We start from the raw sequence: 115,343 nt of genomic DNA, 5'->3' as shown, positions 1-115,343 counted from the left end.
ACATCTATCAGGTATTATGTTCGATGACTATCATTTAATTAATTATCACGTACAGAAGGAAGATGCCCAAACCATACTTCAAAATGCGTCAGCTATTTTCTTGTTAGGTGGAGATACTCTTAAACAGAATGAGTTTTTGATAGACTATGAATTGACGGATTTGATTAAAAAAAGCACAGCTGTTGTAATGGGGGCAAGCGCAGGAACAATCAATATGTCCGCTAAATGGTTATCGAAAAACTTTGGTTATCCAGTTGAAAAAAGCTTTTTATACGAAGGAATCGGTCTTGACAATTTTTCCGTCCTGTCGCATTTTGATCTTGAAAATAAACTTTATCGAAAGAAATAGATATTTATACGTCGAACAAAGATTGCGCTGTACGTGTAAAGAGAGGCAACATCGACATTTTAGGCTATGTCTATTTAATTTCCCACTCCCAAAATTCAGAAATTGGATGAGACGCTCTAGCTGTGGTGAATGGCTAGACTGGAAGAGCGTGTTTGGATCAATCTTTTTTCCAAAACACGCTCTTTTCCTTTTTTAAAGTATCAATTTGATCAAACCTTGGCAACAAAAGGTTTAGGCTTTTTCATGAAGTGTACTTTTTGTTCGCTCATTAATTAGGTTAAGAAGTGTAATGATTTTCTGAAAATCTTCAATGGTGAATCTTTCCAAATCCTTTAAGTAATTGCCAAACTCTTCTTTATCGAGTTTTTTATGATATTCATATACCAGTTGACCTTTTGGTGTCAATTCAATCGTTAATTCTCGATAATTGTCAGGATTTCTATATTTAAATGCTAATTCTTTTTTTATTAATTTATCCATCATTTGAGAAACTGCACTTTTTGTACGGTGTGTGATTTCTGCAATTTCAGTAGTATTTGTTTTGATTTTATCACCTATTAAATTGAGTGTGTGAGCCTCTATCATATATAGTTCATCTTCCGTACCGTACTTTCTTGGGATACTTTCATAGGTACTAATGGATCGAGATGTTTCAAAAAGTGTCTCCATTAGCTCATAAAAGATTTCTTCTTTCTCCACAGATCATTCCCCCTTAGTAAACAAACATCCCTTTATTTTAACATATTCATAAATAATTTCCTTCAATTAATCATGAAGCTTCAACAACCAATCAATTTTTGTGAAGGGGATCAAACATCCCAATTTTAATTTTCGGAAAATTCTATTTTCTTATTGACGATTTTACAGTTAAGGTGCTAAACTGATGAAAATAATTGCTCAGGTACGGAAAAAACGTATTTTCGAGCAATGACGAGGAAGGGGGATGAGAGAAAGAATGATATATGATTTTGATGAAATAATTAGTCGACGTCGTACTTATTCGTTAAAGTGGGACGGGGAAGAATTAATTAAAGACATCGGTTATACAGAAAGATATGATTATGAAACGATTCCATTATTTACAGCTGATATGGATTTACCCGTCATGCAGCCTTTGATAGATGCACTTCATCAAACGGTTGATCATCGAATCTTTGGGTATTCTATTTTTCCGAATGAGTACTTTGAATCCATTCAGCATTGGTTTAAAAAAAGGCATGATTGGGTGATCAAAAGAGAGGAAATCGTATATAGTCCTGGAACGGTTCATGCTTTGAATATAGCTGTACAAGCATTTACTAAGCCTGGGGAAGGAATCATTATACAACGGCCAGTTTATCCACCGTTCACTACTGCGATAGAGCGTAATGGTAGAATTGTTCAAAATAACGCAATGAAATGTGAATCAGATGGATCTTTTTCAATTGATTTCGTAGATTTTGAAGAGAAAGCAAAGGATAAAAACACAACCATGTTTATTCTTTGTAATCCACATAATCCAACTGGAAATATATTCACCAATAAAGAATTGAAAAGGCTTTCAAAAATTTGCGAGGAACATAATGTAATCATTGTGGCAGATGAAATCCACGGTGACTTAATTAGGAAAAATAAAAGATTTACACCAATCTGTAAGGTTGTAGAAAATACTGATCATATTGTCACTTGTACAGCCATTAACAAAACATTTAATGTTGCGGGTCTTCATTGTACAAATGTCATCATTTCCAACCCCGAACGCAGAAAAACCTTTAATGACATAATGGGGATGCAGTTACCGTCACCGTTTACCATTGCAGCTCTTATAGCCGTCTATAACGAGGGAGATGAATGGTTGGAACAAGTTACGCAATATATTGACGGCACAATGGAGTTTGTAAAAAGCTTTTTAGCTGAAAACATGCCTACAGTTAAAGTAAGAATTCCAGACGGCACATATGTGATGTGGATGGACTTTAATGGATATGGTCTTTCCGATCAAGAGATTCATCATCGTATCTATAATAAAGCGAATGTTCTACTAGAAGATGGATGGATGTTCGGAAAAGAAGGGGAAGGTTTTCAAAGAATTTGTGTCCCTTCGCCAAGACCACTTATAAAGCAAGCACTTGAACGGATTGCTGTTGAATTTCAGGATTTGGAATAGAATAATCCATTAAAATAGGGGTGTATAAAATGACAACAATCGAGTTTGAACTTAATGCTTTAAAGGCTGCAGAAGAAATCGAAGGCTATGTCATTAATATAAGAAGAGATCTTCACAAGCATCCGGAGATTGGGTTACAGGAAATACGGACTATTAAAGTAGTTACAGAGGAATTAACTAAAATGGGCATTGATTACGAGATCGTCCCGAATGGTGGAATTATTGGATTTATTCATGGGGAACAACCAGGGAAAACATTGATACTTAGAGCTGATTTAGACGCACTTCCGATGAAAGAAAACGAAAATAATTTAAAAATGAAAAAAATAGTCGTTTCTAATACTAGTCAAGCTGCTCATACTTGTGGTCATGATGGACATACAGCAATGCTTCTAGGGGCAGCGAAGATTTTGGTTCAACATAAAGATAAGGTAAAAGGAAAAGTACTTCTTGCTTTTGAGCAAGGAGAAGAAATGGGCGGAGGCATTTACAATCTTTTAACACGCTTATATGAATTAGGGGCTGACGGCATTTGGGGCATCCATTTAAAATCTGATATTCCAACAGGGAAAATATCTGTTGAACCAGGACCAAGAATGGCTGCTTCCTTTAGTTTTAATGTGCTATTGAAAGGAAAAAGTGGACATGGCTCCAGACCAGATTTATCGGTGGCTCCATTAGATTGCTTTACAGATTTTTACAGCAATTTAAAAGCTATGAGAATAAATACTTTAGATCCTTTTAAAACCATTACCTATTCTATTGGCATGATTCATTCCGGTTCTGCCGTAAATATCATTCCAGAAAGCTTACAATTCTCAGGAACTGCCAGATATTTAGATGATGATCAAGGTTCACATGCTGCAAGCGAATTTAAACGAATCCTAGAAAAAGTTTGCGATCTACATCGTTGCACATATGAATTTATTACAGAGCCCATTGAATCGGATTTATTTGTTTACAACCAAAACGATTGCGCACACATAGCATCACTTGCTGTAGAAAAGGCATTAGGTGTAAATACGTTATATTCTTCACCAGCATGGATGGGCTCAGAATCCTTTGCGTTTTATGAAAAATACTTTCCAGGTGTATTTGCCTTCGTTGGAATAAAAAATCTTGAAAAAGGGGTTGGGGCAGAGCATCATAATGATTTCTTCGATCTAGATGAAGATGCTCTCAAGCTAGGTGTAGCTTCCACTGTACAATACACCATTGATTTTCTAAATAATGAACATCAAATCGTATTTGCGGCTGACAAAAGGGATGTCAAAAGCTTGTTTATTGATAATGGATTTGCCCAATTAATAAAACAATAGGCCATCTTATAAAAGAAGGAGATAGATAAAATGACTCGAAAAAGACTTTGTTATTTACTATCATTCATTGCATACTTTGGAATGCCTTTGGGAGTTCCCTTTATTAAAAGTACCGAACCTTATATCTTGGGACTTCCGCTTTTGTTATTTTGGATGGTTCTTTGGATTTTATTAGGGACAGGTATCATGCTTTTAGTACATCGCTTAAATCCAGACGTAAAAGCAGAGGTGGAGTAACATGACAATATCTATTGGTATTATTGCTGTGTTTTTAGGAATTGCATTAATTTTAGGCATTATGGCGAGTAGAGGGAAGGATATGAGTCTAGAGCAATGGAGTGTTGGCGGTCGAGGTTTTGGCTCTATTTTCATTTTCTTGCTAATGGCCGGAGAAATTTATACTACAAGTGCATTTTTAGGGATAAGTGGTTGGATGTATGGAAAAGGTGGAGCAGCATTCTACAACATCATGATGCTGAACTATGTCATTGCTTACTGGTTAACGCCAAAAATATGGAGCTATGGAAAGAAACATAATTTACTTTCTCAATCTGATTTTTTTGAGAAGGCATATAAAAGTAAAGCGCTTGGAATGGTTGTAGCAATAGTCGGTTTGGCGGCTTTAATTCCTTATTTAATCATTCAATTGAAAGGTCTTGGCATTATTGTTTCTGAAGCTTCTTATGGAGCCATTGACTCCAAAATCACGATTTGGATTGGAACCATTGCGATGATTGTCTATGTCATGGTTTCAGGTATTCATGGCTCAGCTTGGACAGCAGTCATTAAAGACTTCCTTATACTTGGTGTTGTTTTATTTCTAGGAATCTACTTACCATTTCATTATTATGGTGGTATTCAACCAATGTGGGAAGCTATTGAAGCCACAAATCCAGGGTTCTTAACACTTCCAGACTCAGGTTTAAGTGCGTCTTGGTATGTTTCAACAATGATGCTGACATCATTAGGATTTTACATGTGGCCCCACACCTTTGTTGCTACTTTTTCAGCTAAAAGTGGAAATGCCCTAAGAAGAAATGCGATTATTCTACCTATCTATGCATTATTTATATTATTTGTCCTATTTACCGGAGCAGCAGCTATTCTACAAGTCCCGAATTTATCGGGAGGCGATGTTGATTTAGCATTATTCAAAATTTCCACACAAACGTTTAGCCCAGTAATAGTAGGCTTTATTGGAGCAGCAGGGCTGTTAACGGCAATTGTTCCAGGCTCATTAATTTTGATGTCTGCAGCTACACTTTTTGCAAAAAATATAATAAAGCCGTTTCGTCCTCAAATTACGGATCGACAAATTGGTATTATTGCTCGTTATACGGTTCCATTGGTTGCCCTAATTGCCCTTTATTTTACTTTTAGTGGTGGTGGTGCTATAACTCTATTATTCTTAATGGGATATGGATTAGTTACACAATTTGCACCTGCTGTTGTTTGTAGTTTCATGAAAAAAAATCCACTGTCGTTACAAGGTGTGTTCGCTGGGATAATTGTTGGCGTTATGATTGTAGGTTGGCAAGCCGCTACAGGCGCAAATCTAAGTACCCTTTTCCCGAATTGGCCAACATTTATACAAGATATCAACATTGGGTTCCTTGCATTAGGCGTTAATATTGTAGTGAGTTTAGCAGTTAGTGCATTTACAAGAAAACTTTTCATAAAGCATGATGGGGCTTCCAACGAGGAAATCGTGGAGAGTTTACCATAGTAACACATTGATATTATTGATGAATTGTAGGATAGATTTACATTTATAATAGAGCCTGTAATTATATGAAAGCTCGCAAAGAATAGTTGAAAAGAGCATGTTTTGATTCATTTGTTTCAAAGCATGCTCTTTATAATTGTTCTCATCTTAAACTTATTTAGTAAAGGACACGCCATAAATAAAAGGTAGCGTAGGATTCCCAGTTTTTCCACGGTATCGATAATTCCATGATTTCATCTTTTGTCGGCTTTCGATTCATATTTTGTAATAGTTTTATCGAATTAATAAGTCCTACATCATCGATTGGAAAGGCTGTTTGGAACCTCAGACAGCGCATTAAAACATAATTGGCTGTCCAAGGGCCGACTCCTCGTATTTTCATTAAGCTTTTTTCAGCATCTTTAAAGTCCATTTCCATTAATTTTTCCCTCGATAATTCTCCACTTGCCATTAATTTCGCAATGCCAATGATATATTCACTTTTTTTCACCGTCATTTTAATATTTGCTAGGTCAGCAGGGGTTAATTGTGCAATTCGTTCGTATGAAGGGAACACCCAATATTTTTTACCATTCCATTCAATGAAATCGCCAAATTTTTCTACAAATTGCCTCTTTAAGGTGTACGCGAAGGCTAAGTTAATTTGTTGGCCTAAAACTCCCCAGCATAAAGCTTCAAATAAGTCGGGAATGCCGATTACTCGTAATCCATAAAATTTTTGGACAGGTATTTTAAGTAATGGGTCTGCTTTTGCCATTTCATAAAATGACGTTAAATCATTATCGAGATCAAACCATTCATGAATATATGTTACAATTTCTTGCCGCTTCCACTTTTCAATAGGTTTAGAATCATTTAGGAATTGAATCACCATTTGTTTATTATTGATTATGCTTATTTGTACTAAGGATTGAATTTTCCCAATTGTTATAACTTTTGTCATAATATTGTTCTCTGTTTCGTACATGCATTCATTTTTTTCCCTTGTTAAATAACCTAGGTTAGCATCCATGTCGAAAATTGTAGGTAATGTAATAACAATATCATCATTGACTTCATACCATGTCACTTTTCATTCTCCTCGTCCTATTAAGAGTAATTTTACTTTATCACATCATAGCCCTTACTAATTTTGTTATCTTGCTCTTACATTCTCAACTTCTTATTTTTTTCTATTTATGAGGTTATAGTGTTAGTATGACGAGATATCGATATGGGGAAAGGTACCAACCATCTATCAAATGGTTTATAAACGAATGTGACAGTATTTTTCGGAAGATGAACTTTTCAATAGCGAAAAAAGTTACGAACCCTAGCGTGGATATTCATGTTGAAAGTAAAAAATTATGAATAAAGGGGTTTATGATCTACATTTGTTGACTTCTCGATTTCTCTTTCTTTGCTGCTTAAATTTTCCCATAGAAAAACAGCACCTCCAATTGTTAGTATGTGTCTAACAATCGGGGCGCAGCACCAACCAGCTTCAGGTTCCTTAATCTCTTTTTATTGTATCCTAGACATGGATATTATAAGACCAATTCTTTATATGCATCGTATATTTATATAGAATGCAGATATTGGATGTCACCATGATTTTGAATACATTTTCTATTTAAGTGAATCAATCGTTTTAAAAATTCTTGAATACAACTCTTGTATGTTTGAATTGTTCTCTTTATGATCGATAAGCTCATACCTCCAAGTTTCATACTTGATTTCTTTATCAGTTGAGGTATTTAAATAACCAGTTGCATAACTCAAGGGTTGGATGTCAATAAATGTATCATAATCCACTCCCTCATTGACAAAAGGAATGTGAGCCTTAGTTGATTGCATAAAGAACGTCGGAATTTCTAATTCATTATAAACAGTAACGTATTGGTCATCATCTGCTTCTGAAAGAAATTCTTTAGTTATAATTACAGCGTCTAAGTCGTCTGAAACTTTTTGTGTGTTTCCTTTCAAATCATCAAAAGTTATTTTTTCAAAGACAACTTTTTCCTCACTAAAATCAGGAAATGGACCGATAATCCCGACTTTTAAATCATTCCCATTATACATTTGGTTATTTGATATGTTAGTATCACAGCCGACTATTATCAAAAGAGTAGCTAGCATAATAATAGAAAGTATTTTTTTCATGGACCAGCCTCCTGTAATGGAAAAAAATGGGTTAATAACCTAAAACATCACGTTTTGTTAGACCTGTTGTTAATGATGCATAAAAACTACTTGAAGAAGCAACAGAGTAGGATGCAGTGAAAATGTTTCCAACTCCTATTGTACCAGTATGAGTGGTTGAAGTTGAATTATAAAAATTTCCATTGATTAGGAATAAGAAATGTCCATTATGAAGTTCCACTTTGATTGTGCCTGAAAAAGAGATTGGATTAGCTACAAATTCTTGTAAAAGCGGTGCTTGGTTTGTATTAATATATTTTGGTGTGCCGCCTGAGCTACATATCTGTACATATACTTGTAAGAGGGGTCTGTAAGTTTTTCCGAAAATCGGGATTTCCGTATTTGTTCCAAACCATGAACAGGACTCTGCCTTGGGAGAAAAGGTATCAAGTTTGTTATATTCAGCTAATTTAGAGTAAGCTTCTTGAATTGTAACGCTTTTTATTTTTGCATATTGCTCAGCTACCTGTTGGTCTGATAATTCAACAGTAAACTCTTTATTTGAGTTAAGTAGGTCTTCCAATTCCTTTGAGTTAAGTGTTGTTCCATCTATTATCTCTAATGTTTTACTATCAACCCTTTCCGTAGCTTTTACTTCAGAACCAAAGAAAGATAAAAACAAAACGAATCCTAGAAAATAAATCAATGTTTTTCTCAAAAAAATCCCTCCATTTTTTGATGATTAATCTATTCAACCTAAATATATATATATAATAGAAAATACTGTCAATACATCTCTTGCTTATTGAAGAAAAGTGCATAAAGATATCTATGCTTTTCCGTATTTTTTAAAGAAGAGATTCAGTGATGTTTTATTATTTATTACGCTTACCTATACTAAGGTCCAAATTTCCCCATTGGCTATAGCTTTTGTCATGATATCTTTCTCTATTTCATATATGCATTCAATTTCCCCCTTGTTAGATCGCCTAGGTTTGCAATCATATCGAAAATTGTAGGTAATGTAATAACAATCACACCATAGCCCTTACTAATTTTGTTATCTTGCTCTTACATTCTCAACTTCTTATTTTTTTCTATTTATGAGGTTATAGTGTTAGTTATCAGGAATGTAAAGGAGGGTATAAAAATGGTCCAACATATAAAAACACGTGTTGAGAGCTTAGATTGGGAGACCATTCAACATGAATTAGATGAGCAAGGATTTGCAAAGCTTCCTGTGATTTTAACAAAGGAGGAGTGTGAATTCTTCATAGACATGTATGGTGTGGAAGAGTCATACAGAACGACGATCAATATGACGAGATATCGCTTTGGGAATGGGGAGTACAAATATTTTTCTTATCCATTACCTGACATCATCCAACATTTAAGAGAGGCTTTTTATTTGGCATTAGCAAAAACAGCTAATCGGTGGCTGAGCTATTTAAAGAAGACAGAACAGTATCCAGAACAACTTCAAGATTTTTTGAACACCTGTGAAGAGTATAATCAAACGAGACCAACACCTTTACTATTAAAGTATGAAACAGGCGGATTTAATTGTTTACATCAAGATTTATATGGTGATATATTTTTCCCGTTTCAAGTAGTATTTTTATTAAATCAACGAGATCAAGACTTTTGTGGTGGTGAATCTCTATTAGTGGAACAAATTCCGCGTGCTCAGAGTAGAGGGCATGTCATTACTTTAGAACAAGGCAGTGCGCTAATCTTTCCTACTCACCATCGACCTGTTTTAGGTAAAAAAGGATATTACAAAAATACGGTTCGTCACGGAGTAAGCACAGTTACTGCTGGAGAACGCTACGGACTTGGAATCATTTTTCACGATTCTAAGTAAAAATTAAACTTCAATATCTTGCTATTCTATTCCTAGAATTGTCCATTCTGAATTTATAGAGAGTATATTGTAAGGAGAGGTGAGATAAATGTCGGATAGTATCGATAACGGACATCGAGAGAGCCATCATCCTAGAATGATAAATGAAGTAGAAATGATAACAGAGGAAAAGTGGCAAGCCATTATAAATAATGATGCAGCGTACAATAACCAATTTTTCTACGCTGTAAGGTCGACAGGGATATTTTGTAAACCATCCTGTAAATCTCGCGTTCCGAAAAAAGAAAATGTATGCATTTTTTCAAACGCAGAACAAGCCCTCCAAGCAAATTTTCGCCCTTGTAAACGTTGCAAGCCCACTAATGAAAATCTGCCTGATAGCGAGTGGGTGGATGCAATTACGGAATACATTGATAAAAATTTCACAGAAAAATTAACGCTAGAATCGTTAGCAAATATTTGTCATGGAAGTCCGTATCATATGCATCGAACATTTAAAAAGATCAAAGGCATGACGCCAGTTGAATATATACAGGAAGTTAGAGTACACGTAGCTAAAAAGTATTTGATTCAGTCAAATAAAGCGATTGGAGATATTGCTTTATGTGTGGGGATGGCTAATACGCCTTATTTTATTACTTTATTTAAAAAGAAAACGGGACAGACGCCAGCACAATTTCGTCAAATGAGTAAAGTGGAGGAGAAGTACAATGGAAACAAAGAATAATTCAAGTCTATATTGGTCTTTACTAAAGTTTAAGGATTGGCAATTATATATTGCGTCAACTTCAAAGGGGCTTGTCTTTGTAGGTTCACAGAACAAACCATTCGAGGAATTAGTCGAATGGACAAAAAAACGCTTTCCAGGAAGTACTCTTGTGGAAGATGATGAAATGCTTGCACCTTATGTTGTTGAAATTACTCAGTATCTAGAAGGAAAACGGAAAACCTTTACTGTTCCATTTGAGTACGTAGGTACGCCATTTCAGCAAGCCGTCTGGGATGCACTTTGTGAAATTCCTTATGGGCAGACGAAATCCTATTCCGATATTGCCAATGCTATAAATAAACCAGCTGCTGTTCGTGCTGTAGGAGCGGCTATTGGGGCTAATCCAGTATTACTTACGGTACCTTGCCATCGTGTAACAGGGAAGAATGGCTCTTTAACTGGCTACCGGGGTGGATTAGAAATGAAGACATTGCTCCTGGATCTTGAAAAGCGAGCTTCATCAAATAATGAATAATTATTGCTGTACAATGAATGGGGGCCATTATGAAACATGAAATATTCTATAAAAATCCGAAAACCATTCTAAATAAAGGAACTGGCTTTCTGTCTGGCTATACGCATTCACTAAATCCCTATACAGGCTGTTCATTTGGATGTTCCTATTGTTATGTTCGCGAAATGCCTGTATCTCTTTTCCGGGAAGGTGAGTGGGGGCATTGGGTCGATGTTAAAAACGGAGCTGCGCATGTATTACAAAAGGAACTCCATCGGGCCAAAGCAAAAGGGAATGTAACCATTTTTATGTCATCAAGTACAGATCCGTATCAACCAATAGAGCATAAGGAAAAAGTGACGCGATCTTTACTTGAAGTTATGGTAGAAGATCCCCCTGACTTCCTATTAGTACAGACTAGAAGCCCACTTGTAAGTCGAGATATCGATTTACTGCAACTTTTAAAAGATAAAGTACGGGTAAGTATGACCATAGAGACGGATAGGGAAGATATTCGCAAGCATTTTACGCCCTATGCTCCACCTATTTCAGCAAGGCTTAAAACACTCCAACAGCTTGCTGAATTTGGTATTCCTGCACAGGTTGCCATCGCCCCCTTACTACCAAGTACTGAGCGATTTGCAGAAATATTGCGTCCCTTGGTTAACCGAGTATGTATTGACGATTATTTTATGGGGGACGGACGCGGTGGTAAACGCACACACAAGATGGGCTTACAGGCGCTATATAGAAAACTGGAAATGGAAGAATGGTATCATCCATCCGTCTATCAAATGGTTTATAAACGAATGAGGCAGTATTTTTCGGAAGAAGAACTTTTCATTAGCCAGAAGGGTTTTGAACCCTAGCGTTAAGATGGGTAAAAGGAAACCAGCATTTTTAAATATTTTTCCTTATTGTTGTACCTAATAATTCATTCATGCGAACGACTATTAGTTTGCAGGTATTGTAAATAGCCATATAAAAAAGTCGATTTCTTATTGTCTAGGAATCCGACTTTTTTTAGATAGGAAATTGCTTAGCATAATATTATAAAGGTGAAAAAAGTCTGGAGGGTGTTTTGGGCAAACGGCACTATTATGATATGAAGTATAAAATCCTAATCCATTTTAGTTTCGAAAATGATTGAGAGCTAGCAGGGTTGCTGAATCATATTCAGCAGGCAATTCATCTTCAAAAAAAATAGCTTCTACTGGACAAACTAATTCACAAGCTCCACAATCAATACAAATATCAGGATTAATTACATATTGGGTATCTGTCATAACAATGCAATTTACTGGACAGACATCCAAACAGACAGCCGCTTTTTCATCCCTACATAATTCTGTAATTACAAATGCCATTATAAATCCTCCCATCCAGACAATTGTTGTTTTAATTCTTCAGATGAGTATTTCCAATAGTCTTCATTAAATGCAGATAAAAACTGATAAAGTAGTTTTTTTGAATTACTATCTACATGTTTCAAGAGAACTTTCCCTTTAAGTGCCTTATCTAAATAATTTACTTGTTCTGGCAAAGATTTATAGCCAAGTTTAATACGTCGTACTTCTTTTGATACCCGTACTTCACTTGCAGTACATCCCGCATAATAAGGACCATTTTGAGAAATTTGAATAGCTACCCAAACTATCCAATAACGATAATAATCGTCACTAGCATGAGCTAAATCAGAGGAAAAACGAACTTTTTTCTCGATTATACTTCGTCCATGTAAGGCTTCTAAATCTATAAACACCTGTTCTTTTTCACAATCTATAATAATCGACGTTACATTATTTAAATCAAGGGTTCCTACTCCGTAACCGCCATCTCCGTCTGTTGAATCGTTACTTAAAATTGTAAAATGCATTTTCTTTTTCATAGAAATCACCTCGACACACTTTTATATCCCTTCATTAATAAATGTTTAATACAATGCCCCAATTTAGAAACATCAATGATTGACAGATAAATTTAGTCAACGGTCTGAATATTTGCATAAAGCTAAAACGACATGAGAAAATCATTGGACTTTAATTTATACAGATTGATAATTTTTCTGATGCCAATAGAACAAACGCATTACGTATAGTTTTGTACAAATAAATGTACTTGAACGTTTTAGTAGTATTTTTTATCTATACGTAATGGTTGTCTAGGATTTTTCCTAATACTTTTATAGTTAAAAAGTATAAATAAAATATACAATTTATCTCATTACTTGTCTTCAGACTAACGTCTGAAATGTTATGTACTGGTAAATTAACTATAATACAGTTATTCATCCTTTAATAAATGAAAGGCAGTTGCTATAAATTTTACCTTTTGTTTACTTTATTTTTCCTAAATTTGGTTTTATTGAAGTATACTGCTAATAAGGACAACAAAGAGAACTCTTTGGTCCAAATAACCGTAAGCGATGAAATCAATTGCTTATCTAAGGAGGAAATTCTGTTATGAAAAGTAAACTATCTGGGGTATTAGCTGCTACATTAGCGCTAACGATGTTCCTGCCAACAGGGGCAATGGCGTTTTCTAACAATAAGACTACAGTTGTAGCTAATCAAGTTGTAGCTAATCAAAAACTGGAGAAGATTGCAGCAGAGAAGGCTACGCTACTCACGGAATCCTATGGGACGGCTAGCGTGCAATATGCGTTAATTGATAATGGCAAGCTAATTTTGTCGGGACAGAAAGGCAAGGACAATTTAAAAGGGGAACAGTCTCTAACCAAAGATACCCAATATGGAATTGGATCGGTCAGTAAAGTGTATACAGCAGCGGCTATGATGAAATTGGTCGATGAAGGAAAAGTCGATTTAGATACTCCTGTTGTTAACTATCTTCCTGATTTTAAGATGAAGGATGAACGATACAAACGCATTACACCGCGTATGCTGTTGAACCATTCCTCCGGCTTACAAGGAACTGTGTATAGTAATGCAATTTTATTTAAAGATAATGATACCTATGTCCATGATACCTTGTTACAGCAGTTGTCAAACCAGAGCTTAAAGGCAGACCCTGGCGCGTTCTCAGTATACTGTAATGACGGCTATACGCTGGCCGAGATTTTGGTGGAAAGAGTTAGCGGTATGAGCTTCACCGAATTTCTACATCAACGTTTTACAGAGCCCCTAGAGCTCAATAATACGAAAACATCGCAGGATAAATGGGCAGACGATAAACGGGCTGAACTTTATTTTCCATCCTATCAAGGGCAACTTCCTATTGAATCAGTGAATTTGATTGGTTCGGGAGGGATTTCTTCGACAGCAGAAGATATGGTAAGGTTCTCACAATTGTTTATGGGACTGGGAAAAGAGATTCTCTCTGAGAAGGCAGTCAAGGCTATGGAGCAAGAGGAATATAAAAAAGGAATGTGGCCAGAGGATGGAGATAATATTTTCAACTATGGTCTTGGATGGGATAGTGTGAAACTATATCCATTTAGTGAATATGGGATAAAGGGTTTGGCTAAGGGCGGTGACACAATATTACAACATGCGACACTGGTCGTTCTACCAGAACAGAAGATGGCCGCTGCTGTGGTGTCATCCAGCGGTAGTAGTGTTACAAATCAACTGATGGCGACTGACTTACTGCTTGCTGCACTTAAAGAGAAGGGCACAATTAAGGATATTAAGCCAAACAAATCCTTTGGCAAGCCAGTAACGACTCAGATGCCTCAAGATCTAGTAGAGAAAGCAGGCTTTTACGGGAATAGTTTCAGTCATTTCAAACTTGAAATTATGAAGAACGGAAAACTGTTCTTATCCCTTAATCCCGAAGAAAAGTATGTATATACTGCGGACGGAAGCTTTATTAATGAGGAGGGTACATCCAAGCTCAACTTTGTCACTGAGAAGAACGGACGTACTTATTTAAAAGAGAGCACCTATCAAACAGCACCAGGTTTTGGGCAAGTTGCGATGACTCAATATTTAGCTGAGAAGCTTGAAGACAATGTACTATCGAAGGAGACTGCTGCTGCATGGAAGAAACGGGAGGGCGTGAAGTTCTATCTTGTGAACGAAAAATATAGTTCTGCTCAATATCTCGTACCAATGCTGCTTACCAAACAAATTAATCGTCAGGAAGACCTAGCGGGCTATTGGGAGGGCAGAAAAATTATAGGTCCAAACATGTCGGCGCATCAGCTTCAAATCCCAGTGATGAATGGCCGTGATATGACAGAGACTCGTTTCTATACGGAAGGCGGGAATGAATATATGGAAATGTCCGGATTTTTATACGTAAGTGGAACTAACGTAAAACCGCTTTATACAGGGCAGTCATCCAAAGTAACTTTGCAAGCAAAAGGACATGCGAAATGGTTTACGATCCCACAAGCGATAGCTGGGAAAACAATGAACGTGGAATTGTCATCGAACAGTTCGTTTGCGGTTTATGATGAGAAGGGCGTATGCGTGAATTTTACCGTTGTAAGCGGCAATAACAAAGTAAAGCTACCGAAGAATGGAACGGTTGTATTTGCTGGTGCGCCGAACTCGGAGTTTGCTATCACACTGAACTAACTATGGACTTCCACAAAAATGTTTAATATTGACTAGATGAAGCCAGGACGATCCGAATCACGTATTGCTATTTATCTATCATTTCTATAATTTTATATAAAGACTGATCATTTTAAACTAAGCTCGACTATCTTATGCAACAGTTCGGCAAGTTTTGTGTAGCAGTCAAAGCCCAATTTCTCTCCTACAATTCAGAGAAATTGGGCTTTTTTAGTTTTCTTAACAAAGAATATAAACATTGTTTTTATGCACTCTTTTAAATCATTTTCATGTTATTTCTTACAAGGGTATTTGAATTTGCTTGTTGTTGTAACAATAATAGTGTACGATACATAGTATAAGTTATACAGTGTATGTCATATAGTAAGTGGAATTGAGGTGAGTAAATGAGTACGTTACTGAATTCATTAACGACAGAACTTAGGAGAGGAACGCTGACATTAGCCGTTTTAAGTCAATTACGAACACCCCAGTATGGGTATTCACTTGTTCAATTATTAGAGGAAGCGGGCATTAACATCGATCAAAGTACCTTATATCCATTGCTTCGCCGTTTAGAAAAACAAGAGTTAGTGACGAGCAGCTGGGATACATCAGAGAGTAGACCGCGTAAGTATTATGTATTAAGTGACTATGGATTAGAGGTATTTTTGCAATTAAAAAGAGAATGGATTAACAATTCAAAAGAACTTTATGAGTTATTACAAGGAGATGATGATCAAGATGAATCTGACTGAGATTTATATTCAAGAGGTCACTCGGAGGCTGCCTGAAAAAAATCGTGAGGATATCGCACTTGAGTTACGATCAACCATTGAGGATATGCTACCTGACGATTACAGTGAGGATGATGTAAAGGATGTACTTGAAAAATTAGGGAACCCAGCAGCATTAGCGAGTGGTTATCGAGATCAACCAATGCATTTAATTGGTCCACGCTATTTTGATGTATATTTATCGTTATTAAAAATGATTGTCCCAATTGCCGCTGTCATTGCGTTAATTTCGATTATTGCCGAATACTTTATTGGTTTTGGTGGGGAAGAAGTGATTATTAATGCCGTCCTCACGATTATGGGTGAAGGAATATGGAGAATCATCGAAGTAGGAATACATGTCTTTTTCTGGCTAACACTCGTATTCGTCATTATTGAACGAACAGATAAAGGAAAAGATCAGCATCCGTTGTCAGCAAGCCTAACAAAATGGACCCCTGAAGATTTGAAAAACATTATTTATATTCCAAAGAAAAAAGCGATTACGAAGCTTGAAGTATTTGGCTATTTAATGTGGACGGCGATTTGGGCAACTCTTTATTTTTATGCAAATCACCTTGTAGGTATATATGAAGGCGGTGGTGATGGCCTCAACTTCGTAATGCCAGCTTTCAATCAGGATGTTTTACTTCGTTATTGGCCAATTGTTATCGCTGTCATCGCTCTCGAAATTGGGTTAGCTCTCTACAAATTATTGAAAGGACAATGGACGAAAAAAATGGCAATCTTTAATACTATTGTTGAGCTTTTCGCAACCGTTGTATTCATTGTTATCTTAAGCAATCCAAATTTAATGAACCAAGAATTTATAACGTACATGAGTAAATTATTTACCATAACAACTAAGCAATTGGAAATATGGATAGTCGTCGGCGTCATCATCGTATTCATTTTATCTGCAACACTCAGTATCTTCGATGGATTCCGTAAGGCTCGAATCCGTTAATTCATTTTTGTTTATAAAAGAGTAGTTAGTTATTCCAAAATAGAACTACTTAAAAAAGGTGGGATGCCATAGGAATCCCACCTTTAAGTAAAGTTTAATATTATTTTAAAGAAAATTCTCTGACGTCTATTATTCTTGCAGATGCTTCCCCATATGTTATGTCATATGTTATGGCAAAAAAATCTGCCCCATGAATTAAGTTAAATTTCCCACTCCCTATTGCCCGTACTCGATCTGGGTCTTTTGGAGATCTAATTAGCCCATAAGTGTTACTAGCTAAATCAAGACCAGCACCAATTGAAATTACTGTCCCAGAAGATTCAGCTTTTATACCTGTAATAGCATCTGCATAAATTTCAACATTTCCAGAGATAGATACCTGATTTAAGTATACATCTGTTCTAGTTTTTGTATATGGTGGTACTGGAATAGGTTGTGGAGTTGCTGTGTAAGTTGTAGTCACACTTTTTGTGGTAGAATCAGTATTAGAAAAATTATACTCAAGCGTCGTTTTAATTTGCCCTTCAGTTACTAAGGGAATTCCAACTTTACCTGATGCTTCAAAGGCTGTCTTAAAACCGTGTAGGGTTTGAGTAGTTGTTGAATCTGTAATTGATTTACTAAAAGAGCTAGTATTATAGGTTATTAGTCGATCAGTTCTATTTTCAAATGTATTTGAACCAATAAACAGCGGAACGACACTAGTAACATTAGTGTTCTCTATATTTATCCCCGAAACATCAACACTTTCTCCAAACATATAAGGAAAACGATTATATGGTAAAAAGCCAAAAAGTGGTGGGATACTAGCTATCATATTATCAATTTTTTTATCAATATCTTCGATTGATACACCTTGTTGTTTAATAATATTATGGGTATTTTCAGGAATTTCAGTAGCCTTTGCTGTATATATATTACCGGTTACAAACAAAAAGCTTGTCATCATAGCACACAAAATTATCTTGTTACTTTTCATTTTTCTTCACTCTCCAATATCTCATTTTTTAATTCTTGAAGCGTCCAATTTTATAATGATTAATTTGCCCTACTCTAGATGATGCTACAGTAAGTGCTGTTTTTTCCTTTCACGAAGATAATAATATCAATCACATAACTAAGCAAATATGCTGTTAATGTAGCTAAATACATCTAAATCAAGCATATTTACACTATATATTTATATTGAAATTATAAAAAAATATGTAAAACGGGAGTTTGGTACTATGTTTTATACTTTTAAGAAACCACGAGACTCATTTTTTGTCACAAAAAATGTATAAAACATATAAGAAATTACAAATGAAATAGTGGCATTATCAGGGGATGAACCTTTATAGGACATACTCATGGGTAATGACAAAATATGTTGAATTTTAATTGTCTGACACTCAAAATACTAGATGAGCATTGCTTATAAATTTGTCCGAAAGTTCTTGTCCATTTACAATATACAGATGTCATGTACATAAGAGAATTTGATTGTAAGCAAGACTCTTCTCACTGCAAAATAACTTTAGTTTACATAATAATTATCATTTAATCTAGATTCTCCTTAAGATGAATTAAATATTCAACGTAACAATTAATAGCACTTTCAATTGTCAGACAAAATCTAACCTAAGCTAAAACAAGAAAAGAAGTACTAGAAGAGTTTTGTGTATATAAGAGGTAGAGGTCAGGGATTGTATCGCAGAAGTTTAATTTACTGGAATCAATAATTTAAGGGGATTTTGGCACTAGGCAAGATGCAGAGTACACTGACAAAGACAAAGATAGAAGAACTTATTTATCTACATGGGTAGAGGTCAAGAAATATTGTTGATCGTTGTTAAGCCGAAAGAAATTGCTTTATAGATACATTCTTTATTCAAGTAGAAAACTGCCTGATGCAGTGTAATGTTACTAAACAATCTGACAATAGAAATTAGAAAAGGGTCACTGAGTTACGGTGACCCTGAATGAGGGAGGTTGTGGCGGTCAACCAACGCCACAACCGAATAAGTGCGTGCGATACACTTAATATAAATTTGTGCAGGTAGTGGTTACTTATACATAAAAAAAAAACGCAGCGTCGTCACACGCTACAGCAAACTAAATAAGCTAAAAGATATTGTTTAAAAAGGGCGAAAAGGTATGCCTCATAAATGTGATGTTTGTAAGAAAGAGTTTAATTAGCATTAGAACGCGGAATGTCTATATTACTTAATATGTGAGCTAATAATAATAAGTGTTATTCCCATAAATAAGCAAATGATTCTCGTCACAGGAATTTTATCAGCTAGTCCAAATAGTGCAATTGCTGTCGTTACGATTAAAGCTGTTGGACCAACCAATGCAAGCATTGTATTAATATAGAATGCTTTTTCTAAATTATTCAACTTTAGCATCAATAAGCCAGCACTTACTTCAATACTTCCAGACAATACACGTAAAATAACCATAGCAAGAACCGATTTTTCAATAATTGTCATCATCCTATCTTTATAGATAATTCTCGCATATATTATAAATCCTTCTTAGGATCATAATAGACTTCTGTTTTAATGAAATATTAAAATCAATATATGTATGATTCATATCAAATATTCTTGTTATATTATGCTTTATAGCTTTAATTGAAAAATTTTATTGACAAAATATTTTTTTTGTGTAAAATGAAAAATAATTCAAAAATATTTGTCATAGAACAAAGGCTATGAAAAGAAATAGTATCAATTATTTTTACGAACAGAAAGTTACCGGTTGATGAGAGGTGCATGTAAAACGATTGGGAATTCATCTTGGAGCTGCGTACCGAAAAGATTATTCTAAGTAGGCTACGTCGGTAAGCACCCGTAATCATGTGCGAGAGTATCGTCAAATGACCGTACTTCTTAAGGTAAGTAATGTGAATTGCTTATAAATTAAAGGTGGTAACACGAGTTGAATCGTCCTTTTGGTTAATCCAAAAGGGCGTTTTTTTATTCCTTTTTTGAGCAAGTATTTGAAAATCTAAACGTATTAGGAGTAAGACATTATGAAAGATAATCATCAAGATTCACAGCTAAAGCGCGGATTAAGTACTCGTCACATGCAATTAATTGCACTTGGTGGATCAATTGGGGTCGGTTTATTTTATGGCTCTAGTTCAACAATTCAAATGGCTGGACCATCTATTCTACTAGCTTATTTAATTGGTGGATTAGTTATTTTCACAATTATGCGTGCATTAGGAGAAATGGCAGTAGAGGAACCAGTATCAGGCTCGTTCAGCACGTACGCGAATAAATATTTAGGACGCTTTGCGGGGTTCTTATCTGGTTGGACGTATTGGTTCATGTGGATTGTCGTTGGCATGGCAGAATTAACAGTAGTCGGTGTATACATTAACTACTGGTTCCCTGATATTCCACAATGGGTAACTGCTCTTGTAGTCCTTGTTATTATGACGCTTGTAAACCTAGCAAATGTAAAAGCTTACGGAGAATTTGAATTCTGGTTTGCGATGATTAAAGTTGTTGCGATTATCGGTATGATCGTTCTAGGATTAGCCATTATTTTCTTCGGTGTTGGCAACCATGGTGAAGCAATTGGCTTCGATAATTTATGGGCACACGGTGGCTTCATGCCAAACGGTTTCCATGGTATTTTAATGTCACTAGTATTGGTTATGTTCTCATTTGGTGGGGTTGAATTAGTTGGTATTTCTGCAGGAGAAGCTAAAAATCCTAGCAAATCCATTCCTTCAGCTATTAACAACATCGTTTGGCGTATTTTAATTTTCTATATTGGTGCATTAGGCGTTATGATGGTTATTTATCCTTGGAATGAAGTTGGTTCAGAAGGTAGCCCGTTCGTTCAAATTTTCGATTATGTCGGCATCCCTGCTGCGGCTCACATTATTAACTTTGTTGTCATTACAGCAGCAATGTCTGCATTTAATAGTGGTTTATACGGTTCAGGGCGTATGCTACACAACTTATCGGTACAAAAAAATGGTCCGAAATATTTTAAAACAGTAAGCAAAAACGGTAGTCCACATAGAGGCGTTTTATTTTCTTCAGCCGTATTATTAATGGCGGTTGTCTTAAACTATGTAGTACCTGAAAAAGTGTTCATCTATATTTCTGCTGTTGCGACAGTTGCAGTCATTACAAGCTGGATGATTATTTTATTAGCACAATTGAAATTTAGAAAGTCAAAAACGAAAGAGGAAGTAGCTGAACTGAAATTCAAAATTCCGCTTTATCCATTTTCTACGTACATTGCCATTGCATTCTTATTAATGGTTATTGTGTTAATGGCCTTTATTCCAGATATGCGGGTTGCCCTATATGTCGCTCCAGTTTGGTTTTTAATCTTATTTATTGGATATAAAGTAAGAAATATTAAAAAGTAGTTGAATCATTGCATTTAACTGATACTTCTTCAACGGAGACAGTCCTTTTGGTTTACTTGATTGGTTACACCTATCTCAAGATTAATAATTTTTATCCACTAGTAAACGTTTAATAACAATATTAAATGAAAGTTTGGAAAGAAACCGAAATCCAAGAAATGCTATTAAACTAACATTTCTTGGATTTTCCTTTGAATATTGTTTCTACAGCTTTTTATGCAAAGGGCTACGATAGTAATTATGCAGAGTATGTTATCTGAATAAAATGATTGTAAAAAGAAATTGGAGGGGTTCTATGGGTGATAGGTTACCCTTTTTTAATATATTGATAAATAATAGCTCTCTAAAAATGGAGGCTATTTGATTAATTTCTAAGAAAATTTTAAATGTCATCTGCCAACATTTTTTGAACTAGCAACGACTTCAAGTTGGGTAGGGTAGGCAACCATCTTTTTCTTTATTATTGTACTAACGGGGCAGTTTAGTTGAAGAGTGTTGTTTAACTTGTTACTCCATAATCAGGCCATTTTCTTGAGTAACATATTTAAAGAAAATTGTTAAGGTGTTTGTTTTATCATTAAACAATAAAGAAGATAGATGATCAAAGAAAAGAAGTAATACAAGTTAATATTAGTTTCGATGAACCGCAGCGTAAGATAAGAAAAAGCCATTCCCTCCACAAGTGGAGAGAATGACTTTCCTTCATAAATCGCAAAACTACTGATTACAATTTTGCCCAACGTTCCTCTAACCAGTTCATAAATTGTACACCTTTATCGCCTTCATACGCATCAAAGACATCTAAACGCATACGTTTTAGTTTATCCGCAAAGTCTGCCACTGTATGATCCTTCGGCAAGCTCTTTTTAACCCGCAGGAAAATTTTGTCTGTTCCTTTGATAATATCAAAACGTGCAGGTGATGGCTTCTCTACGTCTTCGCCAAGCGCCGCAAGTGCTTCATAGGCTGCTACTTGCACCTTGTAGACAGTATCATGTTGCATACGATTTATTAATAAATCTATGATTTTGTCATGTTGATAAGCCGATAACTTTTCGACTGCGTCTAAACGCTCTCGCCAGCTAGACGTATAATTTGCCTGTTTTTTTAATGTTTCATACTGCTCAGGTAATGCTGTTTCAAACTGTTTCAAATAATTGCACCTCTTTTTTTAACTAGAGGAAAAATGAATTCTTTTTCTTCTGCTTCTCTTATTATACGTTGTCTTAATGAAAATAGCGATAAATCGCTGGTAAGGATATATATATAATGGAAACTAACTACATTAAGGTGAACCGTATCATAATTATGTACTATCTTAAACTAACGAGGGCTTTAATTTAAGAAGACATCTGCTTATGATCTTCCACAATGGGGCGCTGTTTTTGCGCTACATGGATGGCTAACGGAATAATGGAATTAAGATAAAAATTGCCAAGTTCAATTTTAGTATCGAGGAATTCCGCATTTTCTTAAATTACATCAAGTTGTATGTATAAAACATCGCTTAAAAAGTGCCTCCTAAAGCTAACCCGTTCTAGATTAGAACGGGTTAGCTTTACTGAGACTATAAAATTAAATAGCTATATTGTATTGTCACTTTATATTACTTCATCTGGTGGTTGTGTCTTTCTCCAGCCATAAAACTGCATGACGTCTTTTGATCATATAAATCATTTCAATTCCCACCTTCCATGTTTTTTAATTAACAAAATTAATATTGACGAATACGAATATAACTTTCAATTTTTCTTTGGTTCTCTTCAAAGATTTTTTTCACATTTTCATTATGAAGTGCTTGCTCACGAGAGATCTTACGTTTTGTAATAGTTATCGTGAGAGCAAAAATGTTTAATATCATTTATTATCACCTCCTTAAATTACCATGAAAAATGAAAAAAACCGTAGAGAGACTCCTCTACGGTAAAAAAAGGCACAAAAATACCGCAGGGGCACACTTCTCCCTGCGGTATGGGTATGCTTAATTACAAAAAACTTAAGCGATCCATTCCGATCTGGTCGAATGTGTGATTTTCATTTTTACTGAAGTTGTAGCTACCAATGACATTAATTTAACGATCATTTCATTCGACCTCCTTAAGAATTTTTGTTTACTTTGTAAGTATATCTTTCTTTAAGTTGTTTGTAAACATCTTTTACTAAGATTTCCTGATTATTGAAGCGAGAGCTGTTATGCAACGGGTGCATGGGGAAATCCAAACCCAGCAAATTCTACAGGGGGATGGCTATAAAATGAAAAAGCATTAGTAGATCACATTGAATATGGTATCCTATACATTAATAAGAAGACTAAGAGATATGTCAATAAGAAAATTGCAGTTATTAGTGGTGGTCATTCGGCTAGTAATACATTATTGGCACTCGCTGAATTACAAGCAGAGAATCCTGCAACAAAGCTAGTGTGGATTATGCGTAAAAAATTTGTAGCAGAAGCCTATGGTGGTGAAGCATAGTTGTGGTGGCACAGTAAGAGCGCATGGAGAAAAAAATCTGCGCCAACTAGAAAAGGACTTCTATATAGTCGGAGCTAAAAGTTATGGACGCGCTCCAACATTTTTAATGGCAACTGGCTACGAACAAGTTCGTTCAATAACAGCTTATTTATCAGATGATGAATAAGCGTCAAAACGTGTGGAGTTGGAGTTACCTTAAACAGTATATGCAGTATAAATCTTGCCAATTAAACAAATTCACTAAAGGGGGAGACAGTTTTGTCCATATATATGTATATGGACAAGAACTTTTAGACATTTTATTTTTTCACAAAACATTGATAAAATAACAATCTTATAAAATTTGTCTAAAAGTTCCTGTCCAAATTTAAGGACAAGAACTTTTAGATTTTGTATAATAAAGACAAGAACTTCTATACATTATTTTTTCTGAAAATTCAAAAAATGAGGTGCTTATATTGTATAAACCCTTAATTACTGACGCTAGTAAAAAATATGGTAACAATAGGTGGTTGGCATACAGTAATAAGTTAAAAAGAGTGGTCTATTTATTTAGTGATTTAGAATATGAACATTGGCTGCAGGTAGAAACTGATCCATCAATAATTAATTTCTGTGAACAACCGATTAAAATGGAAATCATCGAAAACAGCAGAACACATTCCTCCATAATTGATATGTGGGTGAAATATAAAAATGGTGAGGAAACATTTATTGAAATTAAATATTCAAACGATTTATTAAAAGAATCTGTTAAAAAACAGATTTATATTCAAGGCGTTTGGTGTAGGGCAAATCAAATAAAACATTTAATTAAAACTGAAAAGGATATAAAACTGAATCCAATTAAACTATCGAATCTTAAACTATTAATAAAGCAGGTTAGTAAATCAATTAATCCAAATTCCCAAACTATTGACTTTATTAAAGGGCATATTATGGAAGAGCCAAAATCAATTCAACAAATAGCAAATGAAACAAAAATCGAATTTCAAATATTATTCAATATTATATGCATTTTGTTATATGAGGGAAGTATTAATTGTAATTTTGAAGTAAAACATTTAGGCAAATATTCGGAGGTGTGGAAATAAAAATGCGAAGGTTTTTTTCAGGAAAAGATGTTTCAATTGAAGATCTTAATATTTTTAATTGGGATGCCATATATACTGGTCATCTAAATGAACATGAACTAACGATTTTTAATACAAAAAAGAAAGCAATAGACCTTTTCTTTAGTACCGAACTACCAATTAATCAAATAGTATTAGAAACAGGTATATTTCGAAGTGAAATCTATCGTTTAGCATTGAGATGTATGGTCTATGACGATAATAACAAAATAATGGGATACCGAGGTCTATTACACAATAACAAGGTTGTTCCATATAAAAGGAAATCAATTAATAATCAAGATATCACTAATTATTCAGGTACATTCCAATTACTTTTAAAGAATTACCCTGACTTAAAAATCTTTTTAATAGAGGAGTATTTTAAAAAATCTAAAGTAAAGAATAGTGCTAGAGAACGTAAAATTAGTTTGAAAAATTTGCATAGGAAGTTTATTGATGAATGTAGGAAATTAGGAATAAAACCTAATGAGTATCCTTTCAATACGACTAGCTTAGCCCGGAAGTCAGTTGAAAGGTTTATTAAAGAGATCTCTAATAATTACATTCGAGAAGTAGCTAGCATTAATGGGGGGCAATCCTATATGCTTTTAAATAATGTAAATAATTCTATTAACTCAAATTCAACAATCACTAGACCATTAGAAAGGGTAGAATTTGATGGTCATAAAATTGATTTAATAACAGCAATTGTATATAAAACTCCAAAGGGAGAAGAAATAAAAGATACAATAGATCGTATCTGGATATTAACTGTAGTTGACGTAGCTACTAGAGCAATTCTAGGTTACCATTTATCTTTCAATAAGGAATATAACCAAGAAGATGTGAAAATGTGTTTTCAATCAACAATTTTACCTTGGAAATCAAAAGAACTTACTATACCAGGATTAAACTATTCTAAAAATGCTGGTTTTCCCTCATCAAAGTTTTCTGAAGTTGAATATGGTACTTGGGATGAAATAAGCTATGACAATGCAAAATCACATCTTTCAAACGAAATAAAAGATTTATTAACAAAACAAATAGGTTGTTCTATTAATATGGGACCAATAGCAGTTCCTGTGAAAAGACCAATTGTTGAACGACTTTTCAAAAAAATTGAAGAGAACAGTTTTCATAGGCTCCCCTCAACTACAGGTAGCAATGTAATGGATCCACGCAGAAAAGATGCTGAAAAGAATGCAATTAAGTATTCTATTACTGCTGATGCGATTGAGGAATTATGTGAGGTAATTATAGCAAATTACAATGCAACTCCTCATGATGCTAATGATGGCTTTACTCCATTAGAGATCTTTGAAAGTAGGATTAATCAAGGAATGCATATTAATACTATTCCTATCGAAAATAGAGACTTAGTTAATTTATTTCCAATAACTTGTGAACGAAGAGTTAAAGGGAACTTGGAACAAGGAAGAAGACCATATATACACTATAAACAAGAACGATATTCTAGCCCTGAACTTAGTAAAGATTTTTCAATGGTAAATGAAAAAGTAATTATCTTGATTAATACTGAGGATCTTCGTTCAGTTGTCGTTTATAGGCAGGATGGCTCAAAGTATGGTGTATTAACTTGTAGTGGTTACTGGGGAACTGTGCAGCATTCTTTAAAAATAAGAGATGCAATAAATAAATTTAAACGTGAACGATATTTTCATTATACCGAAGATGAAGATCCCATGGATGCTTTTCAAGCTTTTTTAGAAGAAAATGCAATTAACGATAGGAAACTTAGAAATCTATTAGCTGAATTAAAATCCTATAAAAAGAGATATAATATTGATTCCAAAAATAAAGAGAAGAAAAAAGTACTGGTAAAATTAAAAAAAGAGCAACAAAAACTACACCAAGAAGTTATTGATGACAGAAAAGTCGCTGCTGTTGAAGATATTTCTAGAGGTATTACTAGTAGTAATAAACAAAATGATGAATTCAAATCAACTCACGATTTAATCATAGAACAAAAAATAATTCAAAAAGAAAAAAGTTCTACGACGGCTAACACTAATTCAGATAAAGATGAAATTAGATTAAATAACATCAACCTTGAAATCACAGAAACAAACTACTATGACCATTTAATAAACGTAGAAAAAAACAAAAATAAAAGTAAAAGAAAATCAATCTCTCTGTAGGTGGTGTATATTATGGTGAACTTATCAAATATAAACGTTCCTTTGGGAAAACACCCAGTTGACACTGGGAAATATCTAATTGCTACAAATGAAATTGATAAATTATGTTATATAGTAGGGAACTGGATAGATAATAGATTTCCAGGTGCTATTATTCATGGACGCCCTCGCCTAGGTAAGACACGTGCTATTAAATACCTAATAAAAGTACTTCCTAAAGAATTAAATCAAAATATTCCTATGTTCCATATTAAATGTAAAACCTATAAAAATCCTAGTGAAAATAACTTTTTTGAGGATTTGTTAGATGGAGTTGGACATGCTGCACCTGAACTAGGAAGACCAAGTGAAAAAAGAGTCCGTTTAAAACATTTTTTTATAAACATGGCAGAAAAATCAAAACAAAATAAAATTGTTATTTTCATTGATGATGCGCAAAAACTAACAGCAATTCAATATGATTGGCTTATGGATGTATATAATGAGTTAGATGAATATGGGATTGTATTAACTACTATTCTAGTAGGACATGACGAATTAATCGACCGTAGAAAAAGATTTATTAAAAATAAGGATTTTCAAATAGTAGGTAGATTTATGAGTGATAGCTATCAGTTTAATGGGGTTAAAGATGTCGAAGATTTTAAAATTCTACTTGAGCAATATGATACGGGAACTGAATTTCCTGTTAATTCAAATCTGTCATATACTCAGTTTTATTTCAGGGATCATTTTGAAAATGGGTTTAGGTTGGTTAACTATGCAGGAGAGTTTCATGACGTGTTTTTAGAACTTCAATTAGATAAAGGATTACAAAAAAACAAAGAAATACCTATGCAATACGTTACACTGTCAATTGAATATATCTTGAAAAACTATGGATTTTTTGGTGAAAATGTTCAACTACTTAATAAAAATCTTTTCAAAAAAGCAATAATAAATTCTGGCTACATTCAATCCGAGTTAGTTTTATTAGATGTTGAATAAAAGGGAGGGGGTAATGTGAATAAAAAGGAGTTTGTATGGAATAGGGACTGGATTCATAGTTATATATCCAATTGGTGTATATTTGAAAGATTTAAATTTTCTAATGCACTAAGCAACAATGATATTCTGAATATTTTTGGGAACGAGCATATTCAAAATATAAAGCATATTGCAAATGCAGGTTATTACGTACGAGATCTTACAAGTCTAGCTGGAATAGATGAAAAGAAGTCTATTGATTTATTAGGAGTGAATTTGAACAGAAGGGATACATTAATTTTAAAAAAATTTAATTCTCTTATTGGTACGTCACACAACTATTTTATCAACAAACATGTTACTTATTGTCCAAACTGTATTAAAAGTGGTTTTCATAGTATATTTCATCAATTGAATTTATTCAAATACTGTATTTTTCACCCAAATGTATCATTAATTGACTATTGCCGGAAGTGTGATACTCTTTTAGGTGAATATTTGTTATCCAATAATCCTAATCCTCCCTTTACTTGTAAGTGTGGTACTAGTTTTTTGGATAGTGCAAATGTAATTTCCACTTTTAATAGCTGGAAAAAATTTTTCACTATTAAAGATAAAGAACTATTAAGCTTACTTACAATATATAAACATCAAAAAGCAACCCCAGTAATTATTCACCCTCAGCGTATTTTTCGAATGGATGAAGGATATGATCAATCAGCCCTGTTTTTATTAATAGAATACACTAAAAACTATTATTTAAATACAGACCTAAATGATTCAGAAGTTTTAAAAATGGAATATTGTCAGAACTCGCTCTCTTCAAAAAACTCTTTTAAAAAAGCATTAAACATTTACAATAAAACTTTTGAATACAGGAATAGATTCCATACTTTTGAAGAAAAGGATAAAATAGATGCAGTGCTTTTTGAAATTTATATTCATTCTCGAAATATTTATAAAGCAATTAAAAGGTATTTAATCAAAACCTTTCTAAAAGAGCATAAAAATTGTATTCACCTTAATAATGAACTACTTGAAAGCAAGACATCTTGCAAGTTTTCTACAGCCTTTACCTTTTGGAGAGAAGAGTTTGAAGGAATTAATCTATCACATACTGTAAGAGAATCACCTGACAAAACAAAATTATTTAACTTTGAGAGCTACAATGAGCAATTTTCACTTTACACAAAAGGTTTTTATTGTACCTATCTAGAAGACTTGTTGGACAGCTGTTTTAAAATCACTCACGATGCAAATATATTTGATATAAATCAAATAAAAAAGATAGTGAGTACTCTGTTATCATACTTTTTGATGGAAAGATTTTTTAAATACTTAGATTTAATTTCCAATTCTTCAACGTACAAAAGGTTTAATAATTACTTACCGAGAGAAGTACCTATGCATTTAGTTATAATTGAAAAAGAACTAAATCGTACTACTATATATTATCAAAACATACACGAGAAATTGGAAAAATTGGTTCAAAATATACAAAAGGAACAAAATAATTGTGGATTTGAAAGGAACAAAAAATACGATAATTATAGAACCCCCCTACAAGTTGCAATACAAAAAGTGGATAGGAAGTAAATTTACAATTTGCTAATAAAAAGAGGTGCCTAAAATGTGGAAAGATAGTGAAACAGAATTAGATTTTTTGGATTTTGATTATTTAATTGGATTACTAGATGAGTTAATTGAGGATGATACATTACTTCCTTCAAGTATTGGAGTATATGGGGACTGGGGAAGTGGAAAATCTAGCTTAATTCGCATGAGTATGAAAAAGGCTGAACAACGTGAGGGAACTGTATGTCTCAATTTTAATGGATGGTTATTTGAAGGATATGAAGATGCGAAAACAGCATTAGTAGGAAGTATCCTAGATGCCATACAATCAAACCAGAAGTTATCTACAGGAGCCAAAAAAACAATACGCGCTTTATATAAAAGTGTTGATAAATTGAAGCTTGCTAAAAAAGGCGTTAGATACGGGGCTGATTTATTATTAACTGGAGGTATAGGGACATTATTAGAACTATCAACAAAGGAGGTTATTGACCAAGTAAAGGGAGCTGTTTCAACAGATAGTTTTGCGGATCTTGAAGAAGATAAAATTTTAGATGCTATTAAAAGTGAGTTAGAATTTAAAGAATTACGTGAAGATATAAAAGAATTTCAAGTAAATTTTGCAAAATTATTAGATGAAAGTAAAATTCAACGATTAGTAATTTTTATTGACGAATTAGATCGTTGTAGTCCGGATACTATTTTAGACACACTAGAAGCTATACGTCTATTTTTATTTACTGGGAATTCGGTATTCATTATTGGTGCAGATGAAAGACATATATCTTATGCTGTACAACGTAAATTTGATGAAATTGAAGGGCAGCAAATTAATATAGGAAAAGAATACCTAGAAAAAATTATTCAATACCCAATAAGAATTCCTAGATTAAGCTCCACAGAAATGAAATTCTATATTACCTGTTTACTTTTTGAAAAAAGTTTAAACCCTGTAGAATTTGAAAAAATACTTACTTTATTTAATGAAGCAAAAAGAGAAAATTTCTTTAAATTTGCTATTTCATTTGAATTGATTAATGAAAAATATGCTGATATAGCAGAGAAAGTAAAAGAGGATATTGTTGTTGCTGAACAACTATCAGATGTATTGGCACAAGGTCTAAATGGTAATCCAAGGCATTGTAAGAGGTTTTTAAATTCTTTAGTTATGAGAGAAAAAATGTCTTCTTATAAAAATATAAAATTAGATAGAAAAATCTTAGCTAAATTAATGATGCTAGAATATTTTAAGCCTACGCTTTTTAAACAAATCGCTGAATTCCAAGGTAATCTACAAGAGTTAAACAATCAATTAGGTGAATTAGAAAATGATAAATTAAGTGAAGAAAATGTTTTGAAAATCTGGAATGACGATAATTGGGTTAAAGATTGGTGTAGTATCGATCCAAAAATAGGTGAAGTAGATTTAACACCTTATTTTTATTTCTCAAGAGATAGCTTAAATAATAAAAGTTTTAGTTCACTAAAAAAATTAAGTCGCAATGCAAATAAAATATATGAACAACTTATAAGTAGAAGTCAGGGAGCAAGAAATACTGCTATTAAAGAGGCTATAAATATTAGCGATTATGAAGCAGTCGAAATACTACAAATGTTATTTACAAAACTAATTGGTACATCAAATATAGAAATTGATACATTAAAGTCTTATTTAGAATGGGGAAAAACCAAAGAATCATTATATTCTCAAGTATTAAGTGATCTCAATTCATTACCAGGCTTAAAACTAAAGTTACCCACGGCACCATTAATCGCAGATTATATAAAACATACAAAACAACTTACTTTATTCCAAGAAACATTGGTAAACTGGAAAAAAGAAAATCCTAAAATTGTTACAGCTTTAGAAAAATCACTCACAAAAGGAGAGAAGTAACATGGGAACTTCTAGTATATATAAAGGACCAATAGATAATAATCCTCTACTACCAGAAGGTTTTAATCCTAATGAGCGAGATGGGGATGAAGAACAGCAAGGAAAAGAACCATTAGCTCCGTGGAAAACTGCCAAAAATTCTATGTCACAGTATATTAATGAAAGCCATAGTAACAGAGGAAGGGTTTTACGAAGTTATACTAAAGCACTAGGCGGTGCAAGCAACGCTGCTAGTACAGCTAGAAGTGGTATTAAATCAGCCGTAAATCTAGGAAGATTCCTATCTTCGATATCTTCTGAAGGTTTAGAGAATACACTTCAACGTTTAAGTGTCAATTTTAAAGGAAAAGGAGTTGAGGAGCTATTTTCAACTCTAGTTAATGTCTTAGTTCCAGAATCAAATTTGAAAGAAGATGCAATAGCAAGAAAAGCTTCAATTGATGCTCTCTCTCAACTCTATGAATTTGTAGAACAAAATGATATGGATATTAAATCTTTAGAATCTTTAAATCAAGAATTCTTTGATACAGTTATGGCCACTTTTATTTCTAGCTTTATATTTGAACGATTATTAAATGATTTGGAAAGTCGTTTCGAACAATATGCTTCTGATACTGATCTTGCTATTGAAAAAGAATCAGAAGTAAAGGAATATATCATCCAGCATACTGGTGTTAAATTACGAGAAATTGACTTTAAAAATATAGATTATAATCAAAGTAGCATAGAAGATGTCTTTGAAGACATTTACAAAGAATGTTATGAAGTATTGGAGGATTATCTATGATTCAAAATGAGCTTTTAATTAGAATAGATAGTGAAGATACGTACAAAATTGAAAATGATTATATAGATTACAACTTAAGTGATAATTCTATATTTACATATACATTTTGGGATAAAAATTTAAAATCACTACCCAACTTTTTCAGTGATGAAGGTTTAGATTTATTTTACATATCACTGTCAGTGTTTGGTGCAGATAGAGTTTTACTTAGAGATTATGGTGAAAATGCCTGGAAAAGAAATATAAAACTTCATATTCCTGTGTTATCAATCCAAAAGTGGGAGCAAAATAAAGCTTTAATAGAGTCTATCTTAAATTTTTTAAGTGGGGATAATTGGGAATTGGTATTCCGAGAAAGAGGACTCACAAAAAAAGAAAGACAACTCAAAGAAGAGATATTGAAAGCAGAAGAAAAATATGATTACGAAAAATTATGTATGTTTTCAGGAGGACTAGATTCATTTATAGGTGTTATAGACGCAATTGAAAATTATCCTAATGATAAAATATTATTTGTTAGTCATTATGGTGGAGGTAAGGGAGTCCGAGAGTATCAAAATGCTTTATTTACCTCGCTTAATGAGACTTATAATTTAGACTCACATACTTTTTATAGCTTTTATGCTAGTGCAAAAAATGGAGTAGAAGACACTACTAGGACAAGATCTTTGATGTTCTTCGCACATGCTATTCTTTTAGGAACTGCTATTCAAAAAAGAATGACATTGTTAATTCCTGAAAATGGGTATATATCTTTAAACATTCCTCTAACTAATTCTAGATTGGGAAGCAGTAGCACTAGAACAACACATCCATATTACATGGAACTTTTACAAAATCTGCTTTCCAATTTAAATATAGATATTTATTTAGAAAATCCTTATCAATTTCAAACAAAGGGTGAAATGATTTTAAATTGCCAAAATATTGATTTCTTGAAAGAAAATCTAGCAAACACAATGTCGTGTTCTCATCCAGACTTAGGTAGATTGTATGGAGAATCAACAACTTCACATTGCGGAACATGTTTACCATGTATTATTAGAAGAGCCTCAATAAAAAAAGCAAATATATCAGATACTAGTACGTATAGAGATCTATATTTTGAAAGTGGTCAAACAGCTAAAATGAATTTAATGTCTTATAATATAGGATTACATAAATATAACAAAAAGTACTCATTTATGAACATTCAAAATTCAGGACCAATATCAAAAAACATTTCTAATTTTGTTAAAGTTTATGACCGTGGAATGGATGAACTAAAAGAATTATTGGAGAGTATACATGAACAAATTTCACTTTGACACACATGTACATTTAGATTTATACAAAGACTCAGATAACATTATTAAATATATTAATGAACATAAATCATATACAATTGCAGTAACAAACCTACCAATATTATATGAAAAAGCTAAGAATAATATTCCTAATACTAAATATATTCGATTTGCCCTTGGTTTACATCCAGAATTAATACATGAATTTCCAGAGCAAATAACTGAATTTTTTAAAAAACTTAAAAAAGTACGATATATTGGCGAAATAGGATTAGATTTCAGTAAAGAGTACTCATCATATCAAAATCTGCAATTAGAGTTTTTCAAGAGGTGTATTAAAGAGTGCCATTCATTTGGCAATAAAATATTAAGTATTCATTCAAGAAAAGCTGCAAAAGAAGTAATAGATATTATAGGACCTGAATTTAACGGGATAATTATTCTGCATTGGTTTAATGGCAATCAGTCTGATACAAGAAGAGCCATTAATAATGGCTACTATTTTTCAATAAACAATGAAATGATAAAGAGTATAAACGGTAGGAAAATAATAGAGGTTATTCCGTTAAATCGCATTCTTCTTGAAAGTGACGGTCCATTCACTAAAACATTTAAAAATAAGTATGATATAAAGCTTTTTGACGATTTGATTGTGTCTATTTCAACATTAAAACAATGTAAAATCGAAGATTTGTATAAAATTTTAAGAAACAATTTTAAAACTATACTTGAAAGTAATAAGTAAGTATTGATATAAAAAGCAAAAGATAAAAAGTGAAAATCAATGGTAGATGAGTAGTATATTTTCGACAAAGTGATATGTTTATGACTTTTTCTTGCAAAAATTACTTTATATAGAAATTTAACTAATCTGAATTTAAAGGAACGTAATTCTCTATGTTTTGGCTTACGTATAGACTAGGCTAAAAGTGAAAAATTCAAAACTATATATGATTAAAATGAAAATAGCCTCCAAAAAATAAAGGCTATTTTCATTTTAATATCTAGCTTTTTAAACAATTTAAAATATCATCTGCTAACATTTTAGAACCTGCTGCACCTTTTAGATACTTTAAATTTCCTGTAGATAACCAATCAATTTCTTTTAGGTTTCCTAACATCTTTTTTAAATTAACGGAATCAGGTTGATGGGATTTTAATGAATAATTTTCGTTAATTATTTTATTTCCTACAATGGCTAATGCATTTAAACATGTAATATGCGTCATTCTATACAACTGATTATCGTCCCACTGTTCTGGAAACAAATCTTTTATTAAATTGAAGTAAAATAAAGCTATATTTAATTTTCTTTCTTTAGAGAGGCTGGCTAAAGCAGATTTTTTAGTTAGTAAACTAATGATGTTGTACAGATTTTGTAATGTAATATTTTTATCTTTTGTTCTTCTTCCAATTAGGGTCCCTTTACTAAAAAAAGGGCTTTCTGGCTTAAGAATTAAGTTTGTAGCTACCCAGCTAAGGTCATCATTATCTCTATTTAAATAGCGACTTAGTGATGTACCAATACCTTTAGCTTTTGAATTGATTACATCAAATAATTTAATTTCTTCATCCTCATCTAAATAATGAAAAGCCAAAAAGGGAACGTTTAATGTGCTATCTGTTTCATTTATATATTCACTAATCCCTCCTAATCTATGCTGTCCATCCATCAATGTAGCTTTTTTTGTGCATATTAATCTCCCAAAATTCCTTCTATGACCATCATATGCATGAAACTCCCAATTTCCTGAAGCATTTAATAAAATAGGTGTGTAAAGAGCATCTTCACCTTGAGAAAGATAATTTGCAAAATCTTTACATCGTTTTTTATCTATAGGACGTTGATAGCCTTTTCCAGAAGAGTCGTTATAAAGTTTGGAGTATGAAAAGTTGACTGCAATTTGAGATGAGACAAACCCCTGGTAAGTAACACGACCGCGCATCTTAGATTGTAATACATTCTCTATTGCTATATTTGAAGGTAAATTATTACTCATATTAAAAACTCCTTAAGTAAATTTAATACTAAAACATTATAGTACTTATAAGTTCATATTTCAATCAAATTTATACTATATGTAGCTGTAAGATAGTACAAACCTCACATAGTCTAAATGTGAGGTGATTTTGTGGAAAGTTTAGTTAAATTAATTGGTAGCAACATCAAAGAAATCCGAAAGTTGAAGAAACTTACTCAAGAAGAATTGGCTGAGAAATGTGGTCTCCAAACTTCGTATGTGGCTGGGGTTGAACGAGGCGATAGGAATATTACCATACAATCCTTAGAAAAGATTATTGAAGGCCTGGAAGAAACACCAGGTAGTATCGTTAATTTTGATACACTAAATTTTAATAATAAGTACTTTGAAAAAAAAGAATTAATTATGATCTTACAAAACATGGTAGAAGATAGAAATGAAGCTGAAGTTCGGTTAATTATAAATATTGCGAATGAAGTATTTAATACGTATGAAAAGAAAGATAAATAATCAGGAAATTGATTATATTTGAGAATTCAATAAACCACTCAGTAGAGTGGTTTATTTTATTATTTTAATTGCAATTTGCAAGTAATTACGTTATAAATATTCTACATAGTATTTTAATTAAAGGGATATGTTAAGACAAAATAAACATCTTGAACATGTTTATTTTACAATAATACTTGCAAAATACAAATAAATAAGGGAGGAATAAGAATGAAAGATATACTAGATACAATCGTAATTGGGGGAGGGCAGGCAGGGCTAGCATCAGGTTTTCATTTACAGAAGAAAGGTCTACGATTTTTAATATTGGAGGCAAGTAATCAAATTGGGGGATCTTGGCCAAGTTATTATGACAGTCTTAAATTGTTTTCTCCAGCAAGTGTTTCCTCTTTACCTGGTATGAAGTTTCCTGGTAGTCAAAATCACTATCCGAAAAGGGATGAAGTTATTCGATACTTGCAGGAGTATAAAAAAAAGTTCCAATTACCTGTTTTAATTAATCAGAGAGTAGATTTGATTGAGAACAATAAAATAGGTTTTATTGTTCGAACTGACACAGGCGAAATATTTCAAGCTAGAACAATCATAAACGCTACAGGCTCATTTAATAATCCTTATATTCCTAAAATACAAGGTGGAGAAGTTTTTCAAGGAAAAACACTTCACTCTTCAGAGTATCGAAATACAAAGGCATTTCACAACCAAAGGGTAATCGTAGTTGGAGGAGGAAATTCGGCTGTGCAGATTGCTATTGAATTATCTGAGGTTAGCAAAACTACTCTTTCAGTACGACAACCAATAAAATTTGTAAAACAACGTTTACTTGGATTGGATATACATTACTGGTTAAAAATAATTGGCTTTGATACCTTTCCTTTCTGGCGTTTTGGTAAAACTGCACCCAGAACAAATGCCGTGAATGACACAGGAAGATATAAAGATCGAATTAGTAAGGGGAATCCAGAACAACGTTTAATGTTTACTTCTTTCTATGAAGATGGAGTTATATGGCCGGATGGAGAAAGGGAACCTGTAGATACCATTATCTATGCCACAGGATTCAGACCACATTTACCCTATATGAAATTACTCGGTGCATTAGATGGAGAAGGAATGCCTTTACAAAAGGCAGGTATTAGCATTATCCCTGGGTTGTATTATGTGGGATTAGAAGGACAACGATCATTTGCATCTGCAACTTTAAGAGGGGTGGGAGAAGATGCCGAGTATGTTGTGAAAGATTTACTTCATCACTTGAAAAGTAGAAATTTTTGAAGTAGGGAAAACATCTTCAAAAAAAGTTAATTATATTTTAGTTGCATTTTGCAAATAAATAATATATATGTCTTTATAGGAGATGATTAAATGGATAATAAACGTGAACTTTTTCAAGCTTTAACTCAAAAGTTTGCTTTACTAAATAAAACATGTTGTACCGTAGGCTCGATTGATATCACACCAATACAGAGCCATATCCTATATGAGATAGACAAACAAAATAACCCATCCATGCAACAAGTAGCAGAGGCAATAGGAATGGATATTACTACATTTAGTAGACAGATTCAATCTCTTACTAAGATGAATCTTGTCAAAAAAACTCCTCTAGCATCAGATAAAAGAGTGTACATTTTGTCATTAACAGTGGAGGGGACATTTCTCGCTACTACAATTAATGAAATGATAAACAATTATTTAAATGAAGTTTTTTCGCATTTGAATGACTTCGAAAAAGAAACTGTTTTACGTTCAATTGAACTCTTAAATAAAGCTATGGCTAAATCTAGTTTTTGTTGTACACCTTCTCCATAACTCGTTACTAAAGAAAGAAAAATTAATGGAGATAAAATAATTTTTATCACTTTCTTTTAAAGCGTACGTTTAGGTAACTGAACGTACACTTTTTACAAAGAAAAAATTTTTTCAAAATGGGTAAATATCTGTTGCAATTCAAAACATTAAATCATAATATAAGAATATAGTTATATACTGATTGATTCACCTTGTTACGAGGTGATTTTATTTAAAACAATATATAAGCAAAAAGTTATATAAGGAGTGCAGATAAATGGAAAATACACTAATTGAAAAACAATTAAAAGCAGCAGCTGATTTAAATCGCATTAAATTACTTGCATGCATGAAAAATGGGGAGGTATGTGTATGTGATTTTGTGGATGTGCTAGGAATATCACAACCAGCAGTTAGTCAACATCTACGAAAATTAAAGGAGGCAGGCATTATTACGGAACGAAAAGTAGGGACTTGGAAACATTACCGTTTAGTAGAGGATCAAACGCCATTGATGAAGGGCATTTTAGAAGAAATTCAGCCTTTAAACGGGTGCAACTGTGGCACAGATTGCTGCCATGTAGGAGGAAATATAAATGAGTAATGAATCTTTAACAAAACAGCTTTCTTTTTTAGATCGTTACCTTACCCTTTGGATATTCGTTGCGATGGGAATAGGTGTTGTATTAAGTATCACCATGCCTAATGTTGGTGAAGCGTTAGAGTCCATGTCTATTGGCACAACGTCCATACCTATTGCTATAGGGTTAATTGTCATGATGTATCCCCCATTAGCGAAAGTAAAGTATGAAGAAATGTGGCGAGTGTTTAAAGATTGGAAAGTACTATTACTATCACTTTTACAAAACTGGTTACTAGGCCCGTTCCTCATGTTTTTTTTAGCGATTATCTTCTTACATGATTACCCAGAATATATGGCTGGACTCATTATGATTGGCTTAGCTCGATGTATTGCCATGGTGATTGTGTGGAATGATTTAGCGCGTGGAGATCGTGAATATGTAGCTGGTTTAGTAGCATTTAACTCTATTTTTCAAATTTTAACATATTCTATTTTTGCTTACTTTTTCTTAAATGTATTACCTGGTTGGTTTGGTTTAGAGAATTTCAATGTATCCATTTCTATGTGGGAGATTACAAAGAGCGTTCTAATTTACTTAGGGATACCATTTGCTGCAGGATTCCTCACACGTTGGATAGGGATTAAAGCAAAAGGGAATCAGTGGTATGAGGAAAAGTTCTTACCGAAAATTTCACCACTTACTTTAATTGCACTGCTGTTCACGATTGTGATGATGTTTGCTTTAAAGGGTGAGCAATTAGTAGAACTGCCACTTGATGTAGTGCGAATTGCTATTCCATTATTTATTTACTTTGTGATCATGTTTGCTGTGTCATTCTTCTCTTCCCGTAAAGTAGGTGCATCTTATCCTGTCACAGCAGCTCTTTCTTTTACAGCTGCAAGTAACAACTTTGAGCTAGCGATTGCGGTTGCAGTTGGTGTGTTTGGCCTGCATAGTGGCGTGGCATTTGCTGCTGTTATTGGTCCACTTGTAGAAGTACCTGTTCTCATAGGACTTGTATGGGTTGCCTTACGTTGGCAGAAAAAATACTTTAAAACCATTAAATTATAAGGAGCAATTTTTATGACAAATACACTTTATTTCTTATGTACGGGGAACTCATGCCGTAGTCAAATGTCTGAAGGATGGGCAAAAAAATTACTCCCAACAAATTGGACTGTAAAAAGTGCTGGTATTGAAGTACATGGCGTAAATCCGAAGGCCATTAAAGCGATGGCGGAGGTAGGGGTTGATATTTCAAATCACACATCCGATTTAATTGATTTTGAGACATTAAACAACGCCACGTTAGTTGTCACGTTATGTGGGGATGCAGCTGATAAATGCCCAATGACACCTCCTCACGTTCGTCGTGAGCATTGGGGATTTGAAGATCCAGCGAAAGCGACAGGTACGGATGAAGAGAAGTGGGCTGTATTCCAAAATGTTCGTGATGCAATTGGTAAACGCATTGAACAATTTGTAGCTGAGGAGCTGAAATAATTTGAAAAAAATTCATATCTATGAACCAGCAATGTGCTGTTCTACAGGTTTATGTGGACCCTCTATAGACCCAGAATTATTGCGTATGTCATTTATTATGAATAATTTAAAGAAAACAAACATAGAAGCTGAAAGATTTAATCTTACAAACGAACCAAATGCTTTTGTAGAAAACGAAGCAATCAATCAACTATTAATGTCAGAAGGAATGGATGCCTTACCTGCAACGTTTGTGGATGGAGAATTACTTTGCAAAGGGATCTATCCAACAAATGAACAATTTTCACATTGGTCAGGTCTTTCAGAAGACGAATTACTACAAAAGCCAAAAGTACGCTTGTCACTAAAAGGAGATGCGTAAGATGGAACGCTTTACAAGAAGTCATTTCCCAGACACCCCATTCCTGTTTTTTACGGGGAAAGGGGGCGTTGGGAAAACATCGGTTGCTTGTAGCCTTTCAATAGCCTTTGCAAATGAAGGGAAAAAGGTACTTTTAATTAGTACAGATCCCGCATCCAATTTACAAGATATTTTTGGTCAAACGCTTTCTTATAGTCCAACAAAAATTGAAGGCATAGACAATTTATTTGCGATAAATTTGGACCCTGAACAGGCGGCACAACATTATAAAGAGCAAATGGTTGGTCCGTACCGTGGAAAACTACCTGAAGTGGTATTACAAAATATGGAGGAACAACTTTCTGGTGCTTGCACAGTAGAAATTGCCGCCTTTAATGAATTTGCATCACTATTGACTGATACTTCAGTGATGGGGAATTTTGACACTGTCGTATTTGATACAGCACCAACAGGGCATACGTTACGATTATTACAATTGCCTTCTGCATGGTCTACGTTTCTAGATGAAAACACGACTGGCACTTCATGTTTAGGTCCTTTAAAAGGGCTAGAGCCACAGCGTGAAGTTTATAAAGAGGCTGTTGATCGTTTAAAGGATGCTAATCAAACAACTTTAATGTTGGTGACACGTCCTGAAGAAAACCCTTTAAAAGAAGCAGCACGTGCTTCTTACGAGCTGTTTGAAATCGGTATTGAAAATCAGATTTTACTTATTAATGGATATATGAATAATGTCAATTCTACTGATGAAATCGAAGAGGCATTCATTACGCGCCAATCTAATGCATTAACAAGAATTCCTGAAGAACTAAATCGATATGAACATTTTTACTTACCGTTTGTACCATACTCTTTATCAAGTATTGAGCGTATGCAAGCATGGATGACTAACAAAGAAGTTATACATGAAGATGAATCATATGAAGAAACTAAGATTCCTGGGATAGAAGAAATGATTGCAGATTATTTAGAACGTAGACCGAAACTCATTTTTACGATGGGCAAAGGTGGAGTTGGAAAAACAACTTTGGCTTCTTATATTGCATTGCGATTAGCAGAAGAGGGTACTCATGTACATTTAACTACAACAGATCCTGCCGCACACCTCGATTGGACATTCGGTGATGATAACGTTAAAAACTTAACGATCAGTCGTATTGATCCAAAAGTAGAAGTGGCAAACTATGAAGCTGAAGTGCTTGCAAAGGCAAGTGAAACGATGAATGAGGAAGGTTTAGCAATTGTGAAAGAGGATTTGGCTTCTCCTTGTACAGAGGAAATAGCTGTATTCAGAGCATTTGCCAACGTTGTAGAAAATCATCAAGATGAAGTCATAATTATTGATACCGCACCAACAGGGCATACGTTGCTGTTATTAGATGCAACAGAAGCTTATCATCGCGAAATAAGCCGTTCACAAAGGAATATTCCTCCAGCTGTTTCAAACCTGTTACCAAGGTTGCGTGATGCCTCTTATACGAGTGTTGCCATTGTATCTCTTCCTGAAGCAACACCTGTTTTTGAAGCTTCGCGCTTACAAGAAGATTTACACCGTGCTGGATTATCTGTTGATTGGTGGGTAGTAAATCAGACATTTTCATCTATCTACACAACAAGTCCAACATTAATTCAAAAACAACAAGCTGAAATGAAATGGCTAAAAGAAGTTAGATTCATCAGCAATAATCAATTTGTGGCCATTCCATGGGTAAAAATGCCACCGATTGGAACACAAGGCTTACATAAATTAAAAGGAGAGAAAATCAAATGAAAATGAGTCCAGAAGGTAAAAGTTATTTAGAACAGGTATTAACTGATTCAGAGGTTAAAACGCTTCGTTTCTTTGGTATTGCAGGCTGCTGTGGGGTTAATTTAGGTGTAGGCTTAGAAGCACCAGCAGCACAAGATACAATTCAAACAATTGAAGGTATCGAAGTGGCAATTCATCCTGATATTGCACCACAATTAACAGATGTGACGATCCATGCGGAAGAAGAGAATGGTGAACTAGGTTTAGTATTAGTTGGATACTCACAAACATCTTGCTAAACATATATCCTAATTTTACAGACTGTCTTAGCATTATTCAATCCGTTATTGGAGGATATTAAAATGACTGTAAATCATGCTAGCGTATTAACTAAAGATTATTTTATCGCTTATTTAAAGTTAATTATGAATAGTAGAGAATACACATTGATACAGGCAAAAGAGTTTGCTTTTGATTTCTTTTTTAAAGGAGATATGGATCATTACGGCACTTCTACATGGTTGCAATTTGAAAAAGCTATAAAAGAAATTGATAAAATCATGTGTGAAATTGAAGTGTGTTAATAACTATCACAAAAGCTTAAATAAATTACGTCTAGCTTACTGCTAGACGTAAAAAATAAATTTTATATAAGGGAATACTTATATAGAGAAAAAAAGGAGAAGTTTATATGAAAACACTAAAAGTAATCAACCAAAATCAATCTTGTTGTACTCCTGTTCAGGACATTGAAGTCAAAGAGACTGTTAATTATTCCAATAAGAATTTACCGATTGTAATCATTGGTGCAGGTCCTATCGGATTAGCTGCTGCTGCTCATTTAGTAGAGCAAAACCAGACATTTATTTTACTTGAGGCTGGCAATGAAATAGCACACAATATTCGTACTTGGGGGCATGTCACACTATTTTCTCCATGGCGTTATAACATCAATAAAGCTGCTAAATCACTATTAGAGGGGTCTGATTGGTTAGAACCTAACTTAGAAACAATACCTACGGGGCATGAGTTAATCGATCTTTATTTAAAACCTTTGGCAGAGTTAACACAAATAAAACCAAGTATCCGATTGAACTCAAAAGTAGTAGGTATTTCACGACAATTAAATGATAAAATGAAATCAAAAAATCGATTAAATCAGTCCTTTAATGTTTATGTTGAAAAAGAGGATGACATCGATATTATTGAGGCCAAAGCAGTTATTGATGCAACAGGAACATGGGGGAACCCAAACCCGGCAAATTCTACAGGTATTTGGCTGAAAAATGAAAAAGCATTAGCAGATCATATTGAGTATGGTATTCCAGATATAAATACGAATCCTAAGAGATATGCAAATAAGAAGGTTGCTGTCATTGGTGGTGGTCATTCAGCGATCAATACCTTATTAGCTTTGGCTGAATTACAACAAGATAATCCTTCAACAAAGCTTGTGTGGATTATGCGTAAAAGATCTGTAGAAGAGGCCTATGGCGGGGAGGAAAAAGATGCGTTGGCAGCACGTGGCGCATTGGGTATTCGCATCCATGAATTAGTAGATACAGGAAAAATTGAGGTAGTAACACCTTTCTATATTTCACAGGTGAAAAAAGAAGAAAATATCCATATTGTAGGTACTATTAATGGAGAACAAAAAGTACTTACAGGATTCGATGAACTTATTGTTAATGCAGGAAATCGACCTGATTTTACCATGAACAATGAACTGCGTTTATCTATCGATACAGCAACAGAAAGTGTGCAAGCATTAGCGCCACTAATTGATCCTAATGTGCATAGTTGTGGCACAGTAAGAGCGCATGGTGAAGAAATACTACGCCAACCTGAAAAGGACTTCTATATAGTAGGAGCTAAAAGTTATGGACGCGCACCAACATTTTTAATGGCAACCGGCTACGAACAGGTTCGTTCTATAACAGCTTATTTATCAGGTGATGAAGAAGCATCGAAACGTGTGGAATTAGAATTACCAGAAACAGGCGTATGTAGTATTAATCTTGTCAATCAATCAAATAAAGGTTGTTAATAATTTGACTGTTAGCGAAAGCTAGCAGTCCTTTTTCAAGGGGGAAATGGAATGGACACACTTATTGTTCGTAAAATGGAAAATAAGGATTTACAAGAGGTATTAAAGATTTATAAAGAAGGAATCGAAACAGGGATGGCAACCTTTGAAACAATTGTGCCAAGTGAACAGGTATGGGATGAAAGACATCATGCGACCTTGCGCTTTGTTGCAGAAGAACATAATAGAGTAGTTGGTTGGATTGCCATTTCACCCGTCTCTACACGCGCCGTTTATTCTGGAGTGGGAGAAGTTAGTGTTTATATATCAAGTGATAGTAAAGGGAAAGGTATTGCCTCAAAACTATTTAAAATACTAATTGAAGAGAGTGAAAAGGCAGGGTTTTGGACACTCCAATCATCTATTTTCGCCATCAATGCATCAAGTATTCAATTACATAAAAAGATGGGATTTAGAGTTGTTGGAACTCGAGAAAAAATTGCTCAGTTACATGGAAAGTGGCATGATACCATCATAATGGAAAAAAGAAGTGATTAATTCTACTAATTATATATATTTAATGTTATGAAAAAATACTAGTATAGTTTAATAAAGGTTTTTACTTGGAGCAAATTTCATAAAAATGTGAACGGGTCTATTTTTACTGAAATTTTATTATTAAATTACACTGAAAAATATGATTGTCTGGACATTCTTTTACAAAAAGAAAGGTTTTAAATTATGTCCAGACATTCCTATCTAAAATGCCTGTAGATTCTTATCCATGAACATTTTCATCTTATCAACTAATCAAAAAAATAAAATGTCTAAAAGTTCTTGTCCTTTAAAAAATTAAAGTGTCTTAAAGTTCTTGTCCTATAAATTGAAAAAGTCCTATCAATTCTTGAATACAAAGAATAAAATGTCTAAAAGTTCTTGTCCCCAAATAAAATAAAGTGTCTAAAAGTTCTTGTCCAAATAATAAGAATTCTTTATAATCCTCGAGCAAAGAAGGCAGGTTTGTGGCATTGTCTAAAGGTTCTTGTCCAATTTGTCTAAAAGTTCTTGTCCATATACATTATGAGTAGTTGACGTGTCTAAGCCCTCCTCCACGCCAAATAATTTTAGTTTACATAATATAAATTATAGGAAGTTATGTTTCATTGAAAAGTATACTAATAATAGTGAGACGAAATGACTTGTACATAGACATCAAAGTCTAAACTTTTGAAAATGATTGATAAAAAACGATTATTTTAATATCGAATTATTATAATTACCTTTTGTATATTTTAGGCTTTAATTTACGATTTTCTAAATAGAATCGATATTAGCTCATATTGGTTTGGAATAAAGTTTGATTTTGTTGCAAACGTTGATTTTTTATAGAAGAAACCCACGCATTTTGATCAAACTTTTATCAAAATGCGTGGGTTTTAAAATATCGATCATTTATAATCGAACTATATTATCAATGATCAATCTTTTTTACAAACTACAACTCTTTTTTCTTCCATCATTCATTGGAATATTAATTTATTTAAGAAACAATTTTTCTCTCTTTACGAACAAATTCACATGTCCAAAAACCTAAAAATGAATTTAGGCTTCTGTATATTGTCCAATCTTTCTGAATTTCTCATAGCGATCTTCAATTAATTGTTCGCCATTTAGGGAATTCAATGCTTTTAGTGTGACGCTTATACATTCTTTTATATAAAATGCTTGCTTCACAACATTGCGGTGTGCTCCACCCGTTATTTCAGGGATTATTCCATCAATAACGTCAAGCTCTTTTAAGTCAGGTGCTGTTATCCGCATTGCTTCTGCAGCTTGCTTCCCTAGGCTACCATCTCGCCATAAGATCGATGCAGCCCCTTCAGGCGAGATAACCGAATACGTTGAGTTCTCTAACATAAAGACGCGATTAGCTACCCCTAATGCAATGGCACCTCCACTTCCGCCTTCCCCAATAACAATACTAATAACTGGTACTGTTAGAATGGCCATTTCAGAGAGAGTTCTAGCAATGGCTTCACTTGGGCCGCGTTCCTCGGCTGCCTTACCCGGATAGGCTCCTTTTGTATCAATAAAACAAATAATTGGGCGCTTAAATTTCTCAGCTTGCTTCATTAAGCGTAATGCCTTACGATATCCTTCAGGGTGTGGCATACCAAAATTTCGTCTAATATTTTCTTTAGTTGATTTTCCGCGCTGATGTCCAACAATTGTTACGGGCTGTCCTTCAAAGAGAGCAATTCCTCCAAGAATAGCTGCATCATCACCAAATGTACGATCTCCATGTAACTCAATAAAGTTTTCACACATAGCTTCTATATATTGTAAAGTTGTTGGTCGTTCTGGATGTCTAGCAACCTGTACACGATCCCATGGCTTCATATTGGCATAAATAGATTGTTCTAGCTGTGTTAGACGTGTTTCAAGCTTTTCGATTTCGCCTGTCATGTCTACATTTGCCTCTGTAGCAATCGTTTTTAATTCATCAATTTTTTCTCGTAATTGTACTACTGGTTCTTCAAAAGCTAAATTTTTAGACATGTTGCACACCGCCTTTTGTATGCATTTTTACAAGTATTGCTACTTGGTTTCGTAAATCCTTCCTATGGAAAATTGCATCAAGCTGACCATGTGCTAGTAAAAACTTTGATTTTTGGAAATCATTTGGTAATTTTTCTCTTAATGTTTCTTCAATGACACGGCGACCAGCAAAGCCAATCAATGCTTGTGGTTCAGCAATATTAATATCTCCAACAGAAGCAAAGCTTGCTGAAACGCCACCGTATGTAGGGTGCGTCATGATCGAAATAAATAATAGTCCTTCTTCACTATGACGTTTTAATGCCACACTCGTTTTTACCATTTGCATTAATGATAGAATACCTTCTTGCATGCGCGCTCCACCACTAGCAGTAAAGATAATAACCGGTACACGTAATTCAATAGCTTTTTCAACGGCACGTGTGATTTTTTCTCCTACAACGGAGCCCATTGAGCCCATACGGAAATGAGAATCCATAATGGCTACAACAATTTCTTCTCCATCAAGAGTTCCTAACCCAGTCAGTACAGCTTCGCTTAATCCCGTTTGTTGTTTAGCCACTGAAATTTTTTCTACATAATCAGGGAAATTAAGTGGATTACTTGTTTGTAAATGATCATCCATTGAAACAAATGAACCTTCATCTAAGAAATATGCTACGCGCTCCTGTGCAGTCATTTTGAAATGATGGTCGCATTTTGTACACACTTTATGATTTTTTTCTAATTCCTTTGTTAACTGAATGTGACGGCATTCTGGACATTTTGTCATAAGTCCTTCTGGAAATCCCTTTTCCTGTCCGTCCTCTTTCTTTTTACTAAATAAGCTACGTATTACCATGTTTTACTCCCCCTTTGTTGTCTAAATGCCTTGTTCAGCATTCATCCACTGTTGGTAAGCTTTTAATGCTTCTTTTTCATAGCCAAGCTGCATCGATTTCAACATAGTTTGAATGATTAATTTTTCTTCTTCTGTTGAGTTTCGATTTAAACGGTCATCAGCATAAACTGCTAACTGAAACTAGACTTTTAGTGAAAGACGATTTCCTGACGTGATGATTATTTCTCGTAAAACATCCCGACAATTAATCGTATTTTCTATCTCTAGCTTTACAAAAAAACTGCCCCACACTGGTAGTGTTTGCAGAGTTTCTGTACAACTTATAATGCGAATGGCTTCCTTTTCATGTCTTCTAATATAAACATCGACAATATTTCTACGAGCTGATGCTTTTATGTAGAAGCTAGAAACATACCTTCCCCATGTCTCGTTTCAATAAGACCTAATAACTCTAAACTTCGCAATGCCTCTCTCTCAGAGGATCGCCTGACACCTAGACGTTCTGAAAAGACTCTTTCGGAAGGTGACTTTTCACCAGCCTGTGTTTTTTCTATTTTAATAAGTTGTCGTAATTATTGGACGATATCTAAAAACACTTTCTTTTGTTCGGTTTTTTTATCCATACGATCAACTCCTCGGTCAATCTATTTGCCTTGGAATAATTATTGCTGTCGCTTTCCTTTCGCGCAGATAAACAATGCATCCAAAGGCTTTATCTTCATTCAGTAGGTGTTTGGGTACCTACTAAAAAGAAACAAAATCCACCACCTTCAGATGATGGCGTCTCTTACTGAATGAATTCAAAAGTGGTCTGGCCACTTTTGAAGTTGGCTTTATCTTACAAAATAATTATTTGAAAGTAAAGAAAAAACTGCATAAAAATTTATGCAGTTTCCAGACTGTAGACAAAAGCCCATCGAGAAGTTCACTCTCGATGGTTTTTGTCATTTTTCTTCCTATTTTATTTTTAACATTTGGTAATATACTACCAAATTCAACATACTCTTCGAGCTTAGTTGCTCTCTTAAGCTACTTGCCACGTCCAAGTAGCCAGTTTCTTCAAATTCATGGCAGCAAAAATAAGCATCGCCTGCATGGACAATTTTTTTAGACCTCTTAAGGTTGTCCATCGCATACCATGCTTTTCTTTTGCATCGGCAAAGACACGCTCAATCGTTTCTTTACGCTTGGCATAAATTTGTTTGATGTCATAGGAATGGCGTAAATGTTCAGCTTCCTCCACATACGACTCCCAGATATGGCGTTGAATGAGTTTTTGATGATGCTTACTTTCTGTACATTGGGAAAGGCTTGGACACTTCGCACAAATCAAAGGATTCGATTTATATTGGCGATATCCTTCCTTCGTCGTTGTCGCATACTTCAATATCTGCCCTTGTGGGCAAAGATAACAATTATAGTGCTCGTCATATATATACTCGTGCTTTCGGAAGAATCCATCTTTCGTTTTAGGACGTGTATACGGAAGAACAGGCAACATTTGATTCTCTAACAAAAAGTTCGTAATCGCTGGTGTTTTATAGGCTGCATCTGCCGCAACAGCGATTGGTTTTTGAACATTTTGAATGACCCTTTCCACAAGTGGCTGTAATACATGGCTATCGTGCACATTTCCCGGAGTCACAATGGCACCTAAGACAAAGCCCTTTTCATCTGTGGCTGCATGAAAGGAATATGCAAACTGTTTCGTACGTTCATCCTTCACGTAATAGCCACTTTCAGGATCTGTCGTGCTTTCCTTTATTTCTTTCCATTCTTCCTTTTCAAACTTCTCCGGGGGAAAGGGCTTTTTTCCGTGTTCTTCACGATCCATATTTAACTCTAATTGAAGCTTCTCTTCATAAGCCCGTGTTTCTTTTCGCACGACCTTTTTATCATACTTCCGTTTATTCGCACTCGCTTTCACATGCGTGGAATCGATAAATAGATGGTCTGCATGGAGGAGTCCCTGATGCATAATCTCTTTTAATATACGATAGAAAATCTGTTCAAATATATCGGTGTCTTGAAAGCGACGGACATAATTTTTACCGAAGGTAGAGAAATGCGGGACTTCTGTATGGAAGCCAAATCCTAAAAACCAACGATACGCCATATTCGTTTCAATTTCTTTGATCGTTTGACGCATGGAGCGAATGCCAAAAACATATTGAATAAACGTCATTTTAAAGAGAACAACAGGATCAATACTTGGACGCCCATTAGGTGAATAGAGATGTTCTACTAAAGGATAGATAAATGAAAAGTCAATAGCAGCCTCTAGTTTTCGCACTAAATGATCGTTGGGAACTAATTGATCAATCGTTAACATTTCTAATTGTTCACGTTCATTGGTTTGATTCTTCGTCATCATGGTTGATCACCTCAAAAGTTTACTTTTTATCAATAGATGAATAAGGAATTCTTTATGTAGAAGTTGATTGGAACGAAGGGCGGCGACTCCTGCGGGAAAAGCGGGAAAGTCGAGATCCTGGACTGAGCGAAGCGAGGGAAGCAGCTCGACCCCGCCCGCGGAAAGCGTCCGCCCGTAGTGGAAATCAACGGCTTTACTTTATTTCATTGTAAAAGAAAAAAGACTGTAGGCAAACTCAAAATTCATCGAGTTTGTCTACAGTCTGAGAAGACACCGAGGTGTCTTATGTTTTTTTAATTAAGAATATTGATAAAGTGGAATTTAATTACTTAACATTATACTTATTTTCGGAGCGAGGCATCTTATCGGTGAGTATATACCAAGTAATGCTTGCTGTTAATAATGTTGACGAAATCAAAGCTGTAAGAACACTATATGTTTGCCAAATAAGTATCGTTGACCAATCGAAGGCAAAAAACATTATACACTGGGCAATCGTAGCGATTAGGAAAATAATTGTTACGATTGTTCTCTTTTTTGTAATTGGCTGCTGCTCATTCGTTTTCCTTTTTCTTAATCCTAAGAGAAATAACAGAACGGCCAATAGGCAAAGAATAATTGTGGTAGACGACAAAATGATGTCCAAAAGCTGTGTGCCGCTTATCTCATATGACTGAGTTAGATTGCCGTCTAATATATCTTTAACTTTTAGTACCAGGTTTATATTGGTATTTGCGCCGTTGCTCAGTAAGCAGATGGCTGTTCGTTCATTTGGCAGTATGGCTACTTCGGTTCTAAAATTCGGATTACCCCCAGTGTGTTCTATAAACGTTTGTTCGGCGTTTACCGACCAACCTGCCGCATAATACATATCGTTGACAGCCGAAACAGACATATCACCCCTATGTGATTTTTCGATAACCCTGTGAAATATTTCGGGTATGTCCTGCACGATACCCATCTGTATGCCCATCCAACGCGCCATATCTTTTGTATTAGAAATGATATAGCCGGCAGGTTTATTCCCAGCATAATCCGGAGCGTTAAATGGAGTTGTTATGAAAAAGGAAGAACGGTAGCCCTGTGCTAACTGTCCAGTGGCTTGAGCATCTTCTTTATAAACATACGTCTGGTGAAGACCTAAGGGTAGAAATACCTGTTCCCTCATAAAGTCTTCATAGCTTTGTCGTGATACAATCTCAATAACCAAACCCAATACGTCATAATTAACGGTTCCATAGTTATATTGTTCACCGGGAGAGAACGCCAATTCAGCATCTACCAGCGTTTCCACAGTCTTTTGCAACATATCAGGCGTATTGCCTTGTGGAATATTTTGAGTATGTCTAATATTTGTTAAGCCGCTGGTATGGTGAAGGAAGTTATTTAGTGTAAGGCTTTGCATATCAACAGGTTTACCTTGATACTTTAACGTAAACCAAGGTAAATATTTTTGGATAGGGTCAGTCATTGATAGCAGCCCTTGCTCTTCCAATAGCAGAATCCCCATACCAGTAAAAGCTTTACTCACCGAGGCCAACTCATAGAGTGTATTTTCACTTGCAGACAACCCCTTTTCAAGATCTGCATACCCAGAAGAAAAGTAGAACACTTCATCATTAGCAAGTATTGAGATTGACATTCCAGGCACACCTGATGTACGAGAGGCATCATCTAGCAACGCTTGTATTGCCACAGATTTCGAATCTGACAACGCATAACTTTGTGTTGCGAATCCCGAGAATAATATAAGTATCGTTAATACAAAAACAATAGTCTTTTTCATAAACTCTCCTTTTTGAAGAATTATAAGAGTATAAAAAACTTATTTTTATAACTATAAACTAAATTCTAATTTATATTTCTACTTAACTATATAATATCAAGTAATTGTGAAGAGTTACACTTAAACTAACGGGTGCTTTAGTAAAAGAAGAAAGAGGCTGGGACAAAAGAAAAAATGTTAGGCCATGTACAAGTTTGGTCTAACATTTTTTTGCGTTATTAGAACACATATACTTTAATAAATCACAAAAATAACATTCATTTTTTGCTTTTTCTCAATAAAATGAGTTATGTCCCAGCCCCTTTAATTTTTCTATCTTTTTTAAAATTAGGTCTTGATAATTTATAAACATCGTATCTTTTTTTAAAACATCGCAACTTTATTTCAATTCTACACAAAGCACAATTCTTGCTGCAGAATTGCGCCTTTAATGAAATAACTAAAGTATGTCTAAAATTGCTTATAGGAAGTTGCACTATCGCTACAGTTAGTTCAACTAGACGAATACATCCCTTTTGCAACTTTCTCTAAACTTTCTTTATCATAAGTGTTCATTGTAAGATTGAGCTTTGGCATATAAGTACTTCCACCTGTCACCATTTCTTTTGTTTCCACATCATAAATTGCATAATTACCTTTAAATTCTTTTTCAGTGTCTTTAAAGGAATAAAAGAAATAAACTTGCCTATCGGGGCTAACGGTCTGATGGTAGTTAATATCTATATTAGGGTAGGTACGAAGAATATTTCCATCAAAAGTAATATAATTTAATTTTTCTACCTCATTGAACAATATTTTTTTTCTAACATTTACAGATGCATCAGGCATTTCTTTAAAAAGAGCAGTATCCAAATGCCTTTGCTGTTGCTTTGACTTCTGCTTATATCTTTGAAAAACCTCCTGATGTATAGGATATTTTAGGTCTCTTAATGCCAGATAAAATTCATCTACAGTTTCATCAATAACTTTTTCCTTATTTGCAGGATGTAAATACTCATTTTTATCTGAAGGTGTAGTTTGTGAATAAACTGGACTTCCTAAATACATAGAAAAGCTGAACAAAAATATAAACACAAATGAACTAATTAAGAATGGGTTTTTCATTTAGATTACTCCTTTTTTGAAGTAACGTGCCCTAAATATACTTTAACTATCCTGAGCCGTTAGTTTAAGTAATAATCTTCACAACCTTACTCGATAGTTCAACAATAATATCAATTTTGTTGAAAATGTTCCTCAACAATCTGGCCCGTTCGTAAAATGAAATAAGTCTTATTCAATTAAAGCCTCAGTTACTTTAGGTTAAGTGCTCCACAATTCTCTTTGCCCTGCGCTCCATTGATTTAGAGTAACCAAAACAATCTCTAAATAACTTCCTGCCAATGTATGTTTGAAAATGATTGTATCTATATCGGTAAAATTCGTTCCAATAGCTAATCATTCGATTATAGCTTTTGCAAAATGGCACAATATTTTCAAGACAAAATCTCTTAATCCGTTCTGTATCCTGCTCTTTTAAAATAGCATAGGCTAATTCTATTATCTCTACGACATATTCATCACATATTTTGACGATATAAGGAATAGCCCAGTCTTCGTAATCCATCTGTAGCAACGAATAAATATGCTTTTGACGGACAAATCCATCACAACTTCTTGAATATATACAATGCAAAATCATTTTTTGTTGTAGACTTAGTTTTTCTATAACTGCATCTGAACTATCAATGTAGTAGGTACGATAAGGAAATCTAATCACGGTATTATTTTGAAAATAGTGGATAGTATCCTCAGACACAGCAATCGTGACATGATTATAAGTTTTATGAGGAATCATTCCAACCACTGTCGTCACATCATCATACAAATGTTTGGGAAATCCATCTTGAAACATGCACTCACATCCTTGCTTCACGTAATATTAAAGAATAACTAAACTGCCCTGGTAATATAAGAAGAGACTGCGTTAATTGAATAATCGTCCCTGTGTTTGCTTATCGTAGAAAGGCTCTTATTTTAAATAGATCCTTTTCAAAATCTTGATAATCGTAATCAGTAGTTGATACCTTATTTATTGCTTCCCTCCAACTGTTCAGTAAATATGAATAGCGCAATTTCTGTAATAAATCTGTTGCTTATTCATTTGTTTAAGAAAATTAGTTGGAGTATAGTTTTAATAGCTCATGTATTGAACTACTAGCATGGTCAATTTTAATAAAATAAGGTAATTGCCATTTTTGTGTTGCTAGCGCTTGTTGACTAGTGGGAGTATCCCAACTAGGATAAACTCTAATTGCCATTTTACCCTTTGTATTAACGGTTTTAAGGATGTTTTGTTTTAAAAGAACTTCTTTTGGAAAAACAAATTGGCCAAAATCACCATTATCATTAAAAGTGTTTATTACCAATAAATCAGTGGCATTATCATATGAGAATGCTTGGTTTTTATTAGTTTCATCCTTTTCCCAAAAGGAAACAAACTGTCCTATCTTATTAGGTGTTATTTTTGCGACTCTAAATCTAACCGATTTAGAATTTAACTGAAATAGCCCAGCCCCATAATCTGAGTTTTGAGTTTCTTCATGGATATCTTTTATTGTTAAATTATTAGGTTCATAAAGTAATTCATTTATATATGCTAATGTCTTATTAAATTTATTCATAGTTTTACCCCTTTTCTTATACTAAGATATACCAGTATATCACCTGTGGACCTGTCACCGTAATTTTTCAATCATATGACTCACATTATTTTAACAATGATGACCAAACAATAAATAATTATCTGAGGATGTAATCTTAACTGAAAAGGTAGTAAATACTATGTTTTTGGAAACTAGAGTAAGTCAAAAGCTGCTCCGTAAATAAACATTATATTTTACGGCAAGAACTAATTTAACAATAAAAGTGATTGTTCCTCTTTAACTAGCTGTCACATTGCTTTCTTCGTGATAATACATTGCATACAAATCATTTAATGTAACTTTCCCAAAAGCAAAATCTACTACGTTTCTCTCAACTAAAAAAGATGTAAGTGAACTTAATAAGCTGGCTTCAGAACTTGGTAAATGGATGAGTGTCATGTCATTTGTCAGTGTTTGAAGTTTGATATTTGGATATAGCTCATGAAGCTGTTTTTTCGTATTACTTTCCATATTTTTTATGCGAATCGTTTTAATATGCGCTTGACTAAAATCTTCGATTATTTGATTGGTATCTATTAGTTTTCCCTCGTTAAATAAGAAAATTCGGTCTGCATATTTCTCTAAATTATCAAGTAAATGGGAGGCAATGATAATAATTTTCCCTTCCGCCTTTTTCTTTAATAATATTTTCGAAATAATTTCCACATTATTTGGATCAAGCCCGTTCATCACTTCGTCCATCATCATAATGTCTGTATTTGTAACAATTTGCATGGCAAAGCATAGACGCTGGCGCATCCCAAGGGAATAGGTACCTGTCTTTTTATTCACATAATGCCCCATATTTAATGCTTCGATTGTTTCGTCAATCAGTTTTAAATCCGATTTCCACATCGTAGCAAACATTTTTAAATGCTCTCGCCCACTTAAATGATTATACAAGTCACTTTGGTCTGGCATCATTGACACGAATGTGTGGATTTTCACTTCATTTTGTTTATTTGAGTAACATAGGCCATCTTTAAAAATGATCTTGCCATTCAACGGTTTCACATAATTCATCAACACATTCATAAATGTAGATTTTCCCGTTCCATTTGGTGCAACAAGCCCAATCATTTGCCCTTGCTCAAAGGTCATGGAAATATTATTTAACACGTTCATTTCTCCAAATCGCACGGTAATATTTTGAATATCAATCATCTTTACCACCCCTATTTAATTAGCTTATATCGCCTGTTCGATGCCGTCAGTATGATGAAAAAAATGACAATGGCAGCTAGTCCAAGTAATAACTGTAATCCTAAAGTAAAATCTAAATGATCATTCATATAATAAAAATTCCGCTGTTTTGAAATAATTTGTCCGACTTGAATATAGGATGTTGGATAATTTTGAACGTCCCAGAAAAAGCCAACGTAACGGCTGAAATAAAAATTTTCACCAAAAATAAGGAGTATGCCAACAGCGAAATTGACCATCTCATTGCGGAATAGCATACTGCATAATAGTACAACGCTGATGATGACGATGAACCAGGTAAAAAGTAAAGCCAGCGATTGTCCTAAAAACGTACCTAAAGTCATCATTTCAAATTTACCTTCCATACGCCAGTCGAGATGCGGCGCATATACTGGAGAGGGCAAATGGAAATTCCCAAAGCCAGATTGTAGTCCTACAATAAAGAAGCCAACAATAAGCGGTATAAATAATACGGCACTACCTAGTAGCACAACGACCATTTTCACCAGGAGCTTTTTCCAATCATTAATCGGAAACCCCTTCAAAATGGATGGATGGCGTCTATCTTTGGCAACCATATCAATTGCTAAAAGTAGCACACAGACAATCAATATAATGGGCAGTATACCCTTTAATAAGCGTTCGAGCGTTTGTAGTGCCGTGCGTTGTTCAAATATTTCCGTTGATAATTCATAATCTGCTTTCGAATATGCATCATAACGGACTGCATGCTCTAAATAAGCATAAAAGGCATCATCTTCTGCATACTCATTATTTTTTATAAAATACTTTGAGTTATATGAAAATGAATCACTTTTATAGGTAATCGCATTGGTAAAGTAGTACCAATCACGCGTTAAATCTGCATATTTTTTTAAATTGCCCTTTTCTAATGCATCTAATCTTGCTTTATCTATAGGGTTAATCTCGCTAAATATTTCAATAGCAAAAATAACGGCAGGATGCAGACCATGTAGTTTTCTTCCTTCCATATGATCTAAAAATTCCTGACGTGTTAAATAGCGCGCCTCAATCTCCTCAGAGTCTACACTTTCAATCGGATCGTAAGCTGGTGCTATTTTAAATACATAAAAAAAGGTTGCAAAAGCAAGTAAAAAGTAGATTGCTAAGTTTTTCTTATTCAAAAAAAATTGCTTGAATTCAAATTTAAAATAACTCCACATGCTTATTTTCCCTCCCCTATGCCCTATTGATTTTTCCTGTTGAGAAGAATGTTTTAATTACAAACAACATTAAAATAATACTTAAACATAGGATGATTAAGCCTAGATTCATCGTAATAGCAACAGGCTCTGCTAAATCTACCGGTACCCCTCGTAAAATATCATTAAAATTCATGAAATTAAAAGGATTATAGGGGAATAAACTAATAAGAGATGGAAAAATCATCGGTAAAAAGAATACAATAAAGTGTACAAATAGTGTTAAATACATATTTTTCAGTAGCACATTTAAAATAATCGACAACAGCATGACAAAAATTGAAATGACGAACATATAGCCAACACTTATGGCGATATATTGAAGCGTAGATATTAATGTGGCATTTCCTAGATAAATCCCGACAGGCTCTAGTGGGTTACCAAGTCCATTTAGTATCCATAACGGACTTGCGCAAATAAAAATGAGTAAAATACTAGTCACTATGGATAACAAAGAAATAAGACATTTAGATAAAATATAGGTATCAAACCGCACAGGAAAGCCTTGAATTAAACTAGAATGCTCAAAGTCATCCAGTAAAATAGAACTCGTATGGAAGCTAATAAATATGTACCAGCCTGCACCTACGTGACTAAATAAAAATAATAAAAACGGTATGTATTGAAATAGATCAGATCGTGTATCCTTTCCCTCATCTATCATCCATTTAAAATAAAGGTAGTCCATCGAATTTTGTAATTTAGAGGGTAACAACTCGGCAATATTTTCGTATCCTTCTAATTCGAATGCCTCTTGCCTTAATTTAGCGAGTTGAAGTGAAGCCTCATAATACATAGATTGTCTATCCATTGTTAATGTTGCTATTTGTAAAGCAATTTTGCTTTTTTGTTTAGTTAAATTTTTATATAAATCGCTGCCATCCCCTGATTCTGAAGCATCTTTCACTTGAAATTTTGATAGTACAGCCTGGATGGAATAATAGTCACCCTTTTTTTCAACGATTTGATTACCAACGGCCTGTGCCTTTAAATAAAACATAAAGCCGAAAACGATAATGACAACAGCGACTAACGCAACTAAATTTTTCCGATTGGCTCGCTCAATTGCTAGTCCTACTTTTAATGCACGTAACACCGGCATCCGCCTCCCTTCTCAATGTAAGCTTTTACATTACTATGATAAGATATTGTGGATATTTTTTCAATTTTTAAATTTTTTTAACTTTTAATACTTCTTACCATTATTCAAGTCTGGTACGCGTGTAAGCGACAAAAAGAAGAGGACTGTTATTTACAGTCCTCAAATGGTCAAAAAATTTCATGGATTTTATATTAAAGTAGCCTTTCCAATGTAATATTCGCTAATAATTAGTTCTTACTTTAAGTTGAATCAATGACTAAGAAAGAGCTGCATTCTTCACTCAAATCATTGATAAGTCTATGCTCTTATTGAGTCCATTTTGAAGAAATGGTTAATCAAAAATGAATTCTTATCACACTTCAATCTAACAAACCAGCGTTAAAATTCATAGCCAGCGAATGGAGAGTTAGTTTCCCCTTATAAACTTCTAACGTTTCATTACATACCTAACAACAAAGCCAAATGCTCAACCCTTCTTTTATGTCAGTTGAGGATCCGTTTGATTGAATAATTGTCTGTCTATCCTTGTCTTATAATTTCCGTTAATATTACTTCCATTCTTTGCATTACCTTTAATTTTAGCTTAGACAATGTTAACTGTTTCTCTAGTATATTACGGTAATCTTGTGAATAATTAGGATACAACGATTTTTCATATTCCAAATTTTGTAGTACAAATAAAAGGTTATTATGTAAATCAACCAATTGATTATAGTTATTAATTTTAGAATTCTTATCTGTATTTATTGTAGGATCATTAACATAAATAAAAATATTTTTCCCTTCTGTGATTATATTAACTACTCTTAGTGTTGAATCCCATTCAACAGGTAGTTTTAAAGACTCACTAACAAACCTTACGGGTACCATTGTAGTTGAGTTCATAATGGTAGGTGGGTTGTCTAGAAAAGTCTCCTTCCCATTAACAATTGCTTTATACGAATTTACCTTTAATTGAATAGTTGTATTCCCTTTACTTGCTGTTATGGTTTGGGTTGAGGAATCCCAGGCAACAGTTGCATCTAATGATTCAAATATATTTCTCATTGGTAACATCGTCCTACCATTTATAGCAGTACCACTATCAAAAAATATTACATCTTTGTTAATTGCATGGACATAGCTACTATCCTCTACATAAATCAAAGAGCATAGATAAAATACAAAACTTACAAAAAACAACCGTTTTAGCATGACAATTCTCCTGTTCTATAACTATAATTAATTGTAAGTATAGTTTATTATTAGCGTTAAGAGAATACTTAATTTTCAATTTATGTTTTTTCTCTAAAAGGTGGTTAAATCCTGATCGTGAAGCTGATATATTTTGAACATAAAAAAAGAGATACTGCTTGCACAATATCCCTTTTCTTTCATGGAGAACCTATTGCTAAATCATTCATTTTTAGTGTTATCTAGATCTAACCACCCCTCAAATATAGAATCGTCCTTTAAATCAAAATAGTATTTTGTGAATCGGGCGAATTCTGTGGAATCGATTTCTTTATAGTTATAAAATTGATAATAACTTTGTAAAAATTGTTCAATGTCTTTGATTTCTTCATTATCATCAAACAAATTCAAGAGCATTGCAGGCGATTTTCCATAGACATATGCACTCATATCAGATTGGTATTGATCAAGTGGTAAATTGACTGGAAGCACTAGGTCTGGATCAATGCTGTAAATCGTATAGGGTTTGCTCAGATTCAATTTTTTAAAGTTGAATAGATTTGTAGCAAATACCGTGAAGCCTTCATCTAACCAGGCATGATGAAAAGGATCATTGGTAATGACCCCGTAAAACCATTGATGGGCAATTTCATGAACCACTGTACTTTTAATCTGCTCAGAACTACTAGGACCACTGTTGTAAATCGTATGGGCTGTTACAATTCCTGGATACTCCATGCCCATTCCATCTATGATAATATCTAGTTGTTTGAGAGGATACGGCCCCATTATTTCTTCAAAATAATTTATGACAGCTGAAGCCTCGTCTGCTATTTCTTGATATAGTTCCTTTTTATTTTCCTCAAATCCAAATACTCTAATGGCGATGTCTTCGTCTTTTTCCACTAGTATTGGATCTTTTACTAGAGCAACAAATATTTCCTTCACGTTCTCAACTTCAAGTAACCCTTTGTTTGGGCTTGGAAATGCCTCTTGATCAAATGAAGACACCAACGTGTACTCCTGAGGAATGTCATAGGTTAATTTGAAATTGCTGAATGTAGTATGATACGTCTCTCCTCTAAAACGATAATCTTCTTTGTTCCATTGATGGTTTCTATATGTGGCAAGCATCGGATAAAATTGAGCTAAATGATAATTACCATTACTCTTCGTAAATCTTAAGCCCTCTTCAGGCAGAGTGAACTCATAGGAAAAATAAACTTTCATTTCTTGATGAGGTTTCAATTTTTCCTGAAGCTGAATGTTGAGTGAATCTTTTTCAAGGGTGTAAGCTGCCGTTTTTCCATCAATGGTAATGTTATGGAACGCAATGGTAGATGGATGCTCCAGTTCGGGTGAGACAGCTTTTGTAAACATATTAGGTATAAAATAAAATATCAATTGTTCCCAATCATCGGTAGAGAGGTTTTTAACGACAACGGTTGATTCTAGCTGAAATTTCCCGTCATTATCCATCTTAAGTGCCATATCGTATTCACTAAAATTACCAGGGCTTATCGCCTTTGGTATAAATTCTTCTGTATTCACCTTTTGAGCAATAGTAGACGCTTCTTTCCCTTCCTGTTGATTGAACTCACAAGCAACGAGAAAAATACATACTAGTAATAAACCTGTACTCCATAATTTCTTCTTTATAATTTCCGCCCCCAATCCCAACACTATTAGCTACAATAAAAATGGTATATATATAAATTTTATATTATTATCCCAATTTAAACCATATACTTTCGATCTTTCATCTGGAATCTAGTTAATTACCAAGATGAACAAGGAAAGAAGAGCACATATTCGTGGTGATATGCTGCCTATTAGGTAGACAGATGAAAATTAAAAGCTGTTTATATTTTTAGATGTAGTTGTTGATTATGCCGTAATGGGATGACTTTGGTAAGTAACCGACGTCATCTTTTTTAATGTCCATTGCTTTCATGTGTAGTTCTGCTAAGCTTTAAACAGACTATCCTTACTGACAACAAAAAAATCCTGCATGTATATACACACAGGATTTCTTTGTCATCTTTTTAAACTAATCAATTCTATTTAGTACCACTTGCTCCAAATCCAGATGCTCCTCGGATCGTTTGTGATAATTCATCTACTTCTACTAATTGAATGGATGGGACAAATTGAATGACCATTTGGGCGATACGCATAGATTTTTCGACGATAAACGGTTCTTGGCCGTGGTTGATTAAAATAACGCCGATTTCCCCTCTGTAGCCTTCATCAATTGTGCCTGGGCTATTCAGTACGGTTATACTATGCTTTAATGCTAGTCCACTTCTTGGTCGAATTTGGGCTTCCGTTCCTTTAGGTAATTCAATCTGTATACCTGTTTTAATAAGTTTGGCTACGCCTGCTGGTATTTCTACTGCTTCAATGGAGTAGAGATCCATGCCCGCATCACCAGGATTGGCTTGCATTGGTAGTATTGCATCCGCGTGTACTCTTTTGATTTTTACTTCTACGTTCATTGTTCTCCATCCTAACGATTAAAATTAAATGTGTCATCTGTAATTGGCGCTACTTTTGCTTTAGCATAGGTAGCTCCCTTTTGTGAAAAGAAATCGTATGTGGAGCCTTCATTACGAATACCGTTCATCACAATCGGATTGACTTCTTCTTCTGGAAACATTGCTTCAAAACCAACATTCATTAAGGCTTTATTAGCATTATATCGTACATAGGCTCTCACTTCAGGTGATAATCCTGTTTCCGCATAAATATCATCCGTATATTTCATTTCATTCTGATATAAATCTAATAATAGCTCATAGCCCCATAAATTTAGCTCTTCTTGTTTTTCTTTTGAAAATTGCTTGAATAGATTTTGAGCAAAAAATCCAACTGCGACACCATGGATGGATTCGTCGCGTAAAATAAGTGAAATAATCTCAGCACTGTTTCGTAGGAAGCCTTGTCCTCCTAAGTACAGCGGGTAGAAAAAGCCAGAATAGAAAAGGAAAGATTCGAGCATAACGGAGGAGAACATCGCTTTCCATAAGCTTTCTGGATCGTTTTCTTCGATACTATTATAAATATCCGCAATTTTATTGGCCTTATATTGTAGAAATTCATTTTTTTTGACCCATTCAAATAACTCATCTATTTCTTCGTTTGTACAAAGCGTTGTAAAAATATAAGAATAGGATTTGGCATGGATTGCCTCAAATGCATCAAAAACGGTTAGGACAGCCTTCTCTTGTAAATCGTCTGTATAAGCGGCCACACGATTCATCCCTATATTGGTCTGAACTGTATCCAGTAACGTTAATCCCGCGAACACTTTTTTATACGTGTCTTGATGCTCAAAGCTTTTCCACTGTTTGATATCTTTACTGACCGCAATTTCCTCAGGAAACCAAATTTGCTTCCATTGCTGGTCCCAAAATATTTGGGCAAGTTCACTCGTTGCCTTATTCCAATTGACCGCCTCGTAAATTATATTTGACATGCTACACACTCCTCTAAGCTTTGTAATCGTTGACGAACATAGTAAACGGACTTAATGCCCTTTACCCATGCATAAATGTATACTTTAGCTAATTGTTCAGTTGTCCAATTATCGGTTACATAAAGCGTCATGGAAATACCTTGGTCAACGTGTTTTTGAGAAGCAGCGTACAAATCAATTAAATCATACGGATTAACATCATATGCCTCTACATATAAATGACTGTTATCATTTGTTAAATGAGGCATTGGATAAATCGTTCTACTATCTGCATAGTCACGAACCTCTACACGCTCAGTACATGGCGCAATAGAAGCCGTACAGCTACGTATGTAGGAAATACTGCCAGTTGGTGCAATAGCCAAACGATAGGAATGGAATAGACCATATTGCATCACATCTTGCTTAAGCGTTTCCCACATGTTTTTCGTAATGATTGGAATATTGCCAAGTGCTTTTAACACAACAGGTGATAGTTCTTCGTCGATTTTATTGACATATTGGTCAAAGTAGCTACCTGATGCGTAATCACTGTCCTCAAATCGATAAAAAGTTGCAGCTTTTTCTTTAGCCATTTCCATCGATGATTTGAGTGAATAAAAGTTCATCGCTTCCATAAAACGATCCATGAAATCAATCGACTCTTTGGAGCCATATAAAATGCCCTCCGTCACAAGATGGCCGTGGAGGTTCATACAACCAAGTCCTACTGAATGCATTAATTGATTGGCTTTTGCAACAGACGGTACATTTTTAATGTGCGTCATTTGCGACACATTTGTTAATAGGTGCATAGCCGTATCGATTAAGGCTTCGAAATCATTGACCTTACTTGCTGCATGAATATCAATCGACCCTAAGTTACAGGATACATCTAATCCATAGTCATTCGGTTGATCTTGATCTGTAATAATGCTTGTTTCTTGAACTTGCAAGATTTCGGTACATAGATTGGACATTTTTACGCGACCGATGTTTTTTAAAGGATGCACTTCATTGACATTATCATCAAAAATTTCAAACGGATAGCCCGATTCAAATTGTGCTTTTTTCACTTCTGTATACAGCCTACGTGCATTCAAACGTTTAATTTTACGAATTTTAGGGTTATCAAGTAGCTCATAGTACATATCTGAAATGGAAATCTCAGACATGCGTTTGCCATATTCTTTGAAAATATCATATGGGCTGAACAAGACAATATCTTTATCACGTTTCATAAGTTCGAAGAAAATACTTGGTATAATTATTCCTGTTGATAATGTTGCGAGGCGAATTTTATCATCGGCATTCGGTTTTTTAGATGAAATAAAATTTTCAATGTCTGCATGGAAAATATTTAAATAGACAACACCAGAGCCATTTCGCTGCCCTAGTTGATTGGAATAACTGAAAGAATTTTCTAACAGTTTAGCAACTGGGATGACACCACTGGCACGATTTAGAATCTCTTTAATAGGGTCACCTAAAGGGCGTAAATCAGTTAAGTTAACTCCAACCCCACCGCCAAGTCTTGATAGCTCTAAGCAATAACCAATATTTTCAGCAATACTATTCATGGAATCATCCATCGATAATTTAAAGCAGCTCACTAATTCACCACGTGCTTTTTTACCACTATTTAATGCTGTTGGTGTAGCAGGCTGATAAGCTTCCATCATTGCCTCGACAGAACGTTCTGCTAGCACCGTATTCCCTTGTGCTAAATACAAGGCGATAATGACAATACGGTCCTCATATTTTTCTAAAATCTCTTCTCCATCACGGCTTTTCATAGCATAGCTATCGTAAAATTTACTTGCACTCATAAAGGATGGGAAGCGGAAATTATAATCATATGCTTTTTTGTACAACTTCTTAATAAATTCCATTTCATACATGTCGATAAATGCTTTCTCGTAGTAGCCCTCATCAACTAAATAACGGATTTTTTCTTCAATATCAATAAAGTAACGTAAACGCACGTTGACATACTCTAAAAAGTAGCGGCGTGTAGCTTCACGATCCTTTTCTAATTCAAGTAGCCCAGTTGAACTATAACGATTCAGTACGTCATTATTTAGCTTTAAATAGGTTTTCATCTTATTACCCTCGTTTCATAAAACGTTTGTATGGCTTCATAATCTGTTTGATTGCCTCGTAAATCTAATTTTCTTACTAAGGGTACATGATAGGTAGCAGCGATTTTCTCGCCAGCAGCCCCAAATGCGTTGTGCCCAAAGTTACTATTCCCACTGGCAACTACACCTTTACAAAAATCTCTGTTTTTTTCTAAAAAACGTTCCACTTTTGCAGGGATATCGCCTAAGCCATCAGTATAAGTAATTAAAAGATAAGGCTTATTCAATTGTAATTCCTCAGAGAGCTCAACAGACTCTGCCCTTAATTTGGAAACAATATTCCGGACATTTCCTGTACGACTTGCGTAAACGATCATAGAACAATCATCTCAATATGAGAAACTATGTCCTTAACATCTCCTATAAATGTATTATTCATTTCTAAAACAGGCACACTTAAAAAACCTGCATCGATTATTGTTTGTTTAGCTTGTTCATCGTGATCAATGTTGACGATTTCTGCCTCAAGTCCTGCACGTTGTAATTCAGATTTTACCCAAAGGCATTTTGGACAGATTGTTTTCGTATAAAGTTTCATAGAAATCCCTCTTTTCATATAATAAAAAGCTATCTCCTCTAGAGAGATAGCTAAATGGAAACGTTACCATACCAAAAATACTGACGTTCCCATTTCTTAATCCCCGAAGAAATGATTAATTGTTTTATAGAGGCAGGTCTCCTGGCTTTGCTTCATCCTCTGATTCCCTTCCCATGCGAATGCACAGTGGTTGTAATCATTGTCAGCTTCACAGTTGCGGGGACAGCGTCGGAATTGTGCCGAACTTCCCTTTTAAACTACATATAGTAGCACCTATATAAAACGAACACAATATATAGTTGTTGTTCAATAGTTTTAAGTGTACCATCCTTCATATAAAAAGTAAATCTAGATTCTAAACTTCTTTATTTTTTGATTATTCATTATTTTTAATCATAACTTTCGAAGGAATTTCTCCATCTATTATTTATATCTTAATTCATTGTGTATCTAAACTATGTACGAGATTTTCTGTTACTACGGATCTATGAGCATTAAATATAATAGCGTATTTCACATAGAAACAGCCTATATTCTAAAGAATAATAGACTGTTTGACATGTCGAACGTATGGATTACTCGATTTCGACAAATAAGGACAATTCCTTATAAAATTCAGGCGTTGCTGCCGAATTCACTTGAAAATGAGGATTATATTTTGATAAAAGTTTATAGAGAGTAGTTGCGGTTAACAGATTCTGTTCTTGATCGAAAGCCCTGAAACTTTCATAGACCTCCTTCACTTTACCATTTATTGAATGACAAAAAAACTGTTGAACATCTGCATCCTCTAAATAATCCTTTTCCCATCTGTAACATATTAAATTTGTTAGGAAAAACATTTCTAATCCAGGCATTTTTCCAACTTCAATGAGTAATGACATTCCATAATGAAATGCATTTTCCAACCATTTTATGCCGTGGCGATCTTTGTAAAAGCGCATCAACTTTTGTAACCCATGTCCTTGCTCCTTCACTAGATAAGCATGGATATTTGTATGACCAGCAGTTCTTTCCCATTCATCGAGAGAGAATTTATACTTCCTTACCAGTTTCATCCAAAGCTTTTGAAGCTTGTCTTCAGAAAGGTATTGTGTTTGTTGATTCCATCTTAGAAAAATGTCTAAACTTTCTAATACCAAGCCTCTTTCCATTTCAAAATGATCCAATTTTCTATATAAAACTTTTTGATTCATATCTATGTTGTCCATTATGTCTTCAGATTTGTTCATTTTGCATTCCATTTAATTATTCACTTCACTTCAGATTTTTTATCTACTATCATGACATGTCTCGACTAATTCATGCTTGATCGTTAAATAGGCATCATTAATAGATGTATAATCATTTGGGTTTTCTTCTATTAACTTCCTAATATAAAGCTGTAATGGCCTAATATGCTCACCAGAAAGGTTGTTCATAATTTGCTGCTTTAACTGATTTATATAAAATGAAATTGAATGTGATGTCATCTTGTTCACCCCTATTTATTCATAAAAAAAACATCTTGCCCTAATGGTAAGATGCTAGCTATGACTGACATACTTCATAGTTCTTCAACCAATATAAAATAAGTCGTCTATATTGAATAGAGACTCTTTTTTTGGTTGTCGCACTATGAGTATGATGAAGGTAATTCGTCACACTCAACACCCCCTATCCGCGTAGGTTTTGGCTGTACTAGATAAAGGCAGGTCTCCTGGCTTATGATCATCACACATTTTTCCCTTCCCATTACATACATAACAGTGGTTTTTAAAATGTGCTCCCAATTACAGTTGCGGGACAGCGACGGCTTTTCACCGTTCTTCCCTTTTAAACAAATTCTATTGAATTTGTACCTTTATCCTTTTATTCCGTTTTTTATAGTATAACATATCATTCTACGTTCTCTGACAAAACCCTATGAAAATCTACAGAACAACACTTAAGAAACCACCTACCTCTTAACAAGTAGATGGTTTCAGCATTTATTGAGCGAAGATGTCATTGTTCTTACTTCTTTACGGTTTCACTACTGTCTTGAAAGAATTTTTCAAGTATATCATCTGTAAAATCAGCGAATGTTTGATAGATATACTGAGGATTTCGATCCTTATCAATGACGACAGACCTAACCCCTTCATAGAAATCCTCATGATTTAAAAAGTTTTTTGCCAAGATTAAATCAGTCGCAAAGCATTCTTCTACCGTTTTATGTTGAGCATCTATCAGCTGCTTTAATGTAATTTTTAAGGATGATGGAGATTTAGATAGAAGCAACTGCTTTGTTTCTTGTGCAAATTTGCTTGGGTCATTGTCTAAGGATTCGACTATCTTCTCCACTGTATGTTTTGAGAAATGTTGATCGATTTCATTTTGAAGGCTGGCAAGCTCACTGTTTGCTGTTGGTGTACTTGAATAGTCCTCTATTAATTGCTTTAGAGCTGTGCTAGTTTCCACTGTATGCCAGTTCGTTTGTTCAATGCGTGTGAGGAATGCGTGTAAATGATCGCTCGTCATATAGCTATCTGCACCATTAGCAAAGAGAACATCTGCAGCTTGGATGATCGAAGCTGTTAAAGCTAAGTAATATCCTACATAGCCAGGCGCTTTATTTAGAAAATAGGCAGCTCCAACATCAGGAAAGAAGCCAATATTCATTTCTGGCATAGCCCATTTTGTTCGCTCTGTCACAATTCGGTGGCTAGCCCCATACGTTAAACCAACCCCACCTCCCATGACAATGCCATCAAGGCAAGCAATGATAGGCTTTGGGTAGTGATAGATTGCCCTATCTATGTGATATTCTTCCTCAAAAAAGATTTCGGCATTTTGGAAAGCTTCCTGACTGGAGCGAGCTTTATAGAGTGTTTTAATATCACCCCCAGCACAAAAGCCCTTTTCGCCAGCACCTCTTAGAATTATCAAGTGTATTTGATCATTCGCCTGCCATTCCTTTAGTTTCTCACCAATGGGCTTTAGCATTTCTATAGAAAGTGAGTTTAAAGCTTGAGGACGATTCAGCGTAATGCTTGCTGCGCCACCCTCACTGACGGAAAATATTACTTCATTTGTCATAGTAGTTTCCTCCCTTACAAATGTTTAAAGTTGGGCTGTCTTTTGTCAATAAATGCTTGAACGCCTTCTCTAGCATCCGCTGTTAAAAATAACTCAGCAAAGCGTGTTCGTTCTAATTCCAGCCCTTTTTGGAGATGATCCTTCCCACCTTGAATTATACATTCAATTGTACGGGATACACTTGTCATACTTTTGCCCTCAACAAAAGACTGAGCAAGGGCTTTGGCAGTTGGCAGAAGCTCATCTGGCTCCGTCACCACTTGAATAATACCTAGTTGTAGTGCTTCATCAGCACTTAATTGCTTGCTTGTTAAAATTAATTGTAGAGCCTTTGCTTGCGTTGTTATTCTGCTCAGTCGTTGAGTGCCTCCGAATGTCGGCAGTAAGCCAAGCTTTAATTCTGGTAAACCAACAATGGCATTACTTGAAGCAATCCTGAAATGACAGCCTAACGCTAGCTCTAGTCCTCCTCCAAGGGCTGGCCCATTAATAGCAGCAATAACAGGCTTTTTCATGGCTTCAATTTCATCACATAGCGCTTGGCCTGCTTCAGCCATTTGTAATGCTCTATCCTGTTGCCCAAAGGCAGCAACAAATTCCTTTATATCTGCTCCCGCAGCAAAAAATCGTCCAGAGCCGGTCACAATGATGGCTCTCGTCTCTTCATCCTCAGCTAATTCTTTAAAAATGACACGAAGATGTTCAATAGAAGCTGATGACAACGTATTTGCTGGTGGATGATTTAAATGAATAAGCGTGATGGAATCTTCTTTACTAACATTGGCAAATGTATCAACCATGATTTTTCCCTCCTGTTTATGATAATGAACTGATCGATTTTGGATTGTTGATGATCCCTCTTGCAATCTCTCGCTTTTTCATAAAGAGATTCTGATGGAGTGGGATGTTTAAGCGCTGAATATGATCTAACCTTGTTTTTCGCTTTTGTTCATTTGTTTCAGCAGCACAAATAATGTCGATTGTCCTTTTTTCTATTTTACGATAGCCTTCCTGACAAAGAATATCTGTCATCAAATGCTTCATATTGTCACATGCGTTCTTTTCCGTCCGCAGTAAAGAAGCTTCCATAACATAAATATCTTTTGCTATATCAGCTAGCAGACGCATATATTCCTGCTCTTGCTCCAATTGAATCTGTGCGTCAGCAATGACAGCGATGGCTATTTGCATTAAGTACTTGGCAAGACGGATGTATTGCTGATTCTTTTCTGCTGGTTGATATGCTACTGGAGCATTTTCGGTAGATGTTGCTTGTGAATACTTCTTATATAGTAGCTTCGCCATTGTTAAACGGTTGATTTCATTTGTTCCTTCAAAAATACGGCTAATTCTAGCGTCACGATATAAGCGTTCAACCTCGTAGTCTTGCATATAGCCATAGCCACCATGGATTTGTACAGCTTCATCTACAATTTTCCCAAGCACTTCTGAGCAATTGACTTTATTGAGTGCGCATTCCAGAGCGAAATCAGCTATTTTTTGAACCATTGACTCTTTATCCGTAACTTCCATCGCATCATCTATTTCTCCTGCTGTCCTGTATGCAGCACTTTCCGCCCCATAGATGGAGGTTGCCATATCCGCAAGTTTTTCCTGTATCATGGTAAAATGAACGATTGGCTGGTGAAATTGCTTCCGTTCCCTACCATACGTTACAGCTAACTGAAGTGCCTGTTTGGAAGTGCCGATGTTGGAGAAAGCTAGCTTTAAGCGTGCCATGTTCAATATATTCATCGCTACTTTATGGCCTTTTCCAACCTCGCCAAGAACATTTTCCCTCGGCACGACAACATCCTGTAAAATAAGCGTAGCAGTCGAGGAGCCTTTAATGCCCATTTTCTCCTCTTCTTGTCCAATAGATACACCGCTAAATGTACGTTCTACAATGAATGCAGTCATGCCTTCACTCGTTTTCGCAAAAACAACAAAGAGATTTGCTAGCTGTGCATTGGTAATCCATTGCTTTTCACCATTTATTACCCATGCAGAGCCGTCCTCGTTTAAAATGGCATTTGTTTTGGGATGTAGTGCATCTGAGCCTGCGTCTGGCTCCGTCAGAGCGTAAGCGCCAATCCATTCACCTGAAGCTAGCTTTGGTAGGTATTTCAGCTTTTGGGACGCATCGCCAAAATAGACATAGGGCAATGTGCCGACTCCTGCGTGAATATTGTAAGATACACTGAATGAGCTGCCATAGCCCATCCTTTCTGCAACTAACCCGGAAATTTTTTTATTAAGTTCTAGCCCTCCATAGGCCTCGGGTATTTCGATGGCTAGTAAACCAAGATCACCAGCTTTTTGAAATAACCGACGAGTGATGTCATATTGATGCTGCTCAATAGCTGCCATATTAGTAGCGACATCTTGTTTGATGAACAGCTCTGCGGTTTTTGCTATGAGCCCTTCCTCCTCCTGAAAGTCCTCAGGTGTAAAAATGGTCATTTTGTTTTCTAATGTATCCATGCTAGTCCTCCTTGAAAGAAAGAGGAGAAAAGTAAACTTTTCTCCTACTTTATTTCCTCTTTAGGTAAGATGGTTTTCGCCAGCTCACTATCTAAATCTTCAAATTTGTAATAGGAAATGGTTTCATATAATTCACTTCTTGTTTGCATATCCTCAATAGCTTCTTTTTGAGTCCCTGTCTTTTTTATTAAGCCAAACACTTGCTCATAGGCTTTGGCTGCTACTCTCATCGATGTAACGGGATATATAACCATCGAATAGCCCATCTTTTCAAATTCCTTAGCTGTATAATACGGTGTTTGTCCAAATTCAGTCATATTGGCTAATAACGGAGCATCTAGCTCACTGGCAAAATGTTTAAATTCTTTTTCTGTTTGGAGAGCCTCTGGAAAAATGGCATCTGCCCCAGCTGCTACATAAGCTTTAGCTCTTAAAATAGCCTGCTCTAAACCTTCTACAGACCTTGCATCCGTGCGGGCAACAATTACTAACGTAGGAGCTATTTGTTTAATCATTTTTATTTTTTGTATCATTTCCTCTTGAGCAACGAGTGTTTTCCCATTCAAATGACCACATTTTTTGGGAAGATTTTGATCCTCTAGCTGTACAGCAGCTACTCCAGCCTCTACCATTTCACGAGCTGTGCGGGCAACATTTAAGACACCACCAAAGCCAGTATCGATATCCACTAGCAACGGTAAATTAGTCGCACGAATAATTTCGCTCGCACGCTGTGCAACTTCATTTGAATAAATCATGCCTAAATCAGGTAAGCCTCTACTGGCAGTGTAGGCAGCGCCAGAAAGATATAATGCCTCAAAGCCAACTTTTTTAGCCATTAAGCCAGCCATTGCATCATGAGCTCCTGGGATTTGTAAAATCGTTGAACGAGTAATGAGTGTTCGAAATTGTTCAGCCAATTGTTTTTGTGCTATTGCTTCATTTACAATCCACGCCATCTATAAAAACCTCCTAATAATCAATGATGCCTCGGCATATTTACGTCCGAAAGCGGCTGTGATGCAGGTCAGTTAGCCGTTATCTCAAGGATGGGAGGATTTTAGGCTAACATCCTTTATTAACTCCTTCCCGATTCGTGACATTCGCCAGAGGCTTTAATTTCCTGAAAGAAGTTAAACAAATAAATTAACGAATTCATGAACAGCACTATTTTCAAGAAGTGCTTGATCAGCACAAACTTCATTAATCTTGCTGTGTTGTTTTTGAGAATAATGGGTGCTAATGTTTTGCTGGAACTTATCGATGATTTGAGGGAATGCTTCCTCACGACGGAAACGGTGTCCTAAAGGATATTCACATTCAATAAGCTCAGATGATGTGCCATCTTTGTAATAAACTTGAACAGCATTGGCAATCGAACGTTTCTCAGGATCTAGGTAATCAATTGTATATTGGGGTTTTTCCACAACCACCATTTTATTTCTTAAATTATCGATACGTGGATCTGCAGCCACTTCATCTTCATAGTGGTCTGCTGTAATATCACCATAGATAAGCCCTATTGCTGTAATGTATTGAAGACAGTGATCACGATCAGCTGGGTTATTAAGAGGTCCTTCCTTATCGATAATTCGTATAGCGGATTCATGGGTCGTAATTTGAATGCGTTCAATGTCCTGTAAACGATTTTTCACTTCATTGTGTAAATGAACGGCACATTCGGCAGCTGTTTGTGCATGGAATTCAGCTGGATAAGAAACTTTAAATAGAACATTTTCCATCACATAAGATGCTAGTGGTCTAGCAAGCTTTAATTCTTGCTTATTAAAGAGAACATCTTGGAAGCCCCAGCCAGGTGCAGATAAGGCCGTTGCATAGCCCATTTCGCCTTTCACAGCCATCATGGCTAAGTGTACTGCCCTGCTTGTTGCATCACCAGCAGCCCATGATTTTCTAGAACCCGTATTCGGTGCATGGCGATATGTTCGTAGGCTCGAATTATCAATCCAAGCATTTGATAAGGCGTTGACAATTTCCTGACGAGTGCCACCTAATGCCTTTGTCACAACAGCTGTTGTCGCAATTTTGACAAACAGTACATGGTCTAACCCAACACGATTTAAGCTATTTTCTAATGCGAGAATACCTTGTATTTCATGGGCCTGTATCATCATTTCTAATACGTCTTTCATTTTAAGTGGCTCTTTCCCTTCAGCAACACGCACGCGACTCAAATAATCAGCCACAGCTAATATGCCCCCTAAATTATCGGAAGGATGTCCCCATTCAGCCGCAAGCCAAGTGTCGTTGTAATCCAGCCAACGAATCATACAACCGATATTAAAGGCACCTTTTACAGGATCAAGAACATAGGAAGTGCCTGGAACTCGTGTACCATTGGGAACGACTGTGCCTGGTACTACTGGGCCAAGAAGTTTCGTGCATTCAGGATATTGTAAGGCCAAAATGCCACACCCTAATGTATCTAATAATACATAGCGTGCCGTTTCGTATGCTTCTTCACTTGTAATAGTTGTATTTACTACGTAATCCGCAATATCTGTAAGTAATTGATCTGTCTTAGATATGTCATTTGTTTTAATCATCTATATCTTCCTTTCAAGGCATGAATTTGATATACTAGTATGCTGATAGGCATTGGTCAGAATGCCCATCAGCTCTATGGCGAGTTGTTAAAACTTGATTATACCGACAATTCTTCAAGGTTATGACGCTCGCCAATATAATGGACACGAGGTCTAAATAATCGGTTATTGTCATGCTGCTCAATGACGTGAGCACATAAGCCAATTGTTCGTGAGCCAAAAAAGATAGGTGTATAGATTTCAATTGGCAAGCCAAGCATGTAGTATACTGGTGCTGCATAATAATCTAAATTTGGGTACAAGCTCTTTTCTTGTGCCATCACCTTCTCACCAGCTTCACACATGTGATATAAGCGATCATCCCCTTGTGCCAAACATAATTTATGCAATGCCTCTTTCATAATTTGTGCTCTTGGGTCCATCTTTTTCATATAAACACGGTGACCAAAGCCCATAATCTTTTCTTTATTTTGCAGTTTATTTTTCAGCAAGGCTTCAAAGCCTGCTACTGTTTTGGCTTCTAGAAGCATGTACATGACTGCCTCGTTGGCCCCTCCATGTAAATTTCCTTTCAATGATGCGACAGCTCCAGTTAAAGCACCGTACAAATCAGATTGTGTAGAGGCAATAACACGAGCCGTAAACGTTGAATTTGGCATCTCATGCTCACTATATAAAACGAGAGACTGATCAAAAATTTCTTCTTCTAACGCCGTTGGTTTTCTACCAGTAATCATGTAATAAAAATTGGCGCTATAGGAAAGCTGACTATCTGGCTCCACAACATCTTGTCCGTTTAAGACACGATAGCTATTGGCTACGATGTTAGGCATACCGCCTAAAAGTCTATAAGCTCGCGTCAAGTTCATTTCAGTAGAACGATCATTGATGTGCTGATCAAAGCCTGCTAAAACAGAAATTCCAGTTCTCAGTCCATCCATCGCATGTGTTTCATTAGGCAAGAGCTTGAAGATTTGGAAGATCTCTTGCGGAACCTGATAATGTGCTTTTAATTTGTCCTGTAAGTCAGCCTGTTGCTCGGCAGTAGGAATTTCGCCATGCAGTAGCAAGTAGACAATGTCTAAATACGAATATCTTTGTGATAATTCAATCAAGTCGTAGCCTCGAATAACAATTTGACTTCCTACAGTGTCTAAAAAAGATAATTTTGTTTCAGCAGCAATGACCCCATCAAGACCTGGTGAATAAGTTAACTCCATTCAATGACAGCCCCTTTGTTTAATTATTCTTGTAAGCGTTACCATTCCAACACGAAAGAACAACAAAAAAACAACTTCTACCCCTTTTTAGAAGTTGTTAATCTACAAAAGCATGACAGACCAAATAACAGTGAATTTACAGGAATTCACAAAAATCATGCAGTAGCTAACACCTCCCTATCCTCGTAGGTCAATTGATGCTTATTTTGTGGCAGGTCTCCTGACTTATAATCAACACTTCAATAACACCTTCCCATTTTGACAAACAAAACAGTGGCCTTGTTATCGAGCTCCTAAATACAGTTGCGGGACAGTGTTGGACTCTCACCAACTTCCCTTTTAATCAAATGGAATGGACTCCATTTGAACCACCAAAATTTAGCATATTCAATTTGTCTATTTACCTTAACATAGAGTTTTCAAAACAATCAATATAGGTAAAATTCAGAAAAGACTGATTATAAAAAGCTATTTTTCATTTTTGATTGACTATTCTGCATTTTTGAGCATTATTTTGTACAAAAAAAGATTGTTCATCTATACCAATAAATCCATTTTCAAGGGTTATAAGTAAAATAGAGGTCTTTATAATAAGAAAGGCGAATAGTTTTTTTATAATATAGAGGAGGAGCCAATATGGGCTATATTTTAGAATTAAGGAAATACATCGGCAGTAGACCGATTATCAGTATCGGGGCGACAATTCTTGTGTCAACGATGACAAGAAAATTCTCTTTCAACATCGTTAAGATACGTTGGATTGGGGATTACCTGGTGGCTCAATGGAACTGAATGAAACGCTAGAAGAAACTGCTACTCGTGAACTTCATGAAGAAACAGGACTGGTAGCGAATGAATTGGACTTGATTGGTGTTTTTTCAGGGCCAGATTATTATTTTCAATATCCAAATGGGGATGAAATCTATACAGTTATTCATCTTTATAGTGCGAAAAATGTCAGTGGTATACTAGAGATGAGGGATGGTGAGAGTTTGAATCTTACCTATTTCAGTAAAAATGAGCTACCAGATTATCTTGAGAAAAGAACAAAAACACGCTTAGACAATCTAGAGGACAAATTGTGGAATTTAGATAGTTCTTTTGCAAAGGATTCTCTTTAAATAACAAAGAGCATGCTTTTTATGAAAACATGCTCTCATCTTAACTATTAGGCTATTACAGTCTAACCTTAACCTCTGTACCGTCTTGTGCCTTGACATCTACTAGCACGAGCCCTTTATAATTTTGTAGTTCCTTGATAATAGGCTTGAGCATTTCTTTGTCAATGAATGGAAAGGAAAAGTCGATTTTTTTTCTGTCGAAGTATGCCTTTGTCCATTTGTTGACACTTTGCTGAATCCATTTTGAAGTCAAAATGGAAAGAACAATGGTTAGCACAGCATATGGAACAGGAACGGTAAAGCGAACGTCTTTTGCTTTCACTTTTACATGCATCATAAGTCGCCTCTACTCAATGAAAACTGAAACGGTATCTCCGTTTGCCGATTTTATGTCCACAATTTGTCCATCTAATTCATTTTCGATGGCTTCAAGAAGAAGATTGATATCGATATCTTTCACGTATTTTTCCGATTGCGGAATACTCGCAGCGATACTGTGTCCAGCCATTAACACAGCCTTGACAAGTTTTATAGGCAAATTCACAGTGACATTATCATTTTCAGTGGACACCACACGAACCTTTAACGTTTTATCTAAATACTTCGTTTTTTCCAGAAATTTATTACCTGACTCCTCTTTCTCTTGTAACACTTGAATCAGCTCTGACCCTTTATCAGCATCAATTTTTCCCTCTTGAATCATGGTTAACACTTTAGTAATTTCCTCTTTCATGTAGCATTCCTCCCTATTCGTCTTTTAAGAGCTTTATGGCCTCATCAGTTGTGATTTCGCCATTTTCCAACATGCTTACAATTTTTTTCTCGTCTACTTCATTTTTCTTCTTTTGGACATAGCCAAGGGATGAGATAATGTCATTTAGCTTGCCTCGCACAGTTGGGTACGAAATGCCCAGTTCCTTTTCTACTTCCTTAATATTCCCTCGACATGTTAAAAATACTTCCACAAAATGAAGCTGATCCTGTGGTAAGGATGCTAGCTTCGACAATTCAAACTCATTTTCAATCGTCGTTTGACAATGAGAACACTGTAACTTCGTAATTTTCAATGTTTTACTGCAGACAGGACAATTTGTGATTACTTGATAAGCCATAGTGAACTCCTTCCTTTAAGTTAAATTGATTATATACCAAATAATTTAAAAAAGTAAATAATAAAATTAATTTATTCAATGAAAATATCAATAAAGTTAATTACCTGATTAATATTATTAATAAAAAGAAAAACACCATTCTAATGCAAAATGGCGTTTCTTTAATAGATGACTCTTACTAATGTTTGGAGCAAATGAGGTAATCCAACTGGCCTCTATCATTACCAGCCCATACCTCCATGACCATTGTATACGTGTTTTCTATATTATGATCATTTCGTTTTATGTTTTCTTTCTCGCGGGTGTGAAGGCAAAATAGCATGATATAATTGTTGTGAAGCAGGATGCTCATATGCTCCATCCTTGCCAATCTCCTCCACTAGCCGACCATGCTGCATGACAAGGATACGGTCTGACATAAAACGTGTTGCCTGTAAATCATGCGAAATGAAAATGTAAGCAAGCTGTCGCTCTTTTTGAAGTGTTTGTAGTAATTGTATAATCTTTTTTTGTAAAATCATATCAAGACTGCTAATCGCTTCATCTAAGACAATTAATTTTGGCTTTAGCGCAAGAGCTCTAGCGATGTTGACTCGTTGCTGTTGCCCCCCACTAAGCTGCGAAGGATAGTTTTGAGCCATTGCCCTCTCTAACTCTACACAGTCTAGTAATTCCCTTACTTTATGTTGTCGCTCTGTTTTGCTAAAATGCTCAAAATTCAGAAACGGTTCTTCGAGTATTTCAAAAATCGTCTGCTTCGGATTAAATGAATGATAGCTATTTTGAAAAACTGCCTGTAAATCTCTACGTATTCTTTTTTTATGCTTGCTTGGTGCTTCGTATAAATTGACACCTTGAAAGAGTAACTCCCCGTTTGTTGGTCGTTCGATTCCTAAAATGATACGACCTAATGTGCTTTTTCCTGAACCACTTTGACCGACTATTCCTAGACATTCCCCCTCCTGAAGTGAGAATGACACCTTCTGTAATACGGGAACTTCCTGCTTACGCTGGAATAGAAATGGTCTTTGAGCGTAATGCATATCAATATTTTTCACGTCTAGCAGCGTCATTTTTTCACCTCTAAAATAGCATTCTTGCTTGTAATAGTTTCTTTGTATAGGCATGCTGAGGTGCATCAAAGAAATCATAGACATTCGTTTGCTCAATGATTTTTCCTTGATACATAACAGCCACATCGTCAGCTAGTTCAGCAATAACACCTAAATCATGTGTAACAAGAAGTATGGCAGCTTCTGTTTCTACGCGAATACGATCAAATAGTGTTAATACTTGTTTTTGATTGATCGTATCAAGAGCTGTCGTTGGTTCATCAGCAATATAGAGGGAGGCTTGTAGCGCCAATGATAAGGCAATCATCACTCGCTGTAGCATGCCACCACTCAACTGAAAAGGATAATAATGTAAAAGCTGCTCTGGATTTGGTAAATGCACTTTATGTAAGGCATCAAGAGCTATTTGTCTCATTTCTTTTTTGGTCAGCTTAAAGTGTGCCTTTAATGTTTCTCTGAAATGGCCTTCAATCGTTTGGATACGATCGAAGGCAGCGGATGGATTTTGCAAAATCATCGAAAGATGCCGCCCACGATATGCTCTTAATTGAGTAGCTGAAACATTCATTAAATTTTCCTGCTGATAAAGAACCTCCCCTTGTGTCACCTGTGCGATAGATGGTAATGTTTGCATGATGGCATGGCAAAGCATGGTCTTGCCACTACCACTTTCTCCTATGATTCCTAAGACACGCCCTTTATAGGCTGTCAGATTGATAGTGGATAATACATTTTTCTCCCCAATTTTGACGTTTAAATCTTTCACTTCTAAAACCTTCTCCATAACTTCCCCCTTCACGAATCAAACTTCTTTAAACGATTGGCTAAATGATTAAAGAATAACACCACTAGGACAATGGCAAGCCCAGGATAAAGCATTAAATCGGGATGCTGACGGATATATTGTTTCCCTTCATTTACCATCATGCCCCATTCTGGAATCGGCGACTGCACGCCCAGACCTATAAAGGAAAAGCCAGCGATTTCTAAAATGACTTTCCCGATATCTAACGCCACAATCGTGACAATAGCTGGTAGTATGTTAGGGATATAATGGCGAATGATTAATTTAATGCCTGTAGTGCCAGTAATCCTAGCAGCTTGAATAAAGTCTTTTTCATTCATCCCAATACATAAACTTCGAACCATTCTGGAGTAATAAATAAGCTGTGTAAAAATAAGGGCTATTAAAACATTTTTTAAGCTAGGGCCTAATACACCTAAAAGTCCAAATGCAAGTACCAGTGTCGGAAAAGCTAATAAAACATCACATATTCGAATAAATACCACATCGATTATACCTCTTTTCAACGCTACAAAGGCACCAAGTAGGACAGCTAAAACAATAGCAACGACTTGAATGAAGAGTGCGGATCCTAATGAATAGCGAATACCTAAAAGCATGCGAGAAAAGACGCATCTTCCTAAGTGATCTGTACCGAATGGGTAATCCCAGGAAGGGGCTAAAAATTTCTTAGTTATATCGACAGCTAACGGATCATGTGGCATTAAAATGGGTGCAAACAATCCCAGTAAGACAATGATTACAAGGAGGGATAAGCTAAATAACCCTAGAATAGGATCTCTTCTTTTTCGTAATCGCTTCATGTCAATCTCTCCTGTCCTTCATCATCAGATGAGGGTCCAATAGACGATGCAATACATCTGTGCATAGATTGGTCAACACATAGATCACAGCAATAATCAATACATAGCATTGTACAACGGGGTAATCCCTGTTCGTAATGGATTCGATTAAATACCTACCGAGTCCTGGCCAACTAAAAACTTGCTCCACAATTACAGCTCCACCTAGTAAACTACCGAGCGTCATACCTAATAAGGAAGTCAAAGGTATGGCAGCATTTCGTAACACATGACGTTTGAGGATTACAGAATTTTTTAATCCTCTTAGCTGCGCATATTGAACATATTGCTGCTGTAATTCTTCCTGGATAGTGGAACGAATAAACTGGATGAACAGACCAATGGTTGGCAATGCCAGTGCGAAGGCTGGTAAAACTAAATGAGCGAGTGTGCCCTTTCCGTTTGTCGGAAAGAGCCCTAATTTTAAGCTAAATAGATAGAGCAGTAGGAAACCTAACCAAAATGTTGGAATGGATACGCTCAATATGCTAAAGAATCTAATGATTTTATCGATGATGGCATACTTAGACAATGCACTCATAATCCCTAATGGTATACTGAATACTAAAATGAGGACAAATGCGGCAAGAGCTAATTCAATTGTTGCAGGTAATTTCGCGAATAGCTCATGTGCTACTGGTAATTTACTCACAAAGGATGTACCAAAATCTAGCTGTAAAACGCCTTTTCCCCATAGCAAATATTGAAGAACGAAAGGTTTGTCCGTCCCTAGTTCTTCGCGTAATGCCTGAACAGCTTCCTCGGTTGGAGCAACTCTTGCCAATCGTAGGATGACCTCAGCAGGCTCTATCGGTACAAAACGAATAAATACAAAGGTTAGGATGGAAACTCCTAGTAAGACAAACGGCAAAGTCAAAATTCTTTTTAAACAAAACATCCATGTCGATTCATACATGCTGTCACTTCCTACTCACTCCTATGATAAAGAGAGAGCTGTCTTTGCAAGACATACTCTCTCTTTTTTATTACTCTTTATCCATTTGTGCATAGGGAATATCATATTCAGATGCACGTGGAGCAAAATCCTTCATATATGGTTGATAAATTACATTATTTGTTTCGTAAGAGATAGGATAGAAAAGTGCTTGATCATGGAATATGGATAAAATATCCGTGTAAAGCTGCACTCGTTCCTCTTCATCTGTTCCCACTAATAATTGATGGATTTTCGTATCGATGTCTGTGGCGTTAGGTAAGCCTAATTTTGCCTCATAAACACCACTAGCATTTGGCGTAGCTGACTCATTTGCAAAGCTATGTGGGTCGGTTGGTGGTCCGTTTGTACGCCAGAAATTAATATCCACCTGATCATCCATTAATTTTTGAAGACCGACCATCACATCTGCACCTTCTAAATTCAACTGTACCCCTATTTTTGCTAGTTCACCTTGCATTAATTCCGCCATTGGCTTTTGGATTGCATCTGTTGCGATGTAGATTAAATCTAATGATAATGGTTGCCCGTTTTTCGAACGAATTTTTTCGCCCTTCTGTAACGTCCACCCTGCCTCATCTAGTAGTTGCTGCGCTTTTTCAGGATTATATAAGATTGGCGCTAACTCTATATTGGCATAAGGAATGGCATCCCAAAATAATGTGTTAGCCACTTTTTCTGTACCATGTGTAATACTGTCAACCATTTGTTCCTTATTGATAGCATATTGAATGGCCTGACGAACCTTTAATTCGGCTAACGGACCCGACTGAGTATTGAAGAGTAACGCTTTCGTAGACAAAGGCTCAGAGGTAGCGGTTTTGTATTTACTGCTATCTTTTAAATACGTATAGTTATCTAAACTAATGATGCCACGACCATAAATTAAATCTAATTCCTCGTTTTCAAATGCTAATGAAATCGATTCTGAATCTGGGATAATTTTAACTTTAATTTGTTTTACGAGAGGCTTTTCTCCCCAATAGTTTTCGTTGCGACTAAATAAAGCATATTCATCTTTTTTGTACTCGGTTAATACCCATGGACCTGTTCCAATAGGTGCCTTGATCGAATCTTGTGTCGCATCTCCGGCTGGAAATCCATTAGCCCCTAAAAAACGGAATGGTCTTACAAAGGCAAGCTCGTTTAAGACAGGATAATAAGGTTCATCTAATTGCAAGCGAATTGTAAAATCATCCACTTTCACAACCTCTTTCATATGGTTGACCATACCCATCCAAGAATGCATTTCCCGATCCGCTAATACTGCATTGAAATTACGAATCACATTATCTGCATTAAACGCAGTTCCGTCTGAATACTTAACACCTTTTCTTAAATGAAAAGTATAAGTCGTTTTATCTTCTGATATGTCCCAGCTTTCTGCTAGCTTTGGACTAACAGTTCCATCGTCGTTGTATTCCACCAAGGATTCATAGACCATCGCTTGTGCGGTCATTTGATTGGGTAAATATGTATGGGGGTTCAATGGGCCGACATCTAATGGCCACCCAATTGTTATCATTTTTTCATTTGTTTGCTGTGTTCCTGTCTCTCCCTTTTCTTGATCTGTGCTTGTACAACCAGCAAGTAAGCTGAAAGTTAACACAAGGATGAAGGGAAGTACATACTTAGTCAATCTCATTTTCTGTCTCCTATCTCTATTCGTGGTACAAATGAATCTAGTTATAGATAGATGGAAAGAAGGTATCAACAATGCGTTCAAATTTTTCGAGCTAACGAGTAGAAGTTGATTTGCATTGTGCTGACACCTTTTCAAAGTTTGTGATATCCGCTAGAGGCTTTAGGCACACCGACATTGCCACAGGACGTGGTGCTTTTTGACGTTCAGAGGGCATTTAAACAGCCATTGACTATTTATCTTCTTCTATAGAAAAAGAAGTCTTCTGTATGTGCTACTACAAAAACATTTGCTGAATCAAACTAAAAAAAACCTTATTCTAAAAAAGAATAAGGACAGAAAAACTTACAATGAGTAAGCCTCCATCCATCTCCCTATCTTTCGTAGATCATCAATGAATCTCCTTACAAGCAGGCATTCTGGCTCATGAATCATGATTTTGCTTCACCTTCCCAAGTAATCACTTAGTGGTATTTGAAACAAAACTCCTCATTTACAGCTGCGGGACAGCATGGGATTTACACCCATTTTCCTTTTAATTGAATGAAAGTCTTTTTCACTCAAACTTGTAATGATCGCTATGAAATTCGTTATAAACATAACATGCTCGATTGTTCACGTCAATTTTATTTTCTGAATATAATAAAAATCTTAAAAGAATGAAACAACAAAAGACCAGGTCCATTTTTTCCTGGTCTTTGTTGTATTTCGGAGAGAAGATGTAGTAGTTGTAGTAGATTTATAAAATGATGTCGTTATCTCGAGATAGATTGTTGTACTTCCTGGCGTAATGTTTTCGTTGCAGCAACCATATTAGCCAAAGCTGCAACAGTTTCAGTTTCTTTTCTTGTTTTTAAACCACAATCTGGGTTCACCCAAAATTGATGGGGATCTAACACCTGTAAACTATCTCTCATAATAGTTAGCATTTCTTCATTGCTTGGCACACGAGGACTATGAATATCATAAACGCCTAAGCCAATGCCCTTTTGATAAGGTTGCCCTTGCAGTGATGTAATGAGCTCCCCGTGACTTCTTGATGTTTCAATGGAAATCACGTCTGCATCAAGTGCACTAATCGGTTCGATGAAATCGTTAAATTCGCAGTAGCACATATGTGTATGGATTTGTGTTTCATCTTTGACACTAGCTGTAGCCAGCTTAAAGGAATTAACAGCCCATTCTAAGTAAGCTCCCCATTCTTCTTTTCGTAGCGGTAAACCTTCTCTTAGAGCTGGCTCATCCACTTGAATAATTGAAATACCTGCGTTTTCGAGTGCCTCAACCTCTTTGCGAAGTGCTAATGCAATTTGATAAGCGACATCTTTACGTGACAGATCGTCTCGTACAAAGGACCAATTTAATATCGTCACTGGTCCTGTCAGCATACCTTTTACAAAGCGCTTTGTTAAGCTTTGAGCATAGGCTGACTCTTTTACAGTTATTGCTGAAGACCACGCTACATCTCCATAAATGATCGGTGGCTTAACACAGCGTGAGCCATAGGAAACGACCCATGCTTTTTTTGTAAAGGCAAAGCCAGTCAGCTTTTCACCAAAGTATTCGACCATGTCTGTACGCTCAAATTCACCGTGAACGAGTACATCGATATCTAGTTCCTCTTGTATCGTAATCCAGCGTTTTGTTTCCTGCTCTATAAATGCCTCGTAGGCTTCATTCGATAATTGTTTTTTACGCCAAGCATTACGATTCCTTTTCACCTCATCAGATTGTGGGAAGCTTCCGATTGTTGTTGTTGGGAATAGCGGTAACGCTAACGCTTGCTGCTGCATCTTTTGACGCTGAGCAAATTCACTATGTCGTTCAAAATCTTGCGTTGTCACAGTTTGAACTGCTTGATGGATCAACTTGTTTTGACGGATTGGATGGTTTTTTAGAGCCTCAATTGCCTTCATACTTTCAGAAAAATTATGCTGTAAGATACCCTCTGTATCTCGTCTACATTTAGTTAGCTCCGTGATTTCTACAATCTTTTCATCTGCGAAGGCTAAAGCATGCTTCAGAACAGGGTCAATCTCATTTTCAAGAGCAGTTGTGATCGGTACATGTTGTAGATTGCTGGATGGTTGAATCCATAGCTCTGCTGCATTACTTAAATGTTCAATTGCCTGAATTGTAGCATTGACCTCCGCTAAGTTGGAACGCCAAATATCACGTCCATTAACAACCCCGACTGCCAATACTTTGTCCTGAGGGAAACCATATTGACGAAGTGACGCCATATTTCCTTTATAGCCATGAACAAAGTCTAGGCCAAATCCTTCTACAGGCAATGTAATCAATGTTTCATAGCTGCATAATGCTTCAAAATAAGTTTGCAGCATGATTTTCGCTTCTGGAACCGCAACGGCTAACTGGTCGTAAATCTCTTGCACAAGCTTGATGTCTGCTGGATCAAGGGTTGTGACAAGTGATGGCTCTTCTAGTTGAATCCAATTTGCACCTGCCTCTACTAATTCTTTTAATACTTGCGTATAGAGCGGTATTAGAGCTAATAAGTATTCAACCTGTGTGAATTTGCTATAGCCTTTTGTTAACTTGCAGAATGTATAGGGACCAATCAATGTTGGCTTTGCAATAATACCGTACGTTTCTTTCGCCTCTAAGAAATCGGCCAACACTTTATTTTCTGTTAGTTTCAAGGCCTGTCCCTCGTATTCAGGAACAATATAGTGATAGTTTGTATTAAACCATTTTGTCATCTCACTAGCTACAGCTGTTTTATTCCCTCTTGCTACGCTGTAGTAGGTAGATAAATCTACTTTCCCTCCCTGCCAGTTAAAGCGTTTTGGGATGAGACCAAACATTAATGCTGTATCTAACATTCTATCGTAATACGTAAAATCGCCAACTGTCACCATGTCGATGCCAAGCTGTAGCTGCTTGTCAATTCTAGCTAAACGGATTTTTTTTAAACTATCCTCAAAATCCTCTTCAGAAAGCTCGTTGCGCCAAAATGCTTCTAATGCTTTTTTCCATTCGCGATCTTCCCCGATATACGGGTAACCAATGAGTGTGCTTGTATAGGTCATTTTTATATCTCCTTTTCAGAAAAAAATAAAAAGCCATTTTCCAAGGAGGAGAATGGCTGCTAGTTGAAATTTTTAATGCTAAAACAATACGAAAAAAGTATCTACTTTCGCATAAATCATTTGTTATCGCACAGTGCCGATTTGGTCACTTTTCACCACCTATTTCCACGTAGGTATTTGGTGTGTACTAGAAATTGGCAGGTCTCCTGGCTTCTCATCAACACGCCTCACAGCCTTCCCGGTTTCCCAGTGGCCTTTGTGATTTGCTCCGAATAACAGTTGCGGGACAGCGTCGGATTTGCACCGACTTCCCTTTTAAGCCAAACCTTCATTTGGCACCAATTCTTACACATTATTCAATTATGCTCCTACTATAACATATCTTTCAGAATAGTAGAAATAATTTTTATACGATTATCTAAATTATTTCTATAATTATTGTAGGGTTTGGTTTAAGAAGATAAGGCTACATTGTATTCCATAAAAAAATTTGTTACTATAAAAATACAATTATGAGAGGACTGATGAATGGACAATGATGAACTAATCTATATTTTTATTTGAAATGAATCACTTCAAACGACAAAATATAGGATTAGTCTATCCATTTTTAACAATCAGTTTGCGTTTATTTGTCATGATGTCATTGGCAAATAAAGTTTATTCAGTGAGAGACTAATCCTTCCAATATCCAATTGGGGGGATTTTTTCTTGCTCTCATAGTTTATTCTGTATCTTTCATCTACCTAATAAAGGAGAGAAAAAAATGAGCGATTCTGAACCTATTGTGACGCATGTGATGCTCCGTATAAGTCGTTAGCATCCATCAACTTATACGGAGAAATTTAGCATAGATGGATGTACCGACTTTGTATAAAAGAAAAATGATTTGCTATACAAAGGAGGAATTATCATGTCAATGATACAAGTACAAGACTTAACGTTTTCTTACCCAAGCAGCTTTGATTATATTTTTGAGGGTGTCAACTTTCAGATTGATACAGATTGGAAACTTGGATTTATCGGTAGGAATGGTCGTGGGAAGACAACATTTTTTGATTTGCTATTAGGGAATTATGAGTATAGTGGGAACATCATTTCTTCAGTAGAATTTACTTATTTCCCCTATCCTGTTTCAGACCCAAATAAATATACGTACGAAATTTTTGAAGAAATTTGCCCTCTGGCAGAAGATTGGGAATATATTCGTGAAATAGCCTATCTAGATGTCGATGCTGAGGTCATGTATCGCCCTTTTCAAACATTATCTAATGGAGAGCAAACAAAGGTGTTGCTTGCAGCGCTCTTTTTAACAGAGGGACAGTTTCTATTAATTGATGAGCCAACCAATCATCTCGATACGGATGCACGAAAGACGGTCTCTAATTATCTACGCAAGAAAAAAGAATTTATTTTAATTTCGCATGACAGAGCCTTTTTAGATGGCTGTGTTGATCATATTTTATCGATCAATAGAGCCAATATTGATGTTCAAAGTGGTAACTACTCAACTTGGAAGTTAAATTTTGATCGACAGCAGGAACATGAAGAAGCAACTAATCAACGTCTGCAAAAAGATATTGACCGTTTAACGCAGTCTTCCAAGCGTTCGGTAGGTTGGTCTAATCAAGTGGAGGCTTCCAAAAATGGAACTACGAATTCGGGTTCTAAGCTGGATAAAGGCTTTGTTGGACATAAAGCAGCCAAGATGATGAAGCGAGCAAAGAACTTGGAATCTAGGCAGCAAAAAGCGATTGATGAAAAATCAAAACTGCTAAAAAATGTTGAAAAAACGGAATCTTTAAAAGTACAACCATTAGCATTTCCATCAAAAGACATGGTTGTTGTAACGGATGTATCAATTCAGTATGATGACAACTTTGTGAATCAGCCTATTAGCTTCAAAGTGACGCAAGGTGATCGTATTGTTCTCGATGGCAAAAATGGAAGCGGAAAAAGTAGTATCCTACAGCTGCTTCTTGGCAAGCCTATACAGCATACAGGCTCTATACATTTAGCTGCTGGCCTTATTATCTCCTATGTTCAACAGGATACTGCTCATTTGAAGGGATCGTTATCGGATTTTATTGAAGAGCATGCTATAGATGAGACGTTATTTAAATCTATTCTGCGGAAGATGGACTTTGAGCGGATTCAATTTGATAAAGACATCTCACATTATTCAGGTGGGCAAAAGAAAAAGCTGTTGATTGCCAAAAGTTTGTGTGAAAAAGCACATCTCTATATTTGGGATGAACCCTTAAATTTTATTGATATTTATTCGCGCATGCAGATTGAAGAGCTTATTCAAAGTTTTAATCCTACAATGATTTTTGTGGAGCATGACCAAGCCTTTCAACAAACCGTGGCAACGAAAACAATATCTTTGTCATAAAGGAATCATATAGAGAAGAGTCCATTTTCAAAATGGATTCTTCTTTTTAATGAAACCAAGTGACACCTTTATTATTTTTATCTTTAACTATAAAACGTTTAATAATTTTCTGTGATCGACGCACACTATAAAGGAATATTTTATAGAAAGGCTAGCAATCCCATGAAAAAAATCGCTACTTTAATGACTATAGTCACTATTTTGATTATGCCCAGTAAGATTTATGCACAAAGCGAACAAGCTGATGAGAAACTCATCACTGATACATTGATAACAATCCTTAATCCATTTATAGAAAAGGAAATTGACCATTACTACGGCTATCCTAAGCAGTATGGCTTGTATGATGCGAACATTTTGAACGTTATTAGGGAAAGTCAGTTTAGCTTTAGGGTTAACGTTCAAGTTACTACTTTTGAACATGCCCATTCCCCACCATATAGCAAGGAAATCATTACGTTTGAAATCAGTCCAACTGATGTGAACACCCTTCACTATAAACATGAGGCAGATAATGTAGAAAAAGCAATAGATGCATTCTATCGCACAACACTTTCAGACATACAGCAGAGCTTTAATTTGAATTTAGCCTCGTTCATTTCCTATCGATACAATCAATTGCAATACAAGGCTGAAATAAATAATGAAATGAAGCCTCTTGCTACGATTGCAGATGAAATAGCAAACAATATTTTATTTCCTGAGCGAAAGATACCCTATAAAAATGTAGTTGACCCTGTCACCTTTATCAAAGACAATACAGGCTATATGCTCTTTAAAAGGGCAGATGGGACCAATGTAAGCTATCAGCTGCAAAAGAAAGACGGCACATGGACCGTAATAAATAAAGCAAGTAAGCCAGGTAAGAAAATGCAGCATCAATTACCCTGGTATATATAAAGAAGAATGGGAAATGTAATTTTTCCGATTCTTCTTCTTTTGTTAAATAATTTTATAATTAACATTTTTTCTATCATCCCATTTGTGGGAACTCCTTAATGGCTAAATCTTTATTATCTTTATCGTTTGCATGGGTCCATTCCACATTATTGAAGGAAAATATTAAGCATTAAAATTTTTCTGAGAAAGTGTTATGATCAGAAAGGATTTATGATTGATGGAGGATTTAAATGAAGGTTGATTTTGAAGAATTATTACATGGTGTTTTTTCATCTTTGCATGCGATAGAAGGCGTAAAATCTGTCGATTGCATTCTTGAAGTTTTAAAAGATCGAATTGTTTTTCCAGAGATTACTATTTTGATACTGAATGCTAGGTTTGAATTGGTCTATTTGTTTAATGAACAGAAAGTAGTGTTTAAAACGTTAAGAGAAGCTTCGATTGATTCAAATTATATAGAAGAAATCAATTTAATTAATCAGCATTGTAGTTCCATTGAAAGTATTCTAAATGATTATATTAACACAGATACACTTAAGAATTATTCTTTAAGCCTTCTTTCCTTAAAGTATAAAGAGAAAATTCCGAATAGTTAATATTGTGACAAAGATAGCGTTATAAAAAATGGAATTTGGTAAGAGTTTCTTCTACCAAACTCCATTTTTTAAATCGCCAAGCATTACCATTTATGTTGAAAAAAGATGGTTTGTGCAATGCCAATAAAATATGCTGATTCCGCAATAATATGATTTAACACAACTTTTGCTGTTACATGCATAAGTACTGATCTATAGAAATAGAGCTTTCAAAGACAGTCACAACATGCTGGGGCTATCAAACCATGCATGTTTTAATAGCTTAATCCCCTTGTCAATCTCTTCTACCCCTAAATTTGCAAATCCAAGCAAAACTTTTGCGTGCTGTATGACGGAAGGATTGGCGTAAAAAATAGAGGTTGGGTATACTTTTACACCTACCCGTTTTGCTGTTTCAATTAGTTCTTCTTCAGACATTTTATTATTTGGTTCGAGTAGAATATGTAAGCCACTACTAGCCCCATGTATTTTCACGTTATCCCCTAATATTTGATGAATGGACTTTAGTAAAGCCTCATATCTTCTTTTATAGCCATTTCGTGTTTTATTCAAATGTCTCTCCCAATGCCCACTTTCCATAAATAACTGTAAGGTATGCTGATGAAGTCTCGATACAGTTTGAACATAGTAGTTGTTGTTATTAAATAAAAGGGTTAATTCCCTTGGTAAAACCATATAGCTTAGCTTGATGGAAGGAATCAATGATTTTGAAAAAGTGCCCATATAGATGACGCGGTCATTCGAATCTAATCCTTGTAGAGCAGGTATAGGTTTACCTGCATATCGAAACTCCCCATCATAATCATCCTCAATAATATAAGCATTTTCATCCTTGGCCCATTCTAATAATGCTAGTCTTCTTGAAATCGGCATGACCGTTCCGATGGGGAATTGATGGGAAGGGGTGACATAAACAGCCTTGACCCTACTATTTCTTAACTGGCTGATATGAATGCCATGTTCGTCGAGAGGGATAGGTTTCACCTTTATACCATGATCCTTAAACAAGTAACGAACGCGATAATACCCTGGATCTTCCATAGCAAAAAGCTCATTTCTTCCAATTAAATGACATACGATGCCCATTAGAAATTGCAAACCTGCACCAATGACAATTTGGTCTCCTTGGCATTGTACCCCTCTTGCTTCATAAAGATAGCTTGCAATGTAATTCCTTAATTCAAGCTCCCCTTGCGGATCTCCATATAAAAGCAGATGAGCCTGCTCTTCATTCAGGCTTTGCAGTGTTAATGTACGCCATATTTTATAGGGGAAATCTTTTAAATTGATATCTCCATAATTAAAGTTGTACCTAATTGAAGGTAGTTGTTGTTCTTGCGGAGTTGCTAACTGCGGCTCAAAATGATTAGAACTTGTTTGAAAATAGCCCCTTTCGAGTTCTACAACATAAAGCCCCTCTCGTTCTTTACTAATTACATAGCCCTCTGCAAGGAGCTGCTGGTAAGCTGCATCAACCGTGTTGCGACTAATCTGTAAATGTTTAGCTAAGCTGCGCTGAGACGGCAATTTGGTTTGAGCTAAAATATTTCCATTTTGAATTTCAGCTTTTATATAGCTATATAACTGAAGATAAAGTGGTTCTTCATTATGCAAGTTAGGTGTCATTTCGAGCATGGCTTATTGGCTCCTTTGAAAATAGCTTTACTGGCACTTTTAAGAGGTACCAGTGATTGATTATAATAAAATCTACATTGTAGAGGGGAAAATGTAAAGACGTGTAATCACAATAGTTTGTTTATTCAAAAAGCTCACAATGATTTGATGAGATAAGGAGAGGTTTGCATGTATGTTCCAAAGTACTACAAAATAACAGATTTTGAAGAAATCAAAGATTTTATTCAAAACAATGCCTTTGCGACAATTGTTTCAATTAGAAAAGGTAAACCAATAGCAGCCCATATCCCTGTACTGCTGAATAAAATTCAGGATGACTATTACCTGACAGGTCATTTAGCTTATGGAAATCCTTTATGGAAGACCTTTGAGGACGTGAATGACCTTCTCGTCATATTTAATGGGCCTCATGCCTATATTTCTTCCTCTTGGTATGAGCATGAAAATGTGCCAACTTGGAATTATCAAGCTGTCCATATATACGGAAAAGCAAGCCTTATGAACGGAAAAGAGTTAGAGCAAGATTTGACTAGCTTACTAGAAAAATATGAGAAATTCCGTGAAAACTCTGTTTTGTGGGATAAACTATCGCCTGAGCTTTTACAGCAAGAAATAAAAGGGATTAAAGGATTTAAAATAAAGATAGACGAAGTGCAGGCTGCCTATAAATTAAGCCAAAATCGTAATGCTAATGATTATGCCAATATTATTAGCGAGCTTTATAAAGAACAACAACCTCAAGCTGATGCATTGGCAGATGCCATGAAGAAAAATAGAAATGACTAATAAAAATGGCAGAAATGTTGTTTTATCAACGTTTCTGCCATTATCACTTTATTCGAGCGTTTTGGTCATGATGAGATCCATTTGTTCTTCATCCCCCATATAAAAAGAATGAGCACCTGTTTGAACAAAGCCAAGTTTCTTATAAAAACCGATAGCATGGTCATTTTTCTCCCAAACGCCTAGCCAAATGCTTATTTTGTTGTGTGCAATAGCTATTTCCATTGCTTTATTGATGAGGTATTTACCGAGCCCTTTGCCTTGAAATTTATGTCGAATATAAATTCTCTCCACCTCGAGTGACTCATCCCCCATTTGTTCGGATTGTGCCTCATTGACATTTACTTTTAAATAGCCAGCTACTTCTTCATCATCATAGATAAAATAGAAGGCTGAATCGACATTGGTCAATTCCTGCTCTAGCTGATGATCATGAAATGCACGCTCTAAATAAGCTTTCATATTATCAGGCGAGTTTTGGTCTTTAAACGTGTCATTGAATGTTTCGATGCTTATTTCTTGAAGCTTTTTTAAGTTTGCTAGACTACATTCCTCTAATTTAACGGTCATTGCTTCCACTCCCTTATCGTGAACTCTTTCTAGATTTTATATTGCAAATGCAACAAAAAGAGTATATAGTCAATTTAACGTAATTTTATTGTATTTGCAATAAAAATGAAAAGAGGGCTTTCGTTTGAAATATATCTTTTATGTAGTAGGCATTTTCATTTTAACGCTAGGTATTTCTCTAACAATTCATTCCAACCTTGGGACTTCCCCTTTTGATGCGGTTTTAGTCGGATTGTCTAATCATGTAGGTCTAACTGTAGGAAGCTGGGAAATCATTTTGGCTATCCTATTAGTCGGTAGTAACTCCATATTAGCTAGACAAAAGCCTGAAATAGTAGGGCTGATCACAGCATTTATCACAGGTATAGGAATTGATATGTGGTTACTGCTATTAAATGATTTAGCAATACTATGGTATAATCAGGTGGTTTATTTTGGCATAGGGCTAGTTGTGACAGGATTAGGAACGGCAACCTATTTACATACAAATTTTGCGCCAATTCCTGTAGACCGACTAACCTTAATTATAAAAGAGCTAACAAACAAATCGATTTTTTTCTCAAGAACGGTTATTTACCTCTTTTTCTTAGTGTTGGCGATGTTGTGTAAAGGACCAATCGGTGTCGGTACATTATTAACGGTTTGCTTAGGTGGCTTTATCCTGCATTTCTTTATGCCCATTACTGGAAGAATACTAGATACTCTACTGAATACGACTGTAAATGATCAAAATGGGAAACTGAAATAAAAAACCGGCTATTCGATGAAGAAGGAATTCTAGTTTTATGATAGCTACTCTTCATCAAGTTTCACACCAAATTGATTGAAGATAGCCTTATATTTTTTTCGAAAATGGCCCATCGCTGTTCAGTTCCATGCTTTTTCTGCCATTCATGATAATAACGCTTAGAAGTAGCATTTTTCTTAGACCATCCATATTCGTAGTAGGATGGATGGAAAATAGAGATCAGGTGGTACCTTCGACAATTGATTCAATTCTTGCTCGGAAGTGACATTCTGCTTCTTTTGATGCTGTCAGAATCTCTTTCGATTGAACGTGTGCCAACTCGGTTGCGTAAATATAGCAATTCATATAAAACATGTTATTAGCAGACTTTTGGAAATTGAACATATAGTTAAGATTGTCGGTTGTTTTATAGAAATTCAAACTTTTCTTGTTGTAGCCAAGCATCGAAAGGAATGGCTTGATGTTCTGTTTTATTAACTTATTAAAAATCTGCTGCAATAGAATCCCTCCTATCAGGTTATTAAGTAATGAGGTTCACAGGTTAATTTCATTTCCTGTTAAAATGATGTCCTTCTCTTTTGAATGGATTTTTTCATCTCTTGATTATCGACTAATTCTTCCCAAATCATTTGTCATAATTCTATGTTTTTATATTTTGTTCAATGGTTTTTGGTTTTTTAATATAGATGAAATATATAAAATAGCACTTATATCCCTACACATCCAATAATTTCATATATTTTTGGTAAAATTATCCGTGATTATTGCAGAAGTTTTACACAGTTAAAATTAAGGTTTCAATTTAGCTGTTTAGGGGTAATCGGTAATATTATTGAAAAATAACGCTTGTCTCTTTCATGCTATTCTTACTTTAGTTCAAAAGCGAAAGTTTTTTGAAAGGAGTAAGATTTAATTGAAGAAAAAATGGTTACTACCCATTTTCGCCTCATTTATGTTCTTCACAGGCATAGGTGTTCATGAAGCGAAAGCGGCAACAATAGCAGATATAACAAATACAGCAAAAGCATATATAGGTGTACCTTATCAATACGGGGGCACAAATATTAAGACAGGTGTGGATTGCTCTGCATTTACACAAATTGTTTTTTCAAAGCTAGGGATTTCACTAGAACGTACATCCAAAGCTCAATATCAGCAAGGTACTTCGATTGCTAAAGATCAATTGAAGACTGGTGACCTAGTATTTTTTAATACTTCGGGAAGTGGTATCTCCCATGTCGGCATATACATAGGTGACAACAGTTTTATTTCAGCTACTACAAGTTCTGGTGTTAAAATTGATAACATCAATGACCCTTATTACTGGGGATCTCGTTACGTAGGGGCAAAACGCGTGGCGAACTTCACTGAAAATGAGTTTGGAGAAGTAAAAGATGCTGAAATCGACTTTAGCGTTTATGCTTCACGTGGAGAAGTAGCTCTTAAACTGGCTAAGCAATTACAATTAGATACTAGTAGCACCAATTCAAGTTTTCCTGATGTAAAACCATCGTCTAAATATGCGGGTGCTGCTGAGGCACTTAAAAAAATCGGTGTTTTTACGGGGGATGAAAATGGCAAATTCAATCCAGGTTCTCCTATGACACGCGGTCAATTATCGAAAGTTTTAGTGGAAGCATTTCATTTAAAACAACAAGGAGCGGCAGAACAATTTGTCGATGTTCCAAGTGCGCATTGGGCAAACAATTATGTATCCATCCTCGCTTCCAATAAAGTTACAGTTGGTAAAGGTGACAATGTATTTGGGGTGAATGACAATGTTACACTCGTACAATTAGATGCTTTTATCCAACGATTAGCTCAATAACTAACTTCAAAGAGGTGTTTCATCTATGGATGAGACGCCTTTTTTGTTCTGTAGCTCCCCACCTCCAAAGCCCGCACTAATTATATTCACATCAAAATTATATAAATAGATTAAGATAAACGCTATATTAGCCGAACGTACCGAGCTAAATCGAGCCACTTTTTATTTGCATTTTATAGATATGAACGATCTATTAAAACAAGTAGTGTACGATATTTCCAACGATTTGTCGGTAAAAATAACGCTGACTTTGCAGATTGACACCCTTGCTTCAAAAGAAAAGTTTATATGATGTTAACGGACTTGATCGTGATAGAGAGAGTTTGCGAATCCTAAAGAAATAACATTATCAATGGATATTCTTGCTTCTTCTGTACTAGGAGTTGCTCAAAGATGGGATTCATTTTAGCTCTGAATAGATAGCCGGCCAAATTATTGAGTTGTATCGATAATTTTTTATAAATCCCCTTTATCCAAATAAAAATGGGCGTTGCTTAAGCTTAGCAACGCCCGTTTATTTATTCTTCCACTATTTTTTCATTAACTTCCCCACTAGCATGATTTTCATGACTAGGTTTAACTCGCTTAATAAAGAAGGCAAGGACGAGTGCAATCGCTGCAATCAATGTTGACAGGAAGAATGTATAAGTTATACCATGTAGCATGGCTTCGTTCATCAATTGTTGCTTTAATTCCGCAGCAGACTGTGACGTTGTTTGAGTTGCATTAGCACTCATATTGTTCATCGCACTTGCAGCTAATTCCTCTGCTTTGACAGTTGTTTTATTGTTCATAATCGTAATCAATACTGCTGAACCTATTGCGCCTGAAACTTGTTGTAATGTGTTGTTCATCGCTGTTCCATGTGGATTATTATGCGCTGGTAGCTGATTCAAACCATTTGTCATTACTGGCATCATTACCATGGACATCCCAAACATACGTAATGTATACAGCACCACTAGTGTAGAATAAGCCGTATCCATACTAATTTTGCTAAAGTAATACGTCGTCACAATGGTGATAATCAAGCCAAATACGGCCAAGCTTCTTGCCCCATATTTATCAAAAAGCTTCCCTGTAATAGGTGACATGATCCCCATCACAATCGCACCAGGTAGCATGAGTAGACCTGAATCCATTGGTGAAATACCACGGATTGTTTGAACGTAAATCGGCATTAAAATCATAGCTGAAAACATTGCCACCGAAATGACAATGGAGATGGCTGATGATAAGGCAAACATTGGATATTTGAAAATACGAAACTCAAGCATTGGTTCCTCCAGTCGTAGCTGACGAAGGATAAAGGTAATTAAAGCGAGCGTTCCAATAATGATCGTTCCGTATACAAGGGCATTATCCCATCCTTTTTCTCCAGCAGAACTAAAGCCATAAAGCAAGCCACCAAATCCAATACTTGATAAAATAAGTGAAATTACATCGAGCTTAATAGGACGTTGTGGCGTCACATTCTTTAATTTAAAGGCTGCGAAAATTAATGTTAGAATGGCAATTGGTAGTACAAGATCAAATAACATTCTCCAACTGTAATGCTCAATTAGCCACCCCGAAAGAGTCGGTCCAATAGCTGGAGCTGTAATCATTACGAGACCGAACATCCCCATTGCAGCGCCTCGTTTTTCGACCGGAAATGCAGTCAGCATAACATTCATTAATAGAGGCATCATAATCGCTGATCCTGCAGCTTGAATCATTCGCGCCCCTAGTAACACACCAAATGCAGGTGCAATACTAGCTAAAAATGTACCCAATGTGAACAAGGCCATCGCGGTAATAAATAATTTTTTATCCGTAAAGCGTTGAATGAAGAACGCGCTGGCGGGAATTAAAATACCGTTAATTAACATATAACCTGTTGAAAGCCACTGTACTGCCGTTGCATTCACATCGAATTCAATCATAATGGCTGGAAGCGCAATGTTTAGTAAGGTTTCATTTAATATAGCAACAAATGCCCCAATAAATAAAATGGCAATCATGCCGTATGGCGTTTTTGTCTCAACTGAAATGGTTTTCTCTGACATATAGTATCAGTCCTACTTTCTTTATCTTTTTCAATTTCATTCACATGTTTAGGAAGCCTTTCGATTACCTTTAAGTCCTTAAAAGATTTGAACTGCTTCGTTCATTTTTCCCCCAATCTGCTGTTTTGCCCCTGTTGATTTCATCAAAACCACCCCTCAAAAAAAAGACTATTAAAAGTGTTGACGAAGAATAGAATGTATTATATAATTAAAATAGGGATAATGCGCTGTATAATAAATATACAACGTCTATCTATATAAATTTATCATAAGACATGCTTTATTTCAATGTGTTTACATAAATTATTTTCACAAAAAAGTCGATTCCTAAACTATAGGAATGCGACTTTTTTCATTATATTTTTATTAAGCCTTCCCCGTTCATTCGTAAATGGTTGTGGCGATACTGATAAGGGGTTGCTTTAGAACAGGTATAACTGAGAAAATTAATGATACTTATTGTGTATTTGTATAACCTCTTTATTAAAAGTGGGTTCTTTCTATTTTTTACATCAACCTTTTTAGAGTCAGGTTTCTGCCTAGCTTTTGTGGGATAATTAGGGCGTTGTATACGTTAACGACAGCATTAAATGTACTTTTTCATTTGAGCGATTGATGTAAGTGTGAAGTTCTTCACCTTTAAATTTAATGACATCCCATTGGTTTAACTGATGGCATTTTTCTCCGACCTTCAGCTCTAATTGTCCATTTAACACAAGTACAATTTCTTCAGACCCTGCTAAGTGACATTCACTGTACTTACTATTTGGCTCGATACAGCCTCTATACCACTCTGATCCATGTGTTTTAAATAATGGTTCGACAAACCAGTCGTTATTATGCCCTGCAAATTGATACTCCGAGCCGAATCGATGGACTTCTGTATGTTCTTCAAATGTTAATAAAGAAACGAGTGGAATATTGAGTCCTCTACATATTTTCCACAGGATATTGACGGTTGGATTTGTTTCCCCTCTTTCAATTTTCCCTAATGTCAATTTACTAACATTGCTGACATTCGCTAGCTCCTCTAAACTCATCCTTTTGTTTTTTCGAATTTCTCTTAGATTAACCCCGACTTGACCAGATAAGTCAATATTTTCCTCATTCATTATGCGCACCCCTTTCATTGACTTTGTATATTAAGTATATTATAGTATACAAGTCGATAAATTATAGTTTATTTTTAAAATAAAAAGTTAATTATAGTATATCAAATAATCATCTATATTGACAAAAAGAGGTGTGCTTTCAATGATAGCAAAATCAAAAAATCTATATATTATTTGGAGCGTTTTTTCTTTATTCATACTCTCTATGAATCTACGAGCTTCCATTACATCCATCTCACCCGTGCTGAAAAATATCCAGGCCGATTTACAGTTGTCGAGTGTTGTCGTCAGTTTACTAACGGCTTTACCCGTTTTTTGTATGGGGCTTTTTGCACCACTGGCTGGAAAGTTAAGTGCACGGTGGGGCATTGAGCTGACGATTGCGTTATCGATTTTATTAATTGGCGTATCAACTGCATTACGTTTAGTAGCGACTTTCCCTTTTCTTTTATTATTGACAGCTGTCTTTAGCGGAATAGGCATTGCCATTACAGGTCCACTAATTTCTGGTTATATTAAAAAGCATTTTCCTAAATCCTCATCCTCGATGATTGGTGTTTATTCAGCTGGCATGGGGATTGGTGCATCTTTAAGTGCTGGCTTAGTTGTGCCTGTTATGCATGCTTTTCACCAATCTTGGAACATCGCTTTAGCGATCTGGTCTTTGTTTGCACTAGTAGGAATCATCGTTTGGATTCCTATTATAAAAAAATCACATCAATCACAAAACATAGCAGAGCAAGCTGTCAGTCAAAAAAGCCGACTACCTTGGGGAAATCGTTATGTTTGGCTTTTGATGGTGATGTTTGGTTTACAATCGGGTGTTTATTATTCCTTGGCAACATGGCTTGCGCCAAAAGTACAGGACATGGGTTATAGTGATGCATATGCCGCAACAACGGTTACTATTTTTTCTGTTATGCAAATGATTTGTAGCTTTATTATTCCAATTATCATTAATAATAGTGTGAAGAGAAAACCTTGGATGCTACTATGTGCTTTCAGCTCCTTTATCGGCATCCTATTATTAATAATTGGCGGGACTTCTCCAATTCTCTGTGCCGCATTAACGGGGATAGGTGCTGGTGGTTTATTCCCATTAGCTATGATTCTGCCTTTAGATGCAACGACTACACCAAAAGCTGCAAGCGAATGGACAGCCATGATTCAATTTGGTGGCTATATTATTAGTGGAATTATTCCGATGCTTGTTGGGGTCATAAAAGATGTCACTAATACATTTGACGTTGCCCTTTTCGCCCTATTAGTGGTAATGTTTGTTCTCATGCTGCTAACGTTAAAAGTGAGAACAAAAACCGATTCAACTATGCGTATACTTTCCTAATAGACAAAAGGGGGGTCACTTCATGTGACCTCCCCTTTTTCATGTTGAAAGATGATGCTAATCCCCTAAGAGTGACGCTGGCTTTACTCCAATCTTAAGTGGCTTTTTGTCTTTCTTACTAGTAAGTAGTAATGAATAAAATAGCACATCATTAGGAGAAGAATACGTTCTTATTTTCAATGTGAAGAAGTATTAGTCACAACAGCCATCGATAAAATGAGGGATGAACACCTTCATTTTTGCTAAAAGATATCACTTTTATTGATTTGTTGAGTTTCAATCAGCATAGATAATGGCTGCCCCACTTTACTCTGTTGCAAATACCTCTACATGTAAAGAAAATCCTCGTGGAAAACATTGTCTAGCTCCTCTATTGGAGGAAATAGTCCCCATCTACATCATTGTAAAGAGTAAGGCACTATCCCCTCTGCCAAAAATTAATTGTAAAGGTGATTTTCCCATCGGCTAATGTGGATTTAGTCGTGTAGCCTAATTGTTCAGCAAGACTTTTCACTGTGGCGAGACCGAGACCAGTTCCTGAAATATGCTTGTTTCGAGAGCTTTCCCCTACATAAAATGGCTGCCATATTTTAGAGATATCTGGCAGTGTAGTATCATTCGTAATTTCTAGCCTACCATGTGAATCGAAGCAGATGAATATGTCACGACCAGAGGTATATTTGACAGCATTACTGATCAAATTCTCTACAATAAAATGGACTTTCTCTTGCTCGGTGTTTAGCATGAATTCGGTTAGTTCTGATTGAAGAAAAATTTGTTTATCTCCTTGCAACGGCTGATAGCTATGAATGATTTGTTGCAGTAGCTGAATAACATCAAAGCTGGATACTTTCGAATCGTTTTCTTCAGTTCTAGCGAAATAAAGCATATCTGTGATGATTTTTTCCATTCGATCTATTTGCTGATGAATAACGGTTAAATAGGTTCCATCATCCATCCCATCTTCCATTCCACTTGCATATACGTTGATTAAGGCAAGAGGCGTCTTTAGCTCATGTGTTAAGCCTACCATAAATTGCTTCAAATCCAGATTGCGTTGCGTTAATTGCTGTTGGGCTGATTCCAGTGTTTGACTCATTTTATTAATGCTTTTGGCTAATTCTTCGATTTCATCACCTGTTTGAATGTTTGCCTGCTGAAAATTTAGTGCGCCAATTTCCTGTGCCACTTGTTGTAGCTCATTTAATGGATTGGTCAGCTTGCGAGATAAGAGGGCTGTCACCATGATAATTACTAAAATACTGGCAATTAAAAAGACGAAATTAAAGCGATTGATAAAAGAAGCAATATCCGTAAAATGAGCCATAGAGGCCCCAATCATTATAAGCTGGTTTCCCTCTTTGGCATAATGCACAAGAAAGCTCGATTTTTGTTTTCCTTGATCATACAGTTTGCCTACTATTTTTTCTCCAGCTATGTCTTGTAGCACTTCTTCTGAAACCCAAAATTTATTAAGAGCGATCTGTTCTCTCGCCAGCTGTAGTCTTAAATTTTCGTTCAGATTATCGATAGAGCCTTCAAGAGGCACAGTGATGATTGTGACATCAAATTGTCGTTCCACTAGGCTAGGTTCATCCTTGGTCTGATACGTTTCATAAGCGTCTGCTACTTTTTTATTTAACTGATAGAGATAATATTTAGGCAGAAAAAATTGGCTGACGACAAGCGAAATCGTAAACGTGACAATCACAACGAATGTGATATAAATGGTTAATTTAGTGCCAATTTTTTGCTTCATTCGCTTGTACTATAGCCAACACCTCTATGTGTTTGGATAATGTCCTCTCCTATTTTTTCTCGTAATCGTCGAATATGTGTATCGACGGTACGAGGATCTCCGACATATTCCAGTCCCCACACTAAATCTAAGAGCTGATCTCTCGTTAAGATTTGTCTGCGATTCTGGCTAAAAACGCGTAACAGCTCGAATTCTGTTTTGGTTAACTCAATTTCTGTCCCTGCTCGCCAAACGCGCTTGCTAGCGATATCGAAGGATACTTCCTTTAGTTGCTGGACAGACTCTATGTGCAGCAATTTTTTCACCCTCATAATGAGTACCTTTGGATAAAATGGTTTATGGACATAATCATCAGCTCCATCTGCTAGCGCTTGAAATTCATCCTCACCAGTGTCCCTTGCTGTAAGCATTAAAACCTTGATTTTTTGTGTTTTTTTCATCTCACGACAAACTGTAATGCCATCTATTTTAGGCATCATCCAATCTAAAATCGCTAAATCAATTTTTTGTTGATAAAATATCGCAAGTGCTTCCTCCCCGTTTATAGCAGTAAAGACAGTGAATCCCTCCCTTTGAAAATAGCTTTGTAAAATCTTTAACATATCTAATTCATCATCAGCAATGAGTATATTCATTTTATAGAACTCCTATTGATCATATTTTCCTAAATGATATTGTTCGATAATCGCAATTAATTTTTCAGGATATAAAGGGTCTGTCGAGTAATTGCTTTTTTTTAAGGCATAGGCTGCCTCTTGATAATTGGTTGCCTTCAGCACCTCATCATATTGATGGGCATTCCAGCTCGTTCCATTTAATAATAGCTGACGATGGTCCTTTAATGCACTTTTCCAATCAGGATAGGCTCGAAATTCAGCTTCGGTTGTATAGCTTTTATTGTTTTGATATTCCATTGTCGGCATTTTGATGGACTTCCCTTGATACCGTCCCTTTATCCCAAACAAATTATTGGCATTGACAGCCAATTCACTCCGTCCAAAATTGGATTCTAAAATAGCCTGCGCGATTGTTATACTAGGCAATATCTCTCCGTTTTGTTGATGTAATGCAACAGCGATTGGCGCAATGTCGTCGACAAATTTCATTTCATCGTTATTGTCCTGCCCACATAGTTTGGCTACGTACAAGCTTATCATTACTGCAAATAAGATGATGATTATTTTTTTCATAGTGTTTAACCTCAATTCCATTCATGTGATGCTTGTATCGTAAAACAACAATGTTACAGCCATTTGACAAAATATCATAAATGGCTAAAAAAAGCCCGCACCTTTGAAGGTACGAGCTAGTATTCATGTTATTTTTGCTTTGATGAATTTTTGTTAAAAGCACTCATGTCCAGACTAACAATGGGATGTTAAAGGGAACATAAAGTTACCTTGTAGGAGTGGGTTTTTCGATAGGATGAATAGGGCGTCGTCATCATTTGGTGTGATGGTTGTTGTCATGTCGTCCATCGCAAAGTTAGGTGTGAAATAAAATACCACCTTTTTCGTTGTTTGTTTTACAATGCTTGCTAACACAGCCTCCACATTGATTGCCTGCTGGGAGATGATATCGTAAATATTTAATATCCCGTCCTCTTCCTCCATTAACACAATGGTTGCTAAATCTTCTAAATAGTAAATGGCATGTTGGAATACTAGGGTGAAATAAAACATTAATAAACTCTCGTTTTGTTCAACATCTACAATATTTGAAAGGATATGACGATTTTTCGCATAGTTTTCAAGGAGTGTTAGATCCTGTTCAATTGTCAACTGTCGGACGATGGCATCCTCCCTCAGTGGAATAGGCTTTTCCGTGAGGTCTAAGCTAAATTCGCTTTCATGAATTCGTGTAAAGCCAAACTTTGGATAAAAATCTAGTACCGTATCATTGGCAAAAAGATACATAAAATCACAGGCATCTTCGTATTCCTTGAGAATATGCTGCATTAACTGCTTAGCCAAACCTTGATGACGATACTTTTCATCGGTCATCACCGTACCAATTTGAATCCCTTTTAATTGTTGACCATTTATTAGTACAGACATTTTATGAATAGAGGCATTGGCAATCACTTTTCCTCCCTGAACAAAAGAATACGGAATATATCGATCATTCCAATAGCCTTTGTTGTACCAGCCTCTAAAATCTAAGCCGAATGTTTCGATGGCTAAATCATTAAAGCTGGCCTTCAATTTTTCATCATGACGATAATTACTCACTAACTCATATTTTATCACGTCTATTCCCTCCGATTTTATGTTTTATTAGCTCATTATTGTGGGAATACTCACCTCCTAAAAACAGAAAAAAGACCTTATGAGAACAAACTCATAAAGTCCTTTGTTATATACAGAAAATAATGCTAGCCACTTAAGTAACTACCAATGATCTCTGTTTACATGGATCAGACAGGATTATGCTGCTCTTCGTTATCGCAAGAGGGCCATACTAAATAAACCCTATAATTCACAAAAAATTATAGAATAGCCCCTTTATTAAATTCATTGGAATTTAATTTGCGATAATTAGTTTTAGCATAAACGGCTGATCTCCCTTCTGTTTTTAAGAATACTATTATACTACCACTTTTTGTTAAGTACTGTCTACTTGATGATGAAAATGAAGGAAATAAGTATAGAATACCCCTTTCAAGACAATTCTATAAAAGAAGTTAGCAATGAAGGGAGCCTACAATTCATCATGAAATTTAAACTACCTTTCAATAAACAACAGCCACCTTCCATCAAAGAGGCACCTAAAGAAAATCTTGTGAGGGTTGCACATACAACAGAACATTTTATTCAATCAATCAAAAATGCAACAAATGATCCAGCTGATTTAATTATTAAATCACTTCCTCCAAACTTGACCCTTATTTATATCGATAACTTAATTGATGATCAATCTTTGAATAATGATATTATCGCCTGTTTACAGAACAAGCCACATGAAACACCAGAGGACATTGTGATGGCCCTTTCTATTGCTGAAGTTAGTCAAGCCAGTTTATTAAAGGAAACTGTAGCGTCAATGGTCAATGGATCTGTTGTGATTCATGTAGACGGTAGCTCACAAGTGATTTTAGGCAATATTGCTAGCCGAGAATCTAGAGCTTTGTCAGCTCCTGAAAATGAATCACAAGTAATTGGTACACAGGTTGGTTTCAATGAGAGTCTTTCAACGAATATTTCCTTAATTCGTCGCTACATAGTAAGTCCGAATCTTTGCAATGAAAAAATAAAAGTTGGCACGCGCACCAATACGTCTGTTTCACTCCTATATATGCATGGGATTGCTAATGATCAAATGATCCAGACGTTACGCCAGCGAATTACAGACCTTACGATCGATGAATTGCTCGATAGTGCGGTTCTAGCAGAAATGATTGATGATAATTCATTATCAGTCTTCCCACAGATGCTGCTGACGGAAAGACCTGACAGATTTTGTGATGCGGTTTTAGATGGTAAGGTGGGCGTTCTTGTAGATGGTAGCTCAATGGCCATCATTGGCCCCCAAGCCTTTACTGAATTTTTCCAAAGTCAAGAAGATCAAAATTTAAGATGGCAAATTGCCACATTTCTTCGTTTATTACGGCTTACTGCCTTCTTTTTGTCCGTTTATTTAACACCTTTTTACGTGGCAGCTTTGACCTTTCATTACGAGGTAATTCCGCAAGCCTTCCTCGTACCATTAAGTGAATCGAGGGCTTTGGTTCCGTTCCCACCGATATTTGAAGCTTTACTGCTGGAAATTATCATTGAATTACTGAGAGAAGCTGGAGCCAGATTGCCAACTAAAATTGGACAAACCATTGGTATCGTTGGCGGTATCGTTATCGGGACAGCAGCTGTACAGGCAGGTATAACAAGTAATATTTTACTGATTATTATTGCACTAAGTGCTTTAGCATCATTTACCTCACCGAGTTATATGATGGGCAATGTGATTCGTCTTATTCGCTTTCCCATTATTATACTTGCAGGATTTTGGGGTTTTTATGGCATCATGCTGGCTTTTTGTTTTATTCTTATTCATCTGTTACGCCAGACAAGCTTGGGGGCACCATATATGTCTCCTTTCTACCCACCAAGATTGAAGGAAATGCGGGATAGTATTATCAGAATGCCCATTCCCTTAACAGCAAAAAGACCTGCTTTAACAAGACCGAAGGATGATTATAAATTCGAGCCTGAGCCTGTAAAACCGGAAAAAAGTTGAACTGAAGGTGAGATAAATGGCAAAACCTATACAACTTAGCCCTAAAGATATGATCAATGCTTATTTGCTTTTTTTTGTGGTACACGGTGCACAAATTGGGGTTGGTATACAGGGATTTCAACGCATTATCTATCAGGATGCAAGACAAGATGCATGGATTTCAGTTCTACTGGCTGGTATTGCTACACATATCGTCACATTTTGTATGATTAAAACTTTAGAGATCTATGGCTCCAATGATTTATATGGAATTCAAATCGATATTTTTGGCAAATGGATTGGCAATTTTTTAAATGTTATTTATGTCATCTATTGTTCTGTAGCATTCTTTTCCGTTTTGCGAAACTATATAGAAGTTATACAAGCATGGATTTTCCCAAGTATTGGGACATGGTTTCTATCTGCTACGTTATTAATCATTATTATTTATGCCTTTACGGGTGGGCTTCGAGTAATTGTTGGGGTGTCTTTTTTTAGTATCATCCTATCGTTATGGATTATGCCGATGTTAGCCTTCCCTTTGAAGTATTCCTCAGCAGAAAGTCTCTTTCCTATTTTAGAAAACGACTTTCGCTCGATTTTAAAGGGTGCCCATTCGATGACTTTTACCATCATTGGCTTTGAAATTTTGAACGTGATTTATCCCTTTGTGAAAGACAAGGAAAATGTTAGAAAACCTGTCCATTTAGGGTTATTGGCTTCAACGGTCATCTATTTAGCCGTCATGCTGGTGTCTATCACCTACTACAGTGAAGGCAAACTACTGAAAACAATTTGGGCAACCTTGACATTGTTTAGCTTTATTAGCTTCCCTTTCATGGAACGCTTTGAATTTGTAGCCGTTTGTTTTTGGATGTTGATTATTTTACCTAATCTTTGTCTGTATTTATGGGCGGCCTATCGGGGAGCAATTCGATTAGTCAATATAAGTGGAACGACTTTTGTCTGGATACTTTCGTTCTTTGTTTTCATTGGAACATTACTTATTCAAACACGCACACAGATCAATACAATCAACACGGTGTTTGGACAAGTGGCATTTTTTGTGATCTTTGTCTACCCTCTTGTGCTATGGCCAATCGCCCTACTGAAGAAGAACCTCACATCAAAGAAGGTGAAAAAGAATGAACAAGCTTAAAGGAAAATGGTTGGTTCTTCTATCGATTGTTTTTTTATATGGATGTGCCCAAACGAATATTTTGGATAAAGTAGGATTAACCACTTTAGTCGGCTACGATATAGGAAAAGAAGAAAAAATTGCAACGACAGCCGTCATACGTGAAGTAAATCCTGAATTCCAAAGTAATGTGGAAGTTCTAACAACAGAAAACGATACAAGTAAAGGGAATCGAATGGAAGCCAATCGCAAGCTTTCGAAAAAAATCATGGTTGGTCAAATGAGGGTAATTTTGTTCGGTGAAGAACTTGCGAAAGATGATCTTCGTTATTATCTTGATACAAATCTAGAAAATGCAAGTGTCAGCAATGGAATCTTTATGGCAGTTGTGGAAGGCGAAGCAGCACCATTACTGAAATACGAATACAAAAATATCGAGGACATTGGGCAGCATATTTTTAGGCTCATCGAACAAAACGTCAAGCAGGAATATATGATTTCGTCCACGCTTCATCAAATTGCCCACGATTATTATTCAATTGGCAAAGATTTAGCTATGCCCATATTAAAAAGAGATGATGAGCTAGTGGAGTTAAGTGGTGTCGCTCTTTTTAAAGGAAGTAAAATGGTCAGCACCCTACCAGTTAAAGATAGCTTTTACGTAAAAATCGTTCGAGACACATTCAAAGTGGGACTATATGAAACTATACTGGACAACGAAGATGTTCCATCCAAGATCCTTCAAAAAAAAGCCAACAAAATCACAGTAGCCTTTGATGCGATTCATTCGAAAAGAGAAATACAATTAATCGATGCGGATAAACCAACATTTGACCTAAACATCAAAATCAAGTCAAGAGTATTAGAAGTGTACCCAGATATTAACCAAGGTGACCCAAAAAGTGTATCGGCACTAGAAAAAGCGATTGAGAAAAAATTGTCGAAGGAAGTATCAAGAGTGATTGCCCATAGTCAGGAAGTCGAATCCGATATTTTTGGTTTCGGTGAAAAATACCGAAGCTCTGTGAGACATTCTGAACTCACTAAAGAAAAATGGCATAAGATGTATAAAGATATGAAAGTAAATGTCCATGTTGATTTTGTGATTTTACGGAACGGTGTTTTTGAATAAGCTACTGCAATGGTTGCCCTGTCATGATCGTCAAAAAGTGGTGGAAAAATTTCTCGTATTGGATATCAAAGGCAATACGATGTTTTTTCTCGCCATTGTTTATACTTTCATAAGACCGTGTTTCAGCAATGCTTTGCCCTCTTGCAGGGCCTTCTAATTTATCGACAACAGTTACGGGATAGGACTCATATATAAACATGTCAGGCTCCATTATAGCCATCAGCGTTAACGCATCATGCACAGGGCTCCCTAAAAGTGAGGGGTCCCGTTCTTGATAAAAGCGAGTATAGTATTCCATTAATGGCTTGAGGATTTTTGTTTGTCCAAATGAATCAATATAGTCTACCATACCTGGCGTGACAATCGCCTTTTGTGTAGCATTCAAGGGAATGATTGTGACATTCTTTGCATAGGTAAGCACGATATTAACCGCAAACGGATCACCATGAAAATTTGCCTCTGCTACTGTTGTGACATTGCCAGGAACCCAAAACGCTCCACCCATAATATAAAATTCCTTGACATGTTTCATAAGCTCTTTGTAGAGGATAAACATCGTTGCGAGCGAGGTCAATCGCCCAATATTAACAATTGTTAGTTCATCATTTTTATATCTTTCTATAATATTGACGATTTCAAAAAAGTTTTCAATTTTTAATTCATGATCATCATTTGGAATAATGGGTCCTAATCCCCGTTCGCCGTGTATTTCTGGATAGTAAGTCGGCTGTTCACCAGTTAAAGGTACTTCTGCTCCTAAAATAACGGGAATCCCTTGAGGGAAGTTAAACAATCTCATGACATAATAAATATTGGATACCGCATCTTCTCGCGATACATTGCCGTAGTCTGCCACTAACCCAACAATTTCTATTTCCTGATTGAGCCTGGCATAAATTAATGCTACGGTATCATCAATGCCAATATCCCCAAATAACAGCACTTTTTTTACCAAAGAATATCCTCCCTTTTCCTGCCAATCTGGCTATTCCTATAGTACGATGAAAAGCTCAAAGACGATACAGATTTGAATGTTTTTGGAAAAATTAGTGTGTGATTCTAGTCAAATGAAAGTAGCCCATCTGCTCAGTGCAAATGGGCTTTCTAACATATTGGCTTTAATTATTATGCTGTAAGAACTGATAAACCGCCATCATTTCCTGTTTATTCAGCTCACGAATGCGATTGAAAATAGGAATATTGGCAACTGCCTCAAGATGAGAGCCTTCTATTACTACATCACTGACAGTACCAGTTAGCCACGTTTCCACATCAATGCCATCAACAATTTGCTGGCGACCTTCATCGTTTATACCACTTGCACCACAGTTGACACATGGAACGGTTAATTTATGGACCCCATCATGCAATCCATCCTCTGAAAGCACCTTTTTCCCTTTGCAGAATGGACAACTATGACTAGCTTTTACTTTATTGATTTGAGTGACAATTTTTTTATAGCCAAATGCTTCATAAACATACGTTAATTTTTTGTATTTTCCATTCGTAAAATACTGGTCGATGATATTTTCTCTTGTCTCGTAAATATTGGCAAAATCACAGATGGTTACTTGGTTTTTTAGGCTGATGTTCTTTATATAATCTTGGATTTTGTCCCAGAATGGAAGTGCATTTTGTAGGACCATTTCATAGCCAACAAAGCTTGCTAGCTCTAATTCCAGCATTTTCAACGCTACTTGTATTTCTCTTGGCAATAAGGAGACATCTTGTAGAAGTGACATGTCACCCCCTACAATGGCTTTCAATTTTTCAAGTTGTGGTAAGTTCCCTACAGTTTTTATTACCACATCAAGAGGTTGACGAATCAAGTCACGAATATCTGTGTCCCAAAATTGTAATTTTTTCTGGTGGTTAAGCACAGTGCCATGACAAATTGGGCAAGGCATCATCTCTCTTGTTTCCTTCATTTGCTCCTTAATAATGGATTTTGAAATGACGATATAGCGACCAATGATAAAGTTAAAACCTTCCCATTTCTTCGAAGATTTTGTTGCCTTATCATAAAAGGACTTATCCCAATACCCATATAAAAATGTATGCTTTTCTTCCTCAGTCATAGCATTGTAACTTTTACTAATGTCTTGACCAAGTTCATTTTTAATTTCTTCAAAAAGAAATTCCAGCTTCGCATGTTGATAGTATTTTAAGACTTCCATAATATCTGGGTGTAATAAGCCATCCCAAAATGGCACGTTTTTATCTTGTACGACTAGATCAAAATCGAATTTGGAAATTTCCAATCTCCCTGAACAGCTTGGACAATGATTGTCTTGGCTATAGAAATCGAAGCTTCTTGTATCCTTATTCGTTGGGTGTGCAGCGACAATATGATTAATCAGACCACCCATTTCATACAGAAAACTATACTGACTATATAAATGTCTTTCCAAGTCGATCGCAATAACAGGCGCTATTTTATTGGATTCGTAGTCACCGTAAATGAGACGTGCCATTGAAGATAGGCTTTTTAAAATGCCACCTTTATAAATATTTTCAGCCTTTTTAAAATAGCTTATAGGTTGGTCTTCTAAGTATTGAATACCATTTCTTGATGCGAGCGTAGACGCGATTTGTAATGGAGCCGTTTTTGTATAGTTAACCTGATTATAATAGTCCTCATGACAAACTACCTCAAGATGTGTCACAGGCTCCTGCTGTCTTTTACCAAAGTCTACAATGAAATCAGAGCTCTCTAACATATAGGTATTATGCTCAATCATGATGATAGAGATAGCTTCATCCTCAAGGATGTCCCTTACACTATCAATAAACTGGTTTAAAATGTTTTGAGATAATCCTTTAGAAGGCTCATCAAAAATAAACAGTGTATGTGGATTTCGGGAGTTCGCAAATAACTCCGATACTAAATGCACACATTGGAATTCACCAGTCGACAGCGATTGTGTTTTTCTTTCCAGTGTCAAATAGCCTAGCCCTAGTTTAATTAGTAAGCTTAAACGTTTATGGGCGATATCTTCATGAGGAAGTTCATCAATAATGTCTTCAATCGAGCGTTGGAAAATAGCATCAATGTCCTCGCTATATTTGGTTAGTTTCTTTTTAATATCGAGGAAAGTTGCGACAGTGGATCGACTAGTAATGGACTGATTCCGATCCTGCCCGACCATCACTAGTTTGTCCTTTGGATAGCGTTTGACAAAATCTTTAGCGATACATTCATTCACAAGCGTTGATTTCCCACAGCCAGACTCCCCAGTAAAAGTAATAAGTCGGTTTTGCGGAATGGCTATTTCGTCCATTTGTATATTGCGGCAATATAAGTCTCGGAATTGATAAAAGGATGTTGGCTTTGATGGGTTTCGTTCCGAATAGATAGGCTGTGGTCGAGGAGATTCTTCCACGATTTTACCGCCGTATTTCCCACTCCCCGGTCCAAAGAATAGGTGCTTATTTGCCATGTCTAGCACCGTATCTGAATGATCAATAAGCCAAATTTGGTTTTTAGTGCCCAACTGTTGGATTTGCTCTAAGATTTTTAGTAATGTGTCATGGTCAAGACCAACAGAAATTTCGTCGACAATAATGACCGTGTTTTCGCTAGTAGCCATGAATTCTGCTAAGTAAAGTCTTGTTAATTCTCCGCCCGACAATGTTCCCATAATACGATTTAATGTTAAATAGCCAATATTCATCTGGATAATATTTTGAAGAATATGTTGCTTCTCTTCACTTATATTTAATTCTTTTGATAAGGAATAGATCGTTTCGATACTGAAATTGTGAATATCAGAAATACTGTATGATTCATTCCATAAAGCTATTTTATGTTGCTCCACTTCAGGACTATAGCGTTTACCTGAGCATTTTTTACATTCTACATTTTTCGTCGTGCCACGTCCTTTACATGCAGGACACCAGCCTAATGCATTGTTAAAGGAAAACATCTCTGGAGAAAGTTGAAATTCATCCGCGAGTCGATTACGAATTTCTTTAAAAACACCCGTATGAGTACCAATCGTTGAACGTGGGTTGCTGGAGATAGAGGATTTTCCTAAAAAAAGTACGAGGGGCATATCCTCCATTTTGATGGCACTGAAGTTCGTTTCCATAATGTTTGGAAATAAATATTGATACTCCGCCTTAGGTAATAAAGAAACGAGACGTTTTTTGGATTCTTCCCCAATCGTTTGACAAAATGTCGTTTTCCCTGAGCCAGACAAACCGGCTATACCCAATGATTGATGTTCTGGTAAGACGACATCTAAACGGTTGATATTGTTGGCAATTAGTTGATTGATCTTCATTTAGTTATCCTTCCATGTCTAGAAAATTAAAAAATTTGAGTGAAAATGAAAGAACACAATTCTTGCTACGGAATTGCGCTCTCCTTGTTATCGTTTGATTTGTATTAGGCTAGTACTTTTTCAAGCTGTGTGCTCATATTCGTCCAAGCATATGTTGCCCCTTCGATTGCCCCTTGACGAGCTTTTGTTTCTTCGCTAAAGCCACTTTGATCAAGATGAAGCTGAGTCGTGCCATCTGAATCTTGTGTTAATGTCCATGTAACAGTCGTTGTTTCACCAGCACTTGTCCAAGTGTAAGATAATGTATGAGGCTCTTCTACTACAAGTACCTCACAGTCTACAATGCCGTCCCACCATTCATTTGGTTCAGCACGGAATTGAAATTTATGCCCAACGATTGGTTGGAAGTCATTATTCCAAATCCATTTTGCTAGCGTATCTGAATCGGTTAAAGCATGCCAAACCTGCTCGATTGAACTTGTAAATGTAAAATCTAATGATACATCTGGTTTCATTTTTTTTCCTCCAATAATAGATGTAATTTAGCGATTCTTTCTTTCCAAAATCCTTCATAAAACGATACCCAATCCTGTATTTCTTTCAACGGGGCCGCATTCAGCCGATACCTTGTCTCTCTACCTTCCTTGCGAGCAACGACAAGACCTGCATCTTTCAGGATGGCTAAATGTTTCGAAACAGCGGTACGCCCCATGTCAAATTGAGCGGTTAATTCGTGAAGCGGTAACTCATCTACCTCTGCCAGTAAACGGATCAACTTTCGTCTTGTAGGGTCAGCAATGGCTACATAAACGTCACGCTCTTGATGATTATTATTCAAAACCACCACCCTTTCTAATAGGACACTAAATGGTGTCTTAATTATATGACACCATTTAGTGTCCGGTCAATGATTATTTTGGACAAAATGAGATGGATTCTATACCTATAAAGAAGAAACAGCCAAAATGCAAAAAAAGTACAGAGGTGAGAGCCTTTGTACTTTTCGTTCATTATTAGTATCTATTTCTTTAAATTTATTATGAGAGCCATGAAAACCAGAGTATGTAGTAAGCCTATATGTTGACTCATTGTTTTCTCTATTACTCGAAATCGTTTATTTAAGAAACGCTCATTTGTCTAATCAACTTGTTTCAGTATTTTTTCAATGCTTTGCCACTTTCAGAAATTTCGTGATAACCATTAATCAATTTAGCTTCCCTAACTCTCGCGCTAGCCAGCTAACATATTGCTTTTCTTGATGAAGAGTGGCAATCATTTTTCAACGATAAGGATTTGACAAAGCACTTAATACTAATAGTAATTCATCCCCATTTAATGTATTTTTCCTCTGTAATCATTTTATTACACACGACCATATACATTAAAAGGAAAAACCATGATCATCACAAGAAAGGCTGTGGATTTACGCTCGTTCTAAAGGTAAAAATGCATAGTCTCCATCTCTTATAATTGGACATTTGCGCACAGCTATTGGCTGCTGAAAAAGAGGGCCATCAATGACGGTTGTATGGAATTCTCCTCCCTCCCCGCACGGGTCAATCTTACGAGCTTCTAGTTCTAATACATATTCAGGGGTAAGTATTCGCCCTAAATCATCCTCAGTCATGCCTAAGGATAAGTTGACCGTGACAATCATCGTGATAAATCCTAAGTTAATAAATTCATCGACTGCTTCGCGATGGTCCATTTCCCATAATGGCATGCCTAGCTGTAACCCAGCATTTTTTGTGACCTTATCATGCCAGCAGCCATGTGCAGGCATATCTAAGTCACCTGTCACTAACACTTCTGCCCCCTGCTGTTTTGCCTTTTCTAAAAGGTGCATAAAGACACTTTCGTAGTCTGCCCAACTAGCTGCAGCCGTAAAGACAGGCAATCCGATCGAGTCAGCCTGCGCCTGGATAAGCTCAGGTGGCATGCCGTGTGACCTCGAACGTTTCCCTTCCTCCTCTAGCATCACAAGCAGTCCTACAGCCTGACCTACCTGGGATGCTTTATATAAAGCTAAAGTACTGTCCTTTCCACCACTAAATGAGGCAATAAATGGACGATTTTGTGCATTCTGTTTCCAGCCTGTTGTATCTGTCATTCCCTTATCTCCTTGTCAAAAATAGTCTGTTAGCATCCTTATCAAAAAATTGAGTCATAGTAGCATCATTTTTAATCGCTATATCCCCATTTCTTCAGGAAATTTTCAAGATATAACACCCCTTCATTTTATCATAAGTAGAATAAAAATTTGGCTAACTATGTTGGAGGGGCGCTATGAGTGATTATGTAACCATAATTAAGACAACTAATTGGGACAATGCCTGTTATTTTAGTAGGTTCTACAGTAATTGTCTTAAATCAAACGAGAGAAGTTCTACTTCAATTTCGTGCTGATATCGAAATGTGGGGATTACCTGGAGGAGCAATGGAACTAGGGGAAACCCTTGAAGAAACAGCGAAGTGAGAGCTGTATGAAAAGACAGAATTGCATGCAAACAATCTTCAGTTTTTAACGATATTATCAGGTTATCAGGACTATTTTAAATATCCTAATGGGGATGAGGTATTCGGCGTAACGGCAGTCTTTTTAACTGATCAGACAGATGGAAGGCGAAAGCTTAAAATTGGACTACTTCCCGAAAGCAAAGGACTTAATCAATCACCACCTCATAACAACAGCCTCCTAATTAAATAGGAGGCTGTTGTAGTCGTTATTAATAGGCTTGTGCAAACCAAACCGTATGTTTAGCTTCATTTCCACAGCCAATACATGTTGTTTTTGTTGTTGGTGGATTAAACGGCATATTACGAGATGTATATTTTGTTTCTTCCTTCACTTTTTCCTCGCATGCATCTTCTCCACACCAACCAGCTAGTACCCAGCCAGGAATTGTACCGTTTGCTTTGGCTGCTTCAATATGCTGTTGTAATTGTGGTAATGAATCAATCATTGTATGTGTGTTTGCTTCACGGAACTGACGTGCTTTTTCGAGTAAGCGCGCTTGCATGGTTGTTAATTCTTCTTCAATGGCTGTGATAATCGTAGCTAAATCAATTGTTCGTTTTTCCTCTTCATCACGGGCTTTAAGTAGAGCTTGATTGTTGTCAAGATCACGAGGTCCTAATTCAATGCGAACTGGCACCCCTTTTAGCTCCCATTCATTGAACTTAAAGCCTGGTGATTGGTCCGAATCGTCAAGGCGTACGCGAATGCCCTTCGCTTTTAAAGCGACAAAAATTTCATCTAGATGCTCCATAATTTGAGGGTTCTTTTTCCATGGTCCCACTGGAATTAAAACAACTTGAGTTGGCGCGATACGTGGAGGTAAAACAAGCCCCTGCTCATCACCATGTACCATAATTACCGAGCCGATTAAGCGCGTAGATGTACCCCAAGATGTTGTGTGTACATACTCATGCTGGTTCGCTTTATTTAAATACTTAATGTTAAAGGCTTCTGCAAATTTCGTACCTAAATAATGAGATGTACCAGCTTGCACAGCCTTGCCATTTTTCATCATCGCCTCAATCGAATACGTATCGACAGCACCTGCAAAACGTTCAGAAGGGGTTTTTTGTCCGTCATAAACTGGAATTGCTAGTACTTGTTCTACAACTTCTTTATAGATTTCAAGCATTTGCATCGTTTCTTGACGAGCATCCTCTTC

General features: G+C 35.7%; 102 protein-coding genes, 6 pseudogenes, 5 riboswitches and 1 other annotated feature (1 of these 114 running past the window's edge). Of the genes and pseudogenes, 46 read left to right on the top strand and 62 right to left on the bottom strand.

The features are described from left to right. Positions 1-7 precede the first annotated feature (7 nt). Positions 8-469, top strand: a pseudogene (locus tag CRI88_RS12620) (Type 1 glutamine amidotransferase-like domain-containing protein); the annotation flags it as partial. 111 nt (positions 470-580) lie between these two features. Here the strand turns inward: CRI88_RS12620 and CRI88_RS12615 are convergent. Further along, a complete protein-coding gene (locus CRI88_RS12615; protein ID WP_036126198.1) occupies positions 581-1,048 on the bottom strand; it encodes a MarR family transcriptional regulator in 468 nt (155 codons plus the stop codon). A 256-nt stretch (positions 1,049-1,304) separates the two neighbouring features. On the opposite strand from CRI88_RS12615, the gene CRI88_RS12610 reads away from it, so the two are divergent. From CRI88_RS12610 to CRI88_RS12595, 4 genes are read left to right on the top strand one after another with little or no spacing between them, the layout of a single operon-like run. Next, positions 1,305-2,495: a MalY/PatB family protein gene (locus CRI88_RS12610; protein WP_036126200.1), complete on the top strand. Its 1,191-nt coding sequence runs from the start codon at positions 1,305-1,307 to the stop codon at positions 2,493-2,495. A gap of 29 nt (positions 2,496-2,524) precedes the next feature. Next, positions 2,525-3,814, top strand: a complete 1,290-nt coding sequence (locus CRI88_RS12605; protein ID WP_058843550.1) for an amidohydrolase — start codon at positions 2,525-2,527, stop codon at positions 3,812-3,814. 30 nt (positions 3,815-3,844) lie between these two features. Then, on the top strand, positions 3,845-4,051 hold the full coding sequence (locus CRI88_RS12600; RefSeq protein ID WP_036126201.1) for a DUF3311 domain-containing protein: 207 nt from the start codon (positions 3,845-3,847) through the stop codon (positions 4,049-4,051). 1 nt (position 4,052) lies between these two features. Next, on the top strand, positions 4,053-5,540 hold the full coding sequence (locus tag CRI88_RS12595) for a sodium:solute symporter family protein (RefSeq protein WP_036126203.1): 1,488 nt from the start codon (positions 4,053-4,055) through the stop codon (positions 5,538-5,540). A 157-nt stretch (positions 5,541-5,697) separates the two neighbouring features. Here the strand turns inward: CRI88_RS12595 and CRI88_RS12590 are convergent, their stop codons facing one another. From CRI88_RS12590 to CRI88_RS12580, 3 genes are all read right to left on the bottom strand, one after another. Continuing rightward, positions 5,698-6,609 (bottom strand): DNA-3-methyladenine glycosylase family protein, encoded by a 912-nt coding sequence (locus CRI88_RS12590; RefSeq protein ID WP_101966690.1) that lies wholly within the window; start codon positions 6,607-6,609, stop codon positions 5,698-5,700. Positions 6,610-7,148: 539 nt separating this feature from the next. Further along, entirely contained in the window at positions 7,149-7,682 is a 534-nt protein-coding gene (locus tag CRI88_RS12585; protein ID WP_036126209.1) for a hypothetical protein, read from the bottom strand. Positions 7,683-7,713: 31 nt separating this feature from the next. After that, complete coding sequence (locus CRI88_RS12580) at positions 7,714-8,379, bottom strand: hypothetical protein (RefSeq protein ID WP_036126212.1); 666 nt, start codon at positions 8,377-8,379, stop codon at positions 7,714-7,716. Between the two features lie 432 nt (positions 8,380-8,811). Here CRI88_RS12580 and CRI88_RS12575 point away from each other — a divergent pair, with 432 nt between their 5' ends. From CRI88_RS12575 to CRI88_RS12560, 4 genes are all read left to right on the top strand, one after another. Then, entirely contained in the window at positions 8,812-9,525 is a 714-nt protein-coding gene (locus tag CRI88_RS12575) for a 2OG-Fe(II) oxygenase (protein WP_036126214.1), read from the top strand. 88 nt (positions 9,526-9,613) lie between these two features. Then, positions 9,614-10,252 (top strand): bifunctional transcriptional activator/DNA repair enzyme AdaA, encoded by a 639-nt coding sequence (locus CRI88_RS12570; RefSeq protein ID WP_036126216.1) that lies wholly within the window; start codon positions 9,614-9,616, stop codon positions 10,250-10,252. Beyond that, positions 10,236-10,769 carry a methylated-DNA--[protein]-cysteine S-methyltransferase gene (gene adaB, locus CRI88_RS12565; protein ID WP_036126218.1) on the top strand — a complete coding sequence of 178 codons (534 nt, stop codon included), beginning with the start codon at positions 10,236-10,238 and terminating at the stop codon, positions 10,767-10,769. Before CRI88_RS12570 ends, adaB begins: the two co-directional genes overlap by 17 nt. Positions 10,770-10,798: 29 nt before the next feature. After that, positions 10,799-11,617, top strand: coding sequence for an SPL family radical SAM protein (locus CRI88_RS12560; RefSeq protein WP_036126220.1), 819 nt, complete (start codon positions 10,799-10,801; stop codon positions 11,615-11,617). Between the two features lie 261 nt (positions 11,618-11,878). Here the strand turns inward: CRI88_RS12560 and CRI88_RS12555 are convergent, their stop codons facing one another. Together CRI88_RS12555 and CRI88_RS12550 are read right to left on the bottom strand one after the other, a co-directional pair. Beyond that, positions 11,879-12,115 carry a DUF362 domain-containing protein gene (locus CRI88_RS12555; RefSeq protein ID WP_036126223.1) on the bottom strand — a complete coding sequence of 79 codons (237 nt, stop codon included), beginning with the start codon at positions 12,113-12,115 and terminating at the stop codon, positions 11,879-11,881. After that, the gene (locus tag CRI88_RS12550) at positions 12,115-12,636 is read right to left on the bottom strand and encodes a YwhD family protein (protein WP_036126225.1); all 522 of its coding nucleotides are present in this window, start codon (positions 12,634-12,636) and stop codon (positions 12,115-12,117) included. Before CRI88_RS12550 ends, CRI88_RS12555 begins: the two co-directional genes overlap by 1 nt. A 574-nt stretch (positions 12,637-13,210) precedes the next feature. Here CRI88_RS12550 and CRI88_RS12545 point away from each other — a divergent pair. The 3 genes from CRI88_RS12545 (at position 13,211) to CRI88_RS12535 (ending at position 17,014) form a co-directional block, all read left to right on the top strand. Further along, positions 13,211-15,292, top strand: coding sequence for a serine hydrolase domain-containing protein (locus CRI88_RS12545; RefSeq protein ID WP_036126227.1), 2,082 nt, complete (start codon positions 13,211-13,213; stop codon positions 15,290-15,292). 386 nt (positions 15,293-15,678) lie between these two features. Next, complete coding sequence (locus CRI88_RS12540; RefSeq protein WP_036126229.1) at positions 15,679-16,029, top strand: PadR family transcriptional regulator; 351 nt, start codon at positions 15,679-15,681, stop codon at positions 16,027-16,029. Continuing rightward, positions 16,016-17,014, top strand: coding sequence for an HAAS signaling domain-containing protein (locus tag CRI88_RS12535; protein ID WP_036126232.1), 999 nt, complete (start codon positions 16,016-16,018; stop codon positions 17,012-17,014). The genes CRI88_RS12540 and CRI88_RS12535 overlap by 14 nt, the downstream gene beginning before the upstream one ends. Positions 17,015-17,114: 100 nt before the next feature. Here the strand turns inward: CRI88_RS12535 and CRI88_RS12530 are convergent, their stop codons facing one another. Both CRI88_RS12530 and CRI88_RS12525 read right to left on the bottom strand, forming a co-directional pair. Further along, the gene (locus CRI88_RS12530; RefSeq protein WP_036126233.1) at positions 17,115-17,993 is read right to left on the bottom strand and encodes an epsilon-toxin family protein; all 879 of its coding nucleotides are present in this window, start codon (positions 17,991-17,993) and stop codon (positions 17,115-17,117) included. A gap of 1,222 nt (positions 17,994-19,215) precedes the next feature. After that, positions 19,216-19,491 carry a YqhV family protein gene (locus CRI88_RS12525; RefSeq protein WP_036126236.1) on the bottom strand — a complete coding sequence of 92 codons (276 nt, stop codon included), beginning with the start codon at positions 19,489-19,491 and terminating at the stop codon, positions 19,216-19,218. A gap of 212 nt (positions 19,492-19,703) precedes the next feature. Further along, positions 19,704-19,955 (top strand) — a binding site (T-box leader). 78 nt (positions 19,956-20,033) lie between these two features. Between CRI88_RS12525 and CRI88_RS12520 the strand changes: the two genes are divergently transcribed. Then, a complete protein-coding gene (locus tag CRI88_RS12520; protein WP_101966689.1) occupies positions 20,034-21,395 on the top strand; it encodes an amino acid permease in 1,362 nt (453 codons plus the stop codon). Between the two features lie 724 nt (positions 21,396-22,119). Here the strand turns inward: CRI88_RS12520 and CRI88_RS12515 are convergent. Continuing rightward, a complete protein-coding gene (locus tag CRI88_RS12515) occupies positions 22,120-22,548 on the bottom strand; it encodes a HEAT repeat domain-containing protein (RefSeq protein WP_036126241.1) in 429 nt (142 codons plus the stop codon). A gap of 561 nt (positions 22,549-23,109) precedes the next feature. Beyond that, on the bottom strand, positions 23,110-23,256 hold the full coding sequence (locus CRI88_RS12510) for a YrzI family small protein (RefSeq protein ID WP_080717122.1): 147 nt from the start codon (positions 23,254-23,256) through the stop codon (positions 23,110-23,112). Positions 23,257-23,590: 334 nt separating this feature from the next. On the opposite strand from CRI88_RS12510, the pseudogene CRI88_RS12505 reads away from it, so the two are divergent. The 9 genes and pseudogenes from CRI88_RS12505 to qatD form a co-directional block, all read left to right on the top strand. Then, positions 23,591-24,100: pseudogene (locus CRI88_RS12505) on the top strand (flavoprotein); the annotation flags it as partial. 227 nt (positions 24,101-24,327) lie between these two features. After that, entirely contained in the window at positions 24,328-24,963 is a 636-nt protein-coding gene (locus CRI88_RS12500) for a TnsA endonuclease N-terminal domain-containing protein (RefSeq protein WP_101966688.1), read from the top strand. Further along, positions 24,954-27,143, top strand: a complete 2,190-nt coding sequence (locus tag CRI88_RS12495; RefSeq protein WP_145991313.1) for a hypothetical protein — start codon at positions 24,954-24,956, stop codon at positions 27,141-27,143. Before CRI88_RS12500 ends, CRI88_RS12495 begins: the two co-directional genes overlap by 10 nt. Before the next feature lie 12 nt (positions 27,144-27,155). Then, positions 27,156-28,130: an AAA family ATPase gene (locus tag CRI88_RS12490; RefSeq protein ID WP_101966686.1), complete on the top strand. Its 975-nt coding sequence runs from the start codon at positions 27,156-27,158 to the stop codon at positions 28,128-28,130. Between the two features lie 15 nt (positions 28,131-28,145). Continuing rightward, positions 28,146-29,705 carry a hypothetical protein gene (locus CRI88_RS12485; RefSeq protein ID WP_101966685.1) on the top strand — a complete coding sequence of 520 codons (1,560 nt, stop codon included), beginning with the start codon at positions 28,146-28,148 and terminating at the stop codon, positions 29,703-29,705. A gap of 34 nt (positions 29,706-29,739) precedes the next feature. Beyond that, on the top strand, positions 29,740-31,581 hold the full coding sequence (locus tag CRI88_RS12480; protein WP_101966684.1) for a KAP family P-loop NTPase fold protein: 1,842 nt from the start codon (positions 29,740-29,742) through the stop codon (positions 31,579-31,581). 1 nt (position 31,582) lies between these two features. Beyond that, entirely contained in the window at positions 31,583-32,368 is a 786-nt protein-coding gene (gene qatB / locus CRI88_RS12475) for a Qat anti-phage system associated protein QatB (protein WP_101966683.1), read from the top strand. After that, positions 32,365-33,675, top strand: a complete 1,311-nt coding sequence (qatC, locus tag CRI88_RS22890) for a Qat anti-phage system QueC-like protein QatC (RefSeq protein ID WP_101966682.1) — start codon at positions 32,365-32,367, stop codon at positions 33,673-33,675. The genes qatB and qatC overlap by 4 nt, the downstream gene beginning before the upstream one ends. Then, positions 33,656-34,399: a Qat anti-phage system TatD family nuclease QatD gene (gene qatD / locus CRI88_RS12465; RefSeq protein ID WP_101966681.1), complete on the top strand. Its 744-nt coding sequence runs from the start codon at positions 33,656-33,658 to the stop codon at positions 34,397-34,399. The genes qatC and qatD overlap by 20 nt, the downstream gene beginning before the upstream one ends. Positions 34,400-34,658: 259 nt before the next feature. Here qatD and CRI88_RS12460 read toward each other — a convergent pair whose 3' ends face one another. Next, positions 34,659-35,654: a DGQHR domain-containing protein gene (locus CRI88_RS12460; RefSeq protein ID WP_101966680.1), complete on the bottom strand. Its 996-nt coding sequence runs from the start codon at positions 35,652-35,654 to the stop codon at positions 34,659-34,661. 132 nt (positions 35,655-35,786) lie between these two features. Between CRI88_RS12460 and CRI88_RS12455 the strand changes: the two genes are divergently transcribed. From CRI88_RS12455 to CRI88_RS12400, 12 genes are all read left to right on the top strand, one after another. Then, positions 35,787-36,146: a helix-turn-helix domain-containing protein gene (locus CRI88_RS12455; protein ID WP_101966679.1), complete on the top strand. Its 360-nt coding sequence runs from the start codon at positions 35,787-35,789 to the stop codon at positions 36,144-36,146. Positions 36,147-36,356: 210 nt separating this feature from the next. Next, a complete protein-coding gene (locus CRI88_RS12450) occupies positions 36,357-37,421 on the top strand; it encodes an NAD(P)-binding domain-containing protein (RefSeq protein WP_101966678.1) in 1,065 nt (354 codons plus the stop codon). A 90-nt stretch (positions 37,422-37,511) separates the two neighbouring features. Next, positions 37,512-37,958, top strand: coding sequence for a MarR family winged helix-turn-helix transcriptional regulator (locus CRI88_RS12445; RefSeq protein WP_101966677.1), 447 nt, complete (start codon positions 37,512-37,514; stop codon positions 37,956-37,958). Between the two features lie 256 nt (positions 37,959-38,214). Then, positions 38,215-38,541 (top strand): ArsR/SmtB family transcription factor, encoded by a 327-nt coding sequence (locus tag CRI88_RS12440; RefSeq protein WP_101966676.1) that lies wholly within the window; start codon positions 38,215-38,217, stop codon positions 38,539-38,541. After that, complete coding sequence (arsB, locus tag CRI88_RS12435; protein ID WP_101966675.1) at positions 38,534-39,592, top strand: ACR3 family arsenite efflux transporter; 1,059 nt, start codon at positions 38,534-38,536, stop codon at positions 39,590-39,592. The genes CRI88_RS12440 and arsB overlap by 8 nt, the downstream gene beginning before the upstream one ends. A 12-nt stretch (positions 39,593-39,604) precedes the next feature. After that, positions 39,605-40,024: an arsenate reductase (thioredoxin) gene (gene arsC, locus CRI88_RS12430; protein ID WP_101966674.1), complete on the top strand. Its 420-nt coding sequence runs from the start codon at positions 39,605-39,607 to the stop codon at positions 40,022-40,024. A gap of 1 nt (position 40,025) precedes the next feature. Continuing rightward, on the top strand, positions 40,026-40,385 hold the full coding sequence (gene arsD / locus CRI88_RS12425; RefSeq protein ID WP_101966673.1) for an arsenite efflux transporter metallochaperone ArsD: 360 nt from the start codon (positions 40,026-40,028) through the stop codon (positions 40,383-40,385). A 1-nt stretch (position 40,386) separates the two neighbouring features. After that, a complete protein-coding gene (gene arsA / locus CRI88_RS12420) occupies positions 40,387-42,156 on the top strand; it encodes an arsenical pump-driving ATPase (protein ID WP_101966672.1) in 1,770 nt (589 codons plus the stop codon). Further along, positions 42,153-42,434 carry a Fe-S cluster assembly protein HesB gene (locus tag CRI88_RS12415; RefSeq protein WP_101966671.1) on the top strand — a complete coding sequence of 94 codons (282 nt, stop codon included), beginning with the start codon at positions 42,153-42,155 and terminating at the stop codon, positions 42,432-42,434. Before arsA ends, CRI88_RS12415 begins: the two co-directional genes overlap by 4 nt. A 63-nt stretch (positions 42,435-42,497) precedes the next feature. After that, positions 42,498-42,719, top strand: coding sequence for a hypothetical protein (locus CRI88_RS12410; protein ID WP_101966670.1), 222 nt, complete (start codon positions 42,498-42,500; stop codon positions 42,717-42,719). A gap of 107 nt (positions 42,720-42,826) precedes the next feature. Further along, positions 42,827-44,182 carry an NAD(P)-binding domain-containing protein gene (locus CRI88_RS12405; protein ID WP_101966669.1) on the top strand — a complete coding sequence of 452 codons (1,356 nt, stop codon included), beginning with the start codon at positions 42,827-42,829 and terminating at the stop codon, positions 44,180-44,182. Between the two features lie 51 nt (positions 44,183-44,233). Further along, on the top strand, positions 44,234-44,719 hold the full coding sequence (locus CRI88_RS12400) for a GNAT family N-acetyltransferase (RefSeq protein ID WP_101966668.1): 486 nt from the start codon (positions 44,234-44,236) through the stop codon (positions 44,717-44,719). A gap of 1,044 nt (positions 44,720-45,763) precedes the next feature. Here CRI88_RS12400 and CRI88_RS12395 read toward each other — a convergent pair. The 26 genes and pseudogenes from CRI88_RS12395 to mmgD form a co-directional block, all read right to left on the bottom strand. Further along, positions 45,764-46,720 carry an acetyl-CoA carboxylase carboxyltransferase subunit alpha gene (locus tag CRI88_RS12395; protein ID WP_036126268.1) on the bottom strand — a complete coding sequence of 319 codons (957 nt, stop codon included), beginning with the start codon at positions 46,718-46,720 and terminating at the stop codon, positions 45,764-45,766. Beyond that, positions 46,713-47,561, bottom strand: coding sequence for an acetyl-CoA carboxylase, carboxyltransferase subunit beta (gene accD, locus CRI88_RS12390; protein WP_058843559.1), 849 nt, complete (start codon positions 47,559-47,561; stop codon positions 46,713-46,715). The genes CRI88_RS12395 and accD overlap by 8 nt, the downstream gene beginning before the upstream one ends. 21 nt (positions 47,562-47,582) lie before the next feature. Continuing rightward, positions 47,583-48,121, bottom strand: a pseudogene (locus CRI88_RS12385) (FadR/GntR family transcriptional regulator). 464 nt (positions 48,122-48,585) lie between these two features. Beyond that, complete coding sequence (locus CRI88_RS12380; RefSeq protein WP_101966667.1) at positions 48,586-49,935, bottom strand: IS1182-like element ISBsp5 family transposase; 1,350 nt, start codon at positions 49,933-49,935, stop codon at positions 48,586-48,588. 325 nt (positions 49,936-50,260) lie between these two features. Then, a complete protein-coding gene (locus tag CRI88_RS12375) occupies positions 50,261-51,721 on the bottom strand; it encodes a serine hydrolase domain-containing protein (protein ID WP_058844397.1) in 1,461 nt (486 codons plus the stop codon). 492 nt (positions 51,722-52,213) lie between these two features. Further along, on the bottom strand, positions 52,214-52,825 hold the full coding sequence (locus tag CRI88_RS12370) for a hypothetical protein (RefSeq protein WP_089933555.1): 612 nt from the start codon (positions 52,823-52,825) through the stop codon (positions 52,214-52,216). Positions 52,826-53,018: 193 nt separating this feature from the next. Then, the gene (locus tag CRI88_RS12365; protein WP_101966666.1) at positions 53,019-53,615 is read right to left on the bottom strand and encodes a hypothetical protein; all 597 of its coding nucleotides are present in this window, start codon (positions 53,613-53,615) and stop codon (positions 53,019-53,021) included. 262 nt (positions 53,616-53,877) lie between these two features. Continuing rightward, positions 53,878-54,384, bottom strand: coding sequence for a MepB family protein (locus CRI88_RS12360; RefSeq protein WP_036126282.1), 507 nt, complete (start codon positions 54,382-54,384; stop codon positions 53,878-53,880). 258 nt (positions 54,385-54,642) lie between these two features. Continuing rightward, the gene (locus CRI88_RS12355; protein WP_089933562.1) at positions 54,643-55,569 is read right to left on the bottom strand and encodes an ABC transporter ATP-binding protein; all 927 of its coding nucleotides are present in this window, start codon (positions 55,567-55,569) and stop codon (positions 54,643-54,645) included. A gap of 11 nt (positions 55,570-55,580) precedes the next feature. Further along, positions 55,581-56,792 carry an ABC transporter gene (locus CRI88_RS12350; protein WP_058844401.1) on the bottom strand — a complete coding sequence of 404 codons (1,212 nt, stop codon included), beginning with the start codon at positions 56,790-56,792 and terminating at the stop codon, positions 55,581-55,583. A gap of 16 nt (positions 56,793-56,808) precedes the next feature. Continuing rightward, entirely contained in the window at positions 56,809-57,933 is a 1,125-nt protein-coding gene (locus CRI88_RS12345; RefSeq protein ID WP_180957803.1) for an ABC transporter, read from the bottom strand. A gap of 519 nt (positions 57,934-58,452) precedes the next feature. Continuing rightward, a complete protein-coding gene (locus CRI88_RS12340) occupies positions 58,453-59,127 on the bottom strand; it encodes a copper amine oxidase N-terminal domain-containing protein (protein ID WP_101966664.1) in 675 nt (224 codons plus the stop codon). A 201-nt stretch (positions 59,128-59,328) separates the two neighbouring features. Next, positions 59,329-60,657, bottom strand: coding sequence for a M1 family metallopeptidase (locus CRI88_RS12335; RefSeq protein ID WP_180957802.1), 1,329 nt, complete (start codon positions 60,655-60,657; stop codon positions 59,329-59,331). A gap of 509 nt (positions 60,658-61,166) precedes the next feature. Then, positions 61,167-61,604, bottom strand: coding sequence for a dUTP diphosphatase (gene dut / locus CRI88_RS12330; protein ID WP_101966662.1), 438 nt, complete (start codon positions 61,602-61,604; stop codon positions 61,167-61,169). Positions 61,605-61,615: 11 nt separating this feature from the next. Then, positions 61,616-62,584, bottom strand: coding sequence for a class 1b ribonucleoside-diphosphate reductase subunit beta (nrdF, locus tag CRI88_RS12325; protein ID WP_036126298.1), 969 nt, complete (start codon positions 62,582-62,584; stop codon positions 61,616-61,618). Beyond that, entirely contained in the window at positions 62,572-64,665 is a 2,094-nt protein-coding gene (gene nrdE, locus CRI88_RS12320) for a class 1b ribonucleoside-diphosphate reductase subunit alpha (protein ID WP_101966661.1), read from the bottom strand. Before nrdE ends, nrdF begins: the two co-directional genes overlap by 13 nt. Continuing rightward, the gene (nrdI, locus tag CRI88_RS12315) at positions 64,662-65,021 is read right to left on the bottom strand and encodes a class Ib ribonucleoside-diphosphate reductase assembly flavoprotein NrdI (RefSeq protein ID WP_036126304.1); all 360 of its coding nucleotides are present in this window, start codon (positions 65,019-65,021) and stop codon (positions 64,662-64,664) included. The genes nrdE and nrdI overlap by 4 nt, the downstream gene beginning before the upstream one ends. Then, entirely contained in the window at positions 65,018-65,242 is a 225-nt protein-coding gene (locus CRI88_RS12310) for a glutaredoxin family protein (RefSeq protein ID WP_036126306.1), read from the bottom strand. The genes nrdI and CRI88_RS12310 overlap by 4 nt, the downstream gene beginning before the upstream one ends. A gap of 114 nt (positions 65,243-65,356) precedes the next feature. Further along, a riboswitch (cobalamin riboswitch) is annotated at positions 65,357-65,534 on the bottom strand. 283 nt (positions 65,535-65,817) lie between these two features. Beyond that, positions 65,818-66,474, bottom strand: coding sequence for a hypothetical protein (locus tag CRI88_RS12305; RefSeq protein WP_180957801.1), 657 nt, complete (start codon positions 66,472-66,474; stop codon positions 65,818-65,820). 39 nt (positions 66,475-66,513) lie between these two features. Next, positions 66,514-66,714 carry a hypothetical protein gene (locus CRI88_RS12300; protein ID WP_036126310.1) on the bottom strand — a complete coding sequence of 67 codons (201 nt, stop codon included), beginning with the start codon at positions 66,712-66,714 and terminating at the stop codon, positions 66,514-66,516. Between the two features lie 200 nt (positions 66,715-66,914). After that, a riboswitch (cobalamin riboswitch) is annotated at positions 66,915-67,102 on the bottom strand. Between the two features lie 135 nt (positions 67,103-67,237). Further along, complete coding sequence (locus CRI88_RS12295) at positions 67,238-68,302, bottom strand: enoyl-CoA hydratase/isomerase family protein (protein ID WP_036126313.1); 1,065 nt, start codon at positions 68,300-68,302, stop codon at positions 67,238-67,240. Between the two features lie 14 nt (positions 68,303-68,316). Beyond that, entirely contained in the window at positions 68,317-69,102 is a 786-nt protein-coding gene (locus CRI88_RS12290) for an enoyl-CoA hydratase-related protein (protein WP_036126315.1), read from the bottom strand. Between the two features lie 16 nt (positions 69,103-69,118). Next, the gene (locus CRI88_RS12285; protein WP_036126319.1) at positions 69,119-70,786 is read right to left on the bottom strand and encodes an acyl-CoA dehydrogenase family protein; all 1,668 of its coding nucleotides are present in this window, start codon (positions 70,784-70,786) and stop codon (positions 69,119-69,121) included. 44 nt (positions 70,787-70,830) lie between these two features. After that, complete coding sequence (gene prpB / locus CRI88_RS12280) at positions 70,831-71,745, bottom strand: methylisocitrate lyase (RefSeq protein WP_036126321.1); 915 nt, start codon at positions 71,743-71,745, stop codon at positions 70,831-70,833. Between the two features lie 174 nt (positions 71,746-71,919). Then, a complete protein-coding gene (prpD, locus tag CRI88_RS12275) occupies positions 71,920-73,353 on the bottom strand; it encodes a 2-methylcitrate dehydratase (protein WP_036126323.1) in 1,434 nt (477 codons plus the stop codon). A 98-nt stretch (positions 73,354-73,451) separates the two neighbouring features. Continuing rightward, positions 73,452-74,573 carry a citrate synthase gene (mmgD, locus tag CRI88_RS12270; RefSeq protein WP_036126326.1) on the bottom strand — a complete coding sequence of 374 codons (1,122 nt, stop codon included), beginning with the start codon at positions 74,571-74,573 and terminating at the stop codon, positions 73,452-73,454. A gap of 193 nt (positions 74,574-74,766) precedes the next feature. Continuing rightward, positions 74,767-74,961: riboswitch (cobalamin riboswitch) on the bottom strand. A gap of 248 nt (positions 74,962-75,209) precedes the next feature. Between mmgD and CRI88_RS12265 the strand changes: the two are divergent. Continuing rightward, a pseudogene (locus CRI88_RS12265) lies at positions 75,210-75,694 on the top strand (NUDIX hydrolase). 55 nt (positions 75,695-75,749) lie between these two features. Here the strand turns inward: CRI88_RS12265 and CRI88_RS12260 are convergent. The 9 genes from CRI88_RS12260 to metE form a co-directional block, all read right to left on the bottom strand. After that, positions 75,750-76,031, bottom strand: coding sequence for a hypothetical protein (locus tag CRI88_RS12260; RefSeq protein WP_036126328.1), 282 nt, complete (start codon positions 76,029-76,031; stop codon positions 75,750-75,752). 9 nt (positions 76,032-76,040) lie between these two features. After that, positions 76,041-76,427 (bottom strand): SHOCT-like domain-containing protein, encoded by a 387-nt coding sequence (locus tag CRI88_RS12255; RefSeq protein ID WP_036126329.1) that lies wholly within the window; start codon positions 76,425-76,427, stop codon positions 76,041-76,043. A 13-nt stretch (positions 76,428-76,440) separates the two neighbouring features. Then, positions 76,441-76,806, bottom strand: coding sequence for a DUF2089 domain-containing protein (locus CRI88_RS12250; RefSeq protein WP_036126332.1), 366 nt, complete (start codon positions 76,804-76,806; stop codon positions 76,441-76,443). A 272-nt stretch (positions 76,807-77,078) separates the two neighbouring features. Next, the gene (locus tag CRI88_RS12245; protein ID WP_036126334.1) at positions 77,079-77,879 is read right to left on the bottom strand and encodes an ABC transporter ATP-binding protein; all 801 of its coding nucleotides are present in this window, start codon (positions 77,877-77,879) and stop codon (positions 77,079-77,081) included. A gap of 10 nt (positions 77,880-77,889) precedes the next feature. Continuing rightward, the gene (locus CRI88_RS12240) at positions 77,890-78,663 is read right to left on the bottom strand and encodes an ABC transporter ATP-binding protein (protein WP_036126337.1); all 774 of its coding nucleotides are present in this window, start codon (positions 78,661-78,663) and stop codon (positions 77,890-77,892) included. Positions 78,664-78,674: 11 nt separating this feature from the next. Next, positions 78,675-79,487: an ABC transporter permease subunit gene (locus CRI88_RS12235; RefSeq protein WP_036126340.1), complete on the bottom strand. Its 813-nt coding sequence runs from the start codon at positions 79,485-79,487 to the stop codon at positions 78,675-78,677. Between the two features lies 1 nt (position 79,488). Then, the gene (nikB, locus tag CRI88_RS12230; protein WP_036126343.1) at positions 79,489-80,442 is read right to left on the bottom strand and encodes a nickel ABC transporter permease; all 954 of its coding nucleotides are present in this window, start codon (positions 80,440-80,442) and stop codon (positions 79,489-79,491) included. Positions 80,443-80,512: 70 nt separating this feature from the next. After that, positions 80,513-82,126, bottom strand: coding sequence for a nickel ABC transporter substrate-binding protein (gene nikA, locus CRI88_RS12225; protein WP_257982901.1), 1,614 nt, complete (start codon positions 82,124-82,126; stop codon positions 80,513-80,515). A 389-nt stretch (positions 82,127-82,515) separates the two neighbouring features. Continuing rightward, positions 82,516-82,708, bottom strand: a riboswitch (cobalamin riboswitch). A 170-nt stretch (positions 82,709-82,878) separates the two neighbouring features. Continuing rightward, positions 82,879-85,176 (bottom strand): 5-methyltetrahydropteroyltriglutamate--homocysteine S-methyltransferase, encoded by a 2,298-nt coding sequence (metE, locus tag CRI88_RS12220; RefSeq protein ID WP_101966660.1) that lies wholly within the window; start codon positions 85,174-85,176, stop codon positions 82,879-82,881. Between the two features lie 179 nt (positions 85,177-85,355). Then, positions 85,356-85,534: riboswitch (cobalamin riboswitch) on the bottom strand. A 555-nt stretch (positions 85,535-86,089) separates the two neighbouring features. Here metE and CRI88_RS12215 point away from each other — a divergent pair. The 3 genes from CRI88_RS12215 (at position 86,090) to CRI88_RS12205 (ending at position 89,067) form a co-directional block, all read left to right on the top strand. After that, positions 86,090-87,571 (top strand): Lsa family ABC-F type ribosomal protection protein, encoded by a 1,482-nt coding sequence (locus tag CRI88_RS12215; protein WP_101966659.1) that lies wholly within the window; start codon positions 86,090-86,092, stop codon positions 87,569-87,571. A gap of 183 nt (positions 87,572-87,754) precedes the next feature. Continuing rightward, positions 87,755-88,471 (top strand): DUF3888 domain-containing protein, encoded by a 717-nt coding sequence (locus CRI88_RS12210; RefSeq protein ID WP_257982900.1) that lies wholly within the window; start codon positions 87,755-87,757, stop codon positions 88,469-88,471. 230 nt (positions 88,472-88,701) lie between these two features. Then, positions 88,702-89,067 (top strand): hypothetical protein, encoded by a 366-nt coding sequence (locus tag CRI88_RS12205; RefSeq protein WP_101966658.1) that lies wholly within the window; start codon positions 88,702-88,704, stop codon positions 89,065-89,067. 219 nt (positions 89,068-89,286) lie between these two features. Here the strand turns inward: CRI88_RS12205 and pdxR are convergent, their stop codons facing one another. Next, positions 89,287-90,702, bottom strand: a complete 1,416-nt coding sequence (gene pdxR, locus CRI88_RS12200; RefSeq protein ID WP_101966657.1) for a MocR-like pyridoxine biosynthesis transcription factor PdxR — start codon at positions 90,700-90,702, stop codon at positions 89,287-89,289. Between the two features lie 168 nt (positions 90,703-90,870). Between pdxR and CRI88_RS12195 the strand changes: the two genes are divergently transcribed. Next, positions 90,871-91,488, top strand: a complete 618-nt coding sequence (locus tag CRI88_RS12195) for an FMN-binding negative transcriptional regulator (protein WP_101966656.1) — start codon at positions 90,871-90,873, stop codon at positions 91,486-91,488. A gap of 48 nt (positions 91,489-91,536) precedes the next feature. Here the strand turns inward: CRI88_RS12195 and CRI88_RS12190 are convergent, their stop codons facing one another. Further along, a complete protein-coding gene (locus CRI88_RS12190) occupies positions 91,537-92,055 on the bottom strand; it encodes a spermidine/spermine N(1)-acetyltransferase (protein WP_036126362.1) in 519 nt (172 codons plus the stop codon). A 124-nt stretch (positions 92,056-92,179) separates the two neighbouring features. On the opposite strand from CRI88_RS12190, the gene CRI88_RS12185 reads away from it, so the two are divergent. Then, positions 92,180-92,803 (top strand): YczE/YyaS/YitT family protein, encoded by a 624-nt coding sequence (locus CRI88_RS12185; protein WP_101966655.1) that lies wholly within the window; start codon positions 92,180-92,182, stop codon positions 92,801-92,803. Positions 92,804-93,022: 219 nt separating this feature from the next. Here the strand turns inward: CRI88_RS12185 and CRI88_RS22885 are convergent, their stop codons facing one another. Next, complete coding sequence (locus CRI88_RS22885; RefSeq protein WP_257982899.1) at positions 93,023-93,301, bottom strand: DUF4304 domain-containing protein; 279 nt, start codon at positions 93,299-93,301, stop codon at positions 93,023-93,025. A 415-nt stretch (positions 93,302-93,716) separates the two neighbouring features. Between CRI88_RS22885 and CRI88_RS12175 the strand changes: the two genes are divergently transcribed. Further along, positions 93,717-94,631: a C40 family peptidase gene (locus tag CRI88_RS12175; protein WP_058844408.1), complete on the top strand. Its 915-nt coding sequence runs from the start codon at positions 93,717-93,719 to the stop codon at positions 94,629-94,631. Positions 94,632-95,149: 518 nt separating this feature from the next. On the opposite strand, the gene CRI88_RS12170 is transcribed toward CRI88_RS12175, so the two are convergent. After that, complete coding sequence (locus CRI88_RS12170; RefSeq protein ID WP_036126369.1) at positions 95,150-96,679, bottom strand: DHA2 family efflux MFS transporter permease subunit; 1,530 nt, start codon at positions 96,677-96,679, stop codon at positions 95,150-95,152. Positions 96,680-97,236: 557 nt separating this feature from the next. Continuing rightward, on the bottom strand, positions 97,237-97,791 hold the full coding sequence (locus CRI88_RS12165; protein ID WP_036126370.1) for a helix-turn-helix domain-containing protein: 555 nt from the start codon (positions 97,789-97,791) through the stop codon (positions 97,237-97,239). A 142-nt stretch (positions 97,792-97,933) separates the two neighbouring features. Here CRI88_RS12165 and CRI88_RS12160 point away from each other — a divergent pair, with 142 nt between their 5' ends. Further along, positions 97,934-99,136 (top strand): MFS transporter, encoded by a 1,203-nt coding sequence (locus CRI88_RS12160; RefSeq protein ID WP_058844409.1) that lies wholly within the window; start codon positions 97,934-97,936, stop codon positions 99,134-99,136. 418 nt (positions 99,137-99,554) lie between these two features. On the opposite strand, the gene CRI88_RS12155 is transcribed toward CRI88_RS12160, so the two are convergent. From CRI88_RS12155 to CRI88_RS12140, 5 genes and pseudogenes are all read right to left on the bottom strand, one after another. Beyond that, positions 99,555-100,895: a sensor histidine kinase gene (locus CRI88_RS12155; RefSeq protein WP_058844410.1), complete on the bottom strand. Its 1,341-nt coding sequence runs from the start codon at positions 100,893-100,895 to the stop codon at positions 99,555-99,557. Continuing rightward, positions 100,892-101,104: pseudogene (locus tag CRI88_RS23215) on the bottom strand (winged helix-turn-helix domain-containing protein); the annotation flags it as partial. The pseudogene CRI88_RS23215 and the gene CRI88_RS12155, both read right to left, overlap by 4 nt. Positions 101,105-101,184: 80 nt before the next feature. Further along, positions 101,185-101,530 (bottom strand): annotated as a pseudogene (locus CRI88_RS23210) (response regulator transcription factor); the annotation flags it as partial. 12 nt (positions 101,531-101,542) lie between these two features. Further along, complete coding sequence (locus tag CRI88_RS12145; protein WP_101966653.1) at positions 101,543-102,085, bottom strand: glycoside hydrolase family 73 protein; 543 nt, start codon at positions 102,083-102,085, stop codon at positions 101,543-101,545. Between the two features lie 174 nt (positions 102,086-102,259). After that, a complete protein-coding gene (locus CRI88_RS12140) occupies positions 102,260-103,144 on the bottom strand; it encodes a GNAT family N-acetyltransferase (protein WP_101966652.1) in 885 nt (294 codons plus the stop codon). 463 nt (positions 103,145-103,607) lie between these two features. Between CRI88_RS12140 and CRI88_RS12135 the strand changes: the two genes are divergently transcribed. Genes CRI88_RS12135 through CRI88_RS12125 form a run of 3 tightly spaced genes read left to right on the top strand, consistent with a single transcriptional unit; the run spans position 103,608 to position 107,377 of the window. Next, positions 103,608-105,128 (top strand): spore germination protein, encoded by a 1,521-nt coding sequence (locus CRI88_RS12135; RefSeq protein ID WP_101966651.1) that lies wholly within the window; start codon positions 103,608-103,610, stop codon positions 105,126-105,128. Between the two features lie 16 nt (positions 105,129-105,144). After that, positions 105,145-106,266 carry a GerAB/ArcD/ProY family transporter gene (locus CRI88_RS12130; RefSeq protein WP_101966650.1) on the top strand — a complete coding sequence of 374 codons (1,122 nt, stop codon included), beginning with the start codon at positions 105,145-105,147 and terminating at the stop codon, positions 106,264-106,266. Beyond that, positions 106,253-107,377: a Ger(x)C family spore germination protein gene (locus tag CRI88_RS12125; RefSeq protein ID WP_036126396.1), complete on the top strand. Its 1,125-nt coding sequence runs from the start codon at positions 106,253-106,255 to the stop codon at positions 107,375-107,377. The genes CRI88_RS12130 and CRI88_RS12125 overlap by 14 nt, the downstream gene beginning before the upstream one ends. Position 107,378: 1 nt before the next feature. On the opposite strand, the gene CRI88_RS12120 is transcribed toward CRI88_RS12125, so the two are convergent. The 5 genes from CRI88_RS12120 to CRI88_RS12100 form a co-directional block, all read right to left on the bottom strand. After that, positions 107,379-108,332, bottom strand: a complete 954-nt coding sequence (locus CRI88_RS12120; protein ID WP_101966649.1) for a nucleoside hydrolase — start codon at positions 108,330-108,332, stop codon at positions 107,379-107,381. Positions 108,333-108,495: 163 nt separating this feature from the next. Next, complete coding sequence (locus tag CRI88_RS12115) at positions 108,496-111,663, bottom strand: ATP-binding cassette domain-containing protein (protein WP_101966648.1); 3,168 nt, start codon at positions 111,661-111,663, stop codon at positions 108,496-108,498. A gap of 104 nt (positions 111,664-111,767) precedes the next feature. Next, positions 111,768-112,178, bottom strand: a complete 411-nt coding sequence (locus tag CRI88_RS12110) for an SRPBCC family protein (RefSeq protein WP_036126406.1) — start codon at positions 112,176-112,178, stop codon at positions 111,768-111,770. Next, a complete protein-coding gene (locus CRI88_RS12105; RefSeq protein WP_101966647.1) occupies positions 112,175-112,501 on the bottom strand; it encodes an ArsR/SmtB family transcription factor in 327 nt (108 codons plus the stop codon). Before CRI88_RS12105 ends, CRI88_RS12110 begins: the two co-directional genes overlap by 4 nt. 585 nt (positions 112,502-113,086) lie before the next feature. Then, positions 113,087-113,773, bottom strand: coding sequence for a Dph6-related ATP pyrophosphatase (locus CRI88_RS12100; protein WP_101966646.1), 687 nt, complete (start codon positions 113,771-113,773; stop codon positions 113,087-113,089). Between the two features lie 219 nt (positions 113,774-113,992). Between CRI88_RS12100 and CRI88_RS22880 the strand changes: the two genes are divergently transcribed. Beyond that, entirely contained in the window at positions 113,993-114,139 is a 147-nt protein-coding gene (locus CRI88_RS22880) for an NUDIX domain-containing protein (RefSeq protein WP_257982898.1), read from the top strand. Positions 114,140-114,389: 250 nt separating this feature from the next. On the opposite strand, the gene proS is transcribed toward CRI88_RS22880, so the two are convergent. Next, positions 114,390-115,343, bottom strand: partial view of a proline--tRNA ligase gene (gene proS, locus CRI88_RS12090; RefSeq protein ID WP_058844416.1) — the 3' portion only. 483 nt of this gene lie beyond the right edge of the window; only the last 954 of its 1,437 coding nucleotides appear in the window; the start codon falls outside the window, past its right edge — the gene reads right to left on this strand; the stop codon is at positions 114,390-114,392.

Source organism: Lysinibacillus fusiformis, assembly GCF_002845985.1.
In the GTDB taxonomy this organism is placed as follows: Bacteria; Bacillota; Bacilli; order Bacillales_A; family Planococcaceae; genus Lysinibacillus; species Lysinibacillus fusiformis_D.
Note: the sequence above shows the minus strand (reverse complement) of the source record. Positions and strands in the feature narration are given on the sequence as shown.

What these genes read in the sequence shown, in the direction of transcription:
- CRI88_RS12610 (WP_036126200.1), top strand. Translation starts at nt 1,305, where the DNA reads ATGATATATGATTTTGATGAAATAATTAGTCGACGTCGTACTTATTCG.
- CRI88_RS12605 (WP_058843550.1), top strand. Translation starts at nt 2,525, where the DNA reads ATGACAACAATCGAGTTTGAACTTAATGCTTTAAAGGCTGCAGAAGAA.
- CRI88_RS12600 (WP_036126201.1), top strand. Translation starts at nt 3,845, where the DNA reads ATGACTCGAAAAAGACTTTGTTATTTACTATCATTCATTGCATACTTT.
- CRI88_RS12595 (WP_036126203.1), top strand. Translation starts at nt 4,053, where the DNA reads ATGACAATATCTATTGGTATTATTGCTGTGTTTTTAGGAATTGCATTA.
- CRI88_RS12585 (WP_036126209.1), bottom strand. Translation starts at nt 7,682, where the DNA reads ATGAAAAAAATACTTTCTATTATTATGCTAGCTACTCTTTTGATAATA.
- CRI88_RS12575 (WP_036126214.1), top strand. Translation starts at nt 8,812, where the DNA reads ATGGTCCAACATATAAAAACACGTGTTGAGAGCTTAGATTGGGAGACC.
- CRI88_RS12570 (WP_036126216.1), top strand. Translation starts at nt 9,614, where the DNA reads ATGTCGGATAGTATCGATAACGGACATCGAGAGAGCCATCATCCTAGA.
- adaB (WP_036126218.1), top strand. Translation starts at nt 10,236, where the DNA reads ATGGAAACAAAGAATAATTCAAGTCTATATTGGTCTTTACTAAAGTTT.
- CRI88_RS12560 (WP_036126220.1), top strand. Translation starts at nt 10,799, where the DNA reads ATGAAACATGAAATATTCTATAAAAATCCGAAAACCATTCTAAATAAA.
- CRI88_RS12555 (WP_036126223.1), bottom strand. Translation starts at nt 12,115, where the DNA reads ATGGCATTTGTAATTACAGAATTATGTAGGGATGAAAAAGCGGCTGTC.
- CRI88_RS12550 (WP_036126225.1), bottom strand. Translation starts at nt 12,636, where the DNA reads ATGAAAAAGAAAATGCATTTTACAATTTTAAGTAACGATTCAACAGAC.
- CRI88_RS12545 (WP_036126227.1), top strand. Translation starts at nt 13,211, where the DNA reads ATGAAAAGTAAACTATCTGGGGTATTAGCTGCTACATTAGCGCTAACG.
- CRI88_RS12540 (WP_036126229.1), top strand. Translation starts at nt 15,679, where the DNA reads ATGAGTACGTTACTGAATTCATTAACGACAGAACTTAGGAGAGGAACG.
- CRI88_RS12535 (WP_036126232.1), top strand. Translation starts at nt 16,016, where the DNA reads ATGAATCTGACTGAGATTTATATTCAAGAGGTCACTCGGAGGCTGCCT.
- CRI88_RS12530 (WP_036126233.1), bottom strand. Translation starts at nt 17,993, where the DNA reads ATGAAAAGTAACAAGATAATTTTGTGTGCTATGATGACAAGCTTTTTG.
- CRI88_RS12525 (WP_036126236.1), bottom strand. Translation starts at nt 19,491, where the DNA reads ATGATGACAATTATTGAAAAATCGGTTCTTGCTATGGTTATTTTACGT.
- CRI88_RS12520 (WP_101966689.1), top strand. Translation starts at nt 20,034, where the DNA reads ATGAAAGATAATCATCAAGATTCACAGCTAAAGCGCGGATTAAGTACT.
- CRI88_RS12510 (WP_080717122.1), bottom strand. Translation starts at nt 23,256, where the DNA reads ATGATATTAAACATTTTTGCTCTCACGATAACTATTACAAAACGTAAG.
- CRI88_RS12490 (WP_101966686.1), top strand. Translation starts at nt 27,156, where the DNA reads ATGGTGAACTTATCAAATATAAACGTTCCTTTGGGAAAACACCCAGTT.
- CRI88_RS12480 (WP_101966684.1), top strand. Translation starts at nt 29,740, where the DNA reads ATGTGGAAAGATAGTGAAACAGAATTAGATTTTTTGGATTTTGATTAT.
- qatB (WP_101966683.1), top strand. Translation starts at nt 31,583, where the DNA reads ATGGGAACTTCTAGTATATATAAAGGACCAATAGATAATAATCCTCTA.
- qatC (WP_101966682.1), top strand. Translation starts at nt 32,365, where the DNA reads ATGATTCAAAATGAGCTTTTAATTAGAATAGATAGTGAAGATACGTAC.
- qatD (WP_101966681.1), top strand. Translation starts at nt 33,656, where the DNA reads ATGAACAAATTTCACTTTGACACACATGTACATTTAGATTTATACAAA.
- CRI88_RS12460 (WP_101966680.1), bottom strand. Translation starts at nt 35,654, where the DNA reads ATGAGTAATAATTTACCTTCAAATATAGCAATAGAGAATGTATTACAA.
- CRI88_RS12450 (WP_101966678.1), top strand. Translation starts at nt 36,357, where the DNA reads ATGAAAGATATACTAGATACAATCGTAATTGGGGGAGGGCAGGCAGGG.
- CRI88_RS12445 (WP_101966677.1), top strand. Translation starts at nt 37,512, where the DNA reads ATGGATAATAAACGTGAACTTTTTCAAGCTTTAACTCAAAAGTTTGCT.
- CRI88_RS12440 (WP_101966676.1), top strand. Translation starts at nt 38,215, where the DNA reads ATGGAAAATACACTAATTGAAAAACAATTAAAAGCAGCAGCTGATTTA.
- arsB (WP_101966675.1), top strand. Translation starts at nt 38,534, where the DNA reads ATGAGTAATGAATCTTTAACAAAACAGCTTTCTTTTTTAGATCGTTAC.
- arsC (WP_101966674.1), top strand. Translation starts at nt 39,605, where the DNA reads ATGACAAATACACTTTATTTCTTATGTACGGGGAACTCATGCCGTAGT.
- arsA (WP_101966672.1), top strand. Translation starts at nt 40,387, where the DNA reads ATGGAACGCTTTACAAGAAGTCATTTCCCAGACACCCCATTCCTGTTT.
- CRI88_RS12415 (WP_101966671.1), top strand. Translation starts at nt 42,153, where the DNA reads ATGAAAATGAGTCCAGAAGGTAAAAGTTATTTAGAACAGGTATTAACT.
- CRI88_RS12410 (WP_101966670.1), top strand. Translation starts at nt 42,498, where the DNA reads ATGACTGTAAATCATGCTAGCGTATTAACTAAAGATTATTTTATCGCT.
- CRI88_RS12405 (WP_101966669.1), top strand. Translation starts at nt 42,827, where the DNA reads ATGAAAACACTAAAAGTAATCAACCAAAATCAATCTTGTTGTACTCCT.
- CRI88_RS12400 (WP_101966668.1), top strand. Translation starts at nt 44,234, where the DNA reads ATGGACACACTTATTGTTCGTAAAATGGAAAATAAGGATTTACAAGAG.
- CRI88_RS12395 (WP_036126268.1), bottom strand. Translation starts at nt 46,720, where the DNA reads ATGTCTAAAAATTTAGCTTTTGAAGAACCAGTAGTACAATTACGAGAA.
- accD (WP_058843559.1), bottom strand. Translation starts at nt 47,561, where the DNA reads ATGGTAATACGTAGCTTATTTAGTAAAAAGAAAGAGGACGGACAGGAA.
- CRI88_RS12380 (WP_101966667.1), bottom strand. Translation starts at nt 49,935, where the DNA reads ATGATGACGAAGAATCAAACCAATGAACGTGAACAATTAGAAATGTTA.
- CRI88_RS12375 (WP_058844397.1), bottom strand. Translation starts at nt 51,721, where the DNA reads ATGAAAAAGACTATTGTTTTTGTATTAACGATACTTATATTATTCTCG.
- CRI88_RS12370 (WP_089933555.1), bottom strand. Translation starts at nt 52,825, where the DNA reads ATGAAAAACCCATTCTTAATTAGTTCATTTGTGTTTATATTTTTGTTC.
- CRI88_RS12365 (WP_101966666.1), bottom strand. Translation starts at nt 53,615, where the DNA reads ATGTTTCAAGATGGATTTCCCAAACATTTGTATGATGATGTGACGACA.
- CRI88_RS12360 (WP_036126282.1), bottom strand. Translation starts at nt 54,384, where the DNA reads ATGAATAAATTTAATAAGACATTAGCATATATAAATGAATTACTTTAT.
- CRI88_RS12355 (WP_089933562.1), bottom strand. Translation starts at nt 55,569, where the DNA reads ATGATTGATATTCAAAATATTACCGTGCGATTTGGAGAAATGAACGTG.
- CRI88_RS12350 (WP_058844401.1), bottom strand. Translation starts at nt 56,792, where the DNA reads ATGTGGAGTTATTTTAAATTTGAATTCAAGCAATTTTTTTTGAATAAG.
- CRI88_RS12345 (WP_180957803.1), bottom strand. Translation starts at nt 57,933, where the DNA reads ATGCCGGTGTTACGTGCATTAAAAGTAGGACTAGCAATTGAGCGAGCC.
- CRI88_RS12340 (WP_101966664.1), bottom strand. Translation starts at nt 59,127, where the DNA reads ATGCTAAAACGGTTGTTTTTTGTAAGTTTTGTATTTTATCTATGCTCT.
- dut (WP_101966662.1), bottom strand. Translation starts at nt 61,604, where the DNA reads ATGAACGTAGAAGTAAAAATCAAAAGAGTACACGCGGATGCAATACTA.
- nrdF (WP_036126298.1), bottom strand. Translation starts at nt 62,584, where the DNA reads ATGTCAAATATAATTTACGAGGCGGTCAATTGGAATAAGGCAACGAGT.
- nrdE (WP_101966661.1), bottom strand. Translation starts at nt 64,665, where the DNA reads ATGAAAACCTATTTAAAGCTAAATAATGACGTACTGAATCGTTATAGT.
- nrdI (WP_036126304.1), bottom strand. Translation starts at nt 65,021, where the DNA reads ATGATCGTTTACGCAAGTCGTACAGGAAATGTCCGGAATATTGTTTCC.
- CRI88_RS12310 (WP_036126306.1), bottom strand. Translation starts at nt 65,242, where the DNA reads ATGAAACTTTATACGAAAACAATCTGTCCAAAATGCCTTTGGGTAAAA.
- CRI88_RS12305 (WP_180957801.1), bottom strand. Translation starts at nt 66,474, where the DNA reads ATGAACAAATCTGAAGACATAATGGACAACATAGATATGAATCAAAAA.
- CRI88_RS12300 (WP_036126310.1), bottom strand. Translation starts at nt 66,714, where the DNA reads ATGACATCACATTCAATTTCATTTTATATAAATCAGTTAAAGCAGCAA.
- CRI88_RS12295 (WP_036126313.1), bottom strand. Translation starts at nt 68,302, where the DNA reads ATGACAAATGAAGTAATATTTTCCGTCAGTGAGGGTGGCGCAGCAAGC.
- CRI88_RS12290 (WP_036126315.1), bottom strand. Translation starts at nt 69,102, where the DNA reads ATGGTTGATACATTTGCCAATGTTAGTAAAGAAGATTCCATCACGCTT.
- CRI88_RS12285 (WP_036126319.1), bottom strand. Translation starts at nt 70,786, where the DNA reads ATGGATACATTAGAAAACAAAATGACCATTTTTACACCTGAGGACTTT.
- prpB (WP_036126321.1), bottom strand. Translation starts at nt 71,745, where the DNA reads ATGGCGTGGATTGTAAATGAAGCAATAGCACAAAAACAATTGGCTGAA.
- prpD (WP_036126323.1), bottom strand. Translation starts at nt 73,353, where the DNA reads ATGATTAAAACAAATGACATATCTAAGACAGATCAATTACTTACAGAT.
- mmgD (WP_036126326.1), bottom strand. Translation starts at nt 74,573, where the DNA reads ATGGAGTTAACTTATTCACCAGGTCTTGATGGGGTCATTGCTGCTGAA.
- CRI88_RS12260 (WP_036126328.1), bottom strand. Translation starts at nt 76,031, where the DNA reads ATGATGCATGTAAAAGTGAAAGCAAAAGACGTTCGCTTTACCGTTCCT.
- CRI88_RS12255 (WP_036126329.1), bottom strand. Translation starts at nt 76,427, where the DNA reads ATGAAAGAGGAAATTACTAAAGTGTTAACCATGATTCAAGAGGGAAAA.
- CRI88_RS12250 (WP_036126332.1), bottom strand. Translation starts at nt 76,806, where the DNA reads ATGGCTTATCAAGTAATCACAAATTGTCCTGTCTGCAGTAAAACATTG.
- CRI88_RS12245 (WP_036126334.1), bottom strand. Translation starts at nt 77,879, where the DNA reads ATGACGCTGCTAGACGTGAAAAATATTGATATGCATTACGCTCAAAGA.
- CRI88_RS12240 (WP_036126337.1), bottom strand. Translation starts at nt 78,663, where the DNA reads ATGGAGAAGGTTTTAGAAGTGAAAGATTTAAACGTCAAAATTGGGGAG.
- CRI88_RS12235 (WP_036126340.1), bottom strand. Translation starts at nt 79,487, where the DNA reads ATGAAGCGATTACGAAAAAGAAGAGATCCTATTCTAGGGTTATTTAGC.
- nikB (WP_036126343.1), bottom strand. Translation starts at nt 80,442, where the DNA reads ATGTATGAATCGACATGGATGTTTTGTTTAAAAAGAATTTTGACTTTG.
- nikA (WP_257982901.1), bottom strand. Translation starts at nt 82,126, where the DNA reads ATGAGATTGACTAAGTATGTACTTCCCTTCATCCTTGTGTTAACTTTC.
- metE (WP_101966660.1), bottom strand. Translation starts at nt 85,176, where the DNA reads ATGACCTATACAAGCACACTCATTGGTTACCCGTATATCGGGGAAGAT.
- CRI88_RS12215 (WP_101966659.1), top strand. Translation starts at nt 86,090, where the DNA reads ATGTCAATGATACAAGTACAAGACTTAACGTTTTCTTACCCAAGCAGC.
- CRI88_RS12210 (WP_257982900.1), top strand. Translation starts at nt 87,755, where the DNA reads ATGACTATAGTCACTATTTTGATTATGCCCAGTAAGATTTATGCACAA.
- CRI88_RS12205 (WP_101966658.1), top strand. Translation starts at nt 88,702, where the DNA reads ATGAAGGTTGATTTTGAAGAATTATTACATGGTGTTTTTTCATCTTTG.
- pdxR (WP_101966657.1), bottom strand. Translation starts at nt 90,702, where the DNA reads ATGCTCGAAATGACACCTAACTTGCATAATGAAGAACCACTTTATCTT.
- CRI88_RS12195 (WP_101966656.1), top strand. Translation starts at nt 90,871, where the DNA reads ATGTATGTTCCAAAGTACTACAAAATAACAGATTTTGAAGAAATCAAA.
- CRI88_RS12190 (WP_036126362.1), bottom strand. Translation starts at nt 92,055, where the DNA reads ATGACCGTTAAATTAGAGGAATGTAGTCTAGCAAACTTAAAAAAGCTT.
- CRI88_RS12170 (WP_036126369.1), bottom strand. Translation starts at nt 96,679, where the DNA reads ATGTCAGAGAAAACCATTTCAGTTGAGACAAAAACGCCATACGGCATG.
- CRI88_RS12165 (WP_036126370.1), bottom strand. Translation starts at nt 97,791, where the DNA reads ATGAATGAGGAAAATATTGACTTATCTGGTCAAGTCGGGGTTAATCTA.
- CRI88_RS12160 (WP_058844409.1), top strand. Translation starts at nt 97,934, where the DNA reads ATGATAGCAAAATCAAAAAATCTATATATTATTTGGAGCGTTTTTTCT.
- CRI88_RS12155 (WP_058844410.1), bottom strand. Translation starts at nt 100,895, where the DNA reads ATGAAGCAAAAAATTGGCACTAAATTAACCATTTATATCACATTCGTT.
- CRI88_RS12145 (WP_101966653.1), bottom strand. Translation starts at nt 102,085, where the DNA reads ATGAAAAAAATAATCATCATCTTATTTGCAGTAATGATAAGCTTGTAC.
- CRI88_RS12135 (WP_101966651.1), top strand. Translation starts at nt 103,608, where the DNA reads ATGAAATTTAAACTACCTTTCAATAAACAACAGCCACCTTCCATCAAA.
- CRI88_RS12130 (WP_101966650.1), top strand. Translation starts at nt 105,145, where the DNA reads ATGGCAAAACCTATACAACTTAGCCCTAAAGATATGATCAATGCTTAT.
- CRI88_RS12125 (WP_036126396.1), top strand. Translation starts at nt 106,253, where the DNA reads ATGAACAAGCTTAAAGGAAAATGGTTGGTTCTTCTATCGATTGTTTTT.
- CRI88_RS12115 (WP_101966648.1), bottom strand. Translation starts at nt 111,663, where the DNA reads ATGAAGATCAATCAACTAATTGCCAACAATATCAACCGTTTAGATGTC.
- CRI88_RS12110 (WP_036126406.1), bottom strand. Translation starts at nt 112,178, where the DNA reads ATGAAACCAGATGTATCATTAGATTTTACATTTACAAGTTCAATCGAG.
- CRI88_RS12100 (WP_101966646.1), bottom strand. Translation starts at nt 113,773, where the DNA reads ATGACAGATACAACAGGCTGGAAACAGAATGCACAAAATCGTCCATTT.
- CRI88_RS22880 (WP_257982898.1), top strand. Translation starts at nt 113,993, where the DNA reads ATGCCTGTTATTTTAGTAGGTTCTACAGTAATTGTCTTAAATCAAACG.